Origin of the sequence: Rathayibacter sp. AY1B5 (assembly GCF_002932795.1) — a bacterium.
Lineage (GTDB): Bacteria > Actinomycetota > Actinomycetes > Actinomycetales > Microbacteriaceae > Rathayibacter.
In genome coordinates, this window is the sequence record NZ_PSWM01000014.1 from 1 (window position 1) to 90,392 (window position 90,392).

Below are 90,392 nucleotides of genomic sequence, written 5' to 3' on the forward strand. Positions count from 1 at the left end.
GTCGGGAGGATGACCGCGCCGAGCTTCATGATCGCGAGCATCGACTCCCACAGCTCGAGGCGGTTGCCGAGCATGAGCATCACGTGATCGCCCTGCTCGCCGCCGGCCCGGCCTACACGGCGGCCGCCCTCGTCGCCGCGGCCCTCTGCGCACTCGCCCTCGCGCGCGCCGTCCGCCGCTTCGCCCAGGACCCGGAGGGCGACCCGCCCACCCCGGCCGCGGTCGCCGCCACGGCCGCGCTGCTCGCCTTCGCCACCGTCGCCGCGGCCCAGGGGATCCTCGGATTCACGGGCGTCCCGGCGCACCTCCGGGGGTTCGACCAGCAGGACCTGAGCTGGGCGGCCGCCCTCGTCGGAGTGGTCGCCGCCTGCGGCCTCCTGCAGCTGGCGGGACGCGCAGCGGAACCCGCGACCGCACCGGAGGCGGGCGTCAGGCGGCGCGGCTGATGCTCGGAGCTCCCGCGCTGGACGCGCCCCCGCACCTCGTCCTCCACGGCAGCGCGGTGCGTCTCGCGCCCGCCCGCGGCTCGGTGGCCGTGATCACCTTCTGGATGCAGTTCCACAACTCCGGCACCGACGCCCTGCACGACCTCGCCCTGTTCTGCGGCTCCTTCACCGACGGCTCGGGGGTCGAGCTCGACTACGACGAGGCTCCCGTCACCGTCGTCGGCCGGACCGAGCGGGTCGCATCGGGAGCGGGATTCGTGGCCGTCGCGCACTACACGATCGCGCCGCTGCGGGCGCCCCGGACGCTCCGCCACTCCATCGTGCTGCGGGGCCGCACGAGCGACGACCGGCCCTTCACCGACGTCGCCGCGCTCGAGGTCCACGTCGATCCGAGGCGCACACCGGAGGTCCGGTTCCGTCCCCCGATGGCGGGATCCGACACCTTGCGGTGGAGGTGAGCGACGGATGCGATCGCATGAAGACTTCTCACCAAGGGCCCGGGTCGGCCAGGGTAGAGGGATCGCGTCGCACGGAGGACGCGCCAGAGGAAAGGACTCCGCCGTGAGGGGAATCGCAGAAGGCAGCCGACCGATCGTCGATCGCGGGGTGTCCCGCCGGGACACCGCGGCGGCCGCGTGGCTGGCGCGGAGCGGTGTCGACGTCCGCGCGAACGGCGCGTTCCGCATCGTGGCCGACACCCTCTGCAGCGACGGCGTCGAGGTCCTCCGGATCTGGCACTCGCCGGCCCGCCTGCACCGCGCCTCCGCCATCGGCCCGGGCGTGCGCCTGATCATCCCGCTCGAGGGCGTGCTCGTGATCCAGCCGGACGACCCGGCGGCGCTCGAGGTCCGCGTCGAGCCGGGCGACATCGCCTTCCTCCACTGCGACTCCCCGTTCACGATCGTGACCGACACCCCGAGCGCCCGCACCGAGATCGCCCTCGACCGCCCGCTGCTGGGACTGGTCGACTCGGCCGACCGCGGCGCCGTCGTCACCGAGGCCGACGCGGCCAGCCGCGGCATCCTGCTCTCGACCGTCAACGCGACCTTCGGCTCCACCCTCGACGCCGACTCCCCCGCCTTCCCCCTGGTGCGGGCGGCCGTCGAGCAGCTGGCGGGCGCCGTGCTGGCGACCTCGCTGCCGCGCGAGAGCAGCGAGGACGTCTACACGCGCGCCCTCGCCCTGATCTCGGCGATGTCCACCGACCCCCGCCTCTCGGTGCAGGAGATCTGCGAGCGCCTCGGGGTCCCGAAGCGGACGCTGCAGCGCACCTTCGCGCGGAACGGCACCACCGTGTTCGACGAGATCCGCCGCGCACGCCTCACGACCGCGCGCGCCCTCCTCGGCGGGAGCGACTCCCCGCCCTCGCCCGAGCACGTGCTGAGCAGCTACGTCCGCTCGCAGCGCCTGCGCCGCGACCTGCTCCACCTCGAGGCGGTGCCCACCTCGCAGCTGGGCTGACGCGGGGGCCGCAGCGCCCTCGGGAGCCCGGTCGTCGGCCGGCGATCACGGCGCGGGCGTACGCCTCCGGTCCGGACGCATCGGCTCGGAGGCTCCACCCGCCGCAGCCGTCCCGCGCTCAGCCCGGGTACGGCACCGACGCCGACGGCCAGCCCGAGGCCGCCAGCTCCGCGCGCAGGCGGTGGTGGTGCTGCACCGCCCCGAGGGAGTCCGTGCGGAAGGCGATCGCGAGGGCCGCGTCGGCCCAGTAGGCGTCCCAGCCGGAGTAGCGCTCGAAGACGCGGTCGCCGACCGCGGCCAGCAGCTCCCAGGCGCGCGCCGCGGGGAGGTAGCCGGCGACGTAGGCGTAGCGGATCGCGCCGATCGTGCGCTCGGCGTCGCCCGCGAGCAGGAGCAGCGGCGGGCGCCCGTCGACCGCCTGGGCCAGCTCGAGGAGGTGGAACTCGCTGCCGCCGGTGAGCGCGGCGACGCGGGAGCGCATCCGCTCGGCGTCGGCGGAGGCCGAGACCTCGGCGAAGCGGGTCGAGAGCGGCCCGCGGGTGAGCACGTCGGCGACCAGCAGCTCGACGTCGTCCGCCGAGGCGATGCGGAAGTCGCGGTCGAGCGCGACCCGGTGCTCGACGAGCGGATGCAGCGGCAGCTGCTGCCACGGCGCTCCCTTCGCTCCGTCGGCGTAGCGGTGCCGCAGCTCCTCCGGGAGCTCCGCCCACGAGGGCTGGAACGCGAGCGACGAGTTCCAGCCGGCGAACGAGAAGTCGCTGACCGCGTCGAGCGCGAGCAGCTGCTGCTGGCGGAGGGACGGGGTCGGCGAGCCGGCCGCGCCGAGGTACGCGAGCTGCTCGCGACGCGGCGCGCGCGCATCCCACTGCTGGAAGCCCACCGTGGCGGCGAGCAGCCCGAAGGCCAGAGCGAAGGCGAACGCCGTGAACGCGACGACGCTCTCTCCGCCGCCGAGCGCGAGCCCCCACGCGAAGCCGACCAGGCCCACGGGAGCGGCGAAGGCGGTCACCAGGAGGGCTCGGCGTCCGGCGCCCTGCCCGCGCCGGTGCGCGTCGGCCGCCCGCGCGTAGCGCAGCCGGGGGCGGACGGGGAACTCGACGTCTCCGGGATGGTTCTGCAGCGGCACGGTCGCAGCCTAGGGGCGCGGGTCGCGCGGATGTGTGCTTGCCTGGTCGCATGACTCTCGCCGAAGCACTCCTCGAGCGGGCCGACCTGCAGAAGCGGATCGAGGCCCTCCAGTCGCGGATCGTCGCGAACGCCTCCTACCAGGAGGGAGAGGAGCCGACAGAGGACCCGGCCGAGCTGCTCGCCGACTGCACGCGCGCACTGGGCGAGCTCGAGCGGCTGGTCACGGCGATCAACCTCACCAACGCGACGGCGACCACTCCCACGGGAGAGGTGCTGACCGCGGCGCTCGCCCGCCGCGAGGCCCTGCGCGCGCGGCACAGCCTCCTGACCCGCGCAGCCGACGCGGCCGCCGGCGAGCGCGGCTACCGCCAACTCCGCAGCGAGCTGCGCCGCCTGCCCGCGCTGCCGGTGCGGGAGCTGCGCGAGCAGGCGGACGCCGTGGCACGCGAGCTGCGCGGGCTCGACGCCGACGTCCAGAGGACGAACTGGGGGGTCGAGCTGCAGAGCTGACAGGAGACGCGGTGAGTCGGTAGGCGCACCGGAGCGAGCACGCACCGTCGGGCCGGCGGTTCATCCGGCCCTCTGTCACGCGGTGGGCAGCGTCCCGGCTCCGGCCGTCACTCACAGCCCAGCACCGAGGACCGGTGACCGCGCAGACAGGACACCTCATCACCATGTGCTGGCCGGTGCGCCGAGGGCGGGTTCGGGGACCTCACCGCGTCTCGGATGTCAGTACTCGATGCGCCCGCGCCGGTCGTGGAACTCCCCCGACGGGCCGTCGGAGCCGAGCAGGGCGAGCGCGACGGTCGCGTCCGTCCCCTCGGTGACGGTCTGGTGCCCGCCGTGGCCGTTGAAGTCGGTCGCGGTGTAGCCGGGGTCGCTCGCGTTGATCCGCATCGCCGGCAGGTTCTTCGCGTACTGCACGGTGAGCGCGACGACCGCCGCCTTCGACGCCGCGTACGGGATCGCGGTGACGGGGAACTCGTCGTGGCCCTCGGTGCTCAGCCAGCGCGGCCAGCCGACTCCGGACGCCACGTTCACGACGACCGGGGCCGCGGAGGCCCGCAGCAGCGGAACCGCGGCCTGCGTGACGCGGACGATGCCGACGACGTTCGTCTCGAGGACGCCCGCCATCGCCTCCGGGGTGAGGTCGTCGACCCCGAACGAGGTGCCGAGCACGCCGGCGTTGTTGACGAGCACGTCGAGTCCGGGCAGGGAGGCGATCGCGGAGTCGACGCTCGCCTGATCGGTGACGTCGAGGCGGACGGGGTGGGCGCCGAGCGCGCGGGCGGCGTCGCCGTCGGCGGTGTCCCGCATGCCGGCGTAGACGGTGTGGCCCGCCTCGAGGAGTCGGCGGGCGGTCTCGAGGCCGAGGGAGCGGTTCGCTCCAGTGATGAGTGTCGTGGTCATGCGCCCATCCTGCGCGGGTCGTCGAGCCTCGACCAGGCCGCGCTCGACGGGGGGACCGGCAGTACCTGGCTCGGCGACGGAGGGCGGAGGAGGATGGGCGGCATGGAGGAGTTCGCGACGGTGCTGCGCTCGTGGCGCGACCGCATCCGTCCCGCAGACGTCGGCCTGCCCGCGGGGTCGGGCCGCCGCGCTACGGGCCTGCGCCGCGAGGAGCTGGCGGCGCTCTCGGGCGTGAGCGTCGACTACCTGGTGCGGCTCGAGCAGGGACGCGCGCGGAACCCGTCGCCGTCGATGCTCCGCTCGCTCGCCGTGGCGCTCCGGCTCACGGACAGCGAGCGCGACCACCTCTACCGGGTCGCCGGTGCCGCCGTCCCCTCGCCGGGAGTCGTGCCGCAGCACGTGAGCCCGGGCGTGCAGCGGATCGTCGACCGCCTGGGCGACGTGCCGCTCGCGGTGTTCACGGCGGCCCACGACATCCTGCTGTGGAACCCGCTCTGGGCCGCCCTCAACGGCGACCCCTCGGTGTTCACCGGGCTGGAGCGGAACCTCGTCTGGCGGCACTTCACCTCCGGCCACGCGGGCACCGAGTTCGACGCGCAGCACGAGGAGGACTTCGCGAGCGACCTCGCGGCCGACCTGCGCGCGGCGACCGGGCGCTACCCGCGCGATCCGGTGCTCGCCTCCCTCGTCGCCCGGCTGCGCGAGGAGTCGCCCGAGTTCGAGCGGCGCTGGGCGGAGGTGCGCATCGCCGAGCACCGCGCGAGCCGGAAGACGGTGACGCGGACGCCGGTCGGACCGATCACGGTCGACTGCGACGTGCTCACGGCTCCGGGCACCGACCTGCGGATCGTCGTCTACACGGTGGCGCCCGGCAGCGAGGACGAGGCTCGGCTCGACCTGCTGCGGGTGACGGGGCTGCAGGCGCTGAGCACGGCGCCGGCGTGAAGGGGGACGGGCGCGGCTGGGGCGCGCACAGCGGAGCGGGGCGCTGAACCGGGCTGAGCTGAGTCGAGCGGGCTGAGCCGAGCCGAGCCGGGCGGGGCAGGCCGGGCTCGTCCCACGGTGGGCGGGACCGGCTCGGCGCGGCCGACGGCGCAACCTGCCGATGCGGGCGAGCGGCGGCGAGTGACGGCCGAGGTGGACGGCGAGACGCGTCCCCGGCGCCGACGTCCGCGTCCCCGGACCGCCCGCCACCCCTGCTCAGGACGAGCAGTACGCGGTGATGAACGCGGAGAGCTCGCCCTTCTGCTCGGGGGTCGCGGCGACGACGACGGTGCCCTGCCGGCCCGCGGTCTCGACGGTGACCGGCAGGCGCGTGCCGACCTTGTCCTCGGCGAGCGCGTGGGTGTCGCAGCGGGTGGGGACGGCGTCCAGGACCACGGAGTCGAGGGTCCCGGCGGGCACGGAGCGGTCGAGGGTCCAGGCGTCGGCGGCGTCGGGCGGCTGCAGCAGGATCGTGGCGTCGGCGCTGCGGAGCACGAGGGGGGTGCCCCGGACGTCAGCGGTGATGGTGAGGCGCGCCGGCTCGTGCGCGGCGCCTCCGGACGTGTCGATCCGCAGGGCGAGGTCGGCGTCGACGGTGCGGGCGAAGCAGCCGGACCGGGCGAGCGCGTCGACGAACGAGAACGGGTCGTCGGCGGGGTACGCGTGCTCGCCGTGGCCGTCGATCGCGAGGACGACCTCGAGCGCGGCGGGCGGCTCCGCGGCCGGGCAGGCGGGCTCGGGCACGTCGACGCGGAGGTCACGCGAGGTCCCGTCGGGGACGCCCGTGCCGCCGGTCCACGTGAGCGGGGCGGCGAGGCGCGGGTCGGCGAGGCGGGCCGCGGTGACCTCGATCGGGGAGCCGCTCCCGTTGTGCACCTCGAAGGCCATGGTGCCGCCGGCGATGTCGGAGCGGTTCTGCTGGACGGAGACGGTGACCCCGGGGGCCGGGGCGGACGGGGCGGAGGAGCGGGCCGGGTCGGGGGCGGCCTGAGCCGGGGTGGCGGTGGTCGCAGCCGCGGTGGTCGCAGCCGCGGTGGCCGCAGCCGCGGTGGCCGCCGCGGTGCCGCTCGGGGCGCCTGTCGCGCCTGCCGGCGCGCAGGCCGCGAGGGCGGGCAGGAGGAGCAGCGCGGCGGCGAGGGCGCGGAGGCGTCGCATCGTGCCTCCCTCCGCTCGCCGTCAGTCTGGCGCCCCGGCCCCCTCTCCGCGAGCGGGCGCTCCGCCCCCTCAGCTCGGTCGATGCGTCACGAACGGTCGCCACGGCGGCCGGATGACGACCGTTCGTGACGCATCGCCGGAGCGACGGGGGTGAGGACGGGGGACGCGCACCCATTCGGGTGTGCGTCCGCTCCGAAGAAGGGCGGGGACTTCAGGAGGAGACAGATGCACGCGGCAGATGGCACGTCGGCACGATCGTCGCGCGAGTGCGCGCATCCGCAGCGATCGGGGCCTCCGGGCTCGACGCGGTGGAGCGGGCGGAGCGCCGGGCAGAGGTCCTGCGCATCGCCGGAGGAGTCGACTCCGGCCGTCTCGGCGACGACCAGGCGATCGCGGCGTTCGGCCGGATCGTCGACGGCCTGCAGCGCGACCTGCCCGGCTCGGCGCTCGGCGCCTAGCCCGCGAGGCCGGCGTCCCGGCACCCGCCCGGAGCGGACACCCGCCGGGCCGACATCCCGAGCCTCCGCGCGGCGCTGAGATCCGCCGGGCGAGCGTGCCGACGGCCCACTGGGCGCGGAGACCCGGCACCCCGAGCACCCGCGCGCCGCGGAGCCCCGCTACCCCAGCGTCCCGAGCGCGATCCGCGGCAGCAGCCGCTGGATCGCGACGGCCGCGGCGCCGCGCGCCCACTCCACGAGCCCGCCGTCGTCGACGAGCAGCGCCAGGGGCGGCGCGTCCGGATCGCGCGTGGCCGCGATCGCCGCGTCGACCACCGCGGCCTGCTCCGTGTAGAGGGCGACGCCCTCCCCCGCCAGGATCACCGTGCCGGACATCGAGAGGTTGCCGATCGCGGCGATCATCGTCCCGAGCGCGCGGGCGGAGTCGGCGAGGACGCGCTCGGCACCGGGGTCGCCCGCGCGGGCGGCGGCGAAGCCCTCGGCCAGAGTCAGCTCGCGGCCGGTCGCGACGAAGAGCTGGCGGAGGAGCGAGGGCAGGCTGAGCATCGCGGTCGAGCAGCCGCGGTGGCCGGCCTCGCAGACGGGCCCGGCGGGGTCCAACGGGTAGTGGCCGCCCAGGCCGAGCCCCGCCTCCGGGGGCGCGACCACCCGGTCGTGCACCACCAGTCCGTAGCCCACGCCCGCGCCGACCGTGAGCACCGCGAAGTGCGGGACGCCGCGGCCCCGCCCGAACCAGTGCTCGGCTCCCGTGAGCGCGACCACATCGTTCTCGAGGGCGACCGGCAGCCCGAGGGCGGCCGAGAGCGGAGCGGCGAGGTCGACGTCGCGCCAGCCGAGGAACGGCGCGCGGCTCACCCGGCCGTCGGCGGCGATGCTCCCGCCGAGCGTCACGCCCAGGCCGGCGAAGGCGGAGGGGCCACCGAGCTCGTCGACGACCGAGACGATCGCGGCGATCACGTCGGCGGGCTCCGTGCTCGGCAGCGGGCGGACCAGCTCCCGCTCGGTCCGCGCGCGCAGGTCGGTGCGGACGGCGAGGACCTCGGTGCCGGTGATCTTCACGCCCGCGAAGCTCAGCGCGTCGGCGCGGATGTCGAGCGGGCGGGCGGGGCGGCCGACTCCGGTGCTCTGCTCGGGGCCCTCGACGACCAGGCCGCCGTCGAGGAACGGGCGCGCGAGCCGGGTCAGGCTGGCGGGCGAGAGGCCGAGGCGGCGGCCGAGCTCGGCCCGCGAGACGGGACCGTGGATCAGGACCTCGCGCGCCAGGAGCTCCGACGAGCTCCCGGAGGCGTCCTCAGCGACGATGGTGTCGGTCACGGGGGCTCCTTCTTTCCGGCCTGGTAGAAAGCTACCGGCACCGCGCCGCTCTAGGAACGGATCCGGCCACCTGCGTCGCTCTTGACACCCCTATTACTTCTGCTCTAGAAATAAGCCATGCACCGCAGCATCGCCCCCACGAACGACTCCGCGACCCTCTCCGGCCGGGAATCGCGCCTCTTCCACCTGCAGGACGGGGGCACCAGCGTCATCGTCGACGCCCGCCTCGTCACCTTCCCCACGATCGTGCACTGGGGCGCCGCGCTCGGAGATCTTTCCGCCGCCGAACTATCCGCTCTCGCCGACTCCGCCCTCCCCCAGCGCGTCTCGGGCGGGCTCGACGCCTTCGCGCCGTTCGGGCTCGTCGCCGTCGAGGCCGACGGCTGGCAGCACGCCCCCACCTTCGAGGGCACCCACGAGCGCGCGGCCGCGTCGGAGCGGTTCGAGGTCGAGAGCATCGAGGCGCTCGGCTCCGCCCTCCGGACCGTCGCCTCCGGTGCGGGCGTGCGCCTGACCGTGGACCTCGAGGTCGACGCGGCCGGCCTGCTCACCCAGCGCGCCCGGGTCGAGAACCTCGACGCCCGCCCCTTCCGCCTCGAGCGCTTCGAGCTCGGCTTCCCCCTCCCCGCGACCGCGCGCGAGATCCTCGACACCACCGGCCACCACCTCCGTGAGCGCCACCCCCAGCGCCGCCCGCTGACCATCGGCGAGCACACCCGCCGCACCCGCCGCGGCCGCCCCGGCGCCGACGCGACCCTCCTCCTCGCCGCGGGCACGCCCGGCTTCGGCTGGGAGCGCGGGCTCGTGCACGGCGTCCACCTGGGCTGGAGCGGCGACACCTCGCTCCGTGCCGAGCGCACCGTCGAGGGCGTCTCGCTCCTCGCGGCCGGCGAGCTGCTGCGGCCCGCCGAGATCGAACTCGCGCAGGGCGAGAGCTACGAGACCCCGGTCGCGTACGGCTCGTGGGGTGACGGGCTCAGCGCTCTGCAGGCCCGGTTCCACGCGTCGCTCCGCGCCCGCCCGCAGCACCCCGTCGCTCCGCGGCCCGTCACCCTCAACACCTGGGAGGCCGTCTACTTCGACCACGACCTCGCGCGCCTCACCGCCCTCGCCGCGCGGGCCGCCCGGATCGGGGTCGAGCGCTTCGTGCTCGACGACGGCTGGTTCCTCGGCCGCCGCGACGACACCACCGCGCTCGGCGACTGGACGGTCGACCCCGCCGTCTGGCCGGAGGGCCTCACTCCGCTGACGGACGTCGTCACCGGCCTGGGCATGCAGTTCGGCCTCTGGGTCGAGCCCGAGATGATCAGCCCCGACTCCGACCTGGCCCGCGCGCACCCGGAGTGGATCCTCGGCCCGGCCGGCCACCTCCCGGCCTCGGGGCGGCAGCAGCAGGTGCTCGACCTCTCGCAGCGCGGTGCGTTCGAGCACGTGCTCGGCGCCCTCGACGCGCTGCTGACCGAGTACCCGATCGCGTACCTCAAGTGGGACCACAACCGCGACGTGATCGAGGCGGTCTCGCCCGCGACCGGCCGCTCCGCCGTCCACGAGAACGTGCTCGCGCTCTACCGCCTGCTCGACGAGCTGCGCTCCCGGCACCCCGGCGTCGAGATCGAGTCGTGCGCCTCCGGGGGCGCCCGCGTCGACCTCGGCATCCTCGCCCGCACCGACCGCATCTGGACGAGCGACTGCATCGACCCGCTCGAGCGGCAGACCATCCAGCCCTTCACCCAGCTGGTGGTGCCGCCCGAGCTGATGGGGCAGCACATCGGAGGGGCGCGGTCGCACTCGACGCAGCGCACCCACTCGCTCGCCTTCCGCGCCGGCACCGCGCTGCCCGGCCACCTCGGCATCGAGTGGGACGTCTCGGATCTCGCCCCCGCCGTCGAGGAGGAGCTGACCGCCTGGGTCGCCTTCCACCGCGAGCACCGGGCACTGCTGCACACCGGGACGGTCGTACGCGCCGACCTCGCCGACGACGCCGCCTCCCTCTCCGGAGTCGTCGCCGCCGACCGCTCCGCCGCTCTCTTCACCTTCGCCCAGCTGCGCACCGGCGAGACCTACCCGCCCGGCCGGATCACGCTCCCGGGCCTGGACCCGGAGCGCACCTACTCCGTGACGCTCGCCCCGGTCACCTCGCCGCTCGGCGGCCCCGGGCAGTCGCCGCTCGGCTGGGCCGAGCACGGGACCGCGCTGCGCGGCCGCGTGCTGGGCACCGTCGGGCTGCAGGCCCCCGTCCTCGATCCGGAGCAGCTCGTCGTGCTCGTGCTCACCGCCCTCTGACCCGTCCGCCCGGCTCGGGAGCCCTCCCCGCTCCCCGGCCGCCGCACCTGCTCTCGCACCGCCCTCCGCGGTCGAGCGCGCCCTGAGACCTGTCCCCACGCGCAAGGAGGCGCCGCATGTCCGCTCATCCGCATCCCCCCGGGTTCTCCCGGCGGCTGTTCCTCTCGGTGCCGCTCGCCGCGGCGTCCGCCGCCGCCCTCGCCTCCTGCGCCTCCCCCGGCGCCGGCGCCGGAGTGACCACGCTCGACTTCTTCCAGTTCAAGGCGGAGGCGGTGGAGGACTTCGCGCGGATCATCCGCGAGTTCGAGGCGGCCAATCCGGACATCCGGGTCATCGCCAACAACGTGCCCGACCCCGACACGGCCATCCGCACCCTGCTCGTCAAGGACAAGGTGCCGGACGTGCTGACCCTGAACGGCAGCGGCTACTACGCCGACCTCGCGAAGGCCGGGGTGTTCCACGACTTCACCGGCGACGAGCTCGTCGAGCGGGTGAACCCGGCGGCGCTCGACATCCTCGCCGCCCTCGGCAGCTTCGAGGGGAAGGAGGTGAACGCCCTCGCCTTCGCGAACAACGCGGACGGGATCCTCTACAACCGCACGATCTTCGCCGAGAACGGGATCGAGGTGCCGACCACCTGGGACGAGCTGATCGCCGTCTGCGAGACGCTCACGGCCGCCGGGATCACTCCCTTCTACGGAGCCCTGCTCGACAACTGGACCGGCGCCCCCGCCTTCAACGCGCTCGGCGGGCAGCTGCAGCCGGACGGCTTCTTCGACGCGATGCGCGAGGAGGGAGCGGCACTCGGCCCCGACTCCCCCGTCTCGTTCACGAAGGACTACGCCACGACGATGGAGCGGCTCGGGCAGCTCTTCTCGTACACGCAGGAGGGCTCGTTCGGCCGCGGCTACGACGACGGCAACCAGGCCTTCGCCGCGGGCGAGGCGGCCATGTACCCCCAGGGCATCTGGGCGATCAACCCGGTGCGCACGAACAACCCGGACATCGACCTCGGCGTCTTCCCCTACCCGGTGCTCGACGACCCGGCGGACACGCGGGTCACCTCGGGCGTCGACGTGGCCGTCGCCATCGGCCGCGGCACTCCGAAGCTCGACGCGGCCCGCCGCTTCGTCGACTTCCTGCTGACCCCCGGAGTCGTCGAGCCGTACGTCGCGAGCCAGGCCGCCTTCTCGCCGCTGGTCGGCGCCGCACCCAACTCGGACCCCACGCTGGCCGAGCTGCAGCCCTACTTCGAGCAGGGACGGCTGATCGGCTTCGTCGACCACCAGATCCCCGCGAGCATCCCGCTCAACCCCACGCTCCAGGCGTTCCTCGCCAGCGGGGACGCCGACGCGGCGCTCCGGACCCTCGACAGTGAGTGGCGCAAAGTCGCGGCACGCACGACCAGGAAGTGACCCCATGACCACGACCACGACGGCCGCCGCGCAGGCGGTGGCGACCACTCCTCCGCCGCCCGCGCGCCGCAAGCGCACCATCGGGCGCACCTCGAAGACCTTCTACTGGATGACGGTCCCCGCCGTCCTGCTCTTCTTCGTGCTGCACACGGTTCCGGTCCTCACCGGAGTCTTCTTCAGCTTCACCGACTACGCGGGCTACGGCTCGTGGGACCTGATCGGCGCCTCGAACTACCTGGCGCTCCTCCAGGACGACCGCGTCTGGAAGGCCTACGGGTTCACCTTCGGCTTCGCGATCGTGGCGACCGTGCTGGTGAACGTGATCTCGCTCGCCATCGCCGTCGCGCTCAACGCGCGGATCAGGTTCCAGACGGCGTTCCGCGGGATCTACTTCATCCCGTACGTGCTCTCGACCCTGGTCATCGGCTACGTGTTCCAGTACCTGTTCGCGAACTCGCTGCCGCAGATCCTCGGCGCTATCCCGGTGATCGGCGAGAACATCCTCGCGAACGCCGACTGGGCGTGGGTGGCGATCGTGGTGCTGGCGGTCTGGCAGGCCTCGGCCTTCTCGATCATCATCTACCTCGCCGGACTCCAGACCATCCCGGGCGAGCTCTACGAGGCGACCTCGCTCGACGGCGCGGGGAGGTGGCGGCAGTTCACCTCGATCACGTTCCCGCTGATCGCCTCCTTCTTCACGATCAACATGGTGATCTCGATGAAGAACTTCCTCCAGGTGTTCGACCACATCATCGCCCTCACCAACGGCGGCCCCGGCACCTCGACGGAGTCGATCACGCTGCTGATCTACCGCGGCGGCTTCCAGGGCGGCGAGTACGCCTACCAGACGGCCAACGCCGTCCTCTACTTCCTCATCATCATCGTGGTCTCGCTGATCCAGTTCCGAGTCCTCAGCCGCAGAGAGGCGTCGTTCTGATGACATCGACCATCACTCCCACGACCGCGATCGCCCTCGGCGAGCCCGAGGGGCGGCGCCGGCCCTCCCGCGACACGTACCGGATCAACTGGTGGGCGACCGCGCTCATCGCGGTGTGCTCCCTGACGATCCTCCTGCCGCTCTACTTCGCCGTCGTGACCGCCCTGAAGACGCCCGATCAGCTCGGCGGCACCGGGTTCGAGCTGCCGACCTCGATCTCGTGGGGCAACTTCGCCGAGGCGTGGACGGCGACCCGCTTCCCGCAGGCCTTCGTGAACACCGCGCTGATCACCGTCGGAGCCGTCGTGCTCACGCTGTTCTCGAACTCGATGGTCTCCTACGCGGTCGCCCGGAACATGCACAGGCCGTTCTTCAAGGGCGTCTACTTCTACCTGCTCGCCGCGGTCTTCGTGCCGTTCCCGATCATCATGCTGCCGGTCGTGAAGGAGACGGCCCTGCTGGGCCTGGACAACCAGGCCGGGCTGATCCTGCTCTACGCCGTGTTCGGCCTCTCGATCAACACGTTCATCTACACGGCCTTCATCCGCTCGATCCCCATCGAGCTCGAGGAGGCGGCGCGCACCGACGGCGCCTCGACCTGGCGGACCTACTGGCAGGTGATCTTCCCGCTGCTCGGCCCGATGAACGCGACCGTCGGGATCCTGACCTGCGTGTGGGCGTGGAACGACTTCATCCTGCCGCTCGTGGTGCTCTCGGACCCGTCCGCCCGCACCCTGCCGCTGGCCGAGTACGTCTTCCAGGGGCAGTTCAACACGAACTACACCGTCGCCTTCGCGTCCTACCTCATGGCGATGGCGCCGCTGCTGATCGTGTACCTCTTCGCGCAGCGCTGGGTGGTCAGCGGAGTGATGCGCGGGTCGATCAAGTAGCGGTCGCGGCGAGCGCCGCCTCGAGCAGGTCGGTGAGCACGGTGCCGTGCGAGCCCGCGTCCTCCGGGTGCCACTGCACGCACCAGAGCGGCGCGGACTCGTGCTCGAGGGCCTCGACGGTGCCGTCGTCGGCGCGGCCGACCACGACGAGGCCCTCGCCCGGGCGGTCGACGGCCTGGTGGTGGGAGCTGCGGACGTCGAGCTCGGCGGCGCCGAGGATGCCGGCGAGGGCGCTGCCCGGCTCGAGGGTCACGCGGTGGTCGACCATCCCGGACAGGTGCTCGCCGGGGACCGACCGGCCGACGTGACCCGCGCCGGGCAGGTGCTGCACGAGGTCGCCGCCGAGGGCGACGTTGACCAGCTGCATCCCGCGGCAGATCCCGACCAGCGGGGTCCGCGTCTCGACGGCCCGGCGGACCAGCGCGATCTGAGCGCGGTCGGCCGCGGGGAAGGACTGGCCGCGGTGCGGGTCGTCGGGCCGGCCGCCGTAGAGGGACGGGTCGACGTCCTCCCCTCCGGTGACCACGACGGCGTCGGCGGCGGCGAGCCGGCGCTCGAGCTCGGCGGCGCCGGCCTGCTCGGCCGGGACGCGGTCGACCACGAAGCCCGCTGCGGTGGCGGCCGAGACGACGCTCGCGGTCAGCAGCTGCAGCTCGATCTCGAACTCGGGATCCTCGCGGCCGCCGTCGGCGACGTCGACGACGAGCAGGACGGGGCGGTCGGAGGCCATGCGGACATCGTGCCACCCGGCCGGCTCCGGCAGAACGCCGGCGGAGAGGAGGGCCTCTGCGTCGGCGGGCGAGGGACCGCGCTCTCGGCGCGCGTTCTGCACGAGCCCGCAGACCTCTCCCGGGGTCTGGTCAGGATCCGGCCCCGCGATCTAGGATGTTCACGTTCACACCCCGTGCGAAGACGCACACCTCCGCGGCCCTGCGGATCGTGCCTCGACGCCGCACACGATCACGAGGGCCATCTGCATGAGACGATCACGATCGGCGGTGAGGACCGCTCTGGCGGTCGCGACCGTCGCCGCCACGGCGCTGCTCGGCGCCACGGTCCCCAGCTCCGCCTTCGGAGCCACCGAGACCCCGCTCCTCCACTACACGTTCGACACCGCCCCCACCGGCACCACGGTCGCCGACACCAGCGGCAACGGCTACAGCGCGACGCTGCGCGGCTCCGGAGCCCAGTTCCGCAACGGGCTCATCAGCCTCCCCGGCGGATCCGCCGCGGCCGCCCCCTACCTCGAGATCCCCACCGCCGGCCTCGTCGGCAAGAAGGACCTGACCTTCTCGACCTGGCTCGCCCACGAGGGCGGCACCGGCAACGTCGCCGCCGCGTTCGTCGGAGCGCCCGTCGCCTCCGGCGCCTCGTTCTCCTCCGGCTACTGGCTGCTCAACCCGAGCAACCTCTCCGGCTACACCAAGTCGGTCGTCACGAATTCGGTCAACGCCGGCGCTCCCTACAACACCGAGATCGGCGCCGGAGCGACGGGCGCCCCGACCGTCGGCGCGCGCACCCCCGCGGGCCTCTCGCTCTACACGACCGTCATCGACGGCTCGACCGGCAAGCTCACCGTGTACGTCAACGGTGCGCAGATCTCGCAGAGCACGATCGCCCGCGACGTCTCCTCGTTCGGCCCGTCGCTCGTCGCGTACATCGCGCGCTCGACCTACAACGACCCGGGCTGGAACGGCGAGATGGACGACTTCGCCGTCTACGACAGCGCCCTCAGCAGCAGCTCCGTGCAGGCGCTCTACTCCTCGCAGGCCCTCGACCGCGCCGTCGCGTCGGTCACGGTGCCCACGGAGGCGACCGCCGGCTTCACGGTGCCCACCACCGCCAGCGGTGTCGGCATCACCTGGACGTCGAACAGCGCGGCCGTCGCGATCACCGGCGGCACCGCGACCGTCACGCGCCCCGCCGCGGGACAGCCGGACGCCACCGCCACCCTCACCGCCACCTTCACGGTCGGCACCGAGACCCGCTCGGTCGACTACCCGGTGCGCGTCGCCGCGCAGCTGGACGACGCGACGAAGGTCCAGCGCGACCTCGCCGCGATCGCGATCCCGAACGTCGGCGACATCCGCACGAACGTCTCGGTGCCCTCCACCGGCACGCTCGGCTCGAGCATCGCCTGGAGCGTCGTCAGCCCGAGCGGAGCGACCGTCCGCGACGGCAGCGCTGCCGGCACCCGCACCATCGACGTCGACCGCCCCGCCACCGGGAGCCCCGCGATCGACGTGGTCGTCCGCGCGACCGCGACCAGCGGATCCACCACCCGGACGCGCGACTTCACACTCCGGGTGCAGCCGCTCCCCGCCGGCACCGACGACACCGAGGCGTACGTCTGGGCGTTCTTCACCGGAGAGGGCGACGGCGCCGAGCGCATCAGCCTCGCCGCCTCGAAGGGCGACGACGCGCTGAGCTGGAACACGCTCAACGGCGGCAAGCCCGTCTTCACCTCGAATCTGGGGACGATGGGCCTGCGCGACCCGTTCATCATCCGCTCGCACGAGGGCGACAAGTTCTTCATGCTCGCGACCGACCTGAAGATCGACGGGCTCCCCGGCGGCTTCGACACCGCGCAGAAGTCGGGCTCGACGTACATCGAGGTCTGGGAGTCGACCGACCTGGTGAACTGGTCCGCCCAGCGCCACGTCAAGGTCTCCACCGACTTCGCCGGCAACACCTGGGCGCCCGAGGCGTACTGGGACGACGAGCTCCAGACGTACGTCGTGTTCTGGGCCTCGAACATGTACCCGACCACGAACACGGCCGACCGCACCTCCGTCACCTACAACCAGATGATGTACGCGACGACCGAGGACTTCACCTCCTTCTCGGAGGCGAAGCCGTGGATCGACGTCAAGCGCGGCGCCGGCAAGGGCACCATCGACTCGACGGTCGCGAAGGACGGCGACACCTACTACCGCTTCACCAAGGACGAGGCGTCGATGACCCTCCGCGAGGAGAAGAGCACCGACCTGCTGGCCACCGTCTCGGGCTCGCTGCCCGGCACCGGCGGACCGGCGGACGAGTGGTCGCTGGTCAAGGAGAAGGTCGCCTCGGGCCTGCCCAACGGCGAGCCCGGCAAGACCTTCACCAGCGGTGAGGGCCCCAACGTCTTCCCCGCCAACGAGGGCGACGTGAACGGCCTCGACTGGTTCCTCTTCATCGACCAGCCGAACTACCACGACGGGCCGAACCACTACATCCCGTTCGGCACCGACGACCTCGCGAACGGCGACTCCTGGCAGCCGCTCGGAGCGAAGCTCCGCACGGGCCTGCCGCAGAACGCCGACGGCGGCAAGCCGCGCCACGGCACGGTCATCCCGGTGACGCGCTCCGAGTACCAGAAGGTGCTCGAGGGCTACGCCCCCGGTCTGGCCGTCGCCTCGGTCGCCCCGCTGACCGCGACGACCACGGCCGGCACCGCGCCGGTCCTGCCCCGCGCCACGATCACGACCGCCGCCGGCACCACCAGCACGGTCGACGTGGCCTGGGACGCCGTCGCGCCCGCCGCCTACGCCACGGCCGGGACCTTCACGGTCTCGGGCGTCGCGCAGGACGCGTCGCGCATGCCGGTGCAGGTCACGGTCACCGTGCAGTCCTCGCTGAAGGTGAGCGCGACTGCCGCGTCGCGCTGCGTCGCCGGCAAGGTCGTGCTGACGGTCGTCGGCAGGAACGGCGACACGGTGCCGATGGACGTCTCGATCAGCACCCCGGAGGGCGTGAAGACGATCGCCGGCGTGAAGCCGGGCGCCTCCGGCTCCGCCGCGTTCACGGTGCGCTCGACGCAGCTCGCCGCGGGCGAGGCGACGGTCACCGGCACGGCCACGGTCGGCGGCACGACCGTCACGGCCACGGCCACCGCGCCGTACAGCGCGCGCAGCTGCGGCTGACGCACGGCACTCCCCGGGAGCCCGTCGCACCTCACCGGTGCGGCGGGCTCCCGTCGTTGCGGGGGGCGCGCCCGGCCGAGCCGCCGCGGTCCCGCCGAGACACCCCCCTCGGCACACGGAGTCGAGACACCGCCCTCCCACCGACACATCCCTCCCTCAGCGGCGTCTCGCCGCACAGCGCGGCAGCTCGGCGGCGGCGGGCGGGGCTCCGCGCGCCGCGTGCTTCACTGGAGGGATGACCACGCGTGACGACCACATCGCCGACTTCGCCGAGTTCCTGACCGCCTCCCCCTCCTCGTACCACGCGGCCGCCGAGGCGGCACGGCGCCTCGAGGGAGCCGGATTCACGGGGCTGGACGAGACGCAGGCGTGGCCCGCGGGGCCCGGCCGGTACTACGTCGTCCGCGACGGCGCGATCATCGCCTGGCACCTGCCCGAGGGCTCCGGGGCGACCACGCCCTTCCGCATCCTGGGCGCCCACACCGACTCCCCCGGCTTCATGCTCAAGCCCCGGCCGACGATCGGCTCGAAGGGCTGGCTGCAGGCCGGCGTCGAGATCTACGGCGGCCCGCTGCTCAACTCCTGGCTCGACCGCGAGCTCGAGCTGGCCGGGCGCGTGGTCACCCGCGACGGCTCGACGCGCCTGCTCCGGACCGGCCCGCTGCTGCGCATCCCGCAGCTCGCGATCCACCTCGACCGCACGGCGAACGAGGGCCTCACCCTCGACCGCCAGAAGCACACCGTCCCCGTGTTCGGCATCGGAGACGCCTCCGAGGTCGACCTGCTCCAGCGGCTCGCCGCGCACGCCGGACTCGACGACGCCTCCGACATCGCCGGCTACGACCTGCTCACCGCCGACACGCAGGCGCCCCGCCGCTTCGGCCTCGACGAGATGCTCCTCGCCGCCGGGCGGATGGACGACCTCAGCTCCGTCCACGCCGGCCTCGTCGCGCTCCTCGCGGCGAGCGCCGATCCCGCGGCGCCGCCCGCCCACATCAGCGTGCTCGCCGCGTTCGACCACGAGGAGCTCGGATCGGCGAGCCGGTCCGGAGCGAGCGGGCCGTTCCTCGAGGACGTCCTCTCGCGCATCGGCACGGCCCTCGGCGCCGGCATCGACGAGCGCGCCCGGGCGATCGCCGCCTCCTGGTGCCTCTCGGCCGACGCGGGCCACTCCGTGCACCCCAACTACTCCGAGAAGCACGACCCCGCGAACCAGCCGGTCGCCGGGAAGGGGCCGCTGCTCAAGATCAACGCGACCCAGCGCTACGCGACGGATGCGCGCGGCGCGGGGCTGTGGGCGGGCGTCTGCGAGCGCGCCGGCGTCGGGTACCAGGAGTTCGTCTCGAACAACTCGGTGCCGTGCGGATCCACGATCGGCCCGCTGACCGCGACCCGGCTCGGCATCTCCACGGTCGACGTGGGAGTCCCGCTGCTCTCGATGCACTCGGCGCGCGAGCTCGCCCACGTGGACGATCTGGTCGCCCTGACCGCGGCGATCGAGGCGTTCTTCACTCCCTAGGCCGGACCTGCGCACGGCGGACGGAGAGGCCGGACCTGCACCCGCGGGGCGGGGAGACCGGACGGGCGCAAGCGAGGCTGAGAGACCGGATCCTGCTCCAGGCGGACCGTCGGCCGCTCTCAGCCTCGATTCGTGCACGTCTCAGTCGCCGGGCGGCCGCCGGCGCTGCTGCTTCGTCTCGGAGCGCTGCTGTTTCGCCGCGAGACGGCGGCGAGTGGAGCCGCGCGTGGGCCGGGTCGGCCGCCGCGGGGCGGAGGGGGGCGCGAGGGCCGCGGTGATGATCCCGCGGAGCAGCTCGAGGGCCGTCTCCCGGTTGCGCAGCTGCGAGCGCTCCTGCGCCACCGTGACGGTGACCGCTCCGGAGACGAGCCGCCGCCCGAGGCGCTCGAGCAGGCGGGAGCGCTGCTCGTCCGAGAGGGCCGTCGACTCCTCGACGTTCCAGGTGAGCTGCACGCGGCTGTCGGAGGTGTTCACATGCTGCCCGCCGGGCCCGGAGGAGCGCGAGAACCGCCACTGCAGCTCCGACGCGGGGACGACCAGCCCGGGCCGCACCTCGAGATCCATGCGGCAAGCCTGGCACGCGCCCGCCTCCGAGCGGGAGCGACGGCGATCCGCTCCCGGAGGCGGTGTCCTCTTCCGGACGTGTCCGCTACAGGCTCTTGTCCCTGCGGCGGTCACGTCCGGACACTGGAGAGGTGCCCGGGCGGGCGCATCGGCCGACTCCTCAGGGCCACCCGAAGGCGTCGAGGGGTCGGCCGCACGGCTCGGTCCCGCGGGAGCTCAATCGCGCGGCACCGTCTCGGCGAGGTCGATCTCGCCGTCGTCCAGCGCTCCCGGTTCGAGCGCCTCCGGATCATCGAGCACCGGCTCTCCGGCACCGGCGTCGCCGTCGCGGTTGTGCGAGTCCGCCGCCCATGCTGTCCCGAGCGCGAAGAGCGTCGCGACGCCGTAGTGCTCCATCGCGGCGGCCACGCGGCGGCGGCCGGTCCGCGGATTCATGCCGAGCCGGTGCGACGCGGTCTCGAGCGTGACGCCCTGGCGCATCAGCCGGAGCAGCGGCAGCCAGCTCTGGTCGACGGCTCCGATCGGCGCGGCCTGCCGCCACAGCACCTCGAAGTACGACTCGACCAGCCCCGCCAACGCCGCGTGGCGCACGCCGAGCACGCTGGTCGGCTTCGTCTCGCCCCGCTCGAACGGGACGGCGAGGTGGTCGCCGTCGACCCAGAACCAGCTCGGCGGGCTCTCGAGGAGCCGGTACTCGACGCCCGCCGCCTGGTACGCCTCTACCCGGGCGAGCACGCGCGGGTCGCGCGCGCCGGCGGCCGGCATGATCACGCGCACCCGGTCCTTCGCCGCGAGCGCGTGCCCGAAGCGGATCGCCCGCTCCGTCGGCGGGTCGAGGAACCGCTCCACATTCGGGAGCACCGCCACGAGCGAGCCGGAGTCGCGCCGGACGAGGTCGAACCAGAGGTCCTCGGACGCGTGCGGACCGTGGCGGAGGAGGGTCGGCACGGGATCCGTCGTGTCCTCGCCGACCCGCCAGGCGCCGAGCAGCATCGGCAGGCCGGCGACGACGCGCTCGATCCCGTCCAGCGACTCCCTGCCCGCCCGCCGCGCCGACTCGGTGTGCCGAGCGATGGCGGCGGCCGCCCACTCCATCGGCGCCGGGAAGTCGAGCTGCTCGCCCTCGCCTCCCATGAGCCCCCGACCGCGGAGCCGCTCGATCGCCGCGGCGACCTCGCCCTCGTCGATGTGGGTCAGCTCCGCCGCGTCGGCCAGAGTCGCCGGCCGTCCCCGCAGCAGCGCGGCCAGGAGTCCGTCGTCGTCCATGCGTCTCCTTCGCCGTGGGCCGTCACCCGAGGGTGCCGTCTCCGGGGTCGAGGAGCAAGGGACGCGCGGCTCGTCGAGCGCGACTCCGGGTTCGATGCCCGTCGCGCCGACCTCCGCGTCGAGCGAGGAGATCGTGCCGAGCGCCTCACGGCACGCCCTACGCCGGAAGCCGCCGTGCACGCTCGACCCTCGGATCCGGCGTGCACGGCGGCTTCTGGCGTGCACGGGCCAGTCCTCCACCGCAGGCGGGTCGGGCGGGCGGGCAGCGGGGGCGGGACACTCGATCCGTCACCTTCAGCCCGACGCGCCTCGAGATGCACCGTCGCGGACGAGCAGGGCCGCGGCGAACAGCCCGCCGATCGAGCCGCCGACGATCCCGATGTCGAGCGGGCGCACCGGTCCTCCTGCTGTCATGTGCGCGACCGTACCGGCGAGTGGGCGGCGCTCGTTCCTACAGACGGGGGAACAGCCCCTCAGGCGCGGTCGTCCGCCCGCAGCGACCGGATCATCCCGCGGAGCAGGCGGGCCGCCGCCTGCCGCTCCTCCTCCGCGAGCCCCTCCAGCATCCGCAGCTCCACCCTGCGGACGGCGGCGGAGGCCTCGGCGAGGCTGCGGCGCCCGCGCTCGGTGAGCCGGGCGGGGAGCGCCTTGCCGACCGGAGCCGCGTCGGGGCGGCTGACGACGCCGTCGCGCTCCAGGGTCTGCAGCAGGACGTTCATCGACTGCCGGGTGACGAAGGCGCCCCGCGCGAGCTCCGAGTTGGAGAGGCCCGGCTTCTGGGCGAGGAGCTCGAGGCAGGAGTAGTGGGTGACCGTCATCCCGAGCGGGCGCAGCACCGCCTCCATCGCCGCGCGCAGGGCGCTCGACGCCTCCTTGAGGAGGTAGCCGAGCGAGGTCTCGAGGTCGATGCCGTCTTGACTCATGTCAGTATTCTGACATACGCTGCGGTGTGTCAGAAAGCTGACACAACCGAGGAGGAACCCCATGCCCGTCACCGGCCCCGACTTCGTCTCGCTCCAGGTCCGCGACCTCGCGGCGTCCCAGGCGTTCTACGAGCAGTACCTCGGCCTGGTCCGCTCGCCCGCCGGCCCGCCGCACGCCGTCGTCTTCACGACGACTCCGATCGCCTTCGCCCTGCGCGACCTCGCGCCGGGGACCGACCTCGACTCCGCCTCCCGCCCCGGGGTGGGCGCCGCGATCTGGCTGCACGCGACCGGCGTGCAGGAGATCCACGACGCGCTCGTCGCCGACGGGCACCCCGTCGTCGCGGCTCCGATCGACGGCCCGTTCGGCCGCACCTTCACCTTCGCCGACCCGGACGGGTACCACGTCACCCTGCACGACCGCGCCTGAGCGGCGCGGCTCCCGGGCCGGGCGCCTCAGCCCATCGCGCGCAGCTGGGCGGCGAAGAGGTGCAGCGAGCGGTCGACCTCGGGCAGCGCCGGCGTCCGGTTGAGGTGCCCGTGGGGCATCCCGGCCGCCAGGTGCCCGGTCACGGCGACGCCCGCCTCCGCGAGCTGGCGCAGGAGCAGCTCTGCCGACCCCCGCAGCTCGTCGTACTCGTTCACGAGGACCGTGACCGGAGGCAGACCCGCCAACGGCGCGGAGCCGGGCAGCGCCTCGACGGGCAGGTCGGAGATCCGGCCGAGGTAGGTGCGCACCATGCCCTCGATGCTCGACGGAGGGAAGCGGAGGACCGGCGGCAGCTCGCGCAGCTCGGCCGCGATCGCGTCGTCGACGGCCGGGTTGGGGAAGTGCGCGAAGGGGTAGGCCAGGAGCACGTGCTCCGGCAGCCGAGCGCCGGCGTCGCGCTCGCGGAGGACCGCGCCGAGGGCGAGAGCCGCTCCCGCGCTCGCGCCGCCGATCGCGACGGGTGTGGATCCGGCCTCCGTGGAGCGGAGGTGGCGCCAGGCGGCGTGCACGTCGTCGAGCGGGACGGGGTAGCGGACGTCGGGGCCGGCGAGCCGGTAGTCGACGGAGACGACCCGGGCCCGCGCCCGGTGGGCGAGCTCCGCAGCGACGACGTGCGACTCGCGCATGTCGACGCTGCCGGCGGCGAACCCCCCTCCGTGCACCCAGAGCAGAGCGCGCTCGGGAGCGGCGGGGGCGTACACGCGCAGCGGGACCGGTCCGTGCGGGCCGGGCGCCGACTCCGTGACGACGTCGACCCCCTCGGGAATCGACCAGGGCCCCGGATCCTCCTCGAAGGCGGCCATGCGGGCGGCCTGCTCGGCGTCGAGCGGATACGCGAGGCCGGCCAGGAGGGGCAGCCGAGCGGCGAGGTACGGATCGAGCGGCATCGGCGCCTCCTGCGGGGTCGGGGTCGCGGACCACGCTAGCCCGGCCGCGGGTCCTCGAGCGGCGCCTGCTCAGCCGCGTCTCTGCAGGAGCAGCACGCCGTCCAGGAGCACGGCGGCCGTGCCGTCGGGAGCGGTCACGGCGCGCTCCCGCGTCTCGACGAGCTCCGCGGTCCAGTCGGCGGGGTCGAGGGCCAGCTCGGCGAGCTCCTCCTCCGGGCCGACGAGGTGCATCGCTCCGTGGCGGTGGTCGTCGCCGCTCGCCCACGGCGGGGGCGCGGCGTGCGAGACGACGGCGAGGCGGCCGCCGGGAGCGACGACGGAGGCGGCCCGCCGCAGCACGTCGATCCGCGGGAACTCGGCCATCGAGTGCAGGAAGCTCGCCGCCACCAGGTCGAACTCCCCCACGACCGGCCAGTCCTCGGCGAGGTCGGCCTGCACGAAGTCCACCTCGGCGCCCCGCTCGGCCGCGGCCGCGCGGGCCCGGCCCAGCGCCGTCTCGGAGAGGTCGAGCCCGGTCACGCGCCAGCCGAGCGACGCCAGCCACAGCGCGTCCGCCCCCTCGCCGGCGCCGAGGTCGAGGGCGCGGCCCGGGGGCAGCGAGCCGACCAGCCGGACCAGCGTCGCGTTCGGCCGGCCCGACCAGATCCGATCGGAGTCGGCGTAGCGCGCCTCCCACTGCTCGCGTGCGGTGCTCATGCTGCTCCTCGTCCCCGGGCGCAGGGGCACCCGGGTCGAGGATGCCGCGCCGCCGCTCCGGCCGCCAGCGGTCGTGCCGAAGCGGCACGGGCCCGTGTCCGCGGACCAGACGGCCGGACGGAGCCGCGGCGCCGGGCGGACCCGCCGGACGCACTTCCCCGACACGCCCTGCGCCGATTAGCGTCGGGGCATGGCCCTCCGACTCGAAGAGATCATCGTCGACTGCACCGACTTCCGGACCCTCGGTCACTGGTGGCAGGAGGCGCTCGGCTGGGACGTCGTGGACGAGGACGAGGACGGCATCGAGCTGCTCGCCCCGTCGGGCCGCGGGCCGAGTCTGCTCTTCCTCGACGTGCCCGAGCGCAAGACCGTGAAGAACCGCCTGCACCTGGATTTCGTGCCGGACGACCAGGAGGCGGAGGTCGCGCGGCTGGTCGCCCTGGGGGCGACGCGGTCCGATGTCGGGCAGGGCGAGCAGTCGTGGGTCGTGCTCGCCGACCCGGAGGGCAACGAGTTCTGCATCCTCTCGGCGCGGGAGTGAGAGCGCTTCCACTTTTCAGGACGGTTGTCGGGAAAGCGCTTCCATGCGCATGCATCGAAAAGGATCCTGAGATGTCAAGGGTAGAACGATCGTTCTCGACTCCCTAGCATCGCCTCCGACGCGTTGTCCGACCGGGAGCGCGCGGAGCCGAGGAGTCACCGTGACCACCTACGACAGACCTGTCGCCGCCGTCGGCATGACGCAGTCGCAGCAGCAGGGCGAGCTGCTCGCCGGCCGCGCCCTCGAGAACCGCGCCCTCGGCCTCTATGCGTACGCCTACCGCCTCACGCTCTCGGACTCTGCGGCGAGCGCCGCCCTCCGCCACGCCGCGGTCACCGTCCGCAGCGGACGGCCGCAGGGACTCGACGACACGGGCGCCCTCGACCTGATGCGCACCGAGGTCGGTCGCGCGAGCGTGCAGCGCGGCGGCTCCGCGATGGAGCGCGCCGAGCAGGCCGCCCCTGCGATCCGCGAGGACGACCTGCTGCGCTCGGGCTTCCACCGCCGCCTGCACGCCCTGCCGACGCTCGAGCGTCAGGCCTGGCTGCTCCGCCACACCGGCGGCCACGACGTCGACGCGATCGCGGCGATGCTGCAGGAGTCCGCGGAGCGCATCCGCTCGGCCCTCGCCTCGGCCGCCCGCACGCTGGTCGCGGGCGAGCTGGCCGAGAGCGAGTCCGCGGAGTAGCGCGCCACGAGGTGCCCGAGAGACGCCGGGTCCAGCCGGCGGCGCCCCTCAGGCGTCTGGGACCCGGCCGCGACTCGGCGCGACCGGGAAGGCGGGGTCAGTCGAGGTAGTCGATGTCGTCCCACGGCCGGTGGACGTCGCCGGTGTCGCGGTCGTCGTCCGGCACCTCGAGCTCCTCGAAGATCACCGGCACGCCCGTCGAGATCAGGACGCTGACCTGGCGGTTGCCCACGATCACGAAGTCGACGAGGCCTCCTCCGGCCTGTGTCGCCTCGGTCGCCGACCGCTTCAGATCGGCGACGTCGGTCCCCTGGGACAGCCCGTAGGTCTTGCCCTCGATGGTGACGGTGGTGCGGATCATGTGGCGCTGCTGCTCCTCGGCTCGATCGGTTCAGAGTACGAATCGCGGAAGACGGCTGCCAGGCCTTGCGGTGGAGGCTCGCGGCTGCCACGGGTGAAGGGGCCGGCTGAGGCGAGCGGCGTCCGGAGCCGAGGTCAGAAGCAGCGGGACGGGCCGCTCGGGCGGATCCGCCGCTCCTGACCTCGGTTACGGACGCCGGGCGGCGGAGTCAACCGGGCGCGGTGGCCGGAACGCGCGCCGTAGCGTTGACGGCGTCCGCACGTTCCGCATCCAGCGACAAGGAGGATCCGATGACCGAGAAGAACACTCCCGAGGACCCGCAGACCACCGACCCCGAGCACGTCGACCCCGAGACGGCCACCGACCCCGAGGGCGAACCGGTCGAGAACCCGTCGGGCTGACGCCCTCAGCGGAACGGCCCGCGGCCGCCGGGACACCGCTGTGAAGGCGACGTTCCGGCGGTCGCGGGCCGTTCCCGTGTCCGGCGCCGTCATACTGGCGGAGTGCAGGCCGACGACGACGAGCGCAGGGATCTCGAGCGGATCCTGTCGGCCCGACCCCGCGAGGACGGCGCCGACCGGGACGAGCGGCGCGAGGCGCTGCGGCGGCTCGGCGAGCTGGAGGCGGAGGACGCGCCTCCCGGAGCGTCGCGGTCCGGCGCGCAGACCGGCGCCGCGCTGTCCGGGGCGCAGCCGGGCGCCGCACATCCCGGCACGGCGACCGACCCGCGTCTCCCCCTGTCCGCGACCGCACTCCCGCTGTCGGCGCCCACCGGCTCCGAGACTCCGGAGTCGCCCGCCGAGCACCCCGACCGGCGCGCCCCGCGGGCGCCCCACCCTCGCCGCCGCCGCCTCGTGCTCGCCGCCGCGATCGTCGGCGGAGCCGCGGTCGGCGCGATCGTCCCCACCGCGCTCCTCCTCCCGCCTCCCGCGGACCCCGTCGCCACGCCGACCGCCTCCGCCACTCCCGCCGATCGCTTCGCCGCGCTCGTCGAGGGCTGGGAGCCGACCACCGACGTCCCGCCGGGCCTCGCCCTGCTCGCCGGCGAGGCCGTCGTCTACGGGTCCGGGTTCGACACCGCCGAGAACGACCGCCTGCTGATCACCGAGCCGAACGGCACCACGGTGTGCCTCGCCGTGCAGCGCCCGGACGCGTCCTTCTTCGCCGGCTGCACCGGCTCCGAGGCGTTCTTCGCCGGGGAGCCCCTCCGGGTCAGCGGCACGACGCTCCGCAGCGGTGCCCCGGTGTACACGCAGATCCTCCTCCGCCCGGACGGCACGATCGAGGGCGGCTACCAGCTGGTGCCGGAGTCGCCGCAGCCCGAGGCGGCGGAGCCCGGAACGGTGGAGTCCGGAGCAGCGGCGCCCGGTGCGGCGGACCCCGCGACCAGCGAGCCCTGAGCCGCTAGGCGCGCGTCGCCTCCGCCGCGTCCGCGATCACCTCGGACACGGACGCCGTCCGCTCCCACACCGCGCGCTGCCGCTCCGCTCCCGTGCCCCGCGCCAGGACCCGTTCGACGCCGCACGCCGCGACCTCGTCGTCGCCCGACTCCGCCAGCGCTCGGCCCGCGTGGTCGAGCAGGCGCGCCAGCACCGCGGAGGCGGGGGCCGGGCAGCCGTCGACCGGATCGATGAGGTCGCCGGTCGTGCCGTGGCGGCTCGCGAGCCAGGAGGAGACGGCGATCACCGGAGTCGGCAGCGGCACGGGCGGGACCCCGGCGCCCGCGTCGCGGACGGCGGTCTCGGCGAGCGCCCGGATCAGGACGGCGATCAGCGCCGAGTCCTCGGCGTGCAGCGGGACGTCGGCGATGCGCACCTCGACGGTCGGGTGCGCCCGCGAGAGGCGGGCGTCGAAGTAGAGCATCCCCTCGTCCAGCAGGACGCCGCAGGAGGTGAGGGAGGCGACGACGCTGCGGTACTGCGCGAGGTCGCCCCAGATCCCGACCGGGCCCGCGGTGGGCCAGCGCCCCCACGACTGGTAGCGCCAGCTGGCGAAGCCGGTGTCGACGCCGGCGCTCAGCGGGGAGTTGGCGCTCAGGGCGAGGAGGGCGGGCAGCCAGCCGCGCAGCCGGTCGAGGACCGCGATGCCCTCCTCCGGCGATCCGATTCCGACATGGACGTGCAGGCCGCAGGTGAACTGCTCGCGGGCGACGAGGCCGAAGCGCTCGGCCATCCGGTCGTAGCGCTCGTCGGCCGAGAGGTGCGGCTCGAACGCGGCGGGGCTGGTCGCCACCGCGACGGCTCGGGCCCCGACCTCGCGGGCGGATTCGTCGGCCAGGCGGCGGCCCTCGCGCAGGCCCGCCAGCAGCGCGTCGTGCGTGCGGGCGGGAGCGCCGACCGCCTCGATCTGCTCCGCCTTGAGCTCGGCGGCCAGGGCGACCGCCGGGGAGCCGCGGACGGAGCCGAGCAGCAGCGGCGCCGCGGGCGTCGGGAGGAACGTGCCGGCGTCGACGAGGAGGTACTCCTCCTCCACCCCGAAGGTGCGGGCGCTCATCGGAGCGCCTTCCGCTCGAGTCCCCCGCCGCAGCCCACCCGGTCATCCCACCGTGCGGGGCGCCCGCCGGGCAACCGTCCCCGGCCGATGTTCAGCCAGTGGCACGGGCGGCGCTCGCGGACGCCCTGCCGCTCGCGCGCTGTCAAGGCCGGGTGCGGCGGGGCGCGGCGCGGGAGGATCGAGGAACACCCAGAACCGGAGGTCCCCGTGCCCGACAGCACTCCCGAGCAGGACGAGTACGACGTCGCCGTCATCGGCGCAGGACCCGCGGGGACGGCCGCCGCCCTCCGTGCCGCGGAACTGGGAGCGCGCGTCGTCGTGCTCGAGGCCGCGCGTGTCGGCGGCACCTGCGTCAACACCGGCTGCGTGCCCACCCGCGTCCTGGCGAAGACGGCGCGGATGATGCGCGAGACCCGCTCGGCCGGCGACTACGGCATCGAGATCGGCACTCCCGTCCTCGACTGGACCGCGACCGTGCGCCACGTGCACGAGCGCGTGGACCTGGTGCGCTCGATCAAGCGCGAGGCGCAGCGGTTCGAGGAGGCGGGGGTCGACCTGATCCACGAGGGCCGCGCCCGCTTCGTCGACGAGAGCACCCTCGTGCTCGACAGCGGGCGGCGGATCCGCGCGCGCTCGATCATGGTCTGCGTCGGCGGGCACTCCCGGCGGCTGCCGATCCCGGGCGCCGAGCTCGCGACCGTGCCGGAGGACGTGCTCGGGCTGACCGGGCTGCCCCGCCGCGTCGCCGTGATCGGCGGCGGCAACACGGGTGCCCAGCTCGTCACGGTCTTCAACGCGTTCGGCTCGGAGGTGACGCTCCTCGACGTCGCCCCGCGGATCCTGATGACCTCCGACTCCAGCATCTCCGAGCACGTCGCGTCCGCCTTCGAGCGCCAGGGCGTCCGCGTCCGCACCGGGATCGAGACGGTGTCGGGCATCGAGCGGCAGGACGACGGCTCGCTCGCGATCACGTGGCGCGAGGGCGGCGAGGACCGCACAGCCGAGGTCGACGTGGTGATCATGGCCACCGGCTGGCCCGCCGACGTCGAGGACCTGGGACTCGAGAACGCGGGCATCGAGGTCGTCCGCTCGGCGATCCCCGCCGACCAGTACTTCCGCACCGTGGTACCGCACATCTTCGCGGTCGGCGACGCGAACGGGCGCGACATGCTCGTGCAGGCGGCGCAGTTCGAGGCGGAGGCCGCCGCCGAGAACGCGGTGCTCGGCGCGAACCGGCGCACGCCCCAGTTCCTCCTGCCCGCCGGCGGATTCACGGACCCGGACTACGCAGGCGTCGGCTTCACGCAGGAGCAGGCCCGCGAGCGCGATCCGCAGTGCGTCGTCGCCTCGGTGCCGTTCTCGAACCTGGACCGCGCCGTCATCGACGACCGCGAGAACGGCTTCCTCACGCTGATCGCCGACCGGCGCCGCGAGCTGCTGCTCGGCGCGCACGCGGTCGGCGAGAACGCGATCGAGGTCGTGCAGTCGGTGACCACGGCGATGGCGGCCGGAGTCGACCTCGCGACCCTCGCGAACGTCCGCTTCGCCTACCCCACCTACAGCGCGGTGATCGGGATGGCGGCGCGCGCGCTGCTGGCCGAGCCTGCGCGGCCGACCGAGCTGGACTGACGCGCTACCCGATCCCGGGAGGCGACGCCAGCCCCGAACCGGCGGCCCGCCGCCTCCGAATAAATGGAGACGGGCACTCCGCCCGCCCCGCCGAGAGGAACCCCTGTGCCGATCCCCGCTGTCGACTACAACCACGTCCGACTCACCGTCCGCGACATCGCCGTCTCGCGCCCGTTCTACGACTCCGTCTTCGGTTTCGACGTCGCCTTCGAGGCGCCGCCGGCCGACGCGTCGCCGGAGGAGAAGGAGCAGCTGGCGTTCGTCTTCGGCGGAGTGATCTACCAGTTCCCGGGCGGACTGCTGGGCCTGCGCCCCGTCGCACCCGGCGACGACCGCTTCGACGAGGACCGGGTCGGACTCGACCACGTCAGCTTCACCGTCCCCGACCTCGACGCACTGAAGGCCGCCGCAGCCGTCCTCGACGGCCTCGGCATCGCGCACGAGCCGATCAAGGACGCCGGCGGCATGAGCCTCCTCGAGTTCCGCGACCCCGACAACATCGCGCTCGAGATCACGTCCCCGAGCTGATCCCGCGCACGAACGGACGGGTCTCGATACGCCGCTCCGCTGCAGACGACCACCAGGCGTCTGCTGATCGAGTAGCGCGCGTATCGAGATCCACCCCCGCTGGGCGCTACCGGGTCCGGCGCCGGCGGTACGGCGTCGTCGTCGACACCCGCACGAGGCCCGCGCGCTCGAGGATGGGCCGCGAGTACTCGGTGGAGTCGCTGTGCACGAGGGTCTTCCCGAGGTCCCGGGCGGAGGCGGCGCGGGCGGCGGTGACCAGGCCGTAGAGCCCGCGTCCGCGGTACTCCGGCAGCGTCGCTCCGCCCCAGATGCCGGCGAAGGCGGTGCCGGGGACGGGCTCGAGCCGGCCGCCGGACGCCATCCGCCCGTCGACCTCGGCGACCCACAGCTCCATGCCGTCGCCGCGCGCCAGGCGGGCGACGAGCGAGTCGGCGATCGACACGTCGACCTCCTCCTCGAAGGCGGCGTCGATCATCGCGCTGAAGTTGCGGACGTCCGGCTCGTCGATGACCCGCCGCAGCACGACCCCCTCCGGGACCGGCCGGTCCGAGAGCAGCGCCTCGACCGGGCCGATCATGATCGACTCGGCCTCGTCGGGCGCGAAGCCGTTCGCGACGAGCGCGTCGTGCAGGCCGGGGGCCTCGTCGTGCCCGCGGGTCTTCCACTCGACGCGGGTGACGCCGGGATCGGCGTCGAAGTGCGCGCAGGCCGCGGCGACCAGGCGGGCGATCTCCTCGGAGGAGGCGCCGCCGAGGTCGCGGTAGGTGACGAATCCGCGTCCGCCGGCGAAGGTCACCAGACGCAGAGGCCCCTCGCGCGTCACGGAGACGGCGCTCGGGGTCTCGGCGTCGGAGCGGAGCTGGTCGTCGTAGGCGCGGAGGTAGTCGGAGCTCATCGCCCCGACGCTACCCCCGGACCCGGGCGATCAGGTCCTGGATGAAGGGGATGACGTCTTTCGCCTGGTCGACGCTGGCGAATCCGGTCGCGATGAGCGGCCAGATCGAGCCGATGAGCGTCGCGATCACGGCGGCCACCGCAGCGATCCAGGCGAGGGCCGCGTTGCGGGAGAGGAACGAGACCGCGAGGCAGGCCAGGCCGACCGCGTAGCTGATGACGATCGAGAGGACGATCGCGCCGACCGGGACGTCGAGCGCCCCGGCCGTGGTCCCGTCGGCCGCGCCGATCAGCCCGAGGACGGGCAGCAGCACGGCGACGACGACCACGAACGAGAGCACGACGCCCGTGGCGAGCGCGATCCAGGCCGCACGCGGCTTGCGTCGCGCGCCGTACGAGCGGGTGCGCACGGGACTACTCCCGACCGGCGGCGGACGACGCGCGGTCGTCCTCGGAGCGGGGGGCGTCCTCGGAGCGGGGGGCGTCCGAGTCGTCGTGGGCGGCCTCGTCGGCCCGGGCGTCGTCGCGGTCGACGTGCTCGGACTCCGCCGGCGCGACCTCGACCGTCGCGGTGCGGGGGTCGCCGGCGTCGTCGACCGGCTCGACCTGGACGCGGACCACGAACTCCGCGGTCTCGACGACGGCCGGGGCGGCGTGCGTCTCGAAGCGGGGGTCGTCCTCGTCGCGCTCGGCGGCGCGCTCGTCGTCGGCCGTCTTCTGGGCGGCTGCGCGCTCGTCGCGCTCGTCGGCCGCGCGGTCCATCGCGTCCGCGGCGTCGTCGGCGGCGTCCGCCAGGCGTCCGCGGGCGGAGTCGACGGCACCGGAGACGGCGTCGCGGGCGTTCCCGACGGCCTCGACGGCGGAGTCGCGGGCGTCGGACGCGGCCCGCTCGGCGGTGTCGACGAGCGGCTCCTTGTCCTCCTCCGGCTTCTCGATCGGATCGAACGGGCCGTGGACGTCGGTCGCCTCGACGTTGACGACGACGTGGCCGCCGGCGACCGGCTCCGCCACGCGCTGCACCTGATCGCGCACGGCGTCCAGGACCTCGCGGACCGGGTGGGGGTACTCGACGACGAGGTCGATGTCGACGGTGGTGACGCCGTCGGCCTTCGAGACCGTCACTCCGGGGACGGTGCTGGTGCCCAGCACGCGGCGGGAGGCGCGGTCGAGGCCGCGGGCGACGGCTCCGCCGAGGTGGTGGACGCCGGACACGCGCTGGGCGCTCTCGCCGGCGGCGGTCGCGACCCGGCTCTCGGTCGTCGCGGGCTCGGACGGCGTCGCGTCCCGGCGGGCGGACTCGCGTCGGCTCTGCTCGTTCGGGGTCGACTGCTCGTCGGTGCGGATGCGCTCGACGGTGCCGGGCTCCATCGGATCGGACATGGGGTGCTCCTTCAGAAAGTCTTCCATCCCGCCTGAGCGGGGCTCTCCGGCCCTCCCGATCGGGAGGGCCGGACGGTGGTGCCGGCGGCTACTGCACGCGGGCGGTGCCGCTCATCTTCGTCCGCAGACCGCTGACGATCTGGATGACGACGGGCGTCTCCTCGCCGAGGAGGGCGTCCCACTGGCGGACGGCCTGGTCGACCGTCTGCCGGGTACGGGCGGGCGAGGCGCCGCGGCGGGTGTGCGCGGTGACGCGCAGCACCTTCTGGTGCTTGATCTCGAACGCGGTCACGTCGACCGCGACGATGGACGGCTCCTGCGACAGAGCCTCCTCGAGGACCTGCTCGGCGACCTTCGCGTCGATGGTGACGGAGCCGCCCGTGGGCGTCCCCGCTCCCTCTCCGGAGCCGACGCGCAGCAGCGTGGAGGTGCGGCCGCGGCCCTGGCGCACGATGAAGCGCACCAGCAGCAGGATGAGGACGAGCGCGACGACCGCGATGACCCAGAGGATCCACGGGGTGCCGCCCGAGAGGGCCTGGCTCGTGGGGTCGGCCGCGTCCTGCGCGGCGGTGGACACGTTCTCCTGGACCTGCGGGAGCAGCGACCCCACCGCGACGGCGCCGCCGGCGAGGAGGAGGACGAGGCCCACGACGAACAGGAGCAGCCGGTTGAGGAATCGGTTCGTGGTGGTCATCAGCGGACCGTTCCCTTCTCGGACAGGCGCACCTTGGAGCGCAGGCGCGGGGTGCAGTCGAACGTGGCGAGCTCGGCGTCGACGGCCTCGCGGATCGGCGTGACGTCGATGCTGCGGCCGGAGGTGCGGGAGACCGTCACGTCGACGACGCGGGATCCGACCGACACCGACACGTTGTCCGGGTCGACGTCACCGGCGTAGCCGGCGGTGCGGGCGACGGCCTGCGCGATGACGCGGTCGTCGACGATCGCCGCGGTGCGGTCCGTGCTGACGGCGCGACGGCCTCGACGGCCGGGCTTGAGCGACACGACGATCAGGACGAGCCCGATCAGCGCGAGAACGGCGCCGGCGGCGGCGGTCAGCGCGATGGGCGCTGCGGCCGCGTTCAGCAGCGAGGACGCTCCGTCCTGGGGGGCCACGAGCAGCGCGGGCTGCCCGAGGACGGCGAGGACCGCCTCCGTGCCCAGCCACGCGAACAGGAGGATGAGCAGCACGGCGAGGACGATCGCCGATCCGGAGCGGGACGAGTGCGTCTCGCGCCGCACCAGGCGCGGGTAGAGCGCCCGGCCGGCAGTGGTGGGAGTCGTCACGACACCCTCCTTCGTTCTCGGAGGTCGGCACCGGTGATCCGGAGGTCGACCCGGCCGATCGTGGAGCCCGTCAGTTCGAGGCAGCGCGAGCGGATGGTCGTCTGCGCCCGGCTGAGTCGGTCCAGCAGCGTCCCGGAGGAGCGGCGGCCCGTCTCGCCCAGGGGCGTGACGTGGATGGGGGCGTGCGCGACGACGTGGAGGCGTCCTCCCTCGTCGTCGAGCTCGACGGAGACGTCGGACGAGTTCACGTCGAGCGCCTCCGCGGTGACGGCCGACACGACTCGGCGCACGGCGCGCGAGCTGATCGTCGTGCGGCCGTGGCTGGCCTCGTCGGCCATCACCGCCGCGGTCACGAGGACCGCCGCCCGCGGAGGGTGTCGCCGAGGGAGCGCAGGTCGAGCTTGCCCTCGACGACCCGCCCGACGCCGTAGCCGATCGCCATGGCGAGGGCGACCCAGAGGAGCGCCCAGAAGCCGAAGACGAGAGCCGTCAGCGCGAGGACCGCGCCGAGGACCAGGCCGATGTGGGACGGAGTCACTTGACGCGGCTCTCGGTCTCGTCGTCCTTGTCGTCCGAGGGGATGAAGACGTCGGAGATGGTGACGTTCACCTCGGCGACCTCCATGCCGACGACCGAGGAGATGGCCTCGGAGACGGCGGAGCGGACGCTGTCGGCGAGCTTCTGCAGCGCGACGGGGTACTCGGCGACGACGGTGATGTCGGCGGCGACCTGCTTCTCGCCGACCTCGACGGAGATGCCCTGGCCGCGGTCCTGCGCGTTGATCGCGTTGCGGATGGCGCCGATGGCGCGGGCGGCGCCGTTGCCCAGGTCGTGCACGCCGGGGACCTCGCGGGCCGCGATGCCGGCGACCTTCTCGACGACGCCGTCGGCGATCGTGTTCTTGCCGGCCGAGGTAGCGGTGCCGTGCTTGGCCGAGGAGGCGTTGGCGAGGCTGGTGGGGGTGACGTTGGTCATGATCTTCTCCAGATGGTCAGAGGTCGTGGCCGGGGGCCGCGGTGCTCACGATCCGTGGCACATGATGAAGACGTGGCCCGGGGCCCGGACGTCCCGGTGGCTCAGCCAAGGTGCAGGAAACGTCGAGCGCGGATGCGTTTCGCGGCCAGCGGGCTGCACAGGCCCCCGCGGAGCACTCGCGGAGCGGCCAGCCGAGTGCACAAGAGGTGGAGCACAAGGGGTTCGCGCGAGACGGGTGAGCGGAGTTCGCGGAGCCGGATTGCTCGGTACTCGCCGCGGGCACGCCGCCGCCAGCTAGAAGGCGCCTCCGCAACCGCCCCCGCGCCAGATTCAAGACGGGAGCGTCTCGAGCACGTAGGGTCTCATGCGAGCAAGGCTCAACAGAGTTGAAATGATGCCGGCACTTCAGAGGAATTCGCGACGAATGAAGCGCGGAGCCGTTCTCGTTACCCTGCTGCTCTCGATCGTGACGGGTTGCTTCGTGCCGACCGCGACAGCTGCCGCGGCCGACGGAAGCACGATCGTCTTCCAGTGGAAGAATACCGAGAAGCGATCCCTGTTCGTCCGGTCAGGGGCTTGGAACGGAAACAAGGGCTTCGGTTGGGTAAAGATCCAGACCAAGCACAACATTCACAAGTTTCAAACGCTCCGCTTCATCTCGAACAACCCAAAAGGTGCGACCTTCCAAGGATCGGATGCTCGCTACGAAGCATACGCCAATAAGAAGGTCTGCGCAGACGGGAAGTGCACCTACACGGACAGCATCCCCGTCAGGCTCGTCATGGCCTGTGAATATGTGTCCAACTACTACGGCGTCGACATCAACGGGACCCTCGGCGTGAAGACGAGCTACTGCATTTCGGACGATCGGTCAGGCGACTGCCCTGATAGGGTGGATCCAGCCTTCGCCGGTACCGTCTTTTCCACCAGTTCGGACAAATACCCTTCGGCGATGACCACCACCGTCGAAATGAGCTATTCGCCTCGAACTCGATTAAGCGACTGAAGGAAGGCAAGGAGAAGCAGGTGACTTCTTCCGACGTCGCCCGGTTCCTCGAGCACTTGCGGGCGCGAGTCGTAGATGTTCGCGATCCGCGCTCTGCAGCCCTCGTGTGGGTACTTGGAGTCGAGGACACGGAGGGTGTTGCAGTCGTCCTCTACCGCGAGAGAGCGGGAGGTCCACTACTCGGGCGCCGCTACCGACTTCCTGAGTACGCGGCTCTGTTCGATATCGGGTCCTCGCCGGAGCGATTGGCCGACATTGCCTTCACCGACGATGTTTCCGACCCCACCGGCGGAGGAGTCGAGGATGCGGCCGCAGAAGAGCGAGCCGGGCTAGAGCCGGGCAGCGGGGTCCAGTGGGTATAAAGAACGAGAGTCATGACGTGACCGACGGACGAAACTGAACCGACACTATGCAAGACGGCTCGTAGGCGGCGGACGATCAGAACCCGATAAGCGTGAGGTGGCACAAGGCATGACGCTGTGCTCTGGTCTTCGCGGCAGACATACCCAGTTGCCGGACAAGAACATTGTATCGGTTGGCTTCGGTAGACGGCTCAGGATTATCTCGCCACGGCGGACGGTGGGGAAGAAGTTGCGAATTGCGAGGAGGTCAAACTCGAAGCCCTCGTGAACGATGACGACGTCGCCGCCGCCAGAATCACCGCCAACGTGATTCCCGGCGGGCACGCGTTCTTACCATCAAAGCGGGCGATTAGTCGCAACCTTCTCACGAAGCCCCGTAGAACGCCCGGGATCGGCTCAGAGCATCGACCGAACATCGGCCGACTCCTCTTTCCGGCCTCAGATCCTCCCGCGGCGGCGACATGAAGAGCCGGTAAACCAACCTTGCGACACTACCGCGCGGCCTCATTCGACGCTTTGAGCAATAACACCAAGAGTGCCCTTCAAGTGTCATCGAGGCAGGCGTGAGCACCGACAACTCCAACGCGTCCCCTCCTACCGACGCCAACACGTCGAGAATTGCGCTGAGTATCGTGTTGCCTACGCGCCGCGGGCGACGCTATCAGCAAAGGGCTACCGCTGAAATGTCGGCAATTAGCTTCCATTACTGTTTTCGCACGGCGCTCTCGACTCGATTACAGCTCCGTCTGCACCATTCATCGATCAGCAGCGGTGACAGAACACTGTCGCGACGGCGGTCATCGAACAGGCCCGGGCGGCGCACTCGCTGAGCGGCCAGCGGAGTACACAGGGTCCGGCGGCAGGCACGACGGCGTGGCCGGGCCGCGTGAGCGCCTCCTCCGACCGACGACGTCTTGGACCCCACCGGCGGAGGAGTCGAGGACGCTGCGACGGACGAGCGTGCCGGGCTGGAGCCGAGCAGCGGGGTCCACTGGGTCTGAACGTCGCCCAGAGTGAGACGCTCTCGACGGAGTGAATGCCTCCTGCCGGGCCGTTCCTGCGTGGAGGCGCGCCGACGCGATGCCCCCACCGGCGCCGGAGAATCCTCGCGCTCCTCGATGAGCGAGAGGACATAAGCTCCCACACGTGGCAGCCGGCGCAGTGATGTACAACTTCGCGATACAGCTGGCTGATGTGGACCGCGGCGTGTACGAGGACATCACTGTGCGAGCCGCTCGGCACCCCTCCGAGACCGACGTGTACATGATGACGCGCGTGCTCGCGTACTGCCTCGAATACGTGGAGGGGATCACCTTCAGCGAGGGGATCTCGTCGACGGCGACCGAGCCGGCGGTGCTGGTCCGCGATCTCACCGGCAGGCTGACCACGTGGATCGAGGTGGGCGCGCCCGATGCCGAGCGACTGCACTTCGGGAGCAGGCTGGCCGACCGCACGACGGTCTACACGCATCGCAACCCGGAGAAGGTGATCGCGGCGTGGTCGGGCAAGCGCGTCCACCAGCTCGAGCAGATCACCGTCCAGAGCTTCGACCAGGGGTTCCTGGATGCCGCGGTCGCGGTACTCGAGCGCCGCAACACGCTGACCGTGTCGGTCGTCGAGGGGCAGCTGTATCTCGAGTTCAACGGCGTGACGTCGAGCAGCGACATCCACGTGCATCAGCCGGGCTGAGCCGGCGCCGAGTGCCACGAGGTCCGTGTCCAGAAGACCGGTCGGAGGACACGATGGAGCATCCTCCGAAACGGTCCCTCGAGAGGCACCCGGAGACGACGAGGGCCCGGCACCGTCCTGGGACGGTCCGGGCTCTCGGGCTCGCAGGGGCTGCGCGTCAGCGGCGCAGCGTGTGGCTCGGCTTCTCGTCGAAGCGCACCTGGTAGGCGCTCGCGAAGCGGCCGAGGTTGCCGAAGCCCCACTCGCGGGCGACCGCGGCGACGGTTGTCGAGCAGGGGTCGCCGGCGATCAGGTCGGAGTGGGCGCGGTCCAGCCGCACGTCGCGCAGGTAGACCGAGGGCGACACTCCGAGGTGCCGCTTCGTCGCCTGCTGCAGGGTGCGGGTGTGCAGACCGGCCGCGCGGGCGGCGTCGGCCGGGGTGATCGGCTCGTGGGCGTGGTGCTGGAGGAAGTCCAGCGCGACCCGGGTCTTGGACGCGGACGGTCGGCGCAGCACGGCCGGCACGTCCCACGCGCGCCACGGGAACAGCAGCAGCAGCACGCGAGCGAGGTCGAGCTCTGCTGTGAAGCGCACCAGCGGTGTGATGGCGGCCGTCGCGAGCGCGGCGGTCGCCTCCGTCACCGCGGCGCGCCAGCGGGCGAGGACTCCCGGGTCGGCCTCGGCCTCGTGGTCGAAGGAGACGGGCTGGCGGGGGCCGGCGTGCGTCTCGGTCGCGACGTCCTCGAGGAACCCGGGGGCGAAGTGGATGAGGTTCTGCCGGTGCGGCTCGAACTCGAGACCGAACTGCCGCTCAGCGGGGAACAGGAACGGGGCCGACAGCGTGCCGGTGCGGGTGAAGGGCGGCAGGTTCAGGCGTCCGCCGCCGGCCCGGAACCAGCCGACGACGTACTCCTTCAGATGCGGGACCCGGCCGGTGAGGGTGCCGGAGCAGTCGGAGGTGCGCAGGGTCACCCGCTCGCTGCCGCGGACGGCGTAGCGGTAGGAGAAGCCGCGCTGCGACGGAGCGACGCGGAACTCGCCTCCGCCGTACGCCTCGGAGTAGACGGCGGACGCGGCGGACGGATCGTCGCCGGAGGCTTCGTAGCGCCGGTCGGCCCGCTCGTCGCCCGCGAACGGGCTGCCGAGGGTGAAGGTCGACTCGCTCATGACGTCCGCCCGGGGCGGCGGCGGAGGGAGCAGTGCATGGGGGACTTCTTCCGGGTTCGGGGTCCGTGCGCTCGGGGGGACGCACGAGGGGTACGGAATCAAGACGTGTCGAGGAGCCGGAATGTCACGAATCCCGTCTCGTGACGTCCCCCATCGGCGGCACTCGCAATCCGGCCAGCGGATTCGGCGGCCCGTTGTCAAGGCTGGTAGTCATGCCGGACGGCGCCCCACACTGAGGGCATCGGCGCGCGGGGACACCGCACGCGGGACCGCGGAGGAGGCGCTCATCGACGACGACCCCCTCCTGAACGCGTCCGACGCGACCCTCGCCGCGCGCGCCGTCGACGGCGACGTGCAGGCGTTCGAGCAGCTCGCCCGCCGCCACGGCGCCCTCATGCGCGTCTACGCCGCGAAGCTCCTCGGCTCCGAGGCGGAGTCCGAGGACGTGGTGCAGGAGGCGTTCCTCACCGGTTGGCGGCGCCTAGCCGATCTCGACAGCCCGGCGCACATCCGCAACTGGCTGATGCGCATCGTCACCCACAAGGCGATCGACCGGATCCGCGTCCGCCGCCGCCACGACGACATCGACGACTGGGATCCGCCCGCGCCGCCCGAGCACTCCCCCGAGCGCATCGTCGAGGCGCGACTCCAGCTGGACGCGGTCTGGGAAGCGCTGGACCGATTGCCTGCTGATCAGCGACGCTGTTGGCTACTCCGCGAGACCGCCGGCTACAGCTACCAGGAGATCGCCGACGCTCTCGAACTCCCCGTCTCGACGGTCCGCGGCCTCCTCGCCCGGGCCCGTCGATTCCTGCTCCACGAATTGGAGGCATGGCGATGACCGACGACGCCGCCGTGCCCGAGGACGACCTCGACGGCCACACGCTCGAGGAGCTGGGCGAGTACCTCGACCGCGGCCGCGAGCCGCGCGACCCCTCGATCGAGAACTCCGCCGCGTGCCGGCTCGCTCTCGCGAACCTCACCCGCCTCACCGAGCTCTCGGCGCGGGCGCTGCGTCAGGAGGCCGACCGCGAGCCCGACCGCGACGAGGTCTGGATCGCCGGCCTGCTCGACGCGATCCGCTCCGAGGTGCGCTCCGGCCGCGACATCCCCGTCCGCCACCCCGACCCGACCCTCCGCCTGGCGCTCACCGAGGCGGCCGTGCGCGGGATGATCCGCCGCGCCGGCGACACGATGGGCGGCGTCATCATGGGCCGCTGCACTCTCGACGGCGACGTCTCGGCTCCCGGCGCCGTGGTGCGGATCGACGTGACCTGCGCTCTCGAGTTCGGCCTGCCGGTCGCCGTGGCCGCCGACCGCCTGCGCGAGCGCATCCGCTACGCCCTGGAGCGCCACACCGAGCTGATCGTCGGCGCGATCGACGTGACCGTCGACGACGTGTACCCCCACCGGGAGGAGCGGGAATGACCGACGACACCGAGCTCTCGCAGCGGCTGACCGCCGAGATCCGCGACATCGAGGGCGTCGCAGGGGTCTACCCGGCGCAGCCGGTGGTCGAGGCCGCGGCCGACGCGCTCGCCGTGAAGCTGGCGCTGCGGCAGCCCGACGTGCTGGTCGACATCGACCGGTCGGAGGGGTTCACCACGGTGAGCGCGCACATCGCCGCGTCCGCCGCACTGCCGGCCCCCGAGACGCTCCGCCTGGTGGGCGAGCGGATGCACGCGCTGCTCGCCGCCGACCCGTCGGTCTCGGGGCCCCTCGCCGTGAACGTGAAGGTGCGCCTCATCGAGGACTCGGGGCGCGCCGAGCACTGAGCGGGCCCGCGCCGTCCCCCTCCCGCGAGATGCCACTTCGGTACGCCTCGTGCGGCGTGTCGCGTACTCAAGTGGCATCTCGCGGCGGAGGTCAGCGCGCCGGACGGGCCCGGTGGTGAGCTTTCGTGCCGGGGATCACCCCGCCTCGAGGGTGGAGGAAGAGCGAGTCCTCCTCACTAGCGTCGAAGTGCACGCAGCTGTGCACCCCGTCGACGCAGAGGACTCGCCATGCCTTCACGACTCCTCCACCGGCCGCGTCTCGCCCTCGCCCTCGCGGCCCTGTGCTTCGGAGTGCTCGCGGCGACGCCCCCGCAGGCGGTCGCCGCCCTCGCGCCGGCGTCCGCGACTCCGGTCGCCTCGTCCGCCGGCCAGGCCGTCACGGCTGCGCCTGCCGACGCCCCGGGCTGGACCACGCTCCTGCGCGACGACTTCACCGGGCCGGCGGGCGCGCCGGTCGGGAGCCAGTGGGAGCACGAGGTCGGCACCTGGGGCACCGGAGCGATCGACCGGACGACCGCGTCGACGGCGAACGTCTTCCTCACGGGCGGCGGCGCTCTGGGCATCCGCGCCCTCCGCGACTCCGCCGGGGCCTGGACGTCCGGGCGGATCGTCACCGCCGACAAGTCGTTCTCGGCGCCGGCGGGCGGACGACTGCTGATGACCGCCTCGATCCAGCTGCCGGACGTCGCGCAGGCCACCGGCTACTGGCCCGCCTTCTGGGCTCTCGGGCGGGACGCGGACGCCGTCATCGACTGGCCCGCGACCGGCGAGTTGGACATGCTCGAGGCCGTCAACGGCACCGCCCAGGTGATCCAGACGCTGCACTGCGGAGTGCCGGACGGCGGCCCCTGCGACGAGCCCGCCGGCCGGACGAGCGGGCTGCTGGACTGCGCGTCCTGCGTGACGGGGTTCCACCGCTACTCCGCGCTGCTCGACCGGACCGCGCCCGGCGACGAGCGCGTGGAGTTCCTCATCGACGGCGTCACCCGGCACGTGGTGCGGGAGTCGGAGGTGGGCGCGGCCGCGTGGCAGGCCGCGGTGCCGAACGACGTGCTGCTGATCCTGAACCTCGCCATCGGGGGCGGGCTGCCCAACGGTGTCTGCGGATGCGACAGCGCGGCCGCTCCGAAGAGCTCCGGCGGGACGATGCTCGTCGACCACGTCGCGGTCTACCGGTCCGACGCGGCGCCGGCTCCGGTCGTCGTCGGGACCGCCGCGGTGGGCGCGACGCTGTCCTCCTCCGCCGGTCGGACGGAACCGCTCGTCCACCGCTGGGCGGCGGGAGGCGTCGACATCGCGGGAGTGACGGGTCCGGATCTCGTGGTCCCCTCCTCCGCGGTCGGCAAGCGGGTGACCGTGACGGTGAGCGCCGCCGACGGCTCCGGCCCGGCGACCTCGCAGCCGACCGCACCGGTCGCCGCCGGCACCCTCGGCGCCGCGACTCCGACCGTCATGGGCACGGCCCGGGTCGGGGCGGTGCTCACGGCCGATCCGGGTCCGTGGACGCCGGCTCCGGTCCACCTCACCTACCGGTGGAAGGCGGACGGCGCGGCGATCGCGGGAGCGACGTCGCCGCGGTTCACGCTCACGAAGGCTCAGGCGGGGAAGCGGATCACGCTGACCGTCACCGGGACGAAGACCGGATACACCACCGCGAGCCGGACCTCCGCCGCGACGGCGGTCGTGGGACGGTGACGGGCGCGGGCTGTCCCCCGCCCGCCACCGTGTCTCAGACCTCGCGCTTGCGGCGAGGAGCGATGCGCAGGACGGCGGTCCCCGCAGCGATGAGGGCGAAGGCCGCGAGGGCCAGCCAGACCGAGTCGAACCCGGTCATGGCGAGCGTTCCGGCACCGACTCCGGCTCCGGCGGCTGTTCCGATGTGGTTGTACATGTCTCTCTCTCTGTCTCACCAGTCGCGCTGACGGCGTGTCAGCGCATCCAGGTAGGCCTTGGTGTGGACGACCTGCAGGAACAGGTCGACGACGAGCTCGTACATCGACGCGGCGGCGAGCATGTACCGCCAGCCGCGGTCGCGGACCGTGACGATCCGCTCGACGACGAAGATCGCGGTGACGGCCAGCCAGAAGGGCTGGACGCTCAGCTCGCCCCAGCCGACGGCGTAGACGATCGTGGCGAGGTAGACGTACGTGATGATGCAGCCGAGCATGGTGAGCAGCTGGCGCCCCCAGTAGGGAGCCGTGACCCGCGTGAAGCCGTACTGCACGCAGTTCTCGACCGCCCCGCGCTTCCAGCGCAGGCGCTGACGCCACAGGTCGCCCCAGGTCGGCATGACCTCGGTCACGAGGGTGCAGCCGGCGGGGCTCAGCACGTCGTAGCCGAGGTGGCGGATCGCGAATGTGAGCTCGTTGTCCTCGGTGAGGACGGTGGTGTCGTAGATGCCGCCGATGCCGTCTCCGGAGGGGAGGGAGCCGGCCAGGCGGGCCGCGCTGATGCGGCGCATGACGGCGACCTGCAGCACGGCCGCGGTCCCGGTGACGACGAGGCACTTCCCGTTCAGCCTGCGCACGTCGCGGGCGTAGCGCGCGTACTCGTTGCGCTGGAGGTGGCCGACGAAGCCGCCGCCCTCACCGCCGCGGAACACTCCTCCGACCGCCCCGATGCCGCCGTGCAGCTTGCCGCGCGCGATCTCGAGGAACCCGGGGTCGAGCGCGGAGTCGGCGTCCTGCACGAGCACCAGGTCGTCGTCCCGCAGCCCCGGAAGGACCTCGGCGAGGAACTGGTTGAGGCCGCCCGCCTTCTTGTGGCTGTTCCCGACGGTCACGAACACCTCGGCCCCGTGCGCGAGGGCGATCTCGACCGTGGCGTCGGTGCAGTTGTCGGCGATGACGACGATCCGGTCCGGCGGCCAGGTCTGCCGGCGCAGGCCCTCGATCGCCGCGGCGATCCCGGCCTCCTCGTTGTGGGCGGGGAGGGCGGCGACCAGGTCGCCGATGCGCGACGAGGCGCGGCGGCCGCTGCGGGGCCTGGTGCGGGCGATCGGGGTGGTCGCCGGAGGCAGCCGGTCGGTGTCGAGGGCGGGGAGCGCAGTGCGCTCGAGGACCGCAGCCGGGGCCGGCGGACGCTCCAGGAGCGCGGTCGGTGCGGCCGGACGCTCCAGCAGCGCGATCGCGGCGGCCGGACGCTCGAGGACAGCGGCCGGCACGACCGGGCGCTCGACCACCGCAGCGGGGACGGCCGGGCGCTCCAGGAGCGCGGCCGGTGCGGCCGGACGCTCCAGGACCGTGGTCGGCGCAGCCGGCACCGACATCGCTCCAGCAGGCAGCGCGGACGCGAGGCGGCGCGGAGCGGAGACCCGTTCGCGCCCGGGGCGGGCGGCACGGCGTCCGGGGAGCGGGCGCGCTGCCGCCTCGTCGTGCGCCTCCCAGGTCGCCCGGCGACGGGGAGCCGTCGACTCGTCCGCGCCGTGGCCGGGCTGTGTGCGCATGACTGTTCCTCTCCGCGGCCGGGGCCGATGTGCGCTGATGAGCGCCCGCGCGGAACTGAGGTCGTCGCCGGGGTGGGCGCGACCCGAGTGAGGAACGGCGTCCGACGGGGGGATCGGAGCAGGGCCTGACAGAGGACAGCATCGGGGGGTGCTGCGATCAATTTAGGGGCACGGAGATGATGGAAGCAAGTGAAATTTGTCCCCCTAAAGGGGCCACGCAAGGCCCTTGCGGCATATCCACCGTCGTCGTAGCCGGTCAGGTGGCTCGTCGAGCCTCCTCGCCATCCGGTCCACGCCCTTCCCGCGCCGCCTCACGGCGGGCCGTTCGGGGGTCGGCGGCGCTCTTGTGCGCCGGGCCGCCGGGGTCCACCATCGAGCGACGGCCTGCACCCGGGGCGGCCGCACCCGACGGGTCAGGGGCGCCATGCGGTCGCGAGGTCTGCTCTTCTGCCTGATCCCGCCGATCCTCTGGGGCGGCATGCTCCCGGTCGCGGACAGCATCGCGGCGACCGTCGACTCCTTCTCCATGACCCTCATCCGCTACACCGCCGCCGCGGTCGTCCTGGCCGTGCTGCTCGCCCGGGCGGAGGGGCCGCGCGCCTTCCGGCTCGACGGCCGCGGGTGGCGTCTGGCGCTGCTCGGCGCCTCCGGATTCGCCGGCTTCGGCCTGCTCGCCTTCACGGCTCTGCGGTTCACCTCGGCCCCGAACGTCAGCCTGATGATGGGGATGATGCCCGCCATCGGGGCGGTGCTCGCGAGCATCGGCGCCCGGCGCCTCCCGCCGTCGGCCACCGTCGGCTGCATCCTGCTCGCGCTCGTAGGAGTCGCGCTCGTCGTCACCCGCGGCGACGTCGCCCTCCTCCTCGACGGCGAGCTGGGGTTCGGCGAGCTGCTCGCCCTGCTCGGCGCGATCTGCTGGGTCGTCTACACGCGCGGAGCCGCGGCCTTCCCCGGCTGGTCGGCGCTGCGGTACTCGACGCTCACCACCGCGCTCGGCTGCCCCTCGATCGCCGTCGCGGTCGCCGGCGCGACGGCCACCGGCTCCGCGCACCCGCCGACCGGCACCGAGGTGCTCGCGGCCTGGCCGCAGCTGGCCTACCTGATCCTCCTGGCCGGCGTCGTCGCCGTGCTGCTGTGGAACACGGGCATCAAGCTGCTCGGCGCCCTCAACGGCACGCTCTTCCAGAACCTCGTCCCGGTGACGACCTTCGCGATCAGCATGGCGGGCGGCTACCGGCCGGGTCCCGTCGCCCTCCTCGGCGCGGCGATCGTCGTGACGGCGCTGCTGCTCAACAACTGGGCGACGCGGCGCGCGGCCGCGGTCGCCGCACATCCCGTCCCGGTCGCGGCTCCGGTGCCCTGAGCCCCCGACCGGTCGCCGCGTAGCGCTGGGCGCAGACGACCACGGCGAGCGCCGTCTCGAGCAGGTCGCCTCCGTAGAACAGCAGGAGCGCGGCCTGCCGACCGGTCTCGTCCGGCGCCTGGGCGTAGAGCACGGTCGCGAGCAGCGCGTGCGCGGCGATGCCCGCTCCGAGCACGCCCAGGCGCAGGCCGAACGGGGCGCGGTGCGGGTCCGGGTCGACTCCGGCGAGCGCCGCCGTCAGCAGGCAGCCGCTGAGCAGGAAGTGCACGCCGAGCGCGAGGTGCAGCAGCGGATCGGCGTGCGCGGCGGCGAGCAGTCCGGTCGCGTGCACGAGCCAGAGGGAGCCGGTCGAGAGCAGGAGCGCCGTCACCGGGTGGGCGAGGAGACGGGCCGGGCGGCTCCGGAGCAGCCGCGAGAGCCGTCGGGCCGCGGCGACGTCGAGCGCACGCAGGGCCAGGGTGACCGGGGCCGAGAGCACCAGGAGGAGCGGCGCGAGCATCCCGAGGACCAGGTGCGTCAGCATCGCCCCGCGCGGATCCGCGTGCGACCACTCCGCGAGCGGACCCGTGAAGCAGAGCGCCGCGGTCGCGAGCCCGCCGAGGAGCAGGGCGGTGCGGCGGAGCGGCCACGGCCGTCCGCGCCGCCGCTCGAGTGCCGCGGCGCCCCCTCCGAGCGCCGTCGCGGCGGCCAGCGGGACCAGGAGCAGCAGCCCCGGGTCGAGCAGGGCGTGGTCGGCGTGCGGAGTCACGCCGTCGCGCGCCGTCGCCGCGGCAGGAGGAGGAGCCCCGCCGCGAGGAGCACCGCTCCGGAGGCGATCCAGGCGGAGTCGTAGAGCAGCAGGTCGACGTCGTAGCGCACCTGGTGCGCGCGGAGCAGCTTGTGGTCGACGACTCCGTCCCACAGCTGGAACAGCCCCGCCCCCGTGAGCCCCGCGGCCCACGCCGTGCGCGGACGCAGGGCGGATCGGCGCCGCGCGTCGGCGAGCAGGAAGCCGCCGCCGACGAGCGCGAGGATCTCGGCCGCGTGCAGCAGCCCGTCCGAGAGAAGCCCGATCGCCGGAGTGGAGCGGTCGTAGAAGTGGTGCCAGGCGAGGATCTGGTGGAAGACGATCTCGTCGACGGCCGCCATGAGCCCGACTCCGATCAGGACGGCGCCCTGGAAGGCCCGGTCGCCGCGGAGTCGCCGGCCGCTCCGCCGCATCCGGTCCCCTCCCGATCGAGTGCCGGGGCCTCGGGATCCCGAGACCCCCGCGCCTCCTCCCGAGGCCCCGCCATCAGGGAAGCGGACGCGCGGATCGCGGCCTAGAGGGTTGACTCCTCCGGGCGTCGCCGTGCGGGCCCCCTTCGATACGGGCCGGGCACACCGGGCGCAACCCCGTGCGAGGGACCGCACCCGTTCGGGAGAGTGGAAGCATGCAGCAGCTGACCTACGCCTCCAAGAGCTTCGTGACCACCGACGCCGTGACCGAGGCCCTCCTCGACCTGGTGACCGCGATCGACCGCCAGGAGCACTCCGAAGCGGTCACGGTCCCGGCCTTCACCGAGGACGGCGAGCTCATCGAGGCGAAGATGACGCTCGATGCGAGCAGCGAGCTGGTCGCCGTGCCCGTCGAGGTCTCCATCAAGGACGAGGAGTCGACCACCGGCGCCGTCGAGGCCGCCGTCGAGGACATCCGCTCCCGCATCAAGAGCAACCGCGCCACGATCGCGCGCCCCGTGATCGACGAGGACCCGGAGCCCTACAACTACGAGGAGTTCTGAGCCGGGCCCGCAGGCTTCCGCACTTCCACACTTCCGCACTTGAGTCGCCCGGATCTGCACGCGACACGCCGCAGCGGCCAGCCGATCCGGGCACCTCAGCGCAGGTCCTCCCTACGCGCCTCTTGACCCGCTGGTCCGCAGGGAGTCGGATGAGGGCGTGCGCGCGCTGGTCCCCGTCTCCGATCCGTGGTCCGTCGACGGCAGCGGGCGGACGAACGACGGGCCGGTCGACGACCTCGCGGTCCGCGCCGAGCGGCACGGAGGCTCGTACTCGGTCCGGACGCTGCGGCTGACCGGTGTCCGCCTCGGGCCGCGCGGCTCGGTTCACGGAGTGGTCACCGACCCGGTCGCGACGGCCGCGCTCGCGATCGGCTCGCTCCTCCTCTCGGCGATCCCCGCGGGCCTGCCCGGGGACCGGACGCGAGCGGCGATGATGGCCGCGGAGGCGCGGGCTCAGGAACTGGCCGCCGACCGGCCCGCGTGGGAGGTGAGCGCCCTCCCCCTCGACGGCGTCGACTACGCGCTCTTCACCCGCACCCTGCCCGAGGGCGCGGTCGCCCACGCCGACCTCGGCTGGGCCGTCGTCGCGCTGTGGAGCACCGGCCCGCTCCCCGCGGGCCCCTTCCACCTGCTCGAGGTCCCCGACGAGCCCGTCCCGCGCTGAGTCGCCCGGATCGGCTCGCGACACGCCGCAGCGGGGAGCCGATCCGGGCGACTCAGCGAGCGGGTCAGCGCGGCCAGCGCAGGGTCACGCGCCCGCGACCGTGGAGCCGCGCACCAGCAGCTCGGTCGGCAGCAGCGTCACGCGCTGGACCTCCTCGCCGGCCAGGAGGCGCACCAGCACGTCCGCCATCGCCTCGCCGAGGCCCGTGGATGGCTGTCGCACCGTCGTGAGGCGCGGCTCGCTCGCCTCGGCGAAGTAGTCGCCGTCGAAGCCCGCGAGCGCGATGTCGCCCGGCACCGTGAGGCCGCGCTCGCGCAGCGCCGTCAGGGCGCCCGCCGCCATCTGGTCGTTGGAGGCGAAGACCGCGTCGATCGGCCGGCCGGAATCGAGCAGGCGGCGCATCGCGGACGCGCCGTCCTCGGGCGAGTAGTCGCCGTACTCGACGAGCGAGTCGTCGAGGCCCGCGGCGGTGACGGCCGAGCGCCAGCCGGCCAGGCGGTCGATCGCGGCCGGCATGTCCTGACGGCTCGCGATCATCGCCGGGGCCGTGCGGCCGAGGCCCAGGAGGTGCTCGGTGACCGTGCGCGCCGCTCCGGTGTTGTCGACGTCGACGAAGTAGCTGCCGCCCTCCTCCGTCAGCGGCCGCCCGCCGAAGACCACGGGGAGGGAGGCGCCGAGCTGCGCGTAGGAGTGGTCGCCGCTGTGGTGCGAGACGACGAGCGCGCCGTCGACGTTGCCGCCGAGCAGGTAGCGCCGCGTCTTCTCAGGCGCCGCCTCCGAAGCGATGACGATCGTGAGCGTGTACTCCGTGCCGACGAACGCCATCGCAGCGCCCTGCACGACCGAGGCGAGGAACGGATCCGCGAACACCTTCGCCGCCGACTCCGGCACCACCAGCGCGACGGTCTGCGTGCGGCGGCTGGCGAGGGAGCGCGCGGCGCGGTTGGGCACGTAGCCGAGCTGCTCGATCGCGGCGAGCACGGCCGTCCGGGCGCCGTCCTTCACGCGCGGGGAGTCGTTGACCACCCGGCTGACCGTGGCGCGCGAGACTCCGGCCAGAGCGGCGACGGCTTCGAGGGTCGGGGCGGCCGAGACGGCGTCGTGGGTCATGCAGGCCTTCCTCGCGGGTGCCTCCGAGGCTAGCCGAGCGCCGGAGCAGCGGGCCCGTGGAATGCGTCCTCGATGCGAAGGGGCGCGGATCGCGGCCATTCGGGGGTGATCCGGCGGTGAACCGGGCCCCGCGACGGTCAGCGTCCGCGACGGAGGCGCGCGAGGAGGCTCCGGAGCCGCTCGGCCTGCCGGTCGGTGAAGTCGTTCGACAGCCGGAACGCCTCGCTCGTCGGATCCGCCCCGTTCGCGACATCGCGGATGGCGCGCAGCGCCCGCTCCGACGGCGTCGGCTCGTCCCCCGGATGCGGCTGCGCCGACCCGCTCGAGGGGTCCTCGTCGCGCCGGTCGTTCGGCTCCATGTCGCCTCCTCCGCGCCAGCCTAGGCGGCGGGAGGGCAGGCCAGGAGGTCTCGGGCGGAGTGTGATCGGCGGGACCTGCGCGGCAGCGGTCGGGGTGATCCGAGCACGACGACCGGCCGAGTCGGGAACCCGCCGGCCGCTCAGTCCACTGCCCGATCCCTCCTCGCAGCCCCCGACCTCCGGGCCCGGGGCGCCACGGCCCCGGGCCCGAGGCCCCCGTCCCGCGGTCCGATGTCCCCCGACCCGGTCCCGCGGGAGCCTTCGGGCGTCAGCCCTTCACCGCTCCGCTCATGATTCCCGCGATGAGCTGGCGCCCGGCGAGCAGGAACAGCACCAGCAGCGGGATCACCGAGAGCACGGCGCCGGCGAGCACGATCGAGTAGTCGACGTAGTAGCCCGACTGCAGCTGCGCGAGCGCCGTCTGCAGCGTCGGGTTCGTGGGGCTGAGCACGATCAGGGGCCAGAGGAAGTCGGTCCACGCCATCATGAACGTGAAGAGCCCGAGGATCGCCATCGCCGGCCGCGCGGCCGGGACCGCGACGGTGAGGAACGTCCGGAACTGGTTGGCTCCGTCCACGCGCGCCGCCTCGATCAGCTCGTCCGGGATCACGTCGACCAGGTACTGCCGCATGAAGAACACGCCGAACGCGGTGACCAGCGTCGGCACGATCACGGCGCCGAGCGAGCCCGTCCAGCCGAGCTGCCGCATCAGGATGAACAGCGGGATGATGCCCAGCTGCGTCGGGATCGCCATGGTCGCGACGACTCCGATCATCAGACCGTCGCGCCCGCGGAACCGCAGCTTCGCGAAGGCGTAGCCGGCGAGCGTCGAGAACGACACGACCGAGAGCGTGATGATCCCCGAGACGAGGACGCTGTTCAGCAGCGCCGTCCAGAACGGGATCGCCGTCAGCACCTGCGAGGCGTTGGCGAGGAAGTTGCCGCCCGGGACGAGCGGCAGGGTCTCGCTGCGGGTGGCGTTCGAGCCGCTCGCCACGACGAACGACCACCAGAGCGGGTAGGTCGAGCCGAGGATGAATGCGCTCAGCAGCCCGTAGGTGAGGAAGCCGGGCCGGTCGACGCGGCCGGCGCGGGAGGCGCGGACGCGGCGCACCGGGAAGACGGCGGAGGTGGCGGGGGCGGTCATCGCTCGCTCTCGTTCTGGCCGAGGCCGGTGGTGGTGAGCAGGGGGTCCGCGGCGGCGATCTCGTCGGCCGTCCGGGGGCGGGTGGCGCGCCGCTTCGAGATCCGGTTCTCGACGGAGGCGATCCGCCGCGAGATCGCGAAGTTCAGCAGGCCGATCAGCACGATCAGGAGGAACAGCAGCCACGCGATCGCCGCCGCCTCGCCGAAGTTCTGGCGGAAGAACGCCATCTCCCAGAGGTAGAGGACGGTGGTCTGGAACTGCCGGTCCGAGCCGCCGATGCCGCCCGCGTTCGACACGTCGAACAGGCGCGGCTCCGCGAAGATCTGCAGGCCGCCGATGGTGGCGGTGATGATCACGAAGATCAGGGTCGGCCGGATGCTGGGGATCGTGATCGAGCGGAAGCGGCGGAAGGCGTTCGCTCCGTCGATCGCGGCCGACTCGTGCAGCTCGCGCGGCACCGCCTGCATGGCGGCGAGGAGGATGAGGGCGTTGTAGCCGGTCCAGCGCCAGTTCACCATCGTCGCGATCGCGACGTGGCTGGCGAGGCGGTCGTTCGTCCACTCGATCGGGCCGATGCCCACGAGGCCGATCAGATTGTTGATCAGGCCCTCCTGGTCGCTGAACACGCTCGAGAAGATCAGCGCGACCGCGACCGGCGAGACGATGTACGGCAGCAGGACGCTCATCCGCCAGAAGGTGCTGGCGCGCAGCGCCTGGTCGAGGGCGGCCGCGAGCAGCAGCGCGACGGCGAGCTGCGGGATCGTGGAGAGCAGGAAGATGCTCAGCGTGTTGACGATCGAGTTCCAGAAGAAGCGGTCGCCCAGCACGGCCGCGAAGTTCGCGAACCCGACGAAGTCGCCCTGTCCCTGCAGCAGCTGCCAGTCGTAGAGCGACACGACGAGCGTGTAGACCAGCGGGAACGCGCCGGTGAGCGCGAAGAGCAGGAAGAACGGCGAGATGTAGAGGTAGGGCGAGGCCTTCACGTCGAAGCGGCTCGCGCGCTGGCGGAAGGTCAGCGGGAGTCGGGGCGCCGGGCGCCGCTTCCCCGCGGGGGGCGTCGCCGTGGCCGGCGGGGTGAGTGTGCTCGTCATGGCGCTCTCTTCGAGGTCGAGTCGGAGTCGGTGGGGTGCGGCGGAGGTGCCGGGAGGGCCCGGCGCGCGGGACCGGGAGGCCCGGCGCGCGGGACCGGGAGGTCCGGTGGCGGCCGGACCTCCCGGGGCGGGTGGGCGTCGGATCGGAGGGGTCGGCCCCCGAGCGTCGGCCCGACCGGTCAGTCGACGAGCTCTCCGAGGAGCTGGAGCGCCTCGTTCCAGCCCTCCTTGCCGTCGATCTCGCCGCGGTCGACCTTCTGCAGGACCGGTCCGAAGACGTTCTCCTGGATCAGCGAGTCATCCGGGCCCTTGTACTGGGCGACGACGCCCTCGGCACGCTGGGCGAGGATCGCGCCGGTCGGGGAGTCGTTCATCCCGGGGTCGGGAGCGGCCGCGGAGGCGAGCTCCTTCTGCGCGTCGAGAGTGCTCGGGAACGGTCCGGCCGCGTCGAACGCCTTGAGCTGCTGCTCCGGCTCGCTGAGCCAGGAGGCGAGCGCCGCCGCCTCAGCGGGGTGCTTCGACTGGGTCGGGACCGAGAGGAACGAGCCGCCCCAGTTGGCGGGGCCGCCGGGGAAGACGTCGGCGAAGTCCCAGCCGGTGTCCTCGGCGTTCCCGCCGCCGGCCTCGACGTTGCTCTTCAGCGTGCCGAACATCCAGCCCGGGCAGACGAAGGTGGCGAAGGTCTGGTCGGTGAACGACTTGCCCTTGTTCCAGTCCCACGCCTTCTGAGCGGCCGAGAGGCCGGACGCGGTGGCGTCGGTCAGCTGGGCCCAGCGCTCCTCGAGCTCCGGGTTGCCCTCGATGATCAGCTCGCCGTCGGAGGTGTAGTACCCCTCGGGCAGCTGGTTGACCATGGCGTTCCAGACGAATCCGGAGTGGTCGAACCACGCCTTGCCGGTGGCGTCGTGGTACTTCTGGCCGGCGGCGAAGTAGTCGTCCCAGGTCGCGTCCGGTCCGCCGAGCATCTCGGCGACGGCGGCGCGGTCGGTGGGCATGCCCGCGGCCTCGAAGGCGGCCGTGCTGTAGCAGAGGCCCTCGGGTCCGATGTCGGTGCCGTAGCCGATGACGCGTCCCTCGGGGTCGGTCGCCTGCTCGTACTTCCAGTCGACCCAGTCGGCCTTGCGGTCCTCGATGCCGTGGTCGCGCAGGTCGACGAACTGGTCCGAGACCTCCATGACGGAGCCGAGCCAGCCCTCCTCGATGGCGACGACGTCGGCGAGCCCGGAGCCTGCGGCGAGCTTCGTGAATGCGTCGGTCCGTGCGTTTCCGCCGGTGTCGATGTTGTTCGGGACGATGGTGATCCCGGGGTTGGCGGCCTCGTACTCGTCGTAGAGCTCGTCGAAGCCCATGGCGTTGAACGTGGTGACGGTCAGCTCGATCTCGCCGCCCTCGGAGGCGTCGGATCCCGACGAGCATCCGGTGACGATCAGGGCGAGGGCCGAGGCGCCGGCGATCGCCGCGGCGATCCTGGTGCGTCGTGAATAGGACACGGTCACTCCTTCGTGATGGTGGTGAGGGCACCCCTGGGAGCGCTCTCACGAGTGCTGTTCCGCGTATGTGAGAGCGCTCTCACGAGGTGTGCGGCGAGCTTACGCACGGCCCTGCGACGAGGTCAAGCGTTTTCGTGAGAGCGCTCTCCAGGGACTGATGGTCCGCTCCTAGCCCATCGAATCCCCGTTCGCGCCTCCTCCGCGACATCGCAGAGGTCGAATCGCCACAAATTGCCAATCGAGTAGCCCTCGAAACTGGGCGTATAGAGATCCACCACCGCCGAGCGCGGGGGTCTCGACGCTTGCCCTCGGAAAGAGGGACGATGACGTCGACGGCGCGAGCCTCCGACAAGTTCGAACACTCGCATGCCCGGTCAACTGTCGCGCGCGTCACCCCGAACTGCTCCGAGCTTTGCCACGGTGTAGTTGCCCGAAAGGTACTCCGCGACCCGGTGAGCCTCAATCTTGAGAGAGCTTCGGCTACGAACCACGCAGGCGCCCCTTCGCTTTCGCGACCTTCATCCCCTCGTGCGTGCACGCCCGGATTAGACGGGAAGGACGACTAGCGGTTCCTTCTCGACTGTTTCAACAGTCGCTGCGAGCCCAACGACAAGGAACACCGAAGATTTGCGCCCTGGTCAACAGACCTATCCAGTGTTTCGTCCCACTGACGCATACTTCAGCTAGCGTATCCCGATGACCTGGCGCGCCCTGACTCACCGGCTGAACCCCTTACGGCATCGTTGCAGCCGTGCGAGGCGCAGGCGAAGTAGTTGGCGGTGGCAGGCGAGGCGGTGGGCAACGGCGCCCGCCTTCCTCGGGCAGACCCGATGCGCGCGTTCGTTCATATTAAGGACGACTACTTCTGAACAAAGATAGCGTTCGACTTTTGGAGATAGGAACATGAGCAGAAAGCGTCCATTGCTGAAATTTCACACCCTGAACGCCCGAGATAACTCAGTTATTCCCTGGTTGTACTCGGGTCCCGCCGATGGTGATCCCGCCACCTTCCGCGACCTTATGCAACTCGAGAATGAGCACGTGCGCGACATGCTTAACGCAAAAGGCATTGACTATGACGATTTGAAGTCCGCGCTGACCCCGACCAAGAACGGCAAGCAGGTCGTATTTTTTTACACATGGCTGGAGTATGGGACTGGAAATTACGCGGTTGATTTTGCAAAGAAGTATCTTCCGAACATTCACCCGAAGACCCAAACTAGCGTTCTGCACGGCGACCTCCTGGGTGCACCACCCGAGGACTTGCTTAATGCCAAAATCGTGCGGGCGAACGACCAGGAAATTAATTGGAGAGTTCAATACGCCGTTTATTTTAGCAACCTAAATCAGTTCAACCTGGAGGCGATTCACGGAAGCTTAAAAGATGATCCCCGCTATTCGGGCTACATAATCGCCGACTACGATGCGTCGCTTTTGGATTACTTCGCAGGATGTCTTGCATCACAATGGATAGTTCACAACAAGACAATCATATTGACACACGGAGGTGACGACCCGTTCATCGGCTCCGAAGACCCAGTTGGGTACGAATTCGACTCGATGGATATTGAGTTAGTAAGCCTTATTGATGCATACTATGTTGCTTTTTTTGTTTATAAAATTGAGTCTGAGGGTTCCCCTCGGGCGGACGCCGATCGCACCCTCACACTTGCCGCTGCGACAGGAGAATACATTGATATAGACACAGCCTCAATAGTAGTGCATCCGGACAAGCTCGAAAAATACTTACTAAAGGACGAGAGCAAGTTGCGTCTGATGACAAGCATCGGATTGCAAGATGTCACACCCGACGAGCTAGCCGTCATTATCCGCGAACGTATCAGTAAGAATTACATCTACGATATACGCTTCGCAGTCGGGTACATACCGACCTTCGCCGTTGCGGCAGATTTTGAAACAAACTCTGGCGACCTCGTCCGCAGGCTACTTTCGCTGAAATTTGAAAGCGAATCAGAGACAATCTCTCTCGTTACAATGTATTAGACCTAGATTCTCCAGGGAGGCCCTACAGGGGCCACCACGGTGCAGTTCGCAACAAACGAGATCCGGGTGGTCTGCGTCCATCCCTGGTGGCAACCGGCGCGGCTCGTCTTCTCAACGATTATCGAACCGATTGGAGGACGCTGCTACCTCCACGCTCGCTCTACGAACGCCGCGGCAAGTAGCTCCACGTCGTGACCCGAGGCGGCGTCGGAACGATTCGCCTCGACCTTATCGGACATTTCGCCACCTTCCGCGCGGCCGGGGACGGACCGCACCTCCCAATGAACGCCTCCAACGTGCCTAAGTGCTGAACCTCCAAACGAGCACAGGTCGCACAATGACCGATCCGCAACCGGCCCCATCACACTCCGCGCTGAGCCCGGCCAGACAGAGCCGGCAGAGGCTAAGCCTCGCGACGCGGGACCAGTCTCCCCCGCTGACGCGACGTCGGTGCACTCTCGCATTCCCCCGTGGCCCAGCCGCCTGCCGCGACCGGCACCTACTGAACCACAATTTCAACTGCATCCCGGGCCTCCCCGCCCGACCGGTGGCGGCCTCCTCTAGCATCGAGTATCGAATTTGGACCGCCGGATGAGCCTTGACAACGAGGCGCCACCACGGGCGATGGGAATCACAGTGAGCGAGAAAGCTTCTACAAACCAAGCCCCTCGACCTCGCGGAGTGTAGAAGGAATTTACGCTTGGGATATCGACGCCGAAATTGATTCGAAAAGTTTCGTACGTTCGCTCACGAAGCTCAACAATCTCGGTCTACCCTGGTAGCTCCTTCGATGACATCCAAAAGAAAGAGAGGTCAACGAGGCCGTCGCCCGCATGGCGATCAAAACTATAACGGCATCTTTTGGAAACCAGCCTCTTTGAGTAGCGGGGCACTACCCGCGACCATCTCGGCCGTCCGCTCCGCCTAAGGCGTCTGGTCGACCAGATTGTCATCGTAGCCACCGGGTGACGCGCCATATTGGTATTCCTTTACGGGTGACTGATTGTGCAGGCCCTCGCGCTAGTAACGCCGGGCTGCGGTCATGGCACACGGACGCGGGACAGATCAAGACGGCGAGGATGAGGACTGGTCGGCTGACAGGCAGTGGGCATTGCGGTAATGGTGGACTGTCATGGCGTTTGCTTGTGCTTGCTGATCGGGGCCGCGCTCGTGGAGCTGGCGCCCACCTAGATCACGCCGCTGAGCGTGCTGCAGAAGTTCGCGGCGGTCATGCTCTTCGGGTGGCTGGCGGACAAGGCGCGACCGTGAGACTAGCGACCGTTCAATGATCCTCTCTTGGGCGGCTACTCGGCCAGCAAGGGCCGCCCTCAGCCGACGAGCACCGCGAAGCCCTGCGCGGGGAGCTGCACGGCGACGGCGCCGGACGGCGTCGTCACGCGCACGAGGGCGCCGTCGCGGTCGTAGACGCGCAGCGTGCCGGAGCCGCCCGAGACGCCGATCGCCGTGTTCCGCGCAGCGTCGGTGGAGTTGCGGATCAGCTCGGTGCGGCCGCCCTCTCCTCCGACCACGAGGCGCGTCACCAGCGGTCGCACCAGGAGCGCGTCGAGGCGCGTCTGCCCGCTCAGCGGGCGGACCTGGACACTCGACGAGCCGGCCGGCACGGTGCGGCGGAGCTTCTCCGGGAGCAGCGCGCCCTTCGCCTCCGTGACCCCCTGCGTCCCGACCGTCGAGCGGAGCAGGTCGAGCGGGCGCGTGCCCGACGTCCAGACGCTCAGCGGCGTGCGCTCGGTGCCGCGCTGCGGCTGGTCGATGACGGCCTCCACCACGCGGTCCTGCGACGAGGATCCGATCGGGATCGATACCGCCCGGCGCGGGTCGGTCAGCGAGAGGTAGGAGCCGCTCCAGCCGGCCTCCCCGGTCCAGGACGACTCCGGTGTGACGACGGTGCCGCCGCGCGCGCTCTCGGCCTCGACCAGCGTCAGCCCGTCGCGCGAAGACTCCGTGGCGACGGTGCGGGCGCGGTCGGCGACGTCCGGGTGCGCGTCGAGCGCCAGCATCGCCAGCAGGCCGTGAATGGTGCTCTCGGCGCCGCTGTTGCGGTTGACGGTGCCGTCGGCCTGGACGCCGTCGAAGACGACTCCCGTGGCCGGGTCGTACACCGGAGCGAGGCTGCGGTTCAGGCCGAAGAACCAGGCGCCCTGCACGGCCGCGAGGTCGGTGAAGGCGCCGGAGCCGGTGACGTCCGCCAGGGCCAGCGAGTTCTGGAGCCGGGAGTCGGCTCCGTACGCGATCTGCACCCGGTCGGTCGGAGTCGGGTTCCAGCCGTTGTCCGGACCGCCGGCGGTCAACAGCTCCGGCGCGAAGCGCGCGCCGTCGACGATCGCGGGCTCGAGGAGGGAGGAGTCGTCCAGCGCCGCGGAGGACGCGGCCAGTCCCCCGGCCATCTGCGACGACCAGGAGTGCCAGAGCGTGCGCGACTTCGTCCACGGGAGGATCGCGCCGTACGGCCAGGCGGTGGTGTCCGCCTCCGTCGTCGTGCGGGCGTAGGCGGCGACGCCCTCGGCGAGCGCGGCCGTGCTCGTGCGCACCGCGGAGTCGTCGGGAGCGGCCTCGAGGTAGGCGGAGAGGCCGAGCAGCGCCTCCGAGGTGGCGTCGGCGCCGTCGACGATCAGCCAGGCCGGCACCTGCACGCCGTCGGCGTGCGCGTACTCGCCGTAGCGCGTGAGCACCTCGCGGTCGACCGCACCGACCCCGAGCCGCAGCCGCTCCTGGAGGAAGGCGGCGAAGTCCGGATCCGTGTCGCGGAACGCCGCATAGCCCTCGCCGAGCGCCCAGAGGGTGCGGGCGAGCCAGTAGCTGTCCTCGGAGTCGCTGGGGTCCGGCAGCTCGACCGGCTCGGCGCTCGCGTTCAGCTCCCCGTCGGTCTGCATCCAGAGCACCACGTTCCCGGCGTCGTCGCCCTCGGTGGTCTGGAAGTAGGCGAGGGCGCGAAGGGTCTCGAAGGCCTTCTCGCGGCTCTCGGTCGATCCGGTCTGCTGCCAGTGGCGGAGGTAGACGACGGCCGCGCGGGAGATGTCGTCGGTGTTGAACGCCCCCTGCTCGTAGTCGCCGGTCGCCGGATCGAGGCGGCCGCCGCCGACCCGCTCGAAGCTGCCGCCGTCGCGGGCGTCGGCGTAGGTCCACGGCATGACCAGGGTCGGCTCCTCGTCGAGCCGGTAGGTGGTGTGGCCGGGCTCGGGAACCGGAGTGGCGGTGTCGAGGAGGAAGTCGAGGTGCGCCGTGTTCGTCAGCGGCTCGGCCGCCTGCGCGGGGGTCGCGCCGAGGGCGAGGCCCCCGACGGTGAGGGCGGCGGCGGCCAGGACGGCCGCCGATCTGGTGAGCGTGTTCGTCATCGAACTCTCCTTGAGGTGGGGGTGCGGGGGCCGATCTCGAGGCGCCCGCTCCGCGGGCTCCTCGATCAGCGAGAAAGGCGTCCGGCGGACGGCGGACTCGATCAGCAAGGCGAACGCTGCGCGGGTCTCTTGGTGGTCGAGTAGCCGCGGAGCGGCGTATCGAGACCCCGGTGTCCAGGCGGTGGTGGATCTCGATACGCCCGCTGCGCGGGCTACTCGATCAGCAAGAAAGGCGTCCGACGGAGGGCGGACTCGAACAACAAGGCGTCCGCTGCGCGGGCTCTTGGTGGTCGAGTAGCCGCGAAGCGGCGTATCGAGACCCCGGTGTCCAGGCGGTGGTGGATCTCGATACGCCCGCTGCGCGGGCTACTCGATCAGCAAAATAGATGTCCGCCGGAGGTGGACTCGATCAGCAAAACAGGCGTTCGCCGGAGGTGGACTCGATCAGCAAAACAGGCGTCCGCCGGAGGTGGACTCGATCAGCAAAACAGGCGTTCGCCGGAGGTGGACTCGATCAGCAAAACAGGCGTTCGCCGGAGGCGGACTCGGCCAGCGAGGCATTGTCAGCCGTCCGTGCGGACGAGGCGGGCCGCGCCGATCTTCGAGTCGGCCATGCCGTAGAAGACGTAGTGCTGGCCGTCGATCTCCTCGATCGCCGTCGGGAAGACGACGTTCGGGACGATCCCGCTGCGCTCCTCCTCCGTCTCCGCCTCGAGCAGCGGCTCGGAGGTGCGCGCGATCACCCGCGACGGGTCGTCGCCGTCGAGGAGCATCGCTCCGGCCGAGTAGTTCACGTGCTGCTGCTGCGCGAAGGCGCTGTCGATCACTCCGGTCACCCCGTGGTGGATCAGCAGCCAGCCCTCGGGCACGCGCAGCGGCACGGGTCCGCCGCCGACCTTCAGCTCCTCGAACGGGAACTCCGGGCCCGCGAGGAACCGGTGCCGCGTCCAGTGCGTGAGGTTCGCCAGGTCGCGGTCCACCTCGTCGACCGGCACGTAGCTGATCCAGATGCTCTGCCGCGGGTCCTCGATCCCGGCCGGGAGGCGGATGCCCTCGCCCGCCTTCGTCTCGCTGAGGTCCCACATCGGCCGGTGCAGCACCGCGAACGAGCGGGTGCCGTCCGGCGCTTCGACGATCTCGGGGAAGAACACGCAGTCCTTGTTGTGGAACAGGCCGAGGTCGATGTCGAGCGCGTCATCGTAGGCGAAGGTCACCGGGCCCAGGCGCCGCCAGTCGCGGAGGTCCTCCGACACGGCGAGCGCCGTCCGGGGCCCGAGCGGCCCGTAGGCGACGTAGGTCATCACGTGCAGCCCGAGCGCCTCGATGAACGTGATCCGCGGATCCTCGACGCCCGAGTTGTGGGCGCCCTGCTCGAAGCCGCGGTCGGGCGCGAGCACGACGCCCTGCCGCTCGACCCCGACGGGCACGCCGCCCTCGACGACCACGCGGGCGAGCCCCACGCGGGAGACGTTGCCGGCGGCGACCATCCGGGGCAGCAGGTACAGCTCGCCGTCGGGTCCGCGGCCGCTGCCGGGGTTGAGCACCCCCTCGGCTTCGAGCGCGTCGCCCGGGGCGGGCTCCATCACGACGCCGACGCGCTCGAGACGGTAGGGGACAGTGGTGAGGGTGGGAGACATGGTCAGCCTTTCACTCCGGATCCGAGATCGGTCGAGACGAAGTAGCGCTGGAACACGATGAACAGCACCACGACGGGCGCGGCGAGCACGACGGCTCCCGCGAGGATCGCCCCGAACGGGTTGTCGGTCGACGACGCCACGTTCGAGATGTAGTTGGCCAGGGACACGGCGAGCGGCTGCAGCGACGCGTCCTTGGTGATGAGGAACGGCCAGAGGAACTCGTTCCAGGGGCCGATGAAGGTCAGCAGCACGGCGGTCACCAGCGCGGGCCGCACCAGCGGGAGCGCGATCGTCCACAGCAGCTTCAGCTCGCCGGCGCCGTCGATCCGGGCCGCCTCGAACAGCTCCTTGGGGAGCTGCAGGAAGTACTGCCGGAAGATGATCACCGCCGTCGAGTTGATGGCGAACGGCAGGATCATCCCGAGGTGGCTGTCCGCGAGGCCGTAGTCGCGCGCGATCAGCACGTAGAGCGGGATCTGCAGCAGCTGGAACGGGATGACCTGCACCAGCAGGGCGAGCGCGAACACCGCGTTGCGCCCCCGCCACTGCAGCATCGCCAGCGCGTACCCGGCGAGGACGCCGAAGAACACCGTGCACAGCAGCACTCCGCCGGTGAAGATCCCGGAGTTGACCAGGCCGGTGAGCAGGCTGATCCGCTCGTTCACGTTGACGTAGTTGTCGAGCGTGAGGTTGCCCGGCTCCGGGATCGCTCCCGCCAGCGTCGGGTCCGGATCCGTCTGCAGGGAGCCGACGATCATGTAGTAGAAGGGGAACAGGAAGACGATCGCGCCGATCGCGAGCACGACTCCGCGCAGGATCACGGCTCCGCGGCTGGAGCCGACGGGGCGCCTCCGCGGCGACTTCTCGGGGGCGACGGCGGCGGGCACGGCCGAGGCGGCGCCTCCGGCACTGGACAGGGTGCTCATGAGTTCCTCTCCCCCGCGAAGCGGTTCTGCAGATAGGCGATGACCAGCACCAGCAGCACCAGGACCACGCCGATGGCCGAGGCCACGTCGGGCTGCCCCTGCTGGATCCCGAGCTGGTACATCAGCAGCACGGGCGAGGCGGACGCGCCGTTGGGGCCGCCTCCGCCGGTGAGGAGGTAGGGCTCGGTGAAGAGGTTCGCTCCGGTGACGGTCGACACCAGCAGCACCAGGAGGGTCGCCGGCCGCACGCTCGGCACGGTCACCGACCAGAACTGGCGGATGCGTCCGGCGCCGTCGGTCGAGGCCGACTCGTACAGCTCCTTCGGCACGTTCTGCAGCGCCGCCAGGTACAGCAGGATGTAGAACCCGAGCTGCTTCCAGGTGACGTAGAGCGCGATGATCGGCATCGCGAGCTGCTCGTTGATCAGCCAGGACGGATCCGGCGCGAGCGGCCCGAGGAGGCTGTTGACCAGTCCGTTCCCGTTGAAGAGGAACAGCCACACGCCGACGACCGCGACGCTCGCCGTGACGTACGGCACGTAGAAGCTGACGCGGAGGAACGTCCGCAGGTGCACGACCTTGTCGAGCGCGGCGGCGAGCAGGAGCGAGAGCACGACCGTCAGCGGCACGTTGATCACCAGGAAGATCCCGATGTTGCCGAAGGAGCGGATGACCTGCGGGCTCGAGAACGCCGTGACGAAGTTGTCGAGGCCGACGAACGGCCGCTCCACCTGCACGCCGGGAGCTGCGAAGAAGAAGTCGTGGAACGCGATCCAGACCGAGTACACGACCGGGAACGCGAAGACCGCGAGCACGAAGAGGAGGTAGGGGCTGCCGAACAGCAGCCCGAGGGGCTGGGGCCCGAGGACGCGGTGCAGAAGGCTCCGCTTCCCCGGTGCCCCGGCCGGCGCGGGCCGGCGGGTGAGGGTGGTCACGGCCGGGTCACTGCTGGCCGGCGAGCCCGGTGACGGTCTCGGCCGCTCCGTCGAGCGCCGTCTTCACGTCGCCCTCGCCGAAGATGACCGTCTTGCCCCACGCGTCGCGGATCGCCTGCAGCATCTGCACGGTGTTCGGGCCCGACGGCACCTCGATGGTGCGGCTCGCCTGGTCGCCGAAGCGCTGGTAGGCGGGGTTGGCGTCGAAGTAGTCGGCGTAGGTGGTCTGCAGGTCGGTGCGCAGCGGCATCTGGCCGGTGGTCTCGAGCAGCGAGCGGTCCTGCTCCTCGCTGGTCGCGAACTTCAGCACCTCCCAGGCCGTGCCCTTGTTGGCGCAGGCGGAGTAGAGGCCGACGTTCTTCGCGTCGCTGAAGGTCCAGGTGTCCTCGGCGGGCGTGCCGTCGGGGGTGGGCACCGAGACGGAGCCCCAGTTCAGGTCGTCGTAGACCGAGACCGCCCAGGGGCCGACGATCGACATCGCAGCCTGGCCGTCGGCGAAGGCGTCACCCTGGTACTGCTCGCGGCCGGCGAGGCCCTGGTCGTAGAGGCTCTTCCAGAAGTCGGCGACCTCGTAGCCGTCGTCGTCGGCGAAGGTGGCCTTGCCGTCCTCGACGAGGCTCGTCCCTCCGGTGGCCGCGGCGTAGAGCGGCATGAAGTCGAACTGGGTCTGGAAGAACTCGCTCGTGGGCGCGGGCTGGATCGCGGCGGGGGCGGCTCCCGACTCGACCAGGGTCTTCGAGGTGGCGAGGAAGTCGTCGTAGGTCGACAGCGACGGGTTCTCGGGGTCGAGGCCCGCCTTCGCGAAGAGGTCCTTGTTGTAGAAGATGACGACCGGGTTGCTCTTCCACGGCATCTGGAAGTACTCGCCGTCGGCGTTCTGGTACTGCTCGGCGAGGTCGCCGCTGCGGGTCTCGATGTAGTCGGCGCCGCCGTCGAATTTCGAGAGGTCGACGAGTCCGCCCTGGCGCTCGAACTGGCCGACCGCGCTGGGGGCCGTGTTGAAGACGAGGCACGGCGCGTTGCCGGCCGTGATCGCGGCTCCGATGACCTCCTCGCTGCTCTTGCCCGCGGGGATCTCCTGCCCGGTGATCTCCTCGTCCGGGTGGTCCGCGTTCCAGGCGTCGACCATCGCCTTGCCCCACTGCACCTCCTGCTCGTTGTTCGAGTACCAGATGGTGATCGGTCCGGTGGCGGTGAGGTCGGTCGACGCTCCGCCGCCGCCGCTGCAGGCGGTGAGGGCGAGGGTCGCGAGGGAGGCGGTGGCGATCCCGGTCAGCCAGCGTCTCGTCGTCGAGGGGGCCATGGTGTTCTCCTTGTCCGGCGTGCGCGACGGTGCGCACGCGTCTTCAATGGGTCGACGGCCGCGGAGGAGCGGTCGAGTGGCGCACCACGAGCCCGGCGGGCTCGAGGTCGACGTCGGGGGCGCTGCCGGACTCGATGAGGTCGAGCAGCGTGCGGGCGGCCTCCTCGCCCCAGCGCGCGGGGCGCGTGCGGGCCGAGGTCAGCGACGGGTAGACGTGGGCGGCGATCTCGGAGTCGTCGAAGCCCGTGATCGAGAGGTCGTCGGGGAGCCGGAGTCCGCGGGTGTGCGCGACGCCGAGGCCGGCGATGGCCATCGGGTCGTTGCCGTAGACGATCGCCGTGGGGGGAGTGGGGCTGTCGAGGAGCCGCTCCGTGGCCTCGGCGCCCTGCTGCGGGCTGAAGTCGGTGGCGACGAGCGCGGCCGGCTCGAGCTCCGCCTCGGTGCAGGCCTGGGTGAAGGCGTCGCGGCGGCGGGAGGAGTGGAGGAGGTGGTCGGGCCCGGCGACGTGGGCGATCCGGCGGTGGCCGAGGCCGGCGAGGTGCTGCACGGCCGCGGCGATCCCGGCGGAGTCGTCCATCACGACCGCGGGCGAGGTGGAGCCGTCGACGCGGCCGAGCGTGACCGCGGGGATCTGGAGCTCGGCGAGCAGGGCCGGGCGGGAGTCGTCCTGCCGGAGGTCGGTGAGGAACACGCCGTCGACGCGGCGGTCGGCCGCGAGCGTGCGGTAGACGGCCTCCTCGGAGGCGCCCGGATCGACCACGCTGAGCACCAGCACCCGGCCGCGCTCGGCGAGCACCCGCTCCACTCCCGAGATGAAGGAGGGGAAGAACGGATCGGCCGCGATGACTTCGGGGTCGCGCGCCACCACGAGTCCCACCGCGAACGAGACGCTGGTGGAGAGCGAGCGAGCGGTGAGGCTGCGGCGGTAGCCGAGCTCGGCGGCGACGCGGAGGATCCGCTCGCGGGAGTCGGGCGAGACGCCCGGCCGGTCGTTGAGCGCGAACGAGACGAGCGCCTTGCTCACGCCGGCTTCACGCGCGACGTCGAGGATCGTCGGTCTGCTCGCCATGGGAGCTCCTTCGCTCGTCGCCGCGTCTGAACCGGTTTTGTAAACCGGTTCAGAGCACCGTAGCAGGGGGATCCGCGGAGGAGAAGAGGGCGGTCTGGCGGGGCGGTCTGGCTCGACGCGGAGGTCTTGGGCGTGCTCGCGGTCGCGCCAGGTGATTAGAGCTTCACGCCTGCCCTCGCCGCGAGGACGTGCCGGCCGCCGCCCGCCGCTACGGTGGCTGGCATCTGCGTATGGGCACCTGCACCCCTGGCCGCGGAGCGAGTGCTCGCAGGCCGCTCACGGAACCGAGTTGCCGCGGAGTCTGAGAGCACTCCGCGGCCCGGCTCCGGCTCGGCCGCGTGGTGCTGGAGTGTCCCGGTGCCCGGCGACCCCGCGGTACTTCCCCGACCCGAGAGAGAGAACGACCATGGCCCGCCCCAACTCCGCCAGCCGCACCACGAGCGAGCAGCGCACCGAGCACGCCGAGCAGTACTCGGCCGGAGCGCGCTACGCGTCGGAGGCGTTCGGTACCTTCCTCCTGGTCGCCGGCGGCGTTGGCACCGCGGTCTTCGCCTCCGCCTTCCCCGACTCCGGCAACGCGCTCGGAGTCGGCTTCCTCGGCGTCGCCCTCGCCTTCGGCCTCACCGTGATGGCCGGCATCTACGCCGTCGGTCACATCTCCGGCGGCCACTTCAACCCCGCCGTCAGCATCGGCCTCGCCATCGCGGGCCGGACCGAGTGGAAGCACATCCCCGGTTACATCGTCAGCCAGATCATCGGCGGAATCGTCGGAGCCGGAGTGGTCTTCCTCGTCGCCGCCGACGGCCCCGCCGGCTACCTCGCCGCCGCCCGCGACTCCGGCTTCGCCTCCAACGGCTACGGCGCCGCCTCCCCCGGCGGCTTCGGCCTCGGCGCGGTCATGCTCACCGAGATCGTCCTGACCGCCGTCTTCGTCGCCGTCATCCTCTCCGTCACCGCCAAGAGCGAGTACAAGGCCGTCGCGCCGCTGGCCATCGGCTTCACGCTGACGCTCGTCCACCTGATCAGCATCCCGGTGAGCAACACGTCGGTGAACCCGGCGCGATCGATCGCTGCGGCGGTGTTCGCGGGGCCGGATGCGCTGGGGCAGGTGTGGGTGTTCCTGGTGGCGCCGATCGTGGGCGCGGCGATCGCGGGGGTGGGGACGAAGGTGCTGAACCGGCGGAAGTAGGTGGGTGGGGGCACGCCGGGGTCGGCGCGTCCCTTCGGACGAGGGCACGTTGTCGCTCTCGACCCACCTCGGAGGAGAGCCGGCTGAAGCCGCGCTCCCTCAGCCTGGTCCCGGTAGCAAGTGGAGCGGTCGACGATTGGCCTGGCCCGTCGAAGGGCCGCAAGAGGACGGCGTGTCCGCCCTCTGCCCCCTCGAGGAGCATCGTCCTCCCGAATCGTTCAACCGCGATCTTGCTTCCCCGAGACGGCCTCGCCGGAGACCTGCCGATGGTGCACCCCTCCGGCGACGAGCGCGTCGAGTCGCACCCGAACGCGACGAACTGCCGTTCGTGCGGCAGCAGACAACCCGCCGTGGCGCGGCTCCGCCTCGGAAACTCCCTCAGATACGCAGAGCGAGACGTCCCGCTGCGTGACGTCTTCCTGAGACGGGCGCGCACGCGAGACCCGGTGAGAACCAGCGAGTTGCAGGCGAGACGACCGCGTGTCTCAGCAACCTAGTGTTTTACGAGGCGGCCTCCGGATCGGCAGCGGCCGCAAGTGCCTCGTAGCGGACTCCTGCGCAGGCGGCGCGCCGGGCGGCAGCGCGCCATAGTTGCGCGACCCACGGCACCGCGCCACTCACCACAACGGAAGCAGCGCGGAGCCGACCGATGAGACGTCACGCATCCCTATCGTCATAAGACAGTTGGCCCAACACAAATGAGCATTCATCGATACCGGAGCATCCGCCTACCGTGTCGATCTGTTGACGGGTGGCACGACGATCGGGGGCCGAGCTGTGAACTACTTCCAGACCTCCATCGTTGCCGTTGCTCGGGCGCTGGCTGCCCCGCTGCTGGAAGAGCCGCGCCCAAACACGACCGCACGGGGAAAAACCGCTAGAAACGGCAGCTTTCGATAGGGTCGAAACCATGGCGTTGCCTCAACCAGTCGAGACGGTGCCTTCGTGAGCGCGCCCTGGGTGTCAGCCGACGACATCGCAGCCCATCGTGGGGCGACCCAGCAGACCGTTGGCGTCTGGATCGCGGACAAGCACACGCCTGCACACAAGGTGGGGCGCCTCTGGAAGTTTCAGATCTCCGAAGTGGACGAGAGGGTGCGCAGGGGTGGAGCCGTCACCGGGGTGAACGACCGATGGGTGCTTCAAATGTCGGTGGCTCCTGCTGAAGTTAGGCCGGCGCTGGAGTCCGGGGCGCAACAGGTTCAAACGCAGATTTTTAGACGGTGCAGTGCGCGTGCAAGTGAGGGGAACCCCAGCGATGACGAGCTCTTCGATCGCCGGGAGCGATTTCACCCTCGGAATGCTGAGGACGACCGCCAGCCACACCATTGGCATTCCTCACTTGATCGAGCTCCTGCGCGAGGTGCCAGCAAATGCGGCCGCTGAGCAGTACCGTGAAGCAGTAGTAGACGGTAACGTCCTCGGTCGTCCGACGCTGGCTGGTCGGCTACGGTCGTTCCGGCATCTGCGGGAGCTGTACTTCCTCGATCCGGCTCGCCCGGAGTTCACGGCATTGCGGCGATTTTGGGATATCGACCCGGTGTCGCACCCGCTCCTCGCGGGCTTGTTGGCCGTCACGCGCGACCAGGTACTTCGCGCTTCGTTTACCGCAATTGTGGATCTGCCCGCAGGGGCGAGAGTGACATCGGGTGACCTCACCGCTGCGGTTGCCGCACAGTTCGGCAACGAAATGTCAGAGTCAACGCTTGAGAAGACTGGCCGCAACACCGGTGCCTGCTGGACCCAGACAGGTCATCTCATCGGTCGCGCCAAGAAGGTGCGCACCGAGGTGGAGATCCACCCGGCGGCCATCGCCTATGCGGCCTATCTGGGGCACCTCGCCGGTCGGCGTGGACTCGGTGTCTTGGACAACCCGTGGTCGCAGATCCTGGGAATCGCGCCCGGCCGGACGTTGCAGGCCTTGAAGGAAGCGCACACCCACGGACTTCTCGACCTACTCGTGGCGGGCAACGTCGTGGACGTGTCCTTCCCGGCCCTCGGCGGTGGCGCATGAGTCGTGTCTCTGATCTCGTCGATGCCTATCAGGCGGAGTTGTCCCTGACATGGCGGGACAATGTCTCCGGCGGGGAGCGTGTCTGGATGCTCGTCTACCCGCCCGACCTCGAACGCCCGATGCGCCATGCGCTGCCCGGCATGGAGTTGGCCACCACCGAAGCGGCTCATGGCTGGATCATGCTGGACGTGTCTGATGACTTCGGGTGCTGGCTATCCACACACCGGCACGCTGAGGCCTTTTACGACGAGCCAACCGACCTCACGCAGTCGATCCTGGACCAGTTCGAGACGTCACTGGTCTCTCGCATCCGGCAGACCCTGCAGGAGGCTCCCGCAAACACCGTCGTGGCGTTGGTCGGGATCGGCTCGATCTTCCCGTTCTTGCGTGCGTCGAGCGTGATCAAGTCCGTCGATCCCGCTGTGACCGGCCGCCTCCTCGTGCTCTTTCCGGGGCTTCATGACCCGGAAACTCATTCATTTCGCTTGCTCGACGCGCGTGACGGGTTTAACTACCGCGCTCGCGTCATCGACCCGCAGAAGGACCTCGCGTGACGATTAACAACAACCTTTTCATTCGGCCTCCGCTGAGCTTTGAGATTCCGAACGACGGTGTTACCAACGTCGACCGTCCCGAGGATTCCAACCAGTGGCATGTCCTCAAGTACGAGCTGGAAAGCTTCGTTTGCGAGGGCGAGTACGAGCGCGGCCTCCAGCGCATCCTCGACTCCTACACCGGCCACCGGAACCGAACGACGCAGCCCGCAGTCTGGGTCTCGGGGTTCTACGGCAGCGGCAAGTCCCACCTCGTTCGAGTGCTTCAGCATCTGTGGGCCGACACGAACTTCCCGAACGGAGCGACTGCGCGGGGTTTGACCAACATGCCGCAAGGCATCCAGGACCAATTGACGGAGCTGACTACGCTCGGCCGCCGCGACGGTGCGGACCCGTGGGCTGCCGCAGGCGCGCTCGACCGGAGCGGCGACACCCTCAACTCGGTGTTCCTCTCCATCGTCCTCGGAGCGGCCGGACTGCCAACCCGCGTCGCGCCCGCCCAGGTGGCGCTGTGGCTCGCGGGCAGGGGGCACCTCGACGCCGTCCGTGACCACATCGCGGCCAATGGCGGTGACCTCATTGAGGAACTCGGCGAGTACAATCTCAGCACGCTGCTTGCGAATGCCGTCCTCGCGTCAGACCCGGAGTTCGCAGCATCGGCCAAGGAAATGCGCGCCGCCCTTCGCAGCCAGTTCCCGCCTGACACGCGATCGTTCTCGACGGACGAGACCATCGCGCTGCTCAAGAAGATTCTTGAGTACGCCGGCGGCGGTCAAATCCCACCGTCGCTGATCATTCTCGACGAAGTACAGCAGTACATCAGCGGCGACGGGGGCCGCGCCATGGAAGTGCAAAACCTTGTGGAGTCGGTGTCTCGCGATCTCGACGGCCGCGTGCTGCTCGTCGCCACCGGGCAGCAGGAACTGACAGCCGATTCGACCCTCCAGAAGATCCAAGACCGCTTCACAGTCAAGGTCGTCCTCAAGAACCAGGACGTCGACGCCGTCGTCCGACGAGTGCTTTTAAGCAAGGAGCCTGCCAAGAAGCCCGATCTCGACAGCACGTTGTCATCGGTCGCCGGGCAGATCTCCCGGCAGCTCATCGGCAGCAAGATTCAGCACACCGCTGCTGACGACAAGAGCCTGGCCGAGGACTACCCATTGCTTCCTGTACGCCGCCGGTTTTGGGAGAGCGTGCTCCGCCAGGCCGACGCCGGCCGCGCCGGTCAGCTGCGCTCCCAGCTCCGCATCGTGCACGAGGCGAACCGCAAGGTTGCACCCGAGATCGTGGGCACCGTGGTCGGCGCCGACTTCCTGTATGCGCAAAAGAACGAAGATTTAAACGGTGCGGGGCTGCTCCTGAAGGAGACGCAGTCGCTAATCCATGAGCAGGGGCAGAAGGAAGCACTGCGTGGCCGCATCCTTGGCCTCATCCACCTCATCGGTCTTTTACCGACATCGGGGCACGGAGACATCGGAGTACGTGCGACGGCGCACCATCTCGTCGACCTGCTCGTCGAGGATCTTGCCCACGATGGCGACCAGCTTCGGCAGCAAGTGCCTGCCGTGCTCGAAGCTCTTGCCGAGGAGGGTGTGCTCCAGCAAGATGGCCAGGAGTTCCGTCTCCAGACCAAGGCGGGCCGCGAGTGGGACGAGGCTTTTCGCAGGCACCACGCGCAGGTGACCGACAGCGAAGTGAGCACCGAGCGTGACTCGCTGCTACTTGCGGATATGAGCCGGTCGCTACCTGTCACAATCCAGCAGGGCCGCGCCAAGGCGTCACGCAAGCTTGCGCTCCACGTCGACGCCTCGCTCCCGCCGGAGTTCGAGGCAATCCCTGTTTGGCTTCGTTCTGAGTGGGATGAAGGCATCACTGCGAAGCAATTCGACGAAGCCGCGCGCAGCCTTGGTGTTGACTCGCCGATCGTTCTCGTTCACCTTCCCCGCATCCAGGCCCCGGCGTTTGCGGCAGCGGTCCGCAACAAGATTGCCGCCCAGCGCGTGATCGACCAGCAGGGCATCCCGCAGGACGACGAGGGCAAGCAGGCCCGGAGCGCAATGCTGACCCGCCTTAACCGCGCAACCGACCAGGTGAACGCCCACGTCCGGAATGTGAACTCCAGGGCAAACGTGCTTCTTGGTGGTGGCACAGCACCGAACGGGCTCAGCCTGCGTGAGCGGATCGAAGCCGGCGCGCAGGACGCCGCAACCCGCCTGTTCCCACGGTTCTCCGAAGCCGACGACAACCGGTGGCCGCAGGTCGTCGCAAGGGTGAGGAGCGGATCGGCGGCCGACGCACTCAAGGCCGTCGAGCACGATGCCGACCCGGAGCAACACCGCGTCGTCAAGCAGGTTCTCAATCAGATCGGCTCGGCTGGAACATCCGCGAGCGACGTCGAAAAAGCCGTTACCTCGAAGCCGCTTGGCTGGCCCCGAGACGCGCTCATGGCAGCCCTCGGGGTACTCCTCGACACCGGGGCCATTCGAGCGACGCTGAACGGCAGTGACGCGACCACGGCCGACGTGCTCAAACAGACCCGCCTCGGCAACGTGCAGCTCCGCCGCGAGGTGACGGTTCTCAAGCCCGCCGAAAAGATTCAGGCGCGTCAGGTGCTGAGCACTCTCGGATTCCCGACCAACAACGACGGACTCGTCTTAGCAGCCGAACAGGCCGTCAAGTCGCTCGTCGATCGCGCACGGGCGGTGAGTGGGCCCGCACCGCTTCCAGACATCCCTGTGCCCGGCAACATCGGGAAGATCGTGAGTACGTCGGGCAACGACCGCGCGCATGCCCTGCTAGCCGCGAGCAATGACCTCATAAGCTTCAACGACCGGCTTGGGGATTTTGAGCGTCGACGCAAGAGCCGGACGCCTTCGATTGAATTAGCGCGGTCGCTTGCGGCGTCTGCCGTGGGGCTAGACACCGCGTCTGCTGCTCAGGGCCGTCTCGACGCGCTAGTCGCGAGCCGCGATCTCCTTGCCGACTCCGATCCCGTCGCGCCAATCGTCAAGGACCTAGCCGATGCGCTTCGCAGTGCGATCCATGAAGCGGCGGCAGCGTTGCGTGACTCCCGGGCGAAGGCTGTCGAGAGCATCGAACAACAAGCCTCGTGGACGGCTCTCAATGAGGCGCAGCGCGAGGCACTCCTGTCGGAACATCACCTCGCAACGGAGCCGGAGCCAAATTTAGCCGATCCTTCCGCTGTGTTGGGGGCTGCGCAGGCCCGACCGCTCCAGGGGTGGACCGCTGAACTCGACGCCATCCCGCAGCGAGCCTCACGCGCACTTGAGGCGGCTCTCCGACTCACGACTCCTACTGCCAAGACGGCCACGGTGAGGGTATCGACGGCGAGCTTGAGCAGCCCGGACGAGGTCGACCGATACATCGGCAACTTGCGTGCTCAGCTTCTCGACGCCCTGGGCAGCAACGACTCCGTTGTGGTGAAGGGCTGACCATGACGACGGCAACGACCACAGTCCTGAACACCGACCAGCGGCGGTTCCTCGACACGCAAACACAACGCGCTCGTGATGCGGCACAGCGAGCGGCCGAAGACGCCCTACGCGCACTCGCGGTCAGCGAGCCGAGCAGACCGGCTTATCTAAGCGACGAACACAACAAGCTCCGCCTCACGTTGCGCGACAAGGCACGGCAGCTCGGCGATGACACCACACGTGCGGGTGCGTCGCTCACCCACTTGATCCACGACGTGGCCTACGAGCAGTGGCATCGCTTGCTGTTCGCTCGCTTCCTAGAAGTCAATGGTCTCCTTCGACACCCGGAGTACCGCGACATCTCTCTGTCACTAGAGGACTGTGGCGATTTCGCGTCCGAGTTTGACGAGCCCGACGCATGGGCGGTGGCTGCTCGCTTCGCCTCCGAGATCCTGCCCGGCGTGTTTCGCCTCACGAATCCGGCGGTACAGGTGCGATTCGCAGCCGAACATCGAAACGCGCTGGAGCGACTGCTCCTGGAGATTCCGGCCGACGTGTTCGCGACCGAAGACGCACTCGGCTGGGTCTACCAGTTTTGGCAGACGGCTGAAAAGAAGCGGGTTAATGATCTGGGCGTCAAAATCGGCGGGCCCGACCTCTCGCCCGTGACCCAGTTGTTCACCGAGAACTATATGGTGCGCTTCCTGCTGGAGAATTCGCTTGGTGCATGGTGGGCGGTGCGTCACCCCGAGTCGCCGCTCGTTGCCTCATGGGGGTACCTCCGCCGCAACGAAGACGGCACTCCGGCGGCCGGCTCGTTCCTAGACTGGCCTGATCGCGCCGCTGATGTGACGGTGATAGACCCCTGCTGCGGTTCTGGTCACTTCCTCGTCGCCATGTTCGGGATGCTCTGGCGCATGCGTGCCGAGGAGGAGGACCTAACGCCGACTGAGGCGCAGGACGCCGTTCTCCGTGACAACCTTCACGGCCTCGAACTCGACCCGCGCTGCACTCAGCTTGCGACATTCAATGTCGCGCTCGAGGCTTGGAAGCAGGGTGGGTTCCGGGAGCTCCCAGCTCCGCAGATAGCTTGTTCGGGCGTGCCGGTGCGCGGCGGGTTGGCCGACTGGGAGGCGTACGCAGGATCAGATGACGAGCTTCGAGCATCACTCAGCAGACTTCACTCGCTATTCAGTAACGCGGATACCCTTGGCTCTCTTATCGATGTCAGGGCAACGCCAAGGGATGCGTCTCTATTCGGTCGCGATATGTCGATCGCAATCGATTGGGCCGCTACTCGCAGAGCTCTGAACGCGGCATTGCAACGGGAGCATATCGACCAGACCGTACTGGGGCATACGGCCGAGGATGTCGCTCACGCCTCGCTGCTGCTTTCACGCACCTACACGCTCGTCGCAACTAACCCGCCATTTCTGCATCGCAGCAAGCAGGCTGAGGCGGTTCGCTCATTCCTCGATTTTGCCTACCCAAGGACGTCGCAGGACTTGTCTACAGCGTTCATCGATCGCGCTATTTCTTTCACGGAGAACGGTGGTTCGATTGCCGTCGTTAGCCCACAGAACTGGCTACAACTCGGGCGCTACCGGGAGATGCGCCGTGCCTATCTGCAAGACGGGCGAGTTGGGCTAGTAACGCTGCTCGGTGGCGGTGCGTTCAGTGGCATTTCCGGTGAGGTGGTCAAGGTGGCGCTCTCGGTGCTCCACAGTAGCAGTCAGGATGTCGCAGTGACGTTCGTAGATTCGCCGGAGTCGTCCACTGATAAGGCGGCGGCATTGAAAAGCGGCCCTCTCGTGAGGCTGACTAGCGCAGAATTGCTTGAACATGAAGACGCACTGATCGTGCTCCGGTCGGGCCGGGGCCTTCCGCTTCTGTCGACATTGGCCTCAGCCCTCGGGGGCATCACGACTGGCGACTCATTTCGATACCGCCGTAACTTTTGGGAGCTCCCCGAACTTTCGAACAAATGGGCTCTTCAGCAGGCACCACCGGCATCGACTTCACTGTACGCCGGGCGGGAACGGGTTCTCCTGTGGGAGGACGGTAACGGCGCCCTGCGGGATGCGGCGATTCTGGAAGGTGCAACGATCGCCGGTCAACTGGCATGGGGACAACCTGGGGTCGCAGTCGGTAAGACCGGTGCGCTCCCGTGCACCATCTACACCGGTGAGATCTATGAGAACGTGTGCGCCGTTATCATTCCGAAGAAGCGGGAACATCTGCCCGCGGTGTGGGCATTCTGCAGCTCCCCCGATTTTGCCAAGAGCGTTCGCGAGGTTGACTCTAGCCTTGGCGTCACAGCGAATACCCTTGCAAAAGTCCCCTTTGACTTGGATTACTGGCAATCCGTATCCGACGCGATGAGTGCGTTGGCAGAACCCGCTTCGTCTGATCCCACGCAGTGGATTTTTGAGGGGTCACCGCCAAACTCCCTGAATCCACTCCAGGTGGGAGTTGCTCGACTACTGGGGTACCGATGGCCGCGGCAGGTTGACGACCATCTAAATCGATATGCGGACTCCGACGGCATCGCTGCGCTCGTTCCTCTTCCGGGCGAGCCCGACCTCGCCACGAGGCTCAGGGAGCTGCTCTCAGCCGGGTTCGGGAGTGACTGGTCAAGTGTTCTTGAACGGAAGATAGTAATCGAAGCTGGCGGCAAGAACGGAAAACTCGAAGACTGGTTGCGCGACCAGTTCTTTGCTCAGCACGTGAGAGTCTTCGACAGCCGGCCGTTTCTGTGGCAGATCTGGGACGGTCGTAAGGACGGGTTCTCAGCAATCGTCAACTATCACAAGCTGAACCGGCGTACGTTGGAAAAGTTGACCTTTACGTCCCTGGGCGCATGGATCGACCGGCAGAAACACGAAGCTCGCGCCGAGCGGGCGGGAGCTGATGCGCGGCTGGCCGCCGCTGAGGAGCTCCAGCGCAGGCTCCAGCTCATCCTCGAAGGTGCACCGCCTTACGACATCTACGTGCGGTGGAAGTCCATGGCCGAGCAGCCGATCGGCTGGGAGCCTGATCTCGTTGACGGCGTGCGACTCAACATCCGGCCATTTGTGCACGCTGACGCGCTGCGGTCCAGAGTCAACGTTCATTGGCGCAAGGACCGCGGGGCAAACCCCGACGGATCGGAGCGGCACAACGATCTGCACCCGACACTCGAAGAGCGTCGAGCGGCCCGGCATGGAGTGGAGGTTGCGGGATGACGCTCGTCCGCGCCGTCGTTGCGAAAGCTCTTCGAGACGCCGCCACCTTCAATGCAGGGACCAACTCTGCCCCTGCAACTGTTCTGTGGGCCGACCCTGACCGCGCGTGGGAGCCTTTAGTCCGCAGCCTCCAGGAGGCAGTGCCCATCCTTGTCTTCGGCGAGTACGACCCCGAGTCTGCCCGCGGCCCTGCGCTCTGGCTCCGAGCTGTGCTCGCTGCCCCCGAGTTAGCAGGTCTCCCGGGCCACCTCGCGCGGCATGACGAGCGTAATCCGTGGGTGATTTACCTGCCCGGCGTCAGTCGCGGCTCCGTGGCTGACGCCTCCGCTCTCGACGACTCGCTCGCGCCGCTCGCCGAGATCGCGATCCGTTCCAGGTGGTGGCCTTCCGCGCTCGGCCAGACGCCGTGGACGCCACACTCGTTCCTCGCGTCAAAGCAGGGCGCCGGGCTCGACCTCGCTGGAGACGTCGCGACGAAGGCGGCTCTGGATGAGGTGCTGGACAAGTTTCTTCTCGAAGACGTCGATGACCTCAAGCGCAAGGGGCGGCTTGATGCATCGCGGCTGCGTCACCTCGTACTCGTGGACCACGTTCGCACTCTCCTGGACTGGATGAACGAGCCCGATGCCACACGCGCCTCGCTTACCGTCGTGCGGTGGAAGGCACTCGTCGCGTCCTGTAAGGAAACTTACGGTTTCAGCCCCGACAAAGAAGGAGTGCTCACAGCGGCCAGCAAGCTCGGAAGCCGAGCTGGCGAATGGAATGCTGTGTGGCAGCGGTTCGCCGAGAACCCTGTACGTTACCCGAACCTCCCGGGCCTTCTTGACCAAGCGCGTCCCGCTGTCGTGCCGCTCTTCGGAGAGTTCGACCCCCACCCCGACTCCTGGCCTTCATGGAACCGCGACCACGAAGAGGCGTTGCGGGTTGCACTCGGTGCGCTCACAACCCACCAGGACCCACGTGGCCGGATTGTCGACCTCGCCACCGCGCACTCGGCGCGACAAGACAACGTCTGGGCAATTCTCGGGCAGGCGCCGCTCGCGCGGGTCGTCGGACACCTCTCCGAACTAGCCGATCGTGTCGCGACCGCATCCTCGTCGTCAGACCTCAAGGTCCAGGCCGCCTGGTATGGCAATGAAGGCCACCTAATCGACGACCTCGCGTTGCGTGTGATCGCCGAGGCCAAAACTGCGCAAGACCGAACAGCTGTGGCCTCTGCGCTCGGAGCGCTCTATGACTCATGGGTCGATGAGTCGGCGCGGGCGTTCCAAAAGATGGCAGTGGCGGGCTACCCCGGAGAGGCGGGCCTCGACATTGCAACGGGGACCGCCGTCGTCTACGTCGACGCTCTGCGATTCGACCTGGCCACACGCGTGGCGCGGCGACTGTCCCCGCTTAATACCGCCGTAGAGACTCGGCTAGCCGCATTCCCCAGCGTCACGCCGACCGGGCAGCCGGCGGTCGCCCCCATAATGATCGCCGTGGGCGGCGGAACCGCCTTCGACGCTTCCGACGACCAGGGCCGATCCCTCAAGGGCGCGGTCCTGCGCTCTGCGCTCGCGAGCGCGGGCGTTCAGTTCCTCCAGTGGGAGGCCGCCGAGGTCGGCAACCCCAGGGGAAAGGCATGGACGCAGACAAACTCGATCGACTCGCTCGGCCATTCCCACGGACACGCGCTAGCCGACCTCGTCGACCAGCAGCTCGACCTCGTTGTCGAGCGCGTTCGCGGGCTGTTGGACGGGGGGTGGCAAAAGGTTGTCATCGTCACCGATCATGGGTTCCTGTTGCCTGGCCTGCCAGCGCAGAAGGTCACCCTGCCCTTGCAGATTACAGTAGGGGACGCAACGCGCAAGCCACGTGTGGCTCGATTGAAGGATGCAGCAGCGCGCCCAGACTTCCCAGTCGTGCCGTGGACGTGGGACTCGTCCGTCGACATGGTGAGTGCACCGGGAGCTGCGGCATTTGAAGCAGGTCGTCTGTACGAGCACGGGGGCATGAGCCTCCAGGAGTGCGTGATCCCCGTGGTCACAGTCACGCGGGGCGACGCAGCCGCAGCGCCCGTGCAGATTGAGGCCGTCCGGTGGACGGGCCAGCGGTGCCGTATCGACTACGTTCCCGCCGCGGCCGGCATTGTCGCCGAGATCCGGCTCCGTCCCGGTGAAGCCTTGAGCACCGTTGGTGGTCCGAAGATGTCCGTCGAGCCGGGCGAAATCAAAGTGCTCGTCGACGAGGAACAAGCTCCCAGTGGAACTGCTGCGTGGGTTGTGCTTCTCGGCTCGGACGGTGGGGTTCGAGCCCAAGCACAGACGACAGTAGGAGGCTCCGAATGACCGAGGCAATAACGCTCGACGAGATCGACGAGACCGCGGCCTCGACGTTCGAGGGGTACGTCGTCCGCAAGGATCTTGCCCAGCAGTTCAAGGGCGCGTACCCCGTCCCGACCTACGTAGGTGAGTTCCTCATCGGGCGCTACTGCGCCACGACGGATACGGCGGAGATCGAAGAGGGACTCCAGGTCGTGCGACGCCTCCTCGCCGACCGCACTGTACGAGCGGGTGAGGAGGAGTTGTTCAAGTCGCGTGCACGCGAGCGTATGACCGTCAAAATCATCGACCTCGTCAAGGCCCGCCTCGACGCGAAGTCGAACGCCTACCTCGCTGAACTGCCCAGCCTCGGCCTTCGCGACATCCGCATCGACGACGCCGTCGTCCGCGACAACGAACGCATGCTCACTGGCGGCTTCTACGCCGAGGTCGACCTGTTCTACGACGCAGCGATCGCCGAGGAGAACAACGGCAAGCCATTCGCCATCGGGTCACTGCGCCCGATCCAGCTGTCGACCCGCGACTCGCTCTCGCGGCTGGCCGAAGGCCGCTCACGGTTCACGACCCAGCAGTGGAAGCATCTTCTGCTCCGGTCAGTGGGTTTCGAGCCCGCGCAGCTCAGTAACCGCGAGCAGGACGTCCTGCTGCTGCGCATGGTCCCGTTCGTGCAACGCAACTTCAACATGGTCGAGCTCGGGCCTCGTGGGACTGGCAAATCGCACCTGTACCAGCAGGTCTCGCCATACGCGCACCTAATCTCAGGTGGCAAGGCCACTGTCGCCCGGATGTTCGTCAATAACGCCACCGGCCAGCGCGGCCTTGTCGCCCAGTACGACGTCGTGTGCTTCGACGAAGTCTCCGGCGTCTCCTTTGACCAGAAGGACGGCGTTAACATCATGAAGGGCTACATGGAGTCTGGCGAGTTCTCGCGCGGCCGTGAATCCATCCGCGCCGACGGCTCGATCGTCCTTGTCGGAAACTTCGATGTCGACGTCGCGCACCAGCAGCGTGTCGGGCACCTGCTCTCGCCGTTGCCGCCTGAAATGCGTGACGACACGGCGTTCATGGACCGCATCCACGCGTACTTGCCCGGCTGGGACGTCCCGAAGCTTAACCCGACGTACTTCACCCGCCACTTCGGCCTCGTCAGCGATTTCCTCTCCGAATGCTGGGCGCGTCTTCGCGACCAGTCGCGCCTCGCGTCGATTCAAGGCCGGGTCAACTACTCCGACGCACTGTCCGGCCGTGACCTGTCGGCCGTCAACAAGACGGTCGACGGCCTCCTCAAGCTGCTGTACCCCGATTCCGAGACCGCCATATCGGATGAGGACCTCGAATGGGCAGTGCGCATCGCCCTGGAGTGCCGTCGTCGCGTCAAGGAGCAGCAGCGTCGTATCGGCGCAGCAGAGTTCCGTAACACGCAGTTCGGCTACCGAATCGGCGAGGGCGTCGAACAGTTCGTTTCGACGCCGGAACTGGCAAGTCCCGACTCCATCGGCCTCGACCCATTGCCACCTGGCCAGGTGTGGGCAATCTCCGAGGGCAGCGGTGACGTCGGCCCGGGCCTCTACCGAATCGAGGCAGCGGATACGCCCGGCTCGGGCGCACGCGGGTTGCTCAACCAGGCGGCTCCTGCTTCTCTCCGTGAGAGTTTCAAGGTCGCAGAGCAGAACCTCATCGCGCAGGCCCGACAGCTCGTCGGGGACCGCGACCCTCGAGAGCACAACCTCACCGCTCAAGTCCGAGCGCTCGACGCCGCCAAGACCGGCGCTGGCCTCGGCCTTCCTATTTTGCTCGCCCTCGCATCGGCGATACTCCAGCGGTCAGTCCGCGGCGGCTTGATCACCGTCGGTAACCTGTCGCTTGGCGGTGGTGTCGAGATAGTGCTCAACGCCGCACAGCTCGCCGAACACGCGATGGAGAAGGGCGCTACTTCCCTGTTACTTCCGGTGTCCGCCCGCCGCCAGCTCCTCGACGTTAGCGACGACGTCGCGACAAAAGTCTCATTCATCTTCTACAGCGACGCTCAGGACGCCCTCGTGAAGGCGCTCGACGAATGAGGCCTTTGACGAGGAGATCGCTACATCGGCGCGGATCGGCACGACTGACTCCGACCGTGCACAGGATGTTCGCTTCCTAGATAACCTTAGCTCGAAATGTGCTCGCAGAAACTACGGAGGCAGCAGTTGGTCCTTGAACGCACCGTTTACCCGCGCCAATACGGGCATGCTGACCAGTCTTCAATATCTTGGGGCGGTCAGTTCGAATGGTTCTGGGGCGTTCCGGAAACGCTAAGTGCTGCCGCCACGGAGAACAGTCGGCGAGCGGTTCCGGCCGCACCGCGGCACGGAGATCCGCACCCTCAATCGAGGGGTTATTGGGCCGCGTTACAAACCCTGTTGCTGCGTCGCCTCGGATGGACGCGCCCCGACCTCGGCCTTGCTTGGTGGTACGACGAGGGCAAGCCGACCGACGATCCAACCCTCAAACTGATTTCTGACGTGTGGGATGCAGACGGAAACCTCGATATTTACCTCGGCTGGCTGCTTCTTCGGCGCAACCGATTTCCTGTCGGAACGCCGAACCAAAGTTCGGTAACGTCGATCACAAGCGGCCGGCCGCTCCCCCAACGCTGGCAGCAGTGGTTACGGCAACTCGAGACCTCTGCGCAGGCAACCGAACACCAATGGTTCACCCTCGATCCGGGCGATTCGCTCCACCTCACAGGTCACCTCGGTGAAGGCGGCGAACCGGACCTGGCGGCGTACCTTGCGCCCGTGGCGGCCGAGCACCGAAAGGCCGTTTTTGTCACGTCGGCAGCGGACTCCTGGTATGTCGACTTGAAGAATCGTGGCGACAAGCTCCCGGTCGCCGGCGTGCAGTCGTGGAAGGTCGACGTCATCGTGAAACCGATTGGGTACCTAGGCACGTACCGCAAGTCCGTGCAAACCGGACTGTGGTTCACCGGCCGCCACCGCTACCACGCTGCGGGGAACTGATGCCTGACGAGCAAGCGGACCGATACATCGAGACGCAGGCCTGGTGGATCGCGAGCGAGATCGCACGACGCAATCCGGCCCTTCGGATAGCCGAAACCGACCACGACGTCGTCGGTTCCTCGCTCTGCGTCTATGCCCCGCAAGCGCCGGCCGAGCAGCAGGTGTTGTTCAACCGCATTTCTGGCATCAACATCGTCGGAGATCCGTTCTTCCACCGCAGCTGGAATGACGTCTTCGCAGCCGCATCGCCCCACGAGATCGTGAAACGCGTCGAGGCCGGCCTGATGCTCACCCCGCCCTCCCCTGCTCCTCCCACGACCAGCATCACGATCGTTCACCGAGTGATCGCCCAGGTCCTCGCTACCGTCGTCAACGAGCGACGTTCATGGACCATCCGAGGTCAGCGCCCCACCGACCCCAGCGTCACGGACAACATCAACTGGGCAGGAGACACAGGAGGTCTCCGATCGCTCGAAGATCTCGTCGAACGCTGGTTCCGCGACGAACAGAATGAAGTGTTCCAAGATCAGGGGCTGACGCACCTGTGGGTGCTCCTGCGCGATCTTGAGCCCATCGCCGTATTCGACATGTACGGCGACATCCACACCACACAAGGAGGCCAAGCCCTCCTGCCCATTTACCACCGATCACGCAGCATCACCGAGACAGTCCAGGTTGTGCTGAGGCACCAGCTTCCATAGTCATGAGCGCGATAGGGCGCCGACACGTCCTTCGAAGCGGGGCGAGCACGGGAAAACGAACGGACGAGCTGAACGGCACGTTTTCAACTTCAGCCAAGGGTCGCGCTACTTCCTCGGGAACAGTTCGAGGGCCAGAGAAGGTACTACCGTTCGTCCTCTCCGATGAGCGCGAGGAGTTCCTCGGCGGAGATCTGCTGCTCAGGGTCAGCCCGTCCTCCCATGAGCGTGAGCCCCTCCTTGGTGAGTACGTCTGCGGGATCACGCTTGTCCTCGGCGTCGGGCCAGCGGAATTCTTCAGCGATGGTGCCGTCCCAGGTCAGCACGCGATAGGCGTTCACGCACCGGCTGCATCCAGCGAGGTGCCCTGCCATGGCTTGCGCACCGGTTCCAACCGCTTCGGCGAGGTTGTTGTAGCTCGTCCAGCGCCCGGCGGGGAGAGCGTCGAGGATGGAATGAGCTTGAGACCAATCAAATCGGCGCGAGTCGCTGAACCGCTCTCGGTACTGGGCGAGTACCGGCTCCTCTAGCGCAGGAGTCGCCCAGATTGTGGCTGCTTGCGCGGCGAGGGAGGCGGCGCGTTGCTCGATGTGCGCTGCCCCCCATTCTTCGATCTGGCCGAGTCCCTTGTTGAGGCGGAGGGGGCTGTCGCGGAAACCACCTTGCATGTCTCGCTTCTCGTGGAACGGCCGGTCTGAGTACTCCGGGTTGTAGCCGGTAAGCGTCAGGTTCCCGAGCGTGTGGAGGTAGCGGTCGTGTACGGCTTCCCAGTCGGCGCCGAGCTCCTGCTGCCAGGCGCGGGTGACGTGCTGGGGCATGATGTGCTCGATGGTGTACTCCGCTGTGGAGACTTCTTCCTTCCGGCCGTGGTTCTCCATCTCGCGGAAGAAGTAGCCGCGCCGCTTCAGGTGATACATGTCCGAGGTTTTCAGGGCCTCCTCGAACTCCTCGTTCGTGGGGAATCGCCGATAGTCCGGGAGTGTCAGGAGACGGCTGCAGACGCTCTCGACGTAGTGTTCCGTGTCGATGGCGGAGGCGAGGGTCGCGAAGGTCTTGTTCAAGCTGTTCGTGGGGATCCGGCATACGGCGCGGCGGAACAGGTACGCGATGATCGCGTCGAGGATCTCAACGAACGCTCGACTGTCGAGAACGCCGGCAACGTAGTCCGCGTACAGACGCAGCTGGAAGGGGTAGGCGACCGTGGCCAGCTGGTCGAGCTCGCGAAAGCGCTTTGCCAGAGCCAGGTTCGTCTCCGCGCCGAGCGCCATGGCAGCGAACCAGCCGGCATGGTGGCTCAGGTCAGTTACCAGCTGATCGCGGGTGGTCCCGTTCCGCTCCTGGTCGAAGGCGTAGCTTTTGAACGCGTCGTAGATCTCGTCGATGCGCGGGATCGCGAGGGTTTTCACGGTGAGGAAGTGACGTACGAACTCGTCGAACCGGCCCTCGTCGGCTCCCTGGAACTGCCGCTCCATCGGGAACCAGTAGTCCTCGTAGAGACGCTCCTGCCTAGAGGGCGTCAGATCCATCAGCACGAAGTTCCGGATCAGATCAGCCTGGGACAACTTCTTGCCCGTTGCGTTCATCGACTCGAAGACGAGCTGCGGATCATCGGTGCCCCGGGTCAGCTTAACGTCGACCACGACGAGCTTGGCCAGGCCACGGCACACGTCGACGATGACGTCGGTTGTAGCTGCACGTAGAAGGTCCACGAAATATAGGTAGTTGCTGATCACCCGGGAATCCGAGGCCGGTAGCGGCGCGTCTCGGATGACAGCCTTCAGCGCCTCCTTGTCTCGCTGCGACAGGATCAGCTTGAAGAAACCGTCCCCCGACTCGAACTGGTTCGTCAAGTAGAGTCCGCGGATCTTCTGTGGAGCGAACCCCGCCACCGGCTCCCGATCCCCCTCGGGTAGCTCATCCAGACGAGCAGCAAGGGCCGCGAGCAGCAACGTCACCGTCGTCACACGCTGCTGCCCATCGATGAGGAGGTCAGGCTCGCTCGATGTTCGGGTACCCTGACCTCGCTCGATGTAGACGATCGAGCCTGTGAAGTGACTGCTGAGCCCGTCCCGGGCGCCGGCGCGCGTGATGTCGGTCCAGAGCTGTCCGCACTCTGCCTCGCCCCAGGAGTACACGCGCTGGTAAATCGGTACGACGAAACGATCAGCCTTCTTCAACAGCTCCAGCAGGTTCGCGTCCACAGCTTTCAAAGCGTGTCTCCATCAAATTTTCGACTTGCATGATACGTGAGCGCACGTCGAGTGCAGCAATCGCTGCGAGCGGTCTACCGAATCCACGATATCCCTTACTGCAAGGAGCGCATTCTCCTCGGAAGAGGGGCTTTCGGTCGACTCCGCGCTCTACGAGGGGAACATCGAGCGGGCCGAGTTCCTCGCCGGCGTGGCCGACCGGCAGGCTCCGTCGACCGTCCACGGCCTCGTCGAGCTCCTCGACGAGTGGGAACGTCTCGGAGGCATCCTGGACTTCGGTGCCGCGGAAGAGAAGTCGTGCTTCCTCGTCGCACGCGGCTCCACTCCGGCGTCGAAGAGCATCTGGCCGCTGACGCTCTACCCGAGCGGCAGTGTCGAGGTCGTCTTCCAGCACATGCGGAGCCGACCGCCGTTCGACTCCGTCACGCTCCGACAGGCGCTGCTCAGCCGCCTCAACGCGGTCAGCGGCGTCGACCTGCCCGCCGACCGATTGGAGAAGCGCCCATCCTTCGATCTCGAAGTCCTCGCCGACCGGACTGCTCGACGGCAACTCATCGAGGTGCTCGAGTGGTTCGTGGGCGAGCTGGCGGCGCACGACAACGCGCTTGTCAGCAGGAGCGGATGATCTGGGAGCAGATCGTCGCGCGGGCTCGAAGAGCGGATCCGTTCTGGCGTCTCAGAACTCGTCTCCAGTGATCCCACTGGCCGCATCCAGAAGTTCGCGCCGCCGCTTCCATACCGCCCCGCGGTGCTGACCTCAGGCTCCGACGCGAAAGGAGAAGCGATCGTGAGCGCTTCGGCCCGCGCGGCTTGACCTCGCACCCACAGCCCAGCGGCGGCCGGCCGGCTCCGGCCCCCGAAAATCACCAGCGGACACGAGGCCTCGGGCACGGAGGACGAGAATCACCATATTCCACCGCTCACTCAGCGAGCGACTTCCACAGCGAGGCATTGGTCTCCGTCATCGCCCAGCCGTCGCCGGGCCAGAAGATCGGCCAGCGGGTGTCGCCGCCCATGCGGTTCTTCATCCACACCGTTGCCCGGCCGAACGCGCGCTGCATGGTCAGCGGCTCGACGCCGGTCACCTTCGCCACGTCCTCGAGGGCGACCGCCGACGGCGACGCCGCGGCAAGGACGTCGAGGACCTCGCAGAAGAGCTTGATGGACTTCGCTTCGCCGGATCGCAGAACCTCGAACTCCTCGAGGGTCCACTCTCGCGAATCCTCGGCCTCCGTGTCGTCGTGATCCACGACTCTTGCGGATCCTCGACCGCGCAGTCGCTCATCGGCGGAGTCGTGCTCGGCGATGAGGCGCATCACGGGGATCACGAGGCTCTCGGGGACGGGGACCATCACATAGTCAGACATGATTTTTTCCTCTTCATGGTGGGTCGGATTCGAATAACACGAAGCTAACACGTCTTACATGACTCTTGCAAGACTCCACCGAAAGTCTTCGCCGGCTCCGACTCTCGAACCCGAGCGCTTCGGCAAGCAACTAGGTCGACCCGGCCGCCGCTTCGCCGACCGCAGCAGCGAAGTGATCGTGGTGGCGCCAGGGACGTGGCGCCTCCGCCTCTCGCCCGTCGGGCCGCGCCTCCACCCGAGCTGGGCGATCATCCGCGTGAAGGCCGGTCTCACCGACCCGCACTCCCTCCTCGGGCCGGTCGAGCTTGACCTGAAGACGAAGACGGTCGCCGAGTACCTCGAGGAGTGGCGGCCCGCCTGAGGAGCAGCGACTCCGGCCCTATCCGGATCGGAGCGTCGGGCCTACTCTCAGGGCTACCACCACCCCGAGCAGGAGGGCGAGGGCCGCAGATGCGCGCGGCATCGGCCAGAAGCAGGGCGCGAGTACTCCTGGCCCCCGTCGCGTGCGTCCGTGACAGAAGTGACGCCGGAGTACACATCTCGATACGAGTGGCTTGAAGCACCACCGGCCAGACGATCGGAGCCCCGATGAACCACACGCTCGACGACACCCTTCTGCTGTCGCCGCTCATCGTTCCGCCCGACACCGAGATGAAGAAGGCCCTGCTGCTGAGCGAGCGGTTCTCGACGATCGCTCCACGGGGATTCCCGCGCACCGAGACGCTGGCCGAGATGAAGGAGCGAGGCTGGTGGGTCCCCGCTCACCTCGATGACCTCGACGAATCGACTCGAGAGCGGGCCGTCAGCGAGTGCATCCGCGCTGCAGAGCGGTACACGTTCACGACCGACGACTGGAAGCAGTCCGACAGGCTGTTCGCCCGCAAGCTCCCCTACGAACTGGAGCACTGGCTCGTCGAGAACGACTACCTCAGGCCGGCTTCTCGCGACGGATCCCAGTTCCGAGCGACCAGAGACAACCTGGTCCCCGCCCTCCTCGCGATCTGCGGCCGGCGTCTCTGCCAGGCGAAGGGCTGGCAGTACGGCGTGGCCACGACGGCGACTGCCCGCCAGGCGCTGTTCGCGATCGACGACGCCTCCGACCAGCGTGCACTCGCTCTCACGCTCTACGACATCCCGGAGCCGCATCCGGACGCCACCTTCGACGACATCGTGGCCTTCCGGCAGAGCAAGGAGAAGCTGCTCGCCCGCTACCTCGACGGGCTCCGGGACGTGCGGCTCGCCGTCGCCGAGGCGGAGGACGGCCGCGAGCTCGAGGACGCGCTCCTCACCTACAAGGCGCGCGTCACGGAGCTACATCGGGCGTCCGGACCTCTGAAGGGCCAGGGCGGCGGGCGACTCGATCCGATGACTCTGCTGATCCCGATGACCGAGGTCGGCGTCGCGGTCGCGGACTGGTTCGCCTCAGGGCCGAGCTTCGCTCCGATCGTCCTGGCGGTGCGAGCCGTCGCCTCGGTCGTCACCCTGCGTCGGCACGACGCGACGTCGTACCTCTCCGCCGCGGTGGCGAAAAACCTGATCGAGGCGCCGGAGAGCCGGGCGGTGCCGGTCGGTCTGCGGGACTGACCGCCTCACAGCGGCTCACGCCACGACTCCGCTATTCCTAGGCGACCAGGCGTCTGCCACCCCCGCTTCGGTACCGTCTCCCCCATGCCCGACCCCACTCCCGACACCCCCGGGGTCGCCGCCGAGCACCTCCGCGCCGAGCTGCAGCTGAGGCGCTTCGGGCGGCTCCGCCTCACCATCGACATGGCGCTGGGCAGCGGGATCCTCGCGCCCTACGACCTCGTCGTCCTCCGCCTCGACACGGGAGCGGAGATCATCCGCGTGAAGGCCGACCTCACCGACGCCCACTACCTCCTCGGTCAGGTCGAGCTCGACCTCGAGACCAAGACGGTCGCCGAGTTCCTCGAGGAGTGGCGCCCCGCCTGAGGAGCGCCGCCGCCAGGCCCTACTGCTTCGTGTAGTCCGCTGAGAAGGTCGACGGGCTGCCGCTCGCCGGGGTGATCGTCTGGGCGACCTTAAGCGGCACCCAGGTCACGGTGAGCCGGTCGCCGTTGACACCTCCGCCGCTGATCGTCCCGGAACGCTGAGCCGTCAGGTCGACGGTGCTCGTCGTCCCGGTCGAGGAGTCGGTGGTCGTCAGGACGACGCGCCGGGTGGTGCCCTCCGCGACGCTCAGAAGGTCGCCTCGAGGATCGGCGATCGTCGTCTTCAGAGGCTGGAGGATCGTGCTGCCCGCCGGCGTGAAGTCGAAGCACTCGGCTCCTCCGAGGACGGCGGTGGACAGGATCGGCTTCGTCGAGCCGGGCGAGGACACGGTCAGGGTCCGGACGATCCCCTCGGACGGACGGCACGACACCCCCAGGCTGCCGCGGGACGTCGAGCGCTCGTTGCCGATCGCGTCGACGACGGGATCGAGCCGGGAGCCCTCCTTCGAGACGGTCATCTTCTTCCAGATGAGGGGGAACGTCGCGGATCCGTCTCCCGTCGTGCTGATGCTGAGCGCGTCGATGGTCACGGAGTCGAAGGCGTACGTCATCCCGCCGGGCCGCTTGCAGGGCGCCGTGGAGGAGTCGCACGTGCCGACGGCGCCGAGCTGCACGGTCACGTGGGGGATCACCGATCGGGCGTTCAGCGCCTTCTCGAGCTCGGTCGCGATCGTCGCGGTGTCGATGTCGACGACGGTCGTCGTGTCGGCCCGACCGCCCAGGTACTCCGTCAGGGAGCAGAAGCCCTTCCCGTCGACGGCGATCGTCGTGGCGTCGAAGGCGAAGGTGATGAGCGGGGAACCGGCGGGAGTGCAGCCCTCGGGGAAGCCGAGGGAGGTGTCCTCCGGAGCGGCGCCGGCGGGTCCTGCGGGGCCCTGGGGTCCGGTCGCGCCGGTGTCGCCCTTCGCGCCCTGAGCACCCGTCGGACCGGCGGCACCGGTATCGCCCTTGACGCCCTGCGGTCCGGCGGCGCCCGTGTCGCCCTTCACGCCCTGAGCGCCCGTCGCGCCGGCAGCGCCGACCGTGCCGTCAGCGCCGCGCGCGCCCTGGAGGCCCTGGAGCCCCTGCAGACCCTGGGGGCCGACGATGCCCTCCGGACCTCGGGCTCCGGGGGCCGCGATCTGCACCCAGGCCCCGGTGCCGGCGGCCGGGGAGACCGCGCGGTTGTCGGCCACGGCGACATAGGCGCCGCCTCCGAACGCGACGACGCTCGACGGCGGGCCGGCTCGGTACGCGGTCCGGTCGCTCCACTGCGTCACCGTCGACCAGGCCGCGGTGCCGTCAGCGCCGGCTGCGCCCTGGGCGCCGGTCGCACCTGTTGCGCCTGTTGCGCCTTGGGCGCCGGTCTCGCCCTGGGCACCGGTCGCACCTGTTGCTCCGATGGCACCCTGCGCTCCGGTCGCTCCCGTCGCTCCGGTCGCGCCTGTTGCGCCTGTTGCGCCTGTTGCGCCTGTCGCACCGTCGGCACCGGCCGGTCCCGCCTCACCGTCCGCGCCGGTCGCGCCGGTCGCGCCGTCGGCACCCGCGGCTCCAGTCGCCCCGTCAGCGCCAGTCGCTCCGGTCGCTCCGGTCGCCCCGTCAGCGCCAGTCGCTCCGGTCGCTCCGGTCGCTCCGTCAGCACCCGTCGCTCCAGTCGCTCCGTCGGCACCCGTCGCACCGGTCGCGCCATCAGCACCCGTCGCTCCAGTCGCGCCATCAGCACCCGTCGCACCGGTCGCGCCATCAGCACCCGTCGCACCGGTCGCACCGGTCGCACCGGTCGCACCATCAGCACCCGTCGCACCCGGAGCCCCCTCCGCTCCCGCGACTCCCGCCGGACCCTCCGCGCCCGCAGGCCCGGTAGCTCCTTCCACACCTGCCGCACCCGTGGCGCCCGTCGCGCCCCGCGGCCCCGTCGCTCCCGTCGATCCCTTCGCTCCCGTCGCCCCCTTCGCGCCGGTCGCGCCGGTCGCGCCCTTCGCACCCGGAGCCCCCTTCGCGCCCTGCGGCCCCGTCGCCCCTCGCGGACCGGTCGCGCCTCGCGGACCCGTCGCTCCCCGCGGACCGGTCGCCCCTCGCGGACCCGTACCGACCGATGACGACGCAGCGGCCGTGCGGGCATCGGCCGACGTCGGATCCGTCGTCCAGGCGACCGCGATCTCGCTGGCGGGACCGCAGTGCACCGACGACGCGACCGGACGCAGGGCACCCGAGGCGGGGTCGAAGCATCCGGTCTGCGCTGCCGCGGCGGCCGGAGTGACGGAGGCGAGGGCGCCGGCGCCCACCAGGAGCAGGGCCGACACGGCGGCCACCGCTCGAGCGGCTCGGGGGTGCTTCCAGGAAGCGAAGGGCAGCGTCACGTCGGGTCCTCGTCGTCGGGGGCCTCGCGGCCTCGTCTGGTGCTGGCGCCTGTGCCGGAGCATCGACTCCATGAGCGGAGCGGCGGCCGTTCGCACCCTGTGTGCGAGCAGCGTCACTATTTCAGTGGAATGCCGTTCAATCAAGACCCCCGAACGGCCGATCCGCTCGGCAGGACAGCCGCATGATCTCGCCCGCCGTGCAACGCTCGAGCCCCACCCGGCCATGTACTCGGTAGACGCTCGACCGACGAAGGATGGACCCGATGACGCGACGCACACTCGACGACCTGCTCTCCCGCAGCGACCCCGCGGCCGACGACCGAGCGCCCGGCGTCCGCTCCGCCCTGCGCGCCGTGATCGCCGAGACCCGCGAGCACGCACCCCGCCGCCCAGCGCGGTCGAGGGCGTGGTGGCTGGCGGCTCCCGTCCTCCTCGTCCCGGGTCTCGTGCTGGCGACCAGCGCCGGCACCGACGTCCGCTCGGTCCCCGATTTCACGATCCTGATCAGCTACGTCACCGACGCCGGCGCGGCCGTCACCTGCTCGATCGACTACTTCAACGGCGAGATCGACTACCGCGAGGTCACCACCTCCGCTACCGACTACCTGCGCTCACAGGACTGGAGCGGCGTCGGCCAGCGGATCCACGACGACGCGGTCGCCTACACGACCGATCCCGCCTGGCTGGCCTCGGACATGAACAGCGACGGCCCCGGCCTCTCGGACGAGACGATCCGCTGGCGGGCCTGGATCACCGCGGCGGACGACCACATCCTCGACACGTTCCCCGAGGGCGTGATCGTCGAGGGCGACGGCGGGCTGGGCGGCAGCACCGACTGCACGGGAGAGCTGTGATGAGCACCGGCGAGGCGGCTGCATCGATGCCCCGGAGCGTCGTCCGCTCGCCCGCGCGCGACCGGGAGGCCGAGATCACGGCCCTGGTCGAGCGGGACGCGCCGGACCTGCTCCGCTACTTCGCGCGGCGGACGGCGAGCCCCGAGGACGCCGCGGACCTCCTCAGCGACACCCTGCTGATCCTCTGGCGGAAGGAGCGGTCGATCCCCGAGGACGAGACGCGCGCGCGGATGTGGGCGTTCGGCGTCGCGCGGCGGGTGCTCTCGGGCCAGCGCCGCACCGCGACTCGGAGGAGCGCGCTGGTCGAGCGGCTGGCGGAGGAGCTGCGCGTCACCCCGCCCGCGCCGGCCGACGACGCCGCGGAGGAGGTCCGCGCGGCGATCGCGCAGCTGAAGCCCGTGGACCAGGAGATCATCACCCTCGTCTACTGGGACGGCTTCTCCCTCGCCGAGGCGGGCGAGATCCTGTCCCTCCGCGCGGCGACGGTGCGGAGCCGCCACGCGCGGGCGCGGGCGACGCTGCGGGAGGCGCTGGGGGAGGCGCTGGTCGGCAGCGGAGTGGGGCTCGCCTTCGGGCTGCACGCCGTGCCGAGTTCGAGCATGACGATCTGGACCGCGCTGTCTGCCGGGGTGCTGGCG

Annotated in this window: 82 protein-coding genes; 43 read left to right on the forward strand and 39 right to left on the reverse strand. The window is 70.4% G+C overall.

Annotated elements, in window-relative coordinates:
- The first annotated feature begins 83 nt into the window (after positions 1 to 83).
- From C5D44_RS18070 to C5D44_RS10070, 3 genes are all read left to right on the forward strand, one after another.
- Positions 84 to 446, forward strand: a complete 363-nt coding sequence (locus tag C5D44_RS18070) for a hypothetical protein (protein WP_104281568.1) — start codon at positions 84 to 86, stop codon at positions 444 to 446.
- Positions 446 to 904 carry a hypothetical protein gene (locus C5D44_RS10065; RefSeq protein WP_104281569.1) on the forward strand — a complete coding sequence of 153 codons (459 nt, stop codon included), beginning with the start codon at positions 446 to 448 and terminating at the stop codon, positions 902 to 904. The genes C5D44_RS18070 and C5D44_RS10065 overlap by 1 nt, the downstream gene beginning before the upstream one ends.
- Before the next feature lie 148 nt (positions 905 to 1,052).
- Positions 1,053 to 1,907, forward strand: coding sequence for a hypothetical protein (locus tag C5D44_RS10070; protein WP_181110058.1), 855 nt, complete (start codon positions 1,053 to 1,055; stop codon positions 1,905 to 1,907).
- A 118-nt stretch (positions 1,908 to 2,025) separates the two neighbouring features.
- Here C5D44_RS10070 and C5D44_RS10075 read toward each other — a convergent pair whose 3' ends face one another.
- A complete protein-coding gene (locus C5D44_RS10075) occupies positions 2,026 to 3,033 on the reverse strand; it encodes a DUF1266 domain-containing protein (RefSeq protein WP_104275745.1) in 1,008 nt (335 codons plus the stop codon).
- Between the two features lie 50 nt (positions 3,034 to 3,083).
- Between C5D44_RS10075 and C5D44_RS10080 the strand changes: the two genes are divergently transcribed.
- A complete protein-coding gene (locus C5D44_RS10080; RefSeq protein ID WP_104224023.1) occupies positions 3,084 to 3,545 on the forward strand; it encodes a DIP1984 family protein in 462 nt (153 codons plus the stop codon).
- A 219-nt stretch (positions 3,546 to 3,764) separates the two neighbouring features.
- On the opposite strand, the gene C5D44_RS10085 is transcribed toward C5D44_RS10080, so the two are convergent.
- Positions 3,765 to 4,445: an SDR family NAD(P)-dependent oxidoreductase gene (locus tag C5D44_RS10085; protein ID WP_104275744.1), complete on the reverse strand. Its 681-nt coding sequence runs from the start codon at positions 4,443 to 4,445 to the stop codon at positions 3,765 to 3,767.
- 102 nt (positions 4,446 to 4,547) lie between these two features.
- On the opposite strand from C5D44_RS10085, the gene C5D44_RS10090 reads away from it, so the two are divergent.
- Entirely contained in the window at positions 4,548 to 5,390 is an 843-nt protein-coding gene (locus tag C5D44_RS10090) for a helix-turn-helix transcriptional regulator (RefSeq protein ID WP_104275743.1), read from the forward strand.
- Positions 5,391 to 5,645: 255 nt separating this feature from the next.
- Here C5D44_RS10090 and C5D44_RS10095 read toward each other — a convergent pair whose 3' ends face one another.
- Complete coding sequence (locus tag C5D44_RS10095; RefSeq protein ID WP_104281570.1) at positions 5,646 to 6,584, reverse strand: hypothetical protein; 939 nt, start codon at positions 6,582 to 6,584, stop codon at positions 5,646 to 5,648.
- Positions 6,585 to 6,850: 266 nt separating this feature from the next.
- On the opposite strand from C5D44_RS10095, the gene C5D44_RS10100 reads away from it, so the two are divergent.
- A complete protein-coding gene (locus tag C5D44_RS10100) occupies positions 6,851 to 7,042 on the forward strand; it encodes a hypothetical protein (protein ID WP_104275741.1) in 192 nt (63 codons plus the stop codon).
- A 159-nt stretch (positions 7,043 to 7,201) separates the two neighbouring features.
- Here the strand turns inward: C5D44_RS10100 and C5D44_RS10105 are convergent, their stop codons facing one another.
- Positions 7,202 to 8,356 (reverse strand): ROK family transcriptional regulator, encoded by a 1,155-nt coding sequence (locus tag C5D44_RS10105; RefSeq protein WP_104281571.1) that lies wholly within the window; start codon positions 8,354 to 8,356, stop codon positions 7,202 to 7,204.
- 117 nt (positions 8,357 to 8,473) lie between these two features.
- Between C5D44_RS10105 and C5D44_RS10110 the strand changes: the two genes are divergently transcribed.
- From C5D44_RS10110 to C5D44_RS10125, 4 genes are all read left to right on the forward strand, one after another.
- A complete protein-coding gene (locus C5D44_RS10110; protein ID WP_104281572.1) occupies positions 8,474 to 10,639 on the forward strand; it encodes an alpha-galactosidase in 2,166 nt (721 codons plus the stop codon).
- Between the two features lie 116 nt (positions 10,640 to 10,755).
- Positions 10,756 to 12,054 carry an ABC transporter substrate-binding protein gene (locus C5D44_RS10115; protein WP_104281573.1) on the forward strand — a complete coding sequence of 433 codons (1,299 nt, stop codon included), beginning with the start codon at positions 10,756 to 10,758 and terminating at the stop codon, positions 12,052 to 12,054.
- A gap of 4 nt (positions 12,055 to 12,058) precedes the next feature.
- The gene (locus C5D44_RS10120; protein WP_104281574.1) at positions 12,059 to 12,991 is read left to right on the forward strand and encodes a carbohydrate ABC transporter permease; all 933 of its coding nucleotides are present in this window, start codon (positions 12,059 to 12,061) and stop codon (positions 12,989 to 12,991) included.
- Positions 12,991 to 13,881 (forward strand): carbohydrate ABC transporter permease, encoded by an 891-nt coding sequence (locus tag C5D44_RS10125; protein ID WP_374954074.1) that lies wholly within the window; start codon positions 12,991 to 12,993, stop codon positions 13,879 to 13,881. The genes C5D44_RS10120 and C5D44_RS10125 overlap by 1 nt, the downstream gene beginning before the upstream one ends.
- Here the strand turns inward: C5D44_RS10125 and C5D44_RS10130 are convergent.
- Positions 13,874 to 14,611: a gamma-glutamyl-gamma-aminobutyrate hydrolase family protein gene (locus C5D44_RS10130; RefSeq protein ID WP_104275736.1), complete on the reverse strand. Its 738-nt coding sequence runs from the start codon at positions 14,609 to 14,611 to the stop codon at positions 13,874 to 13,876. The genes C5D44_RS10125 and C5D44_RS10130 overlap by 8 nt on opposite strands.
- 268 nt (positions 14,612 to 14,879) lie before the next feature.
- On the opposite strand from C5D44_RS10130, the gene C5D44_RS10135 reads away from it, so the two are divergent.
- Complete coding sequence (locus tag C5D44_RS10135; protein ID WP_181118487.1) at positions 14,880 to 17,786, forward strand: immunoglobulin-like domain-containing protein; 2,907 nt, start codon at positions 14,880 to 14,882, stop codon at positions 17,784 to 17,786.
- 235 nt (positions 17,787 to 18,021) lie between these two features.
- Positions 18,022 to 19,305, forward strand: coding sequence for a M18 family aminopeptidase (locus C5D44_RS10140; protein ID WP_104281577.1), 1,284 nt, complete (start codon positions 18,022 to 18,024; stop codon positions 19,303 to 19,305).
- 141 nt (positions 19,306 to 19,446) lie between these two features.
- Here C5D44_RS10140 and arfB read toward each other — a convergent pair whose 3' ends face one another.
- The 3 genes from arfB to C5D44_RS10155 form a co-directional block, all read right to left on the reverse strand.
- Positions 19,447 to 19,869, reverse strand: coding sequence for an alternative ribosome rescue aminoacyl-tRNA hydrolase ArfB (arfB, locus tag C5D44_RS10145; RefSeq protein WP_104275733.1), 423 nt, complete (start codon positions 19,867 to 19,869; stop codon positions 19,447 to 19,449).
- 216 nt (positions 19,870 to 20,085) lie between these two features.
- Positions 20,086 to 21,135: a hypothetical protein gene (locus C5D44_RS10150; protein WP_104281578.1), complete on the reverse strand. Its 1,050-nt coding sequence runs from the start codon at positions 21,133 to 21,135 to the stop codon at positions 20,086 to 20,088.
- A 473-nt stretch (positions 21,136 to 21,608) separates the two neighbouring features.
- A complete protein-coding gene (locus C5D44_RS10155) occupies positions 21,609 to 22,058 on the reverse strand; it encodes a MarR family winged helix-turn-helix transcriptional regulator (RefSeq protein WP_104281579.1) in 450 nt (149 codons plus the stop codon).
- Between the two features lie 61 nt (positions 22,059 to 22,119).
- Between C5D44_RS10155 and C5D44_RS10160 the strand changes: the two genes are divergently transcribed.
- Positions 22,120 to 22,488: a VOC family protein gene (locus C5D44_RS10160; RefSeq protein ID WP_104225857.1), complete on the forward strand. Its 369-nt coding sequence runs from the start codon at positions 22,120 to 22,122 to the stop codon at positions 22,486 to 22,488.
- A gap of 26 nt (positions 22,489 to 22,514) precedes the next feature.
- Here the strand turns inward: C5D44_RS10160 and C5D44_RS10165 are convergent, their stop codons facing one another.
- Positions 22,515 to 23,435, reverse strand: a complete 921-nt coding sequence (locus C5D44_RS10165; RefSeq protein WP_104281580.1) for an alpha/beta hydrolase fold domain-containing protein — start codon at positions 23,433 to 23,435, stop codon at positions 22,515 to 22,517.
- A gap of 69 nt (positions 23,436 to 23,504) precedes the next feature.
- Positions 23,505 to 24,131, reverse strand: coding sequence for a class I SAM-dependent methyltransferase (locus C5D44_RS10170; protein WP_104275728.1), 627 nt, complete (start codon positions 24,129 to 24,131; stop codon positions 23,505 to 23,507).
- A 190-nt stretch (positions 24,132 to 24,321) separates the two neighbouring features.
- Here C5D44_RS10170 and C5D44_RS10180 point away from each other — a divergent pair, with 190 nt between their 5' ends.
- Both C5D44_RS10180 and C5D44_RS10185 read left to right on the forward strand, forming a co-directional pair.
- Positions 24,322 to 24,672, forward strand: coding sequence for a VOC family protein (locus tag C5D44_RS10180; RefSeq protein WP_104275726.1), 351 nt, complete (start codon positions 24,322 to 24,324; stop codon positions 24,670 to 24,672).
- Positions 24,673 to 24,832: 160 nt separating this feature from the next.
- A complete protein-coding gene (locus tag C5D44_RS10185; protein ID WP_104281582.1) occupies positions 24,833 to 25,360 on the forward strand; it encodes a hypothetical protein in 528 nt (175 codons plus the stop codon).
- A 97-nt stretch (positions 25,361 to 25,457) separates the two neighbouring features.
- On the opposite strand, the gene C5D44_RS10190 is transcribed toward C5D44_RS10185, so the two are convergent.
- Positions 25,458 to 25,721 (reverse strand): hypothetical protein, encoded by a 264-nt coding sequence (locus tag C5D44_RS10190; RefSeq protein WP_104281583.1) that lies wholly within the window; start codon positions 25,719 to 25,721, stop codon positions 25,458 to 25,460.
- Between the two features lie 503 nt (positions 25,722 to 26,224).
- On the opposite strand from C5D44_RS10190, the gene C5D44_RS10195 reads away from it, so the two are divergent.
- Complete coding sequence (locus tag C5D44_RS10195; RefSeq protein WP_104281584.1) at positions 26,225 to 27,121, forward strand: hypothetical protein; 897 nt, start codon at positions 26,225 to 26,227, stop codon at positions 27,119 to 27,121.
- A gap of 4 nt (positions 27,122 to 27,125) precedes the next feature.
- Here the strand turns inward: C5D44_RS10195 and C5D44_RS10200 are convergent, their stop codons facing one another.
- On the reverse strand, positions 27,126 to 28,214 hold the full coding sequence (locus C5D44_RS10200; protein ID WP_104281585.1) for a glutamate--cysteine ligase: 1,089 nt from the start codon (positions 28,212 to 28,214) through the stop codon (positions 27,126 to 27,128).
- A gap of 207 nt (positions 28,215 to 28,421) precedes the next feature.
- Between C5D44_RS10200 and C5D44_RS10205 the strand changes: the two genes are divergently transcribed.
- Both C5D44_RS10205 and C5D44_RS10210 read left to right on the forward strand, forming a co-directional pair.
- The gene (locus C5D44_RS10205) at positions 28,422 to 29,843 is read left to right on the forward strand and encodes an NAD(P)/FAD-dependent oxidoreductase (protein ID WP_258067945.1); all 1,422 of its coding nucleotides are present in this window, start codon (positions 28,422 to 28,424) and stop codon (positions 29,841 to 29,843) included.
- Between the two features lie 105 nt (positions 29,844 to 29,948).
- Positions 29,949 to 30,371, forward strand: a complete 423-nt coding sequence (locus C5D44_RS10210) for a VOC family protein (RefSeq protein ID WP_258067946.1) — start codon at positions 29,949 to 29,951, stop codon at positions 30,369 to 30,371.
- Positions 30,372 to 30,477: 106 nt separating this feature from the next.
- Here C5D44_RS10210 and C5D44_RS10215 read toward each other — a convergent pair whose 3' ends face one another.
- The 8 genes from C5D44_RS10215 to C5D44_RS10250 form a co-directional block, all read right to left on the reverse strand.
- A complete protein-coding gene (locus C5D44_RS10215; RefSeq protein WP_104281588.1) occupies positions 30,478 to 31,266 on the reverse strand; it encodes a GNAT family N-acetyltransferase in 789 nt (262 codons plus the stop codon).
- Between the two features lie 10 nt (positions 31,267 to 31,276).
- On the reverse strand, positions 31,277 to 31,675 hold the full coding sequence (locus C5D44_RS10220; RefSeq protein WP_104281589.1) for a hypothetical protein: 399 nt from the start codon (positions 31,673 to 31,675) through the stop codon (positions 31,277 to 31,279).
- 4 nt (positions 31,676 to 31,679) lie between these two features.
- On the reverse strand, positions 31,680 to 32,645 hold the full coding sequence (locus C5D44_RS10225; protein WP_181118488.1) for an Asp23/Gls24 family envelope stress response protein: 966 nt from the start codon (positions 32,643 to 32,645) through the stop codon (positions 31,680 to 31,682).
- Between the two features lie 88 nt (positions 32,646 to 32,733).
- Positions 32,734 to 33,339, reverse strand: coding sequence for a hypothetical protein (locus C5D44_RS10230; protein WP_104238125.1), 606 nt, complete (start codon positions 33,337 to 33,339; stop codon positions 32,734 to 32,736).
- On the reverse strand, positions 33,339 to 33,929 hold the full coding sequence (locus tag C5D44_RS10235) for a DUF6286 domain-containing protein (protein ID WP_104225847.1): 591 nt from the start codon (positions 33,927 to 33,929) through the stop codon (positions 33,339 to 33,341). Before C5D44_RS10235 ends, C5D44_RS10230 begins: the two co-directional genes overlap by 1 nt.
- Positions 33,926 to 34,282, reverse strand: a complete 357-nt coding sequence (locus C5D44_RS10240) for a hypothetical protein (protein ID WP_244230558.1) — start codon at positions 34,280 to 34,282, stop codon at positions 33,926 to 33,928. The genes C5D44_RS10235 and C5D44_RS10240 overlap by 4 nt, the downstream gene beginning before the upstream one ends.
- Positions 34,279 to 34,467 (reverse strand): DUF2273 domain-containing protein, encoded by a 189-nt coding sequence (locus C5D44_RS10245; RefSeq protein WP_104223990.1) that lies wholly within the window; start codon positions 34,465 to 34,467, stop codon positions 34,279 to 34,281. The genes C5D44_RS10240 and C5D44_RS10245 overlap by 4 nt, the downstream gene beginning before the upstream one ends.
- Entirely contained in the window at positions 34,464 to 34,904 is a 441-nt protein-coding gene (locus tag C5D44_RS10250) for an Asp23/Gls24 family envelope stress response protein (protein ID WP_104275716.1), read from the reverse strand. The genes C5D44_RS10245 and C5D44_RS10250 overlap by 4 nt, the downstream gene beginning before the upstream one ends.
- A gap of 424 nt (positions 34,905 to 35,328) precedes the next feature.
- On the opposite strand from C5D44_RS10250, the gene C5D44_RS10255 reads away from it, so the two are divergent.
- Both C5D44_RS10255 and C5D44_RS10260 read left to right on the forward strand, forming a co-directional pair.
- Positions 35,329 to 35,910, forward strand: coding sequence for a hypothetical protein (locus C5D44_RS10255; protein ID WP_104281591.1), 582 nt, complete (start codon positions 35,329 to 35,331; stop codon positions 35,908 to 35,910).
- Positions 35,911 to 37,418: 1,508 nt separating this feature from the next.
- A complete protein-coding gene (locus tag C5D44_RS10260; RefSeq protein WP_104281592.1) occupies positions 37,419 to 37,961 on the forward strand; it encodes a YaeQ family protein in 543 nt (180 codons plus the stop codon).
- A 157-nt stretch (positions 37,962 to 38,118) separates the two neighbouring features.
- Here the strand turns inward: C5D44_RS10260 and C5D44_RS10265 are convergent, their stop codons facing one another.
- Positions 38,119 to 39,108, reverse strand: coding sequence for a helix-turn-helix transcriptional regulator (locus tag C5D44_RS10265; protein ID WP_104281593.1), 990 nt, complete (start codon positions 39,106 to 39,108; stop codon positions 38,119 to 38,121).
- Between the two features lie 352 nt (positions 39,109 to 39,460).
- On the opposite strand from C5D44_RS10265, the gene C5D44_RS10270 reads away from it, so the two are divergent.
- The 4 genes from C5D44_RS10270 to C5D44_RS10285 all read left to right on the forward strand — a co-directional run bounded on the left by C5D44_RS10270 (position 39,461) and on the right by C5D44_RS10285 (position 42,578).
- Positions 39,461 to 39,949 carry an RNA polymerase sigma factor gene (locus C5D44_RS10270; protein WP_244248147.1) on the forward strand — a complete coding sequence of 163 codons (489 nt, stop codon included), beginning with the start codon at positions 39,461 to 39,463 and terminating at the stop codon, positions 39,947 to 39,949.
- Positions 39,946 to 40,536 (forward strand): Asp23/Gls24 family envelope stress response protein, encoded by a 591-nt coding sequence (locus tag C5D44_RS10275; protein ID WP_146082619.1) that lies wholly within the window; start codon positions 39,946 to 39,948, stop codon positions 40,534 to 40,536. Before C5D44_RS10270 ends, C5D44_RS10275 begins: the two co-directional genes overlap by 4 nt.
- Positions 40,533 to 40,883, forward strand: a complete 351-nt coding sequence (locus C5D44_RS10280; protein ID WP_104275712.1) for a hypothetical protein — start codon at positions 40,533 to 40,535, stop codon at positions 40,881 to 40,883. The genes C5D44_RS10275 and C5D44_RS10280 overlap by 4 nt, the downstream gene beginning before the upstream one ends.
- A gap of 228 nt (positions 40,884 to 41,111) precedes the next feature.
- Complete coding sequence (locus C5D44_RS10285; protein ID WP_104281594.1) at positions 41,112 to 42,578, forward strand: family 16 glycosylhydrolase; 1,467 nt, start codon at positions 41,112 to 41,114, stop codon at positions 42,576 to 42,578.
- A gap of 34 nt (positions 42,579 to 42,612) precedes the next feature.
- On the opposite strand, the gene C5D44_RS18075 is transcribed toward C5D44_RS10285, so the two are convergent.
- Together C5D44_RS18075 and C5D44_RS10290 are read right to left on the reverse strand one after the other, a co-directional pair.
- Positions 42,613 to 42,774 (reverse strand): hypothetical protein, encoded by a 162-nt coding sequence (locus C5D44_RS18075; RefSeq protein ID WP_167305255.1) that lies wholly within the window; start codon positions 42,772 to 42,774, stop codon positions 42,613 to 42,615.
- Positions 42,775 to 42,789: 15 nt separating this feature from the next.
- A complete protein-coding gene (locus tag C5D44_RS10290; RefSeq protein WP_258067947.1) occupies positions 42,790 to 44,328 on the reverse strand; it encodes a glycosyltransferase family 2 protein in 1,539 nt (512 codons plus the stop codon).
- A gap of 424 nt (positions 44,329 to 44,752) precedes the next feature.
- Here C5D44_RS10290 and C5D44_RS10295 point away from each other — a divergent pair, with 424 nt between their 5' ends.
- Complete coding sequence (locus C5D44_RS10295) at positions 44,753 to 45,691, forward strand: DMT family transporter (protein ID WP_104281596.1); 939 nt, start codon at positions 44,753 to 44,755, stop codon at positions 45,689 to 45,691.
- Here the strand turns inward: C5D44_RS10295 and C5D44_RS10300 are convergent.
- Positions 45,618 to 46,439 carry a cytochrome c oxidase assembly protein gene (locus tag C5D44_RS10300; RefSeq protein ID WP_104281597.1) on the reverse strand — a complete coding sequence of 274 codons (822 nt, stop codon included), beginning with the start codon at positions 46,437 to 46,439 and terminating at the stop codon, positions 45,618 to 45,620. The two genes, C5D44_RS10295 and C5D44_RS10300, sit on opposite strands and share 74 nt — an antisense overlap.
- Positions 46,436 to 46,891, reverse strand: coding sequence for a DUF2243 domain-containing protein (locus C5D44_RS10305; protein WP_104281598.1), 456 nt, complete (start codon positions 46,889 to 46,891; stop codon positions 46,436 to 46,438). Before C5D44_RS10305 ends, C5D44_RS10300 begins: the two co-directional genes overlap by 4 nt.
- A gap of 212 nt (positions 46,892 to 47,103) precedes the next feature.
- Here C5D44_RS10305 and C5D44_RS10310 point away from each other — a divergent pair, with 212 nt between their 5' ends.
- Positions 47,104 to 47,451, forward strand: coding sequence for a hypothetical protein (locus C5D44_RS10310; RefSeq protein ID WP_104223965.1), 348 nt, complete (start codon positions 47,104 to 47,106; stop codon positions 47,449 to 47,451).
- 157 nt (positions 47,452 to 47,608) lie between these two features.
- Entirely contained in the window at positions 47,609 to 48,115 is a 507-nt protein-coding gene (locus C5D44_RS10315; protein WP_104281599.1) for a hypothetical protein, read from the forward strand.
- 84 nt (positions 48,116 to 48,199) lie between these two features.
- Here the strand turns inward: C5D44_RS10315 and C5D44_RS10320 are convergent, their stop codons facing one another.
- The 5 genes from C5D44_RS10320 to C5D44_RS10340 form a co-directional block, all read right to left on the reverse strand.
- Entirely contained in the window at positions 48,200 to 49,225 is a 1,026-nt protein-coding gene (locus tag C5D44_RS10320) for a LacI family DNA-binding transcriptional regulator (RefSeq protein WP_104281600.1), read from the reverse strand.
- Between the two features lie 137 nt (positions 49,226 to 49,362).
- Positions 49,363 to 49,584 (reverse strand): hypothetical protein, encoded by a 222-nt coding sequence (locus tag C5D44_RS10325; protein ID WP_104281601.1) that lies wholly within the window; start codon positions 49,582 to 49,584, stop codon positions 49,363 to 49,365.
- Between the two features lie 268 nt (positions 49,585 to 49,852).
- Positions 49,853 to 50,731, reverse strand: a complete 879-nt coding sequence (locus C5D44_RS10330) for a carbohydrate ABC transporter permease (RefSeq protein ID WP_104275705.1) — start codon at positions 50,729 to 50,731, stop codon at positions 49,853 to 49,855.
- Complete coding sequence (locus C5D44_RS10335) at positions 50,728 to 51,822, reverse strand: carbohydrate ABC transporter permease (protein WP_104281602.1); 1,095 nt, start codon at positions 51,820 to 51,822, stop codon at positions 50,728 to 50,730. The genes C5D44_RS10330 and C5D44_RS10335 overlap by 4 nt, the downstream gene beginning before the upstream one ends.
- Positions 51,823 to 52,001: 179 nt before the next feature.
- Positions 52,002 to 53,312, reverse strand: coding sequence for an ABC transporter substrate-binding protein (locus C5D44_RS10340; RefSeq protein WP_104281603.1), 1,311 nt, complete (start codon positions 53,310 to 53,312; stop codon positions 52,002 to 52,004).
- Positions 53,313 to 54,215: 903 nt separating this feature from the next.
- Between C5D44_RS10340 and C5D44_RS17735 the strand changes: the two genes are divergently transcribed.
- Positions 54,216 to 55,316 (forward strand): hypothetical protein, encoded by a 1,101-nt coding sequence (locus tag C5D44_RS17735; protein WP_146088024.1) that lies wholly within the window; start codon positions 54,216 to 54,218, stop codon positions 55,314 to 55,316.
- A 1,328-nt stretch (positions 55,317 to 56,644) separates the two neighbouring features.
- Here C5D44_RS17735 and C5D44_RS10345 read toward each other — a convergent pair.
- The 6 genes from C5D44_RS10345 to C5D44_RS10370 form a co-directional block, all read right to left on the reverse strand.
- Positions 56,645 to 58,669, reverse strand: coding sequence for a hypothetical protein (locus C5D44_RS10345; protein WP_104281604.1), 2,025 nt, complete (start codon positions 58,667 to 58,669; stop codon positions 56,645 to 56,647).
- Positions 58,670 to 59,232: 563 nt separating this feature from the next.
- A complete protein-coding gene (locus C5D44_RS10350; RefSeq protein WP_104281605.1) occupies positions 59,233 to 60,306 on the reverse strand; it encodes a glycosidase in 1,074 nt (357 codons plus the stop codon).
- A 2-nt stretch (positions 60,307 to 60,308) separates the two neighbouring features.
- Entirely contained in the window at positions 60,309 to 61,232 is a 924-nt protein-coding gene (locus C5D44_RS10355) for a carbohydrate ABC transporter permease (protein ID WP_104238931.1), read from the reverse strand.
- The gene (locus tag C5D44_RS10360; protein ID WP_104281606.1) at positions 61,229 to 62,167 is read right to left on the reverse strand and encodes a carbohydrate ABC transporter permease; all 939 of its coding nucleotides are present in this window, start codon (positions 62,165 to 62,167) and stop codon (positions 61,229 to 61,231) included. The genes C5D44_RS10355 and C5D44_RS10360 overlap by 4 nt, the downstream gene beginning before the upstream one ends.
- Positions 62,168 to 62,174: 7 nt before the next feature.
- Positions 62,175 to 63,470 carry an extracellular solute-binding protein gene (locus C5D44_RS10365; protein WP_104281607.1) on the reverse strand — a complete coding sequence of 432 codons (1,296 nt, stop codon included), beginning with the start codon at positions 63,468 to 63,470 and terminating at the stop codon, positions 62,175 to 62,177.
- Between the two features lie 43 nt (positions 63,471 to 63,513).
- A complete protein-coding gene (locus C5D44_RS10370; protein WP_104281608.1) occupies positions 63,514 to 64,539 on the reverse strand; it encodes a LacI family DNA-binding transcriptional regulator in 1,026 nt (341 codons plus the stop codon).
- A 406-nt stretch (positions 64,540 to 64,945) separates the two neighbouring features.
- Here C5D44_RS10370 and aqpZ point away from each other — a divergent pair, with 406 nt between their 5' ends.
- The 9 genes from aqpZ (at position 64,946) to C5D44_RS10420 (ending at position 80,978) form a co-directional block, all read left to right on the forward strand.
- The gene (aqpZ, locus tag C5D44_RS10375) at positions 64,946 to 65,728 is read left to right on the forward strand and encodes an aquaporin Z (RefSeq protein WP_104281609.1); all 783 of its coding nucleotides are present in this window, start codon (positions 64,946 to 64,948) and stop codon (positions 65,726 to 65,728) included.
- A 1,258-nt stretch (positions 65,729 to 66,986) separates the two neighbouring features.
- Positions 66,987 to 67,742, forward strand: a complete 756-nt coding sequence (locus C5D44_RS10385) for a hypothetical protein (RefSeq protein ID WP_181118489.1) — start codon at positions 66,987 to 66,989, stop codon at positions 67,740 to 67,742.
- Complete coding sequence (locus C5D44_RS10390; RefSeq protein ID WP_104281611.1) at positions 67,739 to 68,296, forward strand: BREX protein BrxB domain-containing protein; 558 nt, start codon at positions 67,739 to 67,741, stop codon at positions 68,294 to 68,296. The genes C5D44_RS10385 and C5D44_RS10390 overlap by 4 nt, the downstream gene beginning before the upstream one ends.
- Entirely contained in the window at positions 68,293 to 71,748 is a 3,456-nt protein-coding gene (gene brxC / locus C5D44_RS10395; protein WP_104281612.1) for a BREX system P-loop protein BrxC, read from the forward strand. The genes C5D44_RS10390 and brxC overlap by 4 nt, the downstream gene beginning before the upstream one ends.
- Before the next feature lie 2 nt (positions 71,749 to 71,750).
- Positions 71,751 to 74,954, forward strand: coding sequence for an N-6 DNA methylase (locus C5D44_RS10400; RefSeq protein ID WP_104281613.1), 3,204 nt, complete (start codon positions 71,751 to 71,753; stop codon positions 74,952 to 74,954).
- Positions 74,951 to 77,284 (forward strand): BREX-1 system phosphatase PglZ type B, encoded by a 2,334-nt coding sequence (gene pglZ, locus C5D44_RS10405; RefSeq protein WP_104281614.1) that lies wholly within the window; start codon positions 74,951 to 74,953, stop codon positions 77,282 to 77,284. Before C5D44_RS10400 ends, pglZ begins: the two co-directional genes overlap by 4 nt.
- Positions 77,281 to 79,338: a protease Lon-related BREX system protein BrxL gene (gene brxL / locus C5D44_RS10410; protein ID WP_219815339.1), complete on the forward strand. Its 2,058-nt coding sequence runs from the start codon at positions 77,281 to 77,283 to the stop codon at positions 79,336 to 79,338. The genes pglZ and brxL overlap by 4 nt, the downstream gene beginning before the upstream one ends.
- Positions 79,339 to 79,677: 339 nt before the next feature.
- Positions 79,678 to 80,277 (forward strand): hypothetical protein, encoded by a 600-nt coding sequence (locus tag C5D44_RS17740; protein WP_146088026.1) that lies wholly within the window; start codon positions 79,678 to 79,680, stop codon positions 80,275 to 80,277.
- Positions 80,277 to 80,978, forward strand: a complete 702-nt coding sequence (locus C5D44_RS10420) for a hypothetical protein (RefSeq protein WP_104281616.1) — start codon at positions 80,277 to 80,279, stop codon at positions 80,976 to 80,978. The genes C5D44_RS17740 and C5D44_RS10420 overlap by 1 nt, the downstream gene beginning before the upstream one ends.
- Before the next feature lie 143 nt (positions 80,979 to 81,121).
- On the opposite strand, the gene C5D44_RS10425 is transcribed toward C5D44_RS10420, so the two are convergent.
- Positions 81,122 to 83,176: a DUF262 domain-containing protein gene (locus tag C5D44_RS10425; protein WP_181118490.1), complete on the reverse strand. Its 2,055-nt coding sequence runs from the start codon at positions 83,174 to 83,176 to the stop codon at positions 81,122 to 81,124.
- Between the two features lie 199 nt (positions 83,177 to 83,375).
- Here C5D44_RS10425 and C5D44_RS10430 point away from each other — a divergent pair, with 199 nt between their 5' ends.
- Positions 83,376 to 83,810, forward strand: coding sequence for a hypothetical protein (locus C5D44_RS10430; protein WP_104281618.1), 435 nt, complete (start codon positions 83,376 to 83,378; stop codon positions 83,808 to 83,810).
- Positions 83,811 to 84,105: 295 nt separating this feature from the next.
- On the opposite strand, the gene C5D44_RS10435 is transcribed toward C5D44_RS10430, so the two are convergent.
- A complete protein-coding gene (locus C5D44_RS10435; RefSeq protein ID WP_146086093.1) occupies positions 84,106 to 84,552 on the reverse strand; it encodes a hypothetical protein in 447 nt (148 codons plus the stop codon).
- Between the two features lie 58 nt (positions 84,553 to 84,610).
- Between C5D44_RS10435 and C5D44_RS17745 the strand changes: the two genes are divergently transcribed.
- From C5D44_RS17745 to C5D44_RS10450, 3 genes are all read left to right on the forward strand, one after another.
- The gene (locus C5D44_RS17745; protein WP_146088027.1) at positions 84,611 to 84,913 is read left to right on the forward strand and encodes a hypothetical protein; all 303 of its coding nucleotides are present in this window, start codon (positions 84,611 to 84,613) and stop codon (positions 84,911 to 84,913) included.
- 227 nt (positions 84,914 to 85,140) lie between these two features.
- Entirely contained in the window at positions 85,141 to 86,136 is a 996-nt protein-coding gene (locus C5D44_RS10445) for a hypothetical protein (RefSeq protein WP_104281620.1), read from the forward strand.
- A gap of 84 nt (positions 86,137 to 86,220) precedes the next feature.
- Positions 86,221 to 86,502 (forward strand): hypothetical protein, encoded by a 282-nt coding sequence (locus C5D44_RS10450; RefSeq protein ID WP_104281621.1) that lies wholly within the window; start codon positions 86,221 to 86,223, stop codon positions 86,500 to 86,502.
- Positions 86,503 to 86,521: 19 nt separating this feature from the next.
- Here C5D44_RS10450 and C5D44_RS18310 read toward each other — a convergent pair whose 3' ends face one another.
- Positions 86,522 to 87,820 (reverse strand): hypothetical protein, encoded by a 1,299-nt coding sequence (locus C5D44_RS18310; RefSeq protein ID WP_219815340.1) that lies wholly within the window; start codon positions 87,818 to 87,820, stop codon positions 86,522 to 86,524.
- A 1,343-nt stretch (positions 87,821 to 89,163) separates the two neighbouring features.
- Between C5D44_RS18310 and C5D44_RS18080 the strand changes: the two genes are divergently transcribed.
- Both C5D44_RS18080 and C5D44_RS18085 read left to right on the forward strand, forming a co-directional pair.
- Positions 89,164 to 89,754, forward strand: a complete 591-nt coding sequence (locus C5D44_RS18080; RefSeq protein ID WP_104281623.1) for a hypothetical protein — start codon at positions 89,164 to 89,166, stop codon at positions 89,752 to 89,754.
- Positions 89,755 to 89,780: 26 nt separating this feature from the next.
- Positions 89,781 to 90,392, forward strand: a 612-nt coding sequence (locus C5D44_RS18085; RefSeq protein WP_181118491.1) for an RNA polymerase sigma factor, incomplete at its 3' end; no start/stop codon positions are given.

Excerpts from the sequence above, each read along its gene's own strand:
- C5D44_RS10120 (WP_104281574.1), top strand. The coding sequence starts at position 12,059 with ATGACCACGACCACGACGGCCGCCGCGCAGGCGGTGGCGACCACTCCT.
- C5D44_RS10305 (WP_104281598.1), bottom strand. The coding sequence starts at position 46,891 with ATGCGGCGGAGCGGCCGGCGACTCCGCGGCGACCGGGCCTTCCAGGGC.
- C5D44_RS10390 (WP_104281611.1), top strand. The coding sequence starts at position 67,739 with ATGAGTCGTGTCTCTGATCTCGTCGATGCCTATCAGGCGGAGTTGTCC.
- C5D44_RS10130 (WP_104275736.1), bottom strand. The coding sequence starts at position 14,611 with ATGGCCTCCGACCGCCCCGTCCTGCTCGTCGTCGACGTCGCCGACGGC.
- C5D44_RS10370 (WP_104281608.1), bottom strand. The coding sequence starts at position 64,539 with ATGGCGAGCAGACCGACGATCCTCGACGTCGCGCGTGAAGCCGGCGTG.
- C5D44_RS10115 (WP_104281573.1), top strand. The coding sequence starts at position 10,756 with ATGTCCGCTCATCCGCATCCCCCCGGGTTCTCCCGGCGGCTGTTCCTC.
- C5D44_RS10200 (WP_104281585.1), bottom strand. The coding sequence starts at position 28,214 with ATGAGCGCCCGCACCTTCGGGGTGGAGGAGGAGTACCTCCTCGTCGAC.
- C5D44_RS10250 (WP_104275716.1), bottom strand. The coding sequence starts at position 34,904 with ATGACCAACGTCACCCCCACCAGCCTCGCCAACGCCTCCTCGGCCAAG.
- C5D44_RS10230 (WP_104238125.1), bottom strand. The coding sequence starts at position 33,339 with ATGACCACCACGAACCGATTCCTCAACCGGCTGCTCCTGTTCGTCGTG.
- pglZ (WP_104281614.1), top strand. The coding sequence starts at position 74,951 with ATGACGCTCGTCCGCGCCGTCGTTGCGAAAGCTCTTCGAGACGCCGCC.
- C5D44_RS18075 (WP_167305255.1), bottom strand. The coding sequence starts at position 42,774 with ATGTACAACCACATCGGAACAGCCGCCGGAGCCGGAGTCGGTGCCGGA.
- C5D44_RS10095 (WP_104281570.1), bottom strand. The coding sequence starts at position 6,584 with ATGCGACGCCTCCGCGCCCTCGCCGCCGCGCTGCTCCTCCTGCCCGCC.
- C5D44_RS10255 (WP_104281591.1), top strand. The coding sequence starts at position 35,329 with ATGAAGCGCGGAGCCGTTCTCGTTACCCTGCTGCTCTCGATCGTGACG.
- C5D44_RS10275 (WP_146082619.1), top strand. The coding sequence starts at position 39,946 with ATGACCGACGACGCCGCCGTGCCCGAGGACGACCTCGACGGCCACACG.
- C5D44_RS10085 (WP_104275744.1), bottom strand. The coding sequence starts at position 4,445 with ATGACCACGACACTCATCACTGGAGCGAACCGCTCCCTCGGCCTCGAG.
- C5D44_RS10065 (WP_104281569.1), top strand. The coding sequence starts at position 446 with ATGCTCGGAGCTCCCGCGCTGGACGCGCCCCCGCACCTCGTCCTCCAC.
- C5D44_RS10080 (WP_104224023.1), top strand. The coding sequence starts at position 3,084 with ATGACTCTCGCCGAAGCACTCCTCGAGCGGGCCGACCTGCAGAAGCGG.
- C5D44_RS10190 (WP_104281583.1), bottom strand. The coding sequence starts at position 25,721 with ATGATCCGCACCACCGTCACCATCGAGGGCAAGACCTACGGGCTGTCC.
- arfB (WP_104275733.1), bottom strand. The coding sequence starts at position 19,869 with ATGGATCTCGAGGTGCGGCCCGGGCTGGTCGTCCCCGCGTCGGAGCTG.
- C5D44_RS10170 (WP_104275728.1), bottom strand. The coding sequence starts at position 24,131 with ATGAGCACCGCACGCGAGCAGTGGGAGGCGCGCTACGCCGACTCCGAT.
- C5D44_RS10290 (WP_258067947.1), bottom strand. The coding sequence starts at position 44,328 with ATGCGCACACAGCCCGGCCACGGCGCGGACGAGTCGACGGCTCCCCGT.
- C5D44_RS10155 (WP_104281579.1), bottom strand. The coding sequence starts at position 22,058 with ATGAGTCAAGACGGCATCGACCTCGAGACCTCGCTCGGCTACCTCCTC.
- C5D44_RS10445 (WP_104281620.1), top strand. The coding sequence starts at position 85,141 with ATGAACCACACGCTCGACGACACCCTTCTGCTGTCGCCGCTCATCGTT.
- C5D44_RS10090 (WP_104275743.1), top strand. The coding sequence starts at position 4,548 with ATGGAGGAGTTCGCGACGGTGCTGCGCTCGTGGCGCGACCGCATCCGT.
- C5D44_RS10420 (WP_104281616.1), top strand. The coding sequence starts at position 80,277 with ATGCCTGACGAGCAAGCGGACCGATACATCGAGACGCAGGCCTGGTGG.
- C5D44_RS10160 (WP_104225857.1), top strand. The coding sequence starts at position 22,120 with ATGCCCGTCACCGGCCCCGACTTCGTCTCGCTCCAGGTCCGCGACCTC.
- C5D44_RS10320 (WP_104281600.1), bottom strand. The coding sequence starts at position 49,225 with ATGACCCACGACGCCGTCTCGGCCGCCCCGACCCTCGAAGCCGTCGCC.
- C5D44_RS10285 (WP_104281594.1), top strand. The coding sequence starts at position 41,112 with ATGCCTTCACGACTCCTCCACCGGCCGCGTCTCGCCCTCGCCCTCGCG.
- brxL (WP_219815339.1), top strand. The coding sequence starts at position 77,281 with ATGACCGAGGCAATAACGCTCGACGAGATCGACGAGACCGCGGCCTCG.
- C5D44_RS10125 (WP_374954074.1), top strand. The coding sequence starts at position 12,991 with ATGACATCGACCATCACTCCCACGACCGCGATCGCCCTCGGCGAGCCC.
- C5D44_RS10335 (WP_104281602.1), bottom strand. The coding sequence starts at position 51,822 with ATGACGAGCACACTCACCCCGCCGGCCACGGCGACGCCCCCCGCGGGG.
- C5D44_RS10325 (WP_104281601.1), bottom strand. The coding sequence starts at position 49,584 with ATGGAGCCGAACGACCGGCGCGACGAGGACCCCTCGAGCGGGTCGGCG.
- C5D44_RS10140 (WP_104281577.1), top strand. The coding sequence starts at position 18,022 with ATGACCACGCGTGACGACCACATCGCCGACTTCGCCGAGTTCCTGACC.
- C5D44_RS10150 (WP_104281578.1), bottom strand. The coding sequence starts at position 21,135 with ATGGACGACGACGGACTCCTGGCCGCGCTGCTGCGGGGACGGCCGGCG.
- C5D44_RS10180 (WP_104275726.1), top strand. The coding sequence starts at position 24,322 with ATGGCCCTCCGACTCGAAGAGATCATCGTCGACTGCACCGACTTCCGG.
- C5D44_RS10330 (WP_104275705.1), bottom strand. The coding sequence starts at position 50,731 with ATGACCGCCCCCGCCACCTCCGCCGTCTTCCCGGTGCGCCGCGTCCGC.
- C5D44_RS10225 (WP_181118488.1), bottom strand. The coding sequence starts at position 32,645 with ATGTCCGATCCGATGGAGCCCGGCACCGTCGAGCGCATCCGCACCGAC.
- C5D44_RS10350 (WP_104281605.1), bottom strand. The coding sequence starts at position 60,306 with ATGTCTCCCACCCTCACCACTGTCCCCTACCGTCTCGAGCGCGTCGGC.
- C5D44_RS10310 (WP_104223965.1), top strand. The coding sequence starts at position 47,104 with ATGCAGCAGCTGACCTACGCCTCCAAGAGCTTCGTGACCACCGACGCC.
- C5D44_RS17735 (WP_146088024.1), top strand. The coding sequence starts at position 54,216 with ATGAGCAGAAAGCGTCCATTGCTGAAATTTCACACCCTGAACGCCCGA.
- C5D44_RS10385 (WP_181118489.1), top strand. The coding sequence starts at position 66,987 with ATGACGAGCTCTTCGATCGCCGGGAGCGATTTCACCCTCGGAATGCTG.
- C5D44_RS10400 (WP_104281613.1), top strand. The coding sequence starts at position 71,751 with ATGACGACGGCAACGACCACAGTCCTGAACACCGACCAGCGGCGGTTC.
- C5D44_RS10450 (WP_104281621.1), top strand. The coding sequence starts at position 86,221 with ATGCCCGACCCCACTCCCGACACCCCCGGGGTCGCCGCCGAGCACCTC.
- C5D44_RS10165 (WP_104281580.1), bottom strand. The coding sequence starts at position 23,435 with ATGCCGCTCGATCCGTACCTCGCCGCTCGGCTGCCCCTCCTGGCCGGC.
- C5D44_RS10435 (WP_146086093.1), bottom strand. The coding sequence starts at position 84,552 with ATGTCTGACTATGTGATGGTCCCCGTCCCCGAGAGCCTCGTGATCCCC.
- C5D44_RS10345 (WP_104281604.1), bottom strand. The coding sequence starts at position 58,669 with ATGACGAACACGCTCACCAGATCGGCGGCCGTCCTGGCCGCCGCCGCC.
- C5D44_RS17745 (WP_146088027.1), top strand. The coding sequence starts at position 84,611 with ATGACTCTTGCAAGACTCCACCGAAAGTCTTCGCCGGCTCCGACTCTC.
- C5D44_RS10280 (WP_104275712.1), top strand. The coding sequence starts at position 40,533 with ATGACCGACGACACCGAGCTCTCGCAGCGGCTGACCGCCGAGATCCGC.
- C5D44_RS10265 (WP_104281593.1), bottom strand. The coding sequence starts at position 39,108 with ATGAGCGAGTCGACCTTCACCCTCGGCAGCCCGTTCGCGGGCGACGAG.
- C5D44_RS10295 (WP_104281596.1), top strand. The coding sequence starts at position 44,753 with ATGCGGTCGCGAGGTCTGCTCTTCTGCCTGATCCCGCCGATCCTCTGG.
- C5D44_RS10110 (WP_104281572.1), top strand. The coding sequence starts at position 8,474 with ATGCACCGCAGCATCGCCCCCACGAACGACTCCGCGACCCTCTCCGGC.
- C5D44_RS10215 (WP_104281588.1), bottom strand. The coding sequence starts at position 31,266 with ATGAGCTCCGACTACCTCCGCGCCTACGACGACCAGCTCCGCTCCGAC.
- C5D44_RS10355 (WP_104238931.1), bottom strand. The coding sequence starts at position 61,232 with ATGAGCACCCTGTCCAGTGCCGGAGGCGCCGCCTCGGCCGTGCCCGCC.
- aqpZ (WP_104281609.1), top strand. The coding sequence starts at position 64,946 with ATGGCCCGCCCCAACTCCGCCAGCCGCACCACGAGCGAGCAGCGCACC.
- C5D44_RS18080 (WP_104281623.1), top strand. The coding sequence starts at position 89,164 with ATGACGCGACGCACACTCGACGACCTGCTCTCCCGCAGCGACCCCGCG.
- C5D44_RS10365 (WP_104281607.1), bottom strand. The coding sequence starts at position 63,470 with ATGGCCCCCTCGACGACGAGACGCTGGCTGACCGGGATCGCCACCGCC.